General features: G+C 66.8%; 98 protein-coding genes and 3 pseudogenes. 49 read left to right on the top strand and 52 right to left on the bottom strand.

The genetic code is table 11. The features are described 5' to 3' along the window. Positions 1-70: 70 nt before the first annotated feature. Both AUL30_RS14880 and AUL30_RS14875 read right to left on the bottom strand, forming a co-directional pair. A complete protein-coding gene (locus AUL30_RS14880) occupies positions 71-760 on the bottom strand; it encodes a DUF1013 domain-containing protein (RefSeq protein WP_062228683.1) in 690 nt (229 codons plus the stop codon). A 133-nt stretch (positions 761-893) separates the two neighbouring features. Continuing rightward, a complete protein-coding gene (locus tag AUL30_RS14875) occupies positions 894-1,886 on the bottom strand; it encodes an NAD(P)H-quinone oxidoreductase (RefSeq protein WP_062228682.1) in 993 nt (330 codons plus the stop codon). A gap of 165 nt (positions 1,887-2,051) precedes the next feature. Here AUL30_RS14875 and rcdA point away from each other — a divergent pair, with 165 nt between their 5' ends. Beyond that, positions 2,052-2,579, top strand: coding sequence for a protease adaptor protein RcdA (rcdA, locus tag AUL30_RS14870; protein WP_062228681.1), 528 nt, complete (start codon positions 2,052-2,054; stop codon positions 2,577-2,579). Positions 2,580-2,683: 104 nt separating this feature from the next. On the opposite strand, the gene rpmE is transcribed toward rcdA, so the two are convergent. Beyond that, entirely contained in the window at positions 2,684-2,905 is a 222-nt protein-coding gene (gene rpmE, locus AUL30_RS14865; RefSeq protein ID WP_062228680.1) for a 50S ribosomal protein L31, read from the bottom strand. Between the two features lie 165 nt (positions 2,906-3,070). Here rpmE and AUL30_RS14860 point away from each other — a divergent pair, with 165 nt between their 5' ends. Both AUL30_RS14860 and AUL30_RS14855 read left to right on the top strand, forming a co-directional pair. Further along, positions 3,071-4,933: an ABC transporter transmembrane domain-containing protein gene (locus AUL30_RS14860; protein WP_062228698.1), complete on the top strand. Its 1,863-nt coding sequence runs from the start codon at positions 3,071-3,073 to the stop codon at positions 4,931-4,933. A gap of 32 nt (positions 4,934-4,965) precedes the next feature. Continuing rightward, positions 4,966-5,370, top strand: coding sequence for a hypothetical protein (locus AUL30_RS14855; protein WP_062228679.1), 405 nt, complete (start codon positions 4,966-4,968; stop codon positions 5,368-5,370). Between the two features lie 15 nt (positions 5,371-5,385). Here the strand turns inward: AUL30_RS14855 and AUL30_RS14850 are convergent, their stop codons facing one another. The 8 genes from AUL30_RS14850 to nikR form a co-directional block, all read right to left on the bottom strand. Beyond that, a complete protein-coding gene (locus AUL30_RS14850; protein WP_062228678.1) occupies positions 5,386-5,703 on the bottom strand; it encodes a hypothetical protein in 318 nt (105 codons plus the stop codon). A 64-nt stretch (positions 5,704-5,767) separates the two neighbouring features. Continuing rightward, positions 5,768-6,760, bottom strand: coding sequence for a UDP-glucose 4-epimerase GalE (galE, locus tag AUL30_RS14845; protein WP_062228677.1), 993 nt, complete (start codon positions 6,758-6,760; stop codon positions 5,768-5,770). A 69-nt stretch (positions 6,761-6,829) separates the two neighbouring features. Then, a complete protein-coding gene (locus AUL30_RS14840; protein WP_062228676.1) occupies positions 6,830-7,585 on the bottom strand; it encodes an ABC transporter permease in 756 nt (251 codons plus the stop codon). Next, positions 7,582-8,523 carry an ABC transporter ATP-binding protein gene (locus tag AUL30_RS14835; protein WP_062228675.1) on the bottom strand — a complete coding sequence of 314 codons (942 nt, stop codon included), beginning with the start codon at positions 8,521-8,523 and terminating at the stop codon, positions 7,582-7,584. The genes AUL30_RS14840 and AUL30_RS14835 overlap by 4 nt, the downstream gene beginning before the upstream one ends. Beyond that, positions 8,520-9,680 (bottom strand): ABC transporter permease, encoded by a 1,161-nt coding sequence (locus tag AUL30_RS14830; protein WP_062228674.1) that lies wholly within the window; start codon positions 9,678-9,680, stop codon positions 8,520-8,522. Before AUL30_RS14830 ends, AUL30_RS14835 begins: the two co-directional genes overlap by 4 nt. A gap of 21 nt (positions 9,681-9,701) precedes the next feature. Beyond that, positions 9,702-10,610: a glycine betaine ABC transporter substrate-binding protein OsmF gene (osmF, locus tag AUL30_RS14825; protein ID WP_062228673.1), complete on the bottom strand. Its 909-nt coding sequence runs from the start codon at positions 10,608-10,610 to the stop codon at positions 9,702-9,704. A gap of 112 nt (positions 10,611-10,722) precedes the next feature. Then, positions 10,723-11,220 (bottom strand): NUDIX hydrolase, encoded by a 498-nt coding sequence (locus AUL30_RS14820; protein ID WP_192843074.1) that lies wholly within the window; start codon positions 11,218-11,220, stop codon positions 10,723-10,725. Beyond that, positions 11,213-11,641, bottom strand: a complete 429-nt coding sequence (gene nikR, locus AUL30_RS14815) for a nickel-responsive transcriptional regulator NikR (protein ID WP_062228671.1) — start codon at positions 11,639-11,641, stop codon at positions 11,213-11,215. Before nikR ends, AUL30_RS14820 begins: the two co-directional genes overlap by 8 nt. Positions 11,642-11,792: 151 nt before the next feature. On the opposite strand from nikR, the gene AUL30_RS14810 reads away from it, so the two are divergent. The 9 genes from AUL30_RS14810 (at position 11,793) to tdh (ending at position 20,755) form a co-directional block, all read left to right on the top strand. Beyond that, positions 11,793-13,358: an ABC transporter substrate-binding protein gene (locus AUL30_RS14810; RefSeq protein ID WP_244490849.1), complete on the top strand. Its 1,566-nt coding sequence runs from the start codon at positions 11,793-11,795 to the stop codon at positions 13,356-13,358. After that, positions 13,355-14,344, top strand: coding sequence for an ABC transporter permease (locus AUL30_RS14805; protein WP_244490848.1), 990 nt, complete (start codon positions 13,355-13,357; stop codon positions 14,342-14,344). The genes AUL30_RS14810 and AUL30_RS14805 overlap by 4 nt, the downstream gene beginning before the upstream one ends. Continuing rightward, the gene (locus AUL30_RS14800; RefSeq protein ID WP_157070190.1) at positions 14,341-15,180 is read left to right on the top strand and encodes an ABC transporter permease; all 840 of its coding nucleotides are present in this window, start codon (positions 14,341-14,343) and stop codon (positions 15,178-15,180) included. Before AUL30_RS14805 ends, AUL30_RS14800 begins: the two co-directional genes overlap by 4 nt. Beyond that, entirely contained in the window at positions 15,177-15,974 is a 798-nt protein-coding gene (locus AUL30_RS14795; RefSeq protein WP_062228669.1) for an ATP-binding cassette domain-containing protein, read from the top strand. Before AUL30_RS14800 ends, AUL30_RS14795 begins: the two co-directional genes overlap by 4 nt. Continuing rightward, on the top strand, positions 15,967-16,548 hold the full coding sequence (locus AUL30_RS14790) for an ATP-binding cassette domain-containing protein (RefSeq protein ID WP_062228668.1): 582 nt from the start codon (positions 15,967-15,969) through the stop codon (positions 16,546-16,548). Before AUL30_RS14795 ends, AUL30_RS14790 begins: the two co-directional genes overlap by 8 nt. Before the next feature lie 78 nt (positions 16,549-16,626). Beyond that, a complete protein-coding gene (locus AUL30_RS14785) occupies positions 16,627-17,721 on the top strand; it encodes a siderophore-interacting protein (protein ID WP_062228667.1) in 1,095 nt (364 codons plus the stop codon). A 118-nt stretch (positions 17,722-17,839) separates the two neighbouring features. Continuing rightward, positions 17,840-18,409, top strand: a complete 570-nt coding sequence (locus AUL30_RS14780; protein WP_062228666.1) for a helix-turn-helix domain-containing protein — start codon at positions 17,840-17,842, stop codon at positions 18,407-18,409. Between the two features lie 73 nt (positions 18,410-18,482). Next, positions 18,483-19,685, top strand: a complete 1,203-nt coding sequence (locus AUL30_RS14775; protein ID WP_062228665.1) for a glycine C-acetyltransferase — start codon at positions 18,483-18,485, stop codon at positions 19,683-19,685. Positions 19,686-19,705: 20 nt separating this feature from the next. Continuing rightward, entirely contained in the window at positions 19,706-20,755 is a 1,050-nt protein-coding gene (gene tdh, locus AUL30_RS14770; RefSeq protein ID WP_062228695.1) for an L-threonine 3-dehydrogenase, read from the top strand. Here the strand turns inward: tdh and nadC are convergent. From nadC to AUL30_RS14750, 4 genes are read right to left on the bottom strand one after another with little or no spacing between them, the layout of a single operon-like run. Next, positions 20,743-21,591 (bottom strand): carboxylating nicotinate-nucleotide diphosphorylase, encoded by an 849-nt coding sequence (nadC, locus tag AUL30_RS14765; protein ID WP_062228664.1) that lies wholly within the window; start codon positions 21,589-21,591, stop codon positions 20,743-20,745. The genes tdh and nadC overlap by 13 nt on opposite strands. A 35-nt stretch (positions 21,592-21,626) precedes the next feature. Beyond that, positions 21,627-23,123, bottom strand: coding sequence for an L-aspartate oxidase (locus AUL30_RS14760; RefSeq protein ID WP_062228663.1), 1,497 nt, complete (start codon positions 23,121-23,123; stop codon positions 21,627-21,629). Continuing rightward, on the bottom strand, positions 23,120-24,103 hold the full coding sequence (nadA, locus tag AUL30_RS14755) for a quinolinate synthase NadA (RefSeq protein ID WP_062228662.1): 984 nt from the start codon (positions 24,101-24,103) through the stop codon (positions 23,120-23,122). Before nadA ends, AUL30_RS14760 begins: the two co-directional genes overlap by 4 nt. Before the next feature lie 58 nt (positions 24,104-24,161). Continuing rightward, complete coding sequence (locus tag AUL30_RS14750) at positions 24,162-25,082, bottom strand: NUDIX hydrolase (protein ID WP_157070189.1); 921 nt, start codon at positions 25,080-25,082, stop codon at positions 24,162-24,164. A 156-nt stretch (positions 25,083-25,238) separates the two neighbouring features. Between AUL30_RS14750 and AUL30_RS14745 the strand changes: the two genes are divergently transcribed. The 4 genes from AUL30_RS14745 (at position 25,239) to AUL30_RS14730 (ending at position 30,022) form a co-directional block, all read left to right on the top strand. Continuing rightward, positions 25,239-26,006, top strand: a complete 768-nt coding sequence (locus AUL30_RS14745) for an SDR family oxidoreductase (protein ID WP_083507961.1) — start codon at positions 25,239-25,241, stop codon at positions 26,004-26,006. Positions 26,007-26,081: 75 nt separating this feature from the next. After that, positions 26,082-27,179 (top strand): ABC transporter ATP-binding protein, encoded by a 1,098-nt coding sequence (locus AUL30_RS14740; RefSeq protein ID WP_244490846.1) that lies wholly within the window; start codon positions 26,082-26,084, stop codon positions 27,177-27,179. Between the two features lie 77 nt (positions 27,180-27,256). Then, positions 27,257-28,279: a Fe(3+) ABC transporter substrate-binding protein gene (locus AUL30_RS14735; protein WP_062228659.1), complete on the top strand. Its 1,023-nt coding sequence runs from the start codon at positions 27,257-27,259 to the stop codon at positions 28,277-28,279. 69 nt (positions 28,280-28,348) lie between these two features. After that, entirely contained in the window at positions 28,349-30,022 is a 1,674-nt protein-coding gene (locus AUL30_RS14730; protein WP_083507959.1) for an ABC transporter permease, read from the top strand. Positions 30,023-30,029: 7 nt separating this feature from the next. Here the strand turns inward: AUL30_RS14730 and AUL30_RS14725 are convergent, their stop codons facing one another. Both AUL30_RS14725 and AUL30_RS14720 read right to left on the bottom strand, forming a co-directional pair. Continuing rightward, entirely contained in the window at positions 30,030-31,277 is a 1,248-nt protein-coding gene (locus tag AUL30_RS14725; RefSeq protein WP_062228658.1) for an ATP-binding protein, read from the bottom strand. After that, entirely contained in the window at positions 31,274-32,002 is a 729-nt protein-coding gene (locus AUL30_RS14720; protein ID WP_062228657.1) for a response regulator transcription factor, read from the bottom strand. Before AUL30_RS14720 ends, AUL30_RS14725 begins: the two co-directional genes overlap by 4 nt. 189 nt (positions 32,003-32,191) lie before the next feature. Between AUL30_RS14720 and AUL30_RS14715 the strand changes: the two genes are divergently transcribed. Together AUL30_RS14715 and AUL30_RS14710 are read left to right on the top strand one after the other, a co-directional pair. Further along, complete coding sequence (locus AUL30_RS14715) at positions 32,192-32,788, top strand: Spy/CpxP family protein refolding chaperone (protein WP_062228656.1); 597 nt, start codon at positions 32,192-32,194, stop codon at positions 32,786-32,788. 82 nt (positions 32,789-32,870) lie between these two features. Further along, a complete protein-coding gene (locus tag AUL30_RS14710; RefSeq protein WP_062228655.1) occupies positions 32,871-33,608 on the top strand; it encodes an HAD family hydrolase in 738 nt (245 codons plus the stop codon). Here the strand turns inward: AUL30_RS14710 and AUL30_RS14705 are convergent. Next, complete coding sequence (locus AUL30_RS14705) at positions 33,578-33,982, bottom strand: DoxX family protein (RefSeq protein WP_062228654.1); 405 nt, start codon at positions 33,980-33,982, stop codon at positions 33,578-33,580. The two genes, AUL30_RS14710 and AUL30_RS14705, sit on opposite strands and share 31 nt — an antisense overlap. 120 nt (positions 33,983-34,102) lie before the next feature. On the opposite strand from AUL30_RS14705, the gene AUL30_RS14700 reads away from it, so the two are divergent. Then, the gene (locus AUL30_RS14700; RefSeq protein WP_062228653.1) at positions 34,103-35,029 is read left to right on the top strand and encodes a LysR family transcriptional regulator; all 927 of its coding nucleotides are present in this window, start codon (positions 34,103-34,105) and stop codon (positions 35,027-35,029) included. A gap of 100 nt (positions 35,030-35,129) precedes the next feature. Then, a complete protein-coding gene (locus AUL30_RS14695) occupies positions 35,130-35,939 on the top strand; it encodes a VOC family protein (protein WP_062228652.1) in 810 nt (269 codons plus the stop codon). Between the two features lie 4 nt (positions 35,940-35,943). Here AUL30_RS14695 and AUL30_RS14690 read toward each other — a convergent pair whose 3' ends face one another. The 7 genes from AUL30_RS14690 to AUL30_RS14660 form a co-directional block, all read right to left on the bottom strand. Beyond that, positions 35,944-36,975, bottom strand: a complete 1,032-nt coding sequence (locus AUL30_RS14690) for a sulfate/molybdate ABC transporter ATP-binding protein (RefSeq protein WP_062228651.1) — start codon at positions 36,973-36,975, stop codon at positions 35,944-35,946. Further along, positions 36,976-37,851, bottom strand: coding sequence for a sulfate ABC transporter permease subunit CysW (gene cysW / locus AUL30_RS14685; RefSeq protein ID WP_062228650.1), 876 nt, complete (start codon positions 37,849-37,851; stop codon positions 36,976-36,978). Beyond that, complete coding sequence (gene cysT, locus AUL30_RS14680; RefSeq protein ID WP_062228649.1) at positions 37,851-38,717, bottom strand: sulfate ABC transporter permease subunit CysT; 867 nt, start codon at positions 38,715-38,717, stop codon at positions 37,851-37,853. The genes cysW and cysT overlap by 1 nt, the downstream gene beginning before the upstream one ends. Before the next feature lie 34 nt (positions 38,718-38,751). Further along, on the bottom strand, positions 38,752-39,756 hold the full coding sequence (locus AUL30_RS14675; RefSeq protein WP_062228648.1) for a sulfate ABC transporter substrate-binding protein: 1,005 nt from the start codon (positions 39,754-39,756) through the stop codon (positions 38,752-38,754). 150 nt (positions 39,757-39,906) lie between these two features. Further along, a complete protein-coding gene (locus AUL30_RS14670; protein ID WP_062228647.1) occupies positions 39,907-40,917 on the bottom strand; it encodes a metal ABC transporter substrate-binding protein in 1,011 nt (336 codons plus the stop codon). A gap of 28 nt (positions 40,918-40,945) precedes the next feature. Further along, a complete protein-coding gene (locus AUL30_RS14665) occupies positions 40,946-41,812 on the bottom strand; it encodes a metal ABC transporter permease (RefSeq protein WP_062228646.1) in 867 nt (288 codons plus the stop codon). Further along, on the bottom strand, positions 41,812-42,552 hold the full coding sequence (locus AUL30_RS14660; RefSeq protein ID WP_062228645.1) for a metal ABC transporter ATP-binding protein: 741 nt from the start codon (positions 42,550-42,552) through the stop codon (positions 41,812-41,814). The genes AUL30_RS14665 and AUL30_RS14660 overlap by 1 nt, the downstream gene beginning before the upstream one ends. A 365-nt stretch (positions 42,553-42,917) precedes the next feature. Between AUL30_RS14660 and AUL30_RS14655 the strand changes: the two genes are divergently transcribed. Then, on the top strand, positions 42,918-43,292 hold the full coding sequence (locus tag AUL30_RS14655) for a hypothetical protein (RefSeq protein ID WP_157070187.1): 375 nt from the start codon (positions 42,918-42,920) through the stop codon (positions 43,290-43,292). A gap of 9 nt (positions 43,293-43,301) precedes the next feature. Here AUL30_RS14655 and hisD read toward each other — a convergent pair whose 3' ends face one another. Beyond that, positions 43,302-44,594, bottom strand: coding sequence for a histidinol dehydrogenase (gene hisD / locus AUL30_RS14650; RefSeq protein WP_062228692.1), 1,293 nt, complete (start codon positions 44,592-44,594; stop codon positions 43,302-43,304). A 169-nt stretch (positions 44,595-44,763) separates the two neighbouring features. Between hisD and AUL30_RS14645 the strand changes: the two genes are divergently transcribed. The 6 genes from AUL30_RS14645 (at position 44,764) to AUL30_RS14620 (ending at position 51,080) form a co-directional block, all read left to right on the top strand. Further along, positions 44,764-45,312: a cupin domain-containing protein gene (locus tag AUL30_RS14645; RefSeq protein ID WP_062228691.1), complete on the top strand. Its 549-nt coding sequence runs from the start codon at positions 44,764-44,766 to the stop codon at positions 45,310-45,312. 145 nt (positions 45,313-45,457) lie between these two features. Then, positions 45,458-46,504 (top strand): ABC transporter substrate-binding protein, encoded by a 1,047-nt coding sequence (locus AUL30_RS14640; RefSeq protein WP_062228690.1) that lies wholly within the window; start codon positions 45,458-45,460, stop codon positions 46,502-46,504. Between the two features lie 70 nt (positions 46,505-46,574). Beyond that, complete coding sequence (locus tag AUL30_RS14635) at positions 46,575-47,642, top strand: ABC transporter ATP-binding protein (RefSeq protein ID WP_062228643.1); 1,068 nt, start codon at positions 46,575-46,577, stop codon at positions 47,640-47,642. Next, positions 47,639-48,823 (top strand): ABC transporter permease, encoded by a 1,185-nt coding sequence (locus AUL30_RS14630; protein WP_062228642.1) that lies wholly within the window; start codon positions 47,639-47,641, stop codon positions 48,821-48,823. Before AUL30_RS14635 ends, AUL30_RS14630 begins: the two co-directional genes overlap by 4 nt. Then, positions 48,823-49,617 carry an ABC transporter permease gene (locus tag AUL30_RS14625; RefSeq protein ID WP_062228641.1) on the top strand — a complete coding sequence of 265 codons (795 nt, stop codon included), beginning with the start codon at positions 48,823-48,825 and terminating at the stop codon, positions 49,615-49,617. The genes AUL30_RS14630 and AUL30_RS14625 overlap by 1 nt, the downstream gene beginning before the upstream one ends. Positions 49,618-49,688: 71 nt before the next feature. Continuing rightward, on the top strand, positions 49,689-51,080 hold the full coding sequence (locus AUL30_RS14620; protein WP_062228640.1) for an aspartate aminotransferase family protein: 1,392 nt from the start codon (positions 49,689-49,691) through the stop codon (positions 51,078-51,080). Positions 51,081-51,126: 46 nt separating this feature from the next. Here AUL30_RS14620 and AUL30_RS14615 read toward each other — a convergent pair whose 3' ends face one another. From AUL30_RS14615 to AUL30_RS14560, 12 genes are all read right to left on the bottom strand, one after another. Then, a complete protein-coding gene (locus AUL30_RS14615; RefSeq protein WP_157070185.1) occupies positions 51,127-53,742 on the bottom strand; it encodes a hybrid sensor histidine kinase/response regulator in 2,616 nt (871 codons plus the stop codon). A 77-nt stretch (positions 53,743-53,819) separates the two neighbouring features. Continuing rightward, entirely contained in the window at positions 53,820-54,701 is an 882-nt protein-coding gene (folD, locus tag AUL30_RS14610) for a bifunctional methylenetetrahydrofolate dehydrogenase/methenyltetrahydrofolate cyclohydrolase FolD (RefSeq protein WP_062228638.1), read from the bottom strand. Between the two features lie 12 nt (positions 54,702-54,713). After that, on the bottom strand, positions 54,714-55,574 hold the full coding sequence (gene purU, locus AUL30_RS14605; RefSeq protein WP_062228637.1) for a formyltetrahydrofolate deformylase: 861 nt from the start codon (positions 55,572-55,574) through the stop codon (positions 54,714-54,716). Between the two features lie 123 nt (positions 55,575-55,697). Beyond that, entirely contained in the window at positions 55,698-56,882 is a 1,185-nt protein-coding gene (gene mmsB / locus AUL30_RS14600; protein ID WP_062228636.1) for a multiple monosaccharide ABC transporter permease, read from the bottom strand. After that, the gene (mmsA, locus tag AUL30_RS14595) at positions 56,879-58,411 is read right to left on the bottom strand and encodes a multiple monosaccharide ABC transporter ATP-binding protein (protein ID WP_062228635.1); all 1,533 of its coding nucleotides are present in this window, start codon (positions 58,409-58,411) and stop codon (positions 56,879-56,881) included. The genes mmsB and mmsA overlap by 4 nt, the downstream gene beginning before the upstream one ends. A 61-nt stretch (positions 58,412-58,472) precedes the next feature. Continuing rightward, positions 58,473-59,534, bottom strand: coding sequence for a multiple monosaccharide ABC transporter substrate-binding protein (gene chvE / locus AUL30_RS14590; protein WP_062228634.1), 1,062 nt, complete (start codon positions 59,532-59,534; stop codon positions 58,473-58,475). A gap of 88 nt (positions 59,535-59,622) precedes the next feature. Beyond that, complete coding sequence (locus tag AUL30_RS14585) at positions 59,623-60,267, bottom strand: 2-dehydro-3-deoxy-6-phosphogalactonate aldolase (RefSeq protein ID WP_062228633.1); 645 nt, start codon at positions 60,265-60,267, stop codon at positions 59,623-59,625. Next, entirely contained in the window at positions 60,264-61,190 is a 927-nt protein-coding gene (locus AUL30_RS14580; RefSeq protein ID WP_062228632.1) for a 2-dehydro-3-deoxygalactonokinase, read from the bottom strand. Before AUL30_RS14580 ends, AUL30_RS14585 begins: the two co-directional genes overlap by 4 nt. Before the next feature lie 5 nt (positions 61,191-61,195). Further along, a complete protein-coding gene (locus tag AUL30_RS14575) occupies positions 61,196-62,074 on the bottom strand; it encodes an SMP-30/gluconolactonase/LRE family protein (protein ID WP_062228631.1) in 879 nt (292 codons plus the stop codon). A 28-nt stretch (positions 62,075-62,102) separates the two neighbouring features. Further along, positions 62,103-63,911, bottom strand: a complete 1,809-nt coding sequence (locus tag AUL30_RS14570; RefSeq protein ID WP_062228630.1) for an IlvD/Edd family dehydratase — start codon at positions 63,909-63,911, stop codon at positions 62,103-62,105. A 64-nt stretch (positions 63,912-63,975) separates the two neighbouring features. Next, positions 63,976-65,025: an aldose epimerase family protein gene (locus AUL30_RS14565; protein WP_062228629.1), complete on the bottom strand. Its 1,050-nt coding sequence runs from the start codon at positions 65,023-65,025 to the stop codon at positions 63,976-63,978. Continuing rightward, on the bottom strand, positions 65,022-65,957 hold the full coding sequence (locus AUL30_RS14560) for a Gfo/Idh/MocA family protein (protein ID WP_062228628.1): 936 nt from the start codon (positions 65,955-65,957) through the stop codon (positions 65,022-65,024). The genes AUL30_RS14565 and AUL30_RS14560 overlap by 4 nt, the downstream gene beginning before the upstream one ends. A gap of 152 nt (positions 65,958-66,109) precedes the next feature. On the opposite strand from AUL30_RS14560, the gene AUL30_RS14555 reads away from it, so the two are divergent. The 4 genes from AUL30_RS14555 to AUL30_RS14540 all read left to right on the top strand — a co-directional run bounded on the left by AUL30_RS14555 (position 66,110) and on the right by AUL30_RS14540 (position 68,386). Next, positions 66,110-66,862 carry a FadR/GntR family transcriptional regulator gene (locus AUL30_RS14555; RefSeq protein ID WP_062228627.1) on the top strand — a complete coding sequence of 251 codons (753 nt, stop codon included), beginning with the start codon at positions 66,110-66,112 and terminating at the stop codon, positions 66,860-66,862. Further along, a complete protein-coding gene (locus tag AUL30_RS14550) occupies positions 66,846-67,658 on the top strand; it encodes a pseudouridine synthase (RefSeq protein WP_062228626.1) in 813 nt (270 codons plus the stop codon). The genes AUL30_RS14555 and AUL30_RS14550 overlap by 17 nt, the downstream gene beginning before the upstream one ends. A 51-nt stretch (positions 67,659-67,709) precedes the next feature. Next, positions 67,710-68,042, top strand: a complete 333-nt coding sequence (locus tag AUL30_RS14545; protein WP_062228625.1) for a PepSY domain-containing protein — start codon at positions 67,710-67,712, stop codon at positions 68,040-68,042. A gap of 164 nt (positions 68,043-68,206) precedes the next feature. After that, positions 68,207-68,386: a DUF1059 domain-containing protein gene (locus AUL30_RS14540; protein ID WP_062228624.1), complete on the top strand. Its 180-nt coding sequence runs from the start codon at positions 68,207-68,209 to the stop codon at positions 68,384-68,386. A gap of 52 nt (positions 68,387-68,438) precedes the next feature. On the opposite strand, the gene AUL30_RS14535 is transcribed toward AUL30_RS14540, so the two are convergent. From AUL30_RS14535 to AUL30_RS14525, 3 genes are read right to left on the bottom strand one after another with little or no spacing between them, the layout of a single operon-like run. Beyond that, positions 68,439-69,689 (bottom strand): CCA tRNA nucleotidyltransferase, encoded by a 1,251-nt coding sequence (locus tag AUL30_RS14535; protein WP_062228623.1) that lies wholly within the window; start codon positions 69,687-69,689, stop codon positions 68,439-68,441. Continuing rightward, positions 69,686-70,315 carry a CoA pyrophosphatase gene (locus tag AUL30_RS14530; RefSeq protein ID WP_062228622.1) on the bottom strand — a complete coding sequence of 210 codons (630 nt, stop codon included), beginning with the start codon at positions 70,313-70,315 and terminating at the stop codon, positions 69,686-69,688. The genes AUL30_RS14535 and AUL30_RS14530 overlap by 4 nt, the downstream gene beginning before the upstream one ends. Beyond that, on the bottom strand, positions 70,308-70,928 hold the full coding sequence (locus AUL30_RS14525; RefSeq protein WP_244490845.1) for a DUF1285 domain-containing protein: 621 nt from the start codon (positions 70,926-70,928) through the stop codon (positions 70,308-70,310). Before AUL30_RS14525 ends, AUL30_RS14530 begins: the two co-directional genes overlap by 8 nt. A 175-nt stretch (positions 70,929-71,103) precedes the next feature. Between AUL30_RS14525 and AUL30_RS14520 the strand changes: the two genes are divergently transcribed. The 11 genes and pseudogenes from AUL30_RS14520 (at position 71,104) to AUL30_RS14480 (ending at position 87,333) form a co-directional block, all read left to right on the top strand. Continuing rightward, positions 71,104-72,114, top strand: coding sequence for an AAA family ATPase (locus AUL30_RS14520; RefSeq protein WP_062228621.1), 1,011 nt, complete (start codon positions 71,104-71,106; stop codon positions 72,112-72,114). 88 nt (positions 72,115-72,202) lie between these two features. After that, entirely contained in the window at positions 72,203-73,114 is a 912-nt protein-coding gene (locus AUL30_RS14515; RefSeq protein ID WP_062228620.1) for a DUF58 domain-containing protein, read from the top strand. Then, the gene (locus AUL30_RS14510) at positions 73,114-75,969 is read left to right on the top strand and encodes a DUF4159 domain-containing protein (RefSeq protein ID WP_062228619.1); all 2,856 of its coding nucleotides are present in this window, start codon (positions 73,114-73,116) and stop codon (positions 75,967-75,969) included. Before AUL30_RS14515 ends, AUL30_RS14510 begins: the two co-directional genes overlap by 1 nt. Next, complete coding sequence (locus AUL30_RS14505; protein ID WP_062228618.1) at positions 75,966-78,053, top strand: hypothetical protein; 2,088 nt, start codon at positions 75,966-75,968, stop codon at positions 78,051-78,053. Before AUL30_RS14510 ends, AUL30_RS14505 begins: the two co-directional genes overlap by 4 nt. A 53-nt stretch (positions 78,054-78,106) precedes the next feature. Beyond that, positions 78,107-79,129, top strand: a complete 1,023-nt coding sequence (locus AUL30_RS14500; protein WP_062228617.1) for a patatin-like phospholipase family protein — start codon at positions 78,107-78,109, stop codon at positions 79,127-79,129. Between the two features lie 290 nt (positions 79,130-79,419). After that, entirely contained in the window at positions 79,420-82,311 is a 2,892-nt protein-coding gene (locus tag AUL30_RS14495; protein ID WP_062228616.1) for a S8 family serine peptidase, read from the top strand. Positions 82,312-82,464: 153 nt separating this feature from the next. Then, a pseudogene (locus AUL30_RS20300) lies at positions 82,465-82,827 on the top strand (calcium-binding protein); the annotation flags it as partial. Positions 82,828-82,868: 41 nt separating this feature from the next. Next, positions 82,869-82,952: pseudogene (locus tag AUL30_RS20295) on the top strand (hypothetical protein); the annotation flags it as partial. Then, positions 82,953-83,900: a calcium-binding protein gene (locus tag AUL30_RS14490; protein ID WP_202814515.1), complete on the top strand. Its 948-nt coding sequence runs from the start codon at positions 82,953-82,955 to the stop codon at positions 83,898-83,900. Positions 83,901-84,752: 852 nt separating this feature from the next. Then, a complete protein-coding gene (locus AUL30_RS14485) occupies positions 84,753-85,997 on the top strand; it encodes a calcium-binding protein (protein WP_192843072.1) in 1,245 nt (414 codons plus the stop codon). Between the two features lie 43 nt (positions 85,998-86,040). Further along, positions 86,041-87,333: a calcium-binding protein gene (locus tag AUL30_RS14480; protein ID WP_157070180.1), complete on the top strand. Its 1,293-nt coding sequence runs from the start codon at positions 86,041-86,043 to the stop codon at positions 87,331-87,333. Positions 87,334-87,432: 99 nt separating this feature from the next. Here the strand turns inward: AUL30_RS14480 and AUL30_RS14475 are convergent, their stop codons facing one another. Next, positions 87,433-87,942, bottom strand: coding sequence for a GNAT family N-acetyltransferase (locus AUL30_RS14475; RefSeq protein WP_062228688.1), 510 nt, complete (start codon positions 87,940-87,942; stop codon positions 87,433-87,435). Between the two features lie 242 nt (positions 87,943-88,184). Here AUL30_RS14475 and AUL30_RS14470 point away from each other — a divergent pair, with 242 nt between their 5' ends. Continuing rightward, the gene (locus AUL30_RS14470) at positions 88,185-89,186 is read left to right on the top strand and encodes a glutathione S-transferase family protein (RefSeq protein ID WP_062228687.1); all 1,002 of its coding nucleotides are present in this window, start codon (positions 88,185-88,187) and stop codon (positions 89,184-89,186) included. Here the strand turns inward: AUL30_RS14470 and AUL30_RS14465 are convergent. After that, entirely contained in the window at positions 89,169-89,615 is a 447-nt protein-coding gene (locus AUL30_RS14465; RefSeq protein WP_062228612.1) for an NUDIX domain-containing protein, read from the bottom strand. The genes AUL30_RS14470 and AUL30_RS14465 overlap by 18 nt on opposite strands. A gap of 62 nt (positions 89,616-89,677) precedes the next feature. On the opposite strand from AUL30_RS14465, the gene AUL30_RS14460 reads away from it, so the two are divergent. After that, a complete protein-coding gene (locus AUL30_RS14460) occupies positions 89,678-90,658 on the top strand; it encodes a metallophosphoesterase family protein (RefSeq protein WP_062228611.1) in 981 nt (326 codons plus the stop codon). A gap of 44 nt (positions 90,659-90,702) precedes the next feature. Here the strand turns inward: AUL30_RS14460 and gcvA are convergent, their stop codons facing one another. Then, entirely contained in the window at positions 90,703-91,626 is a 924-nt protein-coding gene (gene gcvA / locus AUL30_RS14455; protein ID WP_062228610.1) for a transcriptional regulator GcvA, read from the bottom strand. A 186-nt stretch (positions 91,627-91,812) separates the two neighbouring features. Between gcvA and AUL30_RS14450 the strand changes: the two genes are divergently transcribed. Together AUL30_RS14450 and AUL30_RS14445 are read left to right on the top strand one after the other, a co-directional pair. Then, positions 91,813-92,700: a DMT family transporter gene (locus AUL30_RS14450; protein WP_062228609.1), complete on the top strand. Its 888-nt coding sequence runs from the start codon at positions 91,813-91,815 to the stop codon at positions 92,698-92,700. A 107-nt stretch (positions 92,701-92,807) separates the two neighbouring features. Then, complete coding sequence (locus tag AUL30_RS14445) at positions 92,808-93,992, top strand: benzoate/H(+) symporter BenE family transporter (RefSeq protein ID WP_062228686.1); 1,185 nt, start codon at positions 92,808-92,810, stop codon at positions 93,990-93,992. Here the strand turns inward: AUL30_RS14445 and AUL30_RS14440 are convergent. From AUL30_RS14440 to AUL30_RS14420, 5 genes are all read right to left on the bottom strand, one after another. Then, positions 93,969-94,583 carry a hypothetical protein gene (locus tag AUL30_RS14440; RefSeq protein WP_062228608.1) on the bottom strand — a complete coding sequence of 205 codons (615 nt, stop codon included), beginning with the start codon at positions 94,581-94,583 and terminating at the stop codon, positions 93,969-93,971. The genes AUL30_RS14445 and AUL30_RS14440 overlap by 24 nt on opposite strands. Before the next feature lie 103 nt (positions 94,584-94,686). Then, positions 94,687-96,375, bottom strand: coding sequence for a 2-isopropylmalate synthase (gene leuA / locus AUL30_RS14435; protein WP_062228685.1), 1,689 nt, complete (start codon positions 96,373-96,375; stop codon positions 94,687-94,689). 351 nt (positions 96,376-96,726) lie between these two features. Beyond that, positions 96,727-97,623, bottom strand: a complete 897-nt coding sequence (locus AUL30_RS14430; protein ID WP_244490844.1) for a cation diffusion facilitator family transporter — start codon at positions 97,621-97,623, stop codon at positions 96,727-96,729. Between the two features lie 12 nt (positions 97,624-97,635). Continuing rightward, positions 97,636-99,825 carry an anthranilate synthase gene (locus AUL30_RS14425; protein ID WP_062228606.1) on the bottom strand — a complete coding sequence of 730 codons (2,190 nt, stop codon included), beginning with the start codon at positions 99,823-99,825 and terminating at the stop codon, positions 97,636-97,638. A gap of 238 nt (positions 99,826-100,063) precedes the next feature. Further along, complete coding sequence (locus AUL30_RS14420; protein WP_062228605.1) at positions 100,064-101,788, bottom strand: formate--tetrahydrofolate ligase; 1,725 nt, start codon at positions 101,786-101,788, stop codon at positions 100,064-100,066. A gap of 189 nt (positions 101,789-101,977) precedes the next feature. On the opposite strand from AUL30_RS14420, the gene choW reads away from it, so the two are divergent. Beyond that, the gene (choW, locus tag AUL30_RS14415; protein WP_062228684.1) at positions 101,978-102,820 is read left to right on the top strand and encodes a choline ABC transporter permease subunit; all 843 of its coding nucleotides are present in this window, start codon (positions 101,978-101,980) and stop codon (positions 102,818-102,820) included. Continuing rightward, positions 102,817-103,881 carry a choline ABC transporter ATP-binding protein gene (gene choV / locus AUL30_RS14410; protein ID WP_062228604.1) on the top strand — a complete coding sequence of 355 codons (1,065 nt, stop codon included), beginning with the start codon at positions 102,817-102,819 and terminating at the stop codon, positions 103,879-103,881. Before choW ends, choV begins: the two co-directional genes overlap by 4 nt. On the opposite strand, the gene AUL30_RS14405 is transcribed toward choV, so the two are convergent. The 3 genes from AUL30_RS14405 to AUL30_RS14395 are packed head-to-tail and all read right to left on the bottom strand — an operon-like array spanning position 103,855 to position 107,254. Continuing rightward, positions 103,855-104,715, bottom strand: a complete 861-nt coding sequence (locus AUL30_RS14405; protein ID WP_062228603.1) for a C40 family peptidase — start codon at positions 104,713-104,715, stop codon at positions 103,855-103,857. The two genes, choV and AUL30_RS14405, sit on opposite strands and share 27 nt — an antisense overlap. Beyond that, complete coding sequence (locus AUL30_RS14400) at positions 104,712-106,082, bottom strand: leucyl aminopeptidase family protein (protein WP_407638283.1); 1,371 nt, start codon at positions 106,080-106,082, stop codon at positions 104,712-104,714. Before AUL30_RS14400 ends, AUL30_RS14405 begins: the two co-directional genes overlap by 4 nt. 26 nt (positions 106,083-106,108) lie before the next feature. Beyond that, positions 106,109-107,254, bottom strand: a complete 1,146-nt coding sequence (locus tag AUL30_RS14395) for an AAA family ATPase (protein ID WP_062228601.1) — start codon at positions 107,252-107,254, stop codon at positions 106,109-106,111. A gap of 151 nt (positions 107,255-107,405) precedes the next feature. On the opposite strand from AUL30_RS14395, the pseudogene AUL30_RS14390 reads away from it, so the two are divergent. Next, positions 107,406-108,063 (top strand): annotated as a pseudogene (locus AUL30_RS14390) (phosphopentomutase); the annotation flags it as partial.

Genomic DNA, 108,063 nt, shown 5'->3' with positions numbered 1-108,063 from the left:
AAACCCCCGCCGGTATCGGCGGGGTCGCGTCAGTATCATGCCGGCGGAGCCGCGGCCGTTCAGACAGCCATCAATAGGCGTCGTCTTCGTCGTCCTTGGGCGCATTGCGCATGGAGCTGAGCTTGGCGAAGACGGCCGCCGCGTCGAGTTCCTCGCTCTTGTTCGAGCGGTCGTCGTAATTCTGGGTCTGCGCGGCGGCGAGCAGGCGCTCTTCCTCGGCCTGTTCCGGGCGCGGAAGCCCGCGCGACGCCTTCTCGACCTCGAGGTCCAGATCGATCTGCGAGCACAGGCCCAGCGTCACCGGGTCCATCGGCTGCAGGCTCGCGGAGTTCCAGTGGGTCCGCTCGCGGATCTGCTCGATCGTGTGCTTGGTCGTGCCGACCAGGCGCGAAATCTGTGCATCCTTGAGTTCGGGATGATTGCGGACCAGCCACAGAATGGCGTTCGGGCGGTCCTGACGCTTGGAGACCGGCGTGTAGCGCGGCCCCTTGCGCTTGGATTCCGGAACGCGGACCTTGGGCGGCGCGAGCTTCAGCCGGTAATTGGAATCCTCCTCGGCGCGCTTGATCTCCTCGCGCGAGAGTTGGCCCGTGATGACCGGATCCAGCCCCTTGATACCCTGGGCGGACTCGCCGTCGGCAATCGCCTTGATCTCGAGCGGATGCATTTTGCAGAACTCGGCGATCTGGTCGAAAGACAGAGCGGTGTTGTCGACAAGCCAGACCGCCGTCGCCTTGGGCATCAGAAGCTGCTGAGCCATGAATAAAGGTCTCCTGTTCGCCCGCTCCTTGGAACGGGCCGTGGACTTGAGCCACATGTCGGGAATTCGCGGCGAGTATAGGGACTGGCTCCGCGCTCCGCAAGGAAGCGCGCGCCAAAATCCGGCATGGCCCTCAGCCCGCCTGCCCGGCCGCCGTCACCAGCACCACCTTGCCGAAATGATCCTCGTCCATGGCCCGGTGCGCCTCTGCGGCCTGTTCCAGCGGGAAGACCACGTCGATGATCGGCCGCATCTGGCCAACCTCGACAAGCGGCAGGACATGCGCGCGGATCGCATCGGCGATGGCCGCCTTGACCGACGCGTCCCGCGCCCGCAGCGTCGAGCCCGTGACGGTGATCCTGCGCACCATCAGGCGGTTGATATCGAGCTGTGCCGTCTTGCCGCGCAGATGCGCGATCTGCACGATGCGCCCGTCCTCGGCCACGCAGCGCATGTTGCGCTCCAGATAATCGCCGCCGACCATGTCCAGGATCACATCTGCGCCGGCGCCACCTGTCGCGCCCATCACCGCCTCGACGAAATCCTCTTCCCGATAGTTGACGGCGCCGTCCGCACCCAGTTCCAGCAGCCGGCGGCACTTTTCGGCCGTTCCGGCGGTGGCCAGGACCCGCGCGCCACGCGCCCGGGCCAGCTGGATCGCCACGGTGCCGATGCCCGACGCACCGCCATGGACGAGGAGCGTTTCGCCGGCCATGAGCCGGCCGCGCTCGATCACATTGTGCCAGACGGTGAAGAAGGTCTCCGGAATGGCCGCCGCTTCCACCATCGACAGATTGGCGGGCACGGGCAGCACACTGCCGGCCGGCGCCAGGGCCTGCTCGGCATAGCCCCCGCCCGAAAGCAGCGCCATGACGCGGTCGCCGACGCGCACGTTGGTCACTGCCGAACCCACCGCATCCACGGTGCCCGCCACTTCCAGGCCCGGCCAATCCGGCGCACCTGCCGGCGGCGGGTAATGCCCGAGCCGCTGCAGGACGTCGGGCCGGTTCACGCCGGCGGCATGCACGGCGATGGACACGTCGCCCTCGCCCGGGATCAGGCGCGGCCTGTCCTCGACCACGAGCCCTTCCGGACCCCCGAACTGCCGGATCATGACGATCTTCATCGGACCAACCTTTCCTGCTTTTCCACAGAAGCTTAACGGGAATTAACCAACCGACCAGTCCCCGGTTGCCTTGCGGCCCGTCCGGACGCACTTTCCACCTTCGACCGGACGCAGCGATTCCGTCGCGCCCTGCAACCTGAACTCGAGTTTGCCGTTTTCCGATCCATGAACACAGGCTTCACCGACGAACGCACCGCCACAGGCCTGGTCCGGCTGGCGGAGCGGCATGCCCAGGGACATTCGTTCCAGGCCCTCTTCCGCGAGGGGATGGACCTCGTCGACGAAACGGCGACCTATCTGGACGGCGAAGGCCGCGATGCCGCCGAGGCGCTCGGCAAGTCGGCCGCGACGCTCTACGCCGCGGAGTCGATGCGCCTGACGACGCGGCTCATGCATCTGGCCTCCTGGCTGCTGCTCCAGCGCGCCGCCATTCAGGGCGAGATGACAGCCGAACAGGTGGCCGCCGAAAAGGCCAAGGTGCGCCTGGAAGGCGGGTCGGCATCCATGGATTCGCGCAGCTATGCCGAGCTTCCACCCCGCTTCGTCGACCTTGTCGAACGGACCGATCGGCTGGAGGGGCGGGTTCGTCGGCTGGATCGCGATCTTTCGCCGGCCGCGTCCCTGCAGGATCAGCCGGCCCGCAACGCCGTGGCCGAACAGATCGATCTTCTGCGGACGGCCTTCTCCTTCTGAGTGCCCCGCCACCCTTCCGGGGGTCTGCGCAGGCGCGCCGTAGTAGCCAATAAAAAACCCGGCGCGAGGCCGGGTTTTTCGTAACTGCTGCCCTGCGGCAAAGATCAGATGCCGAGGCCTTCGTAGCGCTTCTTGAAGCGCGACACGCGGCCACCGCGGTCCATGAGCTGCTGGTTGCCGCCGGTCCAGGCCGGGTGGCTGCTGGGGTCGATGTCGAGGTTCAGCTTGTCGCCTTCCTTGCCCCAGGTCGAACGGGTCTGATACTCGGTCCCGTTGGTCATCACGACGGTGATGGTGTGGTAGTCCGGATGAATGTTGGCTCTCATGTTTCCTGATCCTTCAGCGTCGGCCACGCGCCGCACCGGACCGGACCCGGGCGGCCGAGACTCGGCTTGCGGGGAACCCATGCGCGCAAAAGCTTCCAAATTCGAGGGTGAGCCTATACATCAGCGGCCCATATGGCACAAGGGCAGGCAGAGGGAGAGTTGACCGTGGCGCAAACAGATGCCGGAGACGTCGGTGCGCCGGGTTCCGCGGCCGCAACCGCAAAGCGCCGGCGCGATCTTGGCCCCTTGCGCAACCTCCTCCCCTATTTCGCGCGGCATCGCCGCCTGGTGGCGGGGGCGATCGTCTTTCTGCTGCTCGCCTCCGTGACGACCCTGTCCCTGCCCCTGGCGGTCCGCCGCGTCCTCGACCTCGGCTTCGAATCGCCCGACACGCGCTTCGTCGATACTTATTTCGCCATGTTGACGGTGCTGGCCGCGGTTCTGGCCGTTGCCAGCGCCGGGCGCTATTATTTCGTGGTCACGCTGGGCGAGCGCATCGTGGCGGAACTGCGCAAGGACGTGTTCTCCCGCGTCACCCGCCTGTCGCAGGATTTCTACGACCGGACCATGTCGGGAGAGATCGTATCGCGGCTGACTGCCGATACGACGCAGGTCAAATCCGCCGTCGGCTCCACCGCTTCCCTGGCACTGCGCAATGCGATCCTGGTGACAGGATCGCTGGTGATGATGGTCATCACGGCACCGGCGCTGTCGGCCATCGTCATCGCGGTCATCCCCATCATCGTCATTCCGCTCATCGCCATCGGCCGGTCGGTGCGCAAGCGCTCGCGCGCGGCACAGGACACGCTGGCAACCGCCAGCGCCTACGCGACGGAGGCGATCGGGGCCATGCGCACCGTGCAGGCCTTCACGGGAGAATCGCACGCCACCGGGCGCTACGGACAGGCGGTGGACGATGCCTTCGAGGCAGCACGCGCCTCCATCCGCGCCCGCGCCTTCCTGACGGCCTTTGCGATCTTCCTGGTCTTCACCTCCATCGTCGTGGTCCTGTGGATCGGCTCGCAGCAGGTGATCACCGGCGCCATGTCCGCCGGAACGCTCGGACAATTCCTGCTCTATGCGGTTTTTGCGGCCAGTTCGCTTGGGCAGTTGTCCGAAGTCTGGGGCGATCTTGCCCTGGCGGCCGGCGCCACCGAACGGCTGACCGAGCTGATGGCGGAGGAGCCCACGGTGCGCGACGTTGCGCAGCCGCTGGCCCTGCCCGAGCCGCCGCGCGGCGCGCTGACCTTCGAGAACGTGTCCTTCGCCTATCCCATGGCCGGCTTGCCCACCCTGTCGAATGTCAGCTTCACCGTCCGCCCGGGCGAGACGGTGGCGATCGTCGGCCCCTCCGGCGCCGGCAAGTCGACGCTGTTTGCGCTCATGGAGCGCTTCTACGACCCGACGGCCGGCCGCATCACCCTGGACGGCGTCGACATATCGCATGCGCAACTGTCCGCCCTGCGGCGGCGGCTGGCCCTCGTCCCGCAGGATGTGGCGGCCTTTGCCGCCAGTGTTGCGGACAACATCGCCTTCGGCAGCCCAAGCGCCACGCGGGACGAGGTCCTGGCCGCTGCGCAGGCCGCCCATGCCGACGGTTTCGTCCGCGCCTTGCCCGATGGCTACGACACGCTGGTCGGCGAGCGCGGGGTCACGCTGTCCGGCGGCCAGCGCCAGCGCCTCGCCATCGCGCGGGCCATTCTGCGCGATGCGCCCGTCCTGCTTCTGGACGAGGCGACCTCCGCCCTCGACTCGCAAAGCGAGACAGCCGTGCAGGCCGGGCTGGAACGGCTGATGAAGGACCGGACCACCCTCGTCATCGCCCATCGCCTGGCGACCGTCATGAAGGCGGACCGGATCCTCGTCCTGTCGGCCGGGCGGATCGTCGAGGAAGGCCATCATGGCGAGCTGATCGAACGGGGCGGCCTCTATGCGGAACTGGCCCGCATGCAGTTCCGCGAGCCGCTTCGCCCCGCGCCGGACGCGGGAATTGCCGCCGTGCCGTCTGAATGCCGTAGTCTTGGATAGGATCGCGCCGACGCGACTTCAAATGGAAGCCTATGACGGCACGCAGCTTCTTGCTCCATCTCGGCCTGATCACGACGCTCCTCACCCCGGCCAGCGCCGTGGCGGACGAGGATTCCGTGGCCGTCCGTCGCTGTGAAGCCGCCGTGCTCGGAGCGATCCAGAATCCGAACAGCTATCAGCGCATGGCGGTCGATGAGCAGCGCGACACCGCTTCCACCGCCTATACGATGACGATCGCCTTCGAGGCCGCGAATATTTACGGCACGCCGATCGCCGCCAAGGCCATGTGCTACTTCCGCCGCGTCACCCCCTCCCCGCGCGAGGAACAGGCCTGCCCCGGCTGCGAGGTCTTCGTCATGGACGGGCTGAACATCGCCGGCGGTTTCCGGCCGGAGGGCGGCACGCAGCCGCGCATCCTGTCGGACGGCGGTTCCTGACGGGTCTCGGCCGCATCAGGAGGCCTTCTTCTCCGCGTTGCGCTTGCGGGTGGCCGCGGCCTTGCGGGCAGAGGCGGATCGCTCCTCGGCCGTGCGCGAGGCGCTGGCCTTGCCCCCGCTCTTGCCACCCTTATGCGCCGCCGGATGGCCCGTTTGCGTGCCGCGGCCGGAGCCGCCGGGCTTCTTGCCACCGCCATCATCCTTGTTGACGGTGGCCCAGGCGCGCCGTTCGGCCTCCTTCTCGCTCAGGCCACGGTCTTCGTAGCCTTCGGCGATATGCTCGGCCTTGCGTTCCTGCTTGTCGGTGTATTTCGACTTGTCACCACGGGGCATGTCCAGCCTCCCTCGGTCCACATGCCGAGAGAACGGGGCAGGCTGGCCGGGCGTTCCCACCCGATCAGCCCTGGTGGTTGCGCCGGCTCAAATGCTTTTCCCATTCGAAGGCATGGGTGGCGATCAGCGGCAGGTCGTCATAACGGGGCGTCCAGCCGGTCATCTGCCGCAGATGGTCGGAATCGGCCACGATGCTGGGCGGATCGCCGGCGCGGCGCGGCCCTTCGGTCACGTTCAACGGCAGGCCGGTCGTCGACTGGACGACGTCCAGCACCTCGCGCACCGAGAAGCCGCGTCCATAGCCGACATTGGCCGTCAGATTGCCCTTGCCGGCGCGCAGATGGTCGAGCGCGGCGATATGCGCGTCGATAAGGTCGGACACGTGGATATAGTCGCGGATGGCGGTGCCGTCGGGGGTCGGATAGTCCGTTCCGAAGATCTGCATGCCAGGCCGCTTGTTCAGGACGGTCTCGACGGCGATCTTGACGAGATGGGTGGAGTTGAACGTCGACTCGCCCGAGCGCCCCTGCGGATCGGCTCCCGCGACGTTGAAATAGCGCAGCGCCGCGTAGCCGAGCCCATGAGCGCTCGACGCATCCTCCAGCATGATCTCGCTCATCAGCTTGGACCGGCCATAGGGCGACATGGGGTTAAGCCGCGCATCCTCACGTACCGGCTCCTGCCCCGCCATGCCGTAGACGGCTGCGGTCGAGGAAAAGATGAAATGCGGCACGCCGGCTCGCACGGCAACCTCGATCAGGTCCCGCGTGCGGGCGGTGTTGTTGGCATAATAGAGGAGCGGCTCGCGGACCGATTCCCCCACCAGGAGCGAGGCCGCGAAATGCGCGATGGCGTCGATCTTATGCTCGCCGATCAGCCGTTCCACCAGCGCCGTATCGCCGATATCGCCTTCCACGAGGTGCGCATGCGGCGAAACGCAGAAAGCGTGGCCCGTCGACAGATTGTCCAGGACGATGACCTCTTCGCCCCGGTCGATCAGGCCCAGCACCATATGACTGCCGATATAGCCGGCTCCGCCGGTAACGAGAACGCTCATGACCCCTCCATGTTGCGCTGCAAACAAACCGTGTCTTACGCCGATTTCGAGGCGGGAGGAAGCCGGCCCTCAACCCTTGCGGCCACCCTGCCCGGCGCGGCGGGCGGCAAAACGCTCGGCGGTTCCGAAGGCATCGGAAATGAGGACCGCAAGGACGGCGACGATAAGACCGCCCTGCACGATATAGGCCAGATTGTTGGACAAAAGCCCCGCAATGATGACCTCTCCCAGTGTCCTCGCGGCCACGGTGGAGCCGATCGTGGCGGTGGCGAGGCCGATGATGGCCGACAGGCGGATACCCGCCAGGATGACGGGCAGCGCCAGCGGCAGCTCGACACGCCACAACCTTTGGGCGTTGGTCATTCCCGTGCCACGGGCCGCCTCCATGACCGCCGGCGGCAGGGTCGTCAGCCCGGTCATGGTGTTTTCGAAGATCGGCAGGAGGCCATAGAGGAACAGGGCGATCAGTGTCGGCGCCTCGCCGAAGCCAACGGCCGGCACGGCCAGGGCCAGCACGGCGACGGGCGGAAAGGTCTGGCCGACATTGACCACACTGCGCGACAGGGGAAGAAAATCCCGGCCGCCCGGCCGCGTAACCAGGATGGCCAGAAGAACCGCGACCAGCGTCGCCGCCGCCGTCGCGATGGCCACGGTCTGAAGGTGTTGGAGCGTCAGCCCCAGAAGGTCGCCCTGCGCATAGATGGCCGGCGCGTCGTTCTGCGTCAGCGGCCGCAGCAGCGGCGCGAAGCGCTGCGGCATCGTCAGGAAGGCGACGAGCAGGCCGGCGAGCGCCAGACGCAGGACCAGGGCGGCGGACAGCCTCATGCGGGGCGTGCCGCCTCCGCGATCAGCCGCGCACGCCGCACGATGCCGAGCGCGGCCCCGCCCCGCTCCGCGATGACGGGCGCGGCCTCGCGGCCGGACCAGAGGAGTTCGGCCAGAGCATCGCGCCGGCTCGTCGCCGAAGCGATGGGCGTGCCGGCCGCCGAACCCTCTTCCACCATGTCCGCGACCTTGCCGAGCGACAGGAAGCGGAAGGGCCGCTCGGAGGCGCCGATCAACTCCTCGACAAAGGGCGTGGCCGGACGGGCGAGAATCTGCGCGGGCGTGTCGTATTGAAGGAGCCGCCCATCATCCATGACGGCGATCCGGTCGCCCATATGGATCGCCTCCTCCATATCGTGCGTGACGAAGATGATCGTCGTCCCGAAGCGCTTCTGGATATCCAGGAGATCGGCCTGTGCCTTGGCGCGGATGATCGGGTCGAGGGCCCCGAAAGGCTCGTCCATCAGGAGGATGTTCGGCTCGGCCGCCAGCGCCCGCGCCACGCCAACGCGCTGCTGCTGGCCGCCGGACAATTCGTGCGGATAGCGTGGCCCGTATTGCGCCGGATCGAGCTGGAAGAGGGACAGGAGTTCACGCACCCGCGCTTCGATCCGCTCGCGATCCCAGCCAAGAAGGCCTGGCACGGTGGCGATATTCTCGGCGACGGTGCGGTGCGGGAAGAGACCGTGATTCTGGATCACATAGCCGATGCGCCGGCGCAATTCGTGCGCCGGCAGGCTTCGATTGTCCTGCCCGTCGATCAGGATCCGGCCATGGGTCGGCTCCGTCATGCGGTTGATCATGCGCATCAGTGTCGTCTTGCCGGAGCCGGAGGTCCCGACGATGGCCGTCACGCTGCGTGGCTCCACGGTGAAGCTCACATCGTTCACGACGGCGTTGTCGCCATAGAGCTTGGTTAGGCCTGAAATCTCGATCATGCCCGTTCTCCGGTTGTTCGATGGCTGGATGCCTCCACCGCGGCATCCAGAATGACGGCGGCGCTGAAGGCCAGGATCACGGTCGGCAGGGCGCCCAGAAGGACCAGGTCCATGGCCGTCTGCCCGATCCCCTGAAAGACGAAGACGCCGAGCCCGCCGCCGCCGATCAGGGCGGCGATGGTCGCCAGGCCGATATTCTGGACGAGGACGATCCGGATGCCCGTCAGTATAACCGGAAAGGCCAAGGGCAGCTCGACCGACAGGAGGCGCTGGCGGTCCGTCATGCCCACCCCGCGCGCCGCATCGTCGGCCTCGGGCGGGATGCTGGCGAGCCCCACCACCGTATTGGCGACGACGGGCAGCAGTGAATAGAGGAACAGCGCCACGAAGGCCGGCGCCACCCCGATCCCGCGTATGCCGAGCGCCGCCGCCAGAGGCACGTTGGCTGCCAGCCAACCGAGCGGCGCGATGAGCAGGCCGAACAGTGCGATGGAGGGGATGGTCTGCACGATGTTGAGGCTCGACAGGATGGGCGTGCGCAGGCGCGCCACCCGGTGGCAGGCGATGCCGAGCGGCACGCCGATCACCACCGATGCGGCGAGCGAGCCGAGCGCCAGCACCAGATGCCGGCCGAGCTCCCGCCAGAAGCTGTCGGCCCGGCTGTCATATTCGCGCATGAGGGAAAGCCCGTCCCATCGGCCCGACCAGAGGATGAGCGCCAGGCAGCCGATCGCCGCCGCCAGAATGGCGATGCGCGCCACGGGAGGCGGCCGCAGCCGTGTCAGGGCGTCGGTCGCCATGAGGCCGAAAGCGAAGAGGAGCAGCCAGAAGCCCGAGGATGGCGATACGCGCGCATAGGCATTGCCCGGCGCGACGAGATGATCGGGCACCATGCCGATCGACAGCGCGATGGCCAGAAGCGCGGCCAAAGCTGCCAGAAGGCGCGGCACGGCCGGCGTGCGCAGGAGGCCGATCAGCGCGGCCGCGCACAGGACCGTGCCGGCGGCCAGGAAGGCCGGCAGCGCCAGGGCATCGGCCAGCGAAACGCCCTCTCCGGCGACGATCCGGTTGGCCCGGAACACGGCAAAGGGCAGCGCCAGCAGCGCCACCCCCACCAGCCCGGCGATCAGTACGCCCAGCCTGTCCAGTCGCGGCATCTCGCCTCCTGCGGCCGAGCCCTACTTCAGAAGGCCCTTGCCCGTCAGATACTCCTGCGCGACGGCCCGTGCGGGCTCTCCGCCGAGCTGCACCCTGCCATTCAGCTCCTGCAGCGTGGCGAGGTCCAGGGACTTAAAGACCGGCGCCAGGATCTCCTGGATCTGCGGATTGGCCTCCAGCACGGCCTGCCGGATGATGGGCGCAGGCTGGTAGACCGGCTGGACGGACTTATCGTCCTCCAGGACCTTCAGCCCAGCCGCGGAAATGCCGCCATCCGTGCCGTAGACCATGGCGGCGTTCACACCGTTCGTGCCCTGCGCGGCCGCGGCGATGGTCGCCGCCGTATCCCCGCCCGACAAGGTAAGGAGCTGATCCGGCGACAGGGTGAAGCCGTAGGCGCTCTGGAAGGCGGGCAAGGCTGCCGCGCTGTTCACGAACTCCGCCGACGCGGCCAGTTTGATGTCGCCCCCGCCTGCGACATAGGCGCCGAACTGCGACAGCGTCGACAGATCGTGCTCCTGTGCGAGCGGCCCGGTCACCGCGATGCCCCAGGTGTTGTTGGCCGGCGCCGGCGTAAGCCAGACGATCTTGTTGGCCTCCAGATCCAGCGTGCGGGCCGCCTCATAGGCCTTGGCGGCGTCGTTCCAGGTGTCGGTCTGCGACGCCTCGTTGAAGAAGAACGCCGCATTGCCCGTATATTCGGGGTAGATGTCGATCTCTCCGGCGATGATCGCCTGCCGCACGATGGGCGTGCCGCCGAGCTGGATGCGATCCGTCGTCTCGATACCGCCATTCTGCAGCGCCAGAAGGATCATATTGCCGAGCACGCCGCCTTCCGTATCGATCTTGGAGGATACGACCACGGGGGCGGCAAGGGCTGGACCTGCCAGGAACGCCGCCACGGCGGCGGCCATCACGAATTGACGCATGGTTGTAAGCCCTTCTTCCTGCGCTCGACGCTTTCGTGAAGACTTAGGTATCAAGATCGGGAAGGAAATGCGCGCGCGCACCGCCAAACGCAAAAAGGCAGTGGCCGACGCCTCATGCGTCCTCGTCTGCCGCCTGCAGGTGCTTGCGCACCAGGCGCTGCGTGGCGTCGTCCAGCTCCAGATTCTGCAACAGGGCCTGGAGGCTCGGCTCCACCACCATGACGGCGGCCTGCGCGGGCGTGACCCAGACCATGCGCCGCTGGTTCTGCTCCTTCCAGGTCGCGCGCATACCGGTGACGACCAGCAGGAACACGGTGACATCCGCGAAGATGAACGCCTTGCGCCCGCGCTTCCAGTATTGAAACGTATCGTAGGGCTTCTTGTAGATCTTGCCCACCACACCGGCTTCTTCCAGCGCCTCGATCGCCGCCGCGCGGGCGGGCGTCTTGCCACGCATCAGATTGCCCTTGGGCAGCACCCAGCGCTGCGTCTCCCGCGAGGTGATGAGCAGGACACGCAGATTGTCGTCTTCGTCGATGCGCAGCGGAAGCGCGGCCACCTGCTGGCGGACGTCCTTGTTCGGGCGTTTCCTGGCCTTCTTGTCAGCCATCGGCATCGGCTCCATCCGGCGGACGCTCCGGAATGATGACGAGTTCCCCGTGGCGCACGCTGCGCTCGGCGATCACATGTTCGGCGAAGTGGCGCACCGTTTCGATCTCCCCCTTCAGCACGGACACCTCCAAACAGGAATCATGGTCCAGGTGAACGTGCAGGCTGGCGAGCGACAATTCATGATGATCGTGATGGGCGTTTGTCAGTCGCCGCGAAAGATCGCGCGCGCTGTGGTCATAGGTATAGACGAGCGCTGCCATGCACTGTCCGCCGGCATGTTCCTCCACGGCCGCATCGCGCAGGCCCGCCCGCACCAGATCGCGGACGGCTTCCGACCGGTTCTGGTAATTGCGCTGGGCGATGATGCGGTCGAGCTCGCGCATCAACGCGTCGTCCAGTGTCACGGTAACCCGCTGCATCGCCTATCCCCGCCATCCGGACGAACCCATGCAGACCGGGGAAGTATGATGTTTTAGTCTGGACGTCATACTCTCGCAGCCATATCGTCGCATGTGATTCGGTTGAACCCCCATTCAATTTAGGCCCTTTCCGATGCGTGTTCGCAGAATTTTGAGTTGGTTTGCAATCTTCCTGCTGCTTGCCGCCGCGGGCGCGGCGCCGGCTCGGGCAGAAGAGGCGGCCGGGCGCGCTTTGGTGCTGGCGATTGGGGGTGAGCCGGAAACGGGCTACGATTCCCTGATGGGCTGGGGTTCCTACGGCCACCCCCTGTTTCAATCGACGCTCATGGTGCGCGATGCCGATCTGCAGAGCCAGCCGGACCTTGCGCAAAGCGCGACCCTGTCGTCCGATCGCCTCGAATGGACCGTGCGCATCCGGACGGATGCCCGCTTCTCGGACGGCTCGCCGCTGACGGCGCAGGATGTCGCCTTCACCTTCACGAAGGCGAAGGATGCGGCGGGTGCGCTGGACCTGTCGGCCCTCGACAGCGCCCAGGCGCTGGACGACCGCACGATCCTCTTCCGGCTGAAGCGGCCCGCCATTACCTTCACGGAGTTCTTCCATACGCTCGGCATCGTCCCGGCGGCGTCCTACGGGCCCGGCTATGCCCGCATGCCCATCGGCTCGGGGCCCTACCGCCTGGTTTCCTGGCAGGAGGGCGAGCAGCTCATCGTCGAGCGCAACCCGCTCTATTACGGCGCCGCCCCGCAATTCGACAGGATCACCTTCCTTTTCACCGGAGAGGACGGGGCGCTTGCGGCAGCGCGCGCCGGGGCGGCCGACATCGTGGCGGTTCCCGGGCTTCTGGCCGAACGCGTACCGGACGGCTATGTCCGCACGGCCGTCCAGACGGTCGACAACCGGGGCATTAGCCTGCCGACCATCCCGGCCGGCCGACAGGATGGCGCAGGGCGGCCGATCGGCAACGACGTGACTGCCGATCTTGCCTTGCGCCGCGCCATCGATCTGGCGGTGAACCGCGACGCGCTCGTCACTGTGGCACTGGGCGGCCAGGGCACGCCGGCCTTCGGCCCGGCCGACGGCCTGCCCTGGGGTGCTGATGCGCGAGCGCGCAAGGCCGACCCGCAGGCCGCAGCCGCGCTACTGGACGAAGCCGGCTGGCGCATGGGGGACGATGGCGTGCGCAGCCGCGCGGGCGTGCGCGCATCCCTCCCCCTGAATTACCCGGCCGGCGACCGGACACGCCAGGTCCTGGCAGAAGCCGTCTCGGCCATGTTGCAGCCGCTGGGCATCCAGCTCACGCCCAAGGGCGGTTCCTGGAGTGCCATACGCCAGGTCATGCACGCCGAACCCGTGGTCTTCGGCTTCGGCAGCCATTCCCCCTTCGAGGTCTACAGCCTTTACCATTCCTCCCTGGCCGGCAACGGCTACATGAACCCGACCTACTACGCCAATCCGAGCGTCGACGCGCATCTGGACGCGGCCCAGTCCGCCGCCAGCCTGGACGAGTCCTACCCCGCCTGGCGCGCCGCTGCCTTCGACGGCACGACCGGCTATGATGCCCGGGGCGATGTCGCCTATGCCTGGCTCGTCAATCTCAAGCATGTCTATTTCGTGCGGTCCTGCCTCGATCTGGGCCGAACGCAGATCGAGCCGCACGGCCATGGCTGGCCGATCACCGCAGGCCTGTCGCAGTGGCGCTGGACCTGCCCGTGATTACACGCGCAGCCGGGTGGGCGGCCCTGGGCTTCGGCCTCGGCCGGACCATCGCCCTCCTGGCCTTCGTCGCCGCATCCGCCTTTCTTCTCCTGCGCCTGTCCCCCATCGATCCGGTGGATGCCTATCTCGGACCGGCCATGGCGCGCGTCGGCGTGGAGCAGAAGGCCGCCATCGCGGCGGCCTGGGGGCTCGACCGGCCGTGGCCGGTGCAATTCCTGGCCTGGGCCGGCAATCTTGCATCGGGCAATCTGGGCTTCAGCATCACCTATAACGCACCGGTGGCGGAGGTCATCCGCGCCCGTATCGGGCCGAGCCTGGCGCTGACGGGCATGGCCTGGCTCCTGTCCGGGTGCCTCGGCTTCGGCCTCGGCATCCTGGCCGCGCTGCATCGGGACAGATGGCCGGACCGGCTCCTGACGGGCTGGTTCTTTCTTCTGGCATCCACGCCGACATTCTGGCTCGGCATGCTGGCGCTGACGGTCTTTTCGGTGGAGCTCGGATGGGCGCCGCTGTGCTGCGCAGGCCCCATCGGCGTTGCGCCCGATGCGGTCACGATGGGCGAGCGCATCCACCACCTCGTCCTGCCGCTCGCCGTCCTGACGGCCTTCGGCGTGGCGCAGATCGGCCTGCATACGCGCAGCAAGGCGCTGGATATCCTGGCTTGCGACTATGTGCTTCTGGCCCGTGCGCAAGGCGCCGGCACACTCGACATCGTGCGCCGGCACGTCATGCGCAATGCGGCCCTGCCGGGCCTGGCGCTTCTCTTCGCCTCCATCGGAGAGATCATCGGCGGCGCCATGCTCGCGGAACAGGTCTTCGCCTATCCGGGGATCGGCCGGGCGCTGGTGGAAGCCGGCCTTCGGCAGGACGTGCCGCTGCTTCTGGCGCTGACGCTGCTGACGGCGGCCATCGTCGCCTCCGGCGGCGCCATCGCCCGGTTTCTGGCCCGGCGGCTCGATCCGCGCCTGGAGGCCATGGCGTGACGGGGGCGCAGGACAGGTCGGCCACCTTCGCCGCGCCCGGCCTGCGGCGCGCCGTGGTGGCGGCTTTCCTCCTGGTGGTGCTGGCAGCGGCAGCGCTTGCCACGCCGCCCAGCGTGCCGGTGGATTTTGCGGCCCGCTTCCAGCCACCCATGTGGCAACACCCGTTCGGAACGGATTCCCTCGGCCGCGACATGCTCACCCGCAGCCTGGCGGGGCTCGGCCTCAGCCTGCGCATCGGGCTGATCGCCGCCGCCCTGTCCGCCGCTGTGGCGCTGGCCCTCGCCATGGCGGCCAGCCTGTCCGGGCTTGCCGGCCGCCTCGTCTCCTTCCTGACGGATGCGGTGCTCAGCCTGCCGCATCTCGTCCTTTTGATCCTCCTGTCCTTTGCCTTCGGCGGCGGCGCGGATGCCGTCGTCGCGGCCATCGCCCTGTCGCACTGGCCGCGCCTGACGCGGCTTCTGCGGCTCGAGATCGCGCAGGTCCTGGCATCGGACTATGTTGCCACGGCACGCGCTTTCGGCCGCTCGCGGCTGCAGGTGGCGGCGACGCACCTCACCCCGCATCTTCTGCCACAGCTCGGCGTCGGCACGCTCCTCCTGATGCCGCACGCCGTCCTGCACGAGGCGGGGATGACCTTTCTCGGCTTCGGCCTGGAGCCGACCCGCCCCGCCATCGGCATTCTCCTGGCCGAGGCGATGCAATCGATCAGCGCCGGCCATTGGTGGCTCGGGCTTTTTCCGGGCCTCGTCCTGGTCCTCGCCGTTGCCCTGATCGCGCGGATCGGCGCCGCCTTCGGGCGTCTAGCCGGCAACCGCCATGCCGGGCATGCCGCATGATGGAGGTGCAGGGCCTTTGCGTCGATCTTGTCCTGCCGGCAGGTGGCTTCCGCATGCGGCGCATGCCGACGCTGCAGCATGTCCGCTTTACCGTGTCACCCGGCCAAATCCTCGCGGTTCTCGGCGAGTCGGGCGCCGGCAAAAGCGTGTTGCTTCTGGCGTTGATGGGCCTTCTGCCCCCCGGCGCCCGGCGCCACGGAACGATCCGCCTGGACGGGCAGCCCGCGACCGATGCGCAGTTGCGGGCGGCCTGCGGGCGCATGATCGGCTTTGCGCCGCAATCCCTGTCGCATCTCGATCCGACGGCCAGCATCGGGCGGCAGATCACTTGGGCCGCACGGCGTGCCGGCCTGCCGCGCGGCGCGGTGCGGGACGCGGTCGCCCGCAGCTTCGACCGCTTCGCCTTGCCGGCCGGGACGGCCGACCTGTTCCCCCACCAGCTGTCTGGTGGCATGGCGCGGCGCGTCCTTCTGTCCCTCGCCACGGTGGGCAGGCCGCGTCTCCTCCTCGTCGATGAGCCGACGGCCGGTCTCGACAGCGCCAATGCCGCGCGCGTGGCCGATGATCTGGCGCGCATCACCAGGGATGGGGTCGCCGTCATCGTCGTCACCCACGATCTGCCGCTCGCTTTGCGCTGCGCCGGCCCCATCGCCCTCATGCGCCATGGCCGCATGCTCGGCCTGACGGATGGTCATGGCGTGCGCACAGGCGGCGCCGACCCTGCCAGCGCCTATGCCCATGCGCTCTTTCGGGCCCTGCCGGAACAGGGGATGCAGGAGGCGCCGCATGCTTGAGGCGCAGGGCATTGCGGCCACGCGCGGCGGTCGCAGGCTCCTCGACCGTGTCGATCTGTCGGTCGGTCGCGGAGAGATCGTCGGCCTCGCCGGCCCGTCGGGCGTCGGCAAGACCACACTCGGCCTGATCCTGGCCGGCCGGCTCGCGCCGCAGGCCGGCACCGTTCGCCCGGCCCCGGAACGCAAGCGCGGCCCGCATCCGGTGCAATATGTGGCGCAGGATCCGGCGCAATCCATGAACCCGCGCTGGCGGGTCGGGCGTATCCTGACGGAAGCCTTCGCGCCGGATGCGGCGCTTCTGGCCGCCCTCGGCATCGACCAAAGCTGGCACGACCGCCTGCCGCACATGCTGTCCGGCGGGCAGCAGGCGCGGATCGCCCTGGCGCGGGCACTGGCCCCGGGCGTCCATTACCTCGTCCTCGACGAGATCACCGCCGCGCTGGACCCCCTGTCGCAGGCGGCGCTCTGGCGCGTCGTCACAGGGCTGGCGCGCACGCGCAGGCTCGGCATCCTGGCGATCAGCCATGACGAGCCTCTGCTGGCCTGCATCGCCGATCGCGTCCACCGCCTGTGACCGGCATGCGCAGCGTCTGATAACTTGACTATTACAATCAAATTTAATAGCGCTGACCGACCAGAAAGGAAGGCACCCATGGTCCTGCGCGCGCAATCCATCGTCGACGTCGCCGAGCCGAACCGGCTCCTCGCCGCCTTGTGCAGCCACTATGCCGAGCATGGCGCCGTCAGCCAGACGGACGATGCGGCGCGGATCGTGGTCAGCTTCGGTGAGGCGCATTTCCGGCTGCGCGACGGGCGCTTGCACATCGAGGCGGAATCGGTCGACGAAACGGGCCTTGCCTATATGAAGATGGGCGTCACCAGCCATCTGCGCGAGTTCGCACCCGAGCCCCCGCTTGCCGTGCGGTGGCAGGGCGATGGCGCGGTCGGTGTCGCCCCGCCCTTCTTCCGGGCCATGCAGGTCCGGGAGAGCCGGCGGCTGACGCCGCATATGCAGCGCATCACGCTCTGCGGCCAGGATCTGGCCCGCTTCGCCACGGGCGGGCTGCATGTCCGTCTGGCCTTCCCGCCCCAGGGCCGCGCACCGGTCTGGCCGGTCATGGCAGAGGACGGGATACCGGTCTGGCCGCAGGGGGACGATCAGTTCATCCTGCGGGTCTACACGATCCGGTCGATCGACCTTGCCGCCCAGACGGTCGAGATCGACATGGTGGTCCATCCGGGCGTCGAGGCGGCGCCGGGGTCCGATTTCGCACTGGCCGCACGGCCCGGCGATGTCGTCGGCATGGTCGGCCCCGGTGGCGGCTTCCTGCCGGAATGCGACGATCTTCTGCTTCTGGGCGACGAGACCGCCTTGCCGGCCATTGCCCGTATTCTGGAGGCCGCGCCCCCGCAGACCCGCGCGACGGCCTATATCGAGGTCGATGGCCCGGCCGAGGAACAGATCCTGTCGACCCGCGCGCAGGCGCAGATCACCTACCTCCACCGCAACGGCGCTGAAGCCGGAACCACGACGCTCCTGGCCGATGCGCTGATGGCGCAAACGCGCGATGGCATTTCCCCGCAGCGCTATGTCTGGGCGGCGGGCGAGTTTTCGGCGTTCCGGGCCATGCGTCGCCATATGCGCCAGACGCTCGCCCACCCGAAGGACAGGCACATGGTGGCGACCTATTGGCGGCGCGGATTGGCGGGCGACGCCGCGCGCAAGGGCACGCGCGAGCCGGATTGACGCTTTCCCGCCCGGCCCGGCACGTCCTATAAGATGCCGGTACGGACGAGGAGCCCTGAATGACGCCGCCGCACCCCGGAACTGAAGGACGCGCCCGATCCCTGCGGAGCCGGCCCTGATGTCGGAGACGACACCGCGCATCGGGCCCATCCTCCAGCGCGAGCGCAAGGCGCGCGGCCTGTCGCTGGAACAGCTTGCCACCCTGTCCGGCGTATCGCGCTCCATGCTGTCGCAGATCGAACGCGGCGCCGCCAACCCGACCTTCGCCGTCCTCTGGAGCCTGACCCGCGCCCTACAGATCGACTTTTCCGAGCTGATCGGCGGTGCGCGCACCCCCACCATGGACGTGCCGGCCATCGATGTCGTCAGCCGCCACAACACGCCGGAAATCCGCAGCCCGGACGGAACCTGCCGCCTGCGCATCCTGTCGCCGCCCCGGTTGGCGGGACTGACCGAATGGTACGAGGTGGAGATCGCCCCCGGCGGCCGGCTCGACAGTGCCGCCCATGCCGCCGGCGCCTTCGAGCATCTGACGGCCCTGACATCCGGCCTGGAAGTGACGAGCGGCGGCGCGTCCCGCATGCTGGAGGCGGGCGAAACCGCCCGCTACAAGGCGGACATTCCCCATGCGATCCGCAATGCCGGCGGTGAAACCGCACGCGCCCTCATGGTGTTGCTCTATCGTTAGGGGCGCACCGCCCCATTGCGATTTGTCCATTATACTGTAATTTCCAGCATAATGGATTTGGCAAGGAGGCGTCATGACCGCCCGGTTTTTCGAGCATCTGCAGGAGACGCTGGCCCAGATCGAGGATGATGGGCTCTACAAGCGCGAACGGCTGATCGCCGGGCCACAGGGCGGGCGCATCGAGATCGCCGAGGGCGAGCGCCGACGGCAGGTGGTCAACCTCTGCGCCAACAACTATCTCGGCCTGGCCGACCACCCCGACATCGTGGCTGCCGCCCGCGCCGGGCTGGACGAATTCGGCTTCGGCATGGCCTCGGTGCGCTTCATCTGCGGCGCGCAGACGCTGCACCGTGCCCTGGAGCAGGAGATCGCCCGCTATCTCGGCACGGATGACGCGATCCTCTTCGCCGCCTGTTTCGACGCCAATGGCGGCGTCTTCGAGCCGCTTCTGGGTGGTGAAGACGCCATCATTTCCGACACCCTCAACCATGCCTCGATCATCGATGGCGTGCGCCTCAGCAAGGCGGCGCGCTACCGCTTCGCCAATGGCGATATGGACGAATTGGAAACCCGGCTGAAAGAGGCGGATGCCGCCGGGGCGCGGTTCAAGCTGATCGTCACCGACGGCGTCTTCTCCATGGACGGGTACCTTGCCGACCTGCCCTCCATCTGCGCTCTGGCCGAACGCTACGGCGCCCTCGTCATGGTGGATGATTGCCACGCCACGGGGCATCTGGGCCAGGAGGGCCGCGGCACGCCCACCCTGTCGGGCGTGGGCGACCGCGTACAGATCATCACCGGAACGCTCGGCAAGAGCCTGGGCGGGGCGATGGGCGGCTTCGTCGCCGCGCCGCAGCCGGTGATCGATCTTCTGCGCCAGCGTGCGCGGCCCTATCTCTTTTCCAACAGCCTGGCGCCGGCCGTCGCCGCCGGCTCGCTCAAGGCCATTGCCATCGCCCGCGCGGCCGATGACAGGCGCTCACGCCTGGCCGCCCATACGAAGCGCTTCCGCGCCGGGATGGAAGCGGCAGGCTTCGAACTCCTGCCCGGAAGCACGCCGATCATTCCCGTCATGCTGCACGATGCGCGCAAGGCGCAGGACATGGCCGCCGCGCTCGATGCGCGCGGTGTCTTCGTGGCCGGCTTCTTCTTCCCCGTCGTGCCGAAGGGCAAGGCGCGCATCCGCACCCAGATGTCCGCCGCGCTGACCGAGGCGGATGTCGATTTTGCCATAGACGCATTCGCCGATGCCGGCCATGCGCTGCGCCTCGTCTGAAGGACACCGCCATGTCGACCATGAAGGCCCTCGTGAAATCCCGTGGCGAGCCGGGGCTCTGGCTCGAGGAACAGCCGATCCCGCAGATCGGCCCGGACGAAGTGCTGATCGAAGTCGCCAAGACGGGAATCTGCGGGACGGACATTCACATCTATGCCTGGGACGACTGGGCCAGACGGACCGTGCCCGTGCCGCTGGTCACCGGCCATGAATATGCCGGCCGCATCGTGGAGGTCGGTTCGGCAGTGCGCAACCTGTCGGTCGGGCAGCGCGTCTCGGGCGAAGGCCATGTCATCGGCATGAAGAGCCGCGCCGCGCGCGGCGGCAAGTTCCATCTGGACCCGGAAACCAAGGGCGTCGGCGTCAACATTCCGGGGGCCTTCGCGCAGTATCTCAAGCTGCCGGCCTTCAACGTTGTCCCCCTGCCGGACGATATCGACGACGAGCTCGGCGCGATCCTCGATCCCCTGGGCAATGCCGTGCACACGGCCCTGTCCTTCGACCTCGTGGGGGAGGACGTCTTGATCACCGGTGCCGGGCCGATCGGCATCATGAGCGCGGCCGTCGCGCGCCATGTCGGCGCGCGCCACGTGGTCATCACCGATGTGAACCCGTCGCGGCTGGAACTCGCCGGCCGTATCGCCGACGTGGTGCCCGTCAATGTGGCGGTGGAGGATCTGGCAGAGGTGAAGGCGCGGCTCGGCCTCAAGGAAGGGTTCGACGTCGGCTTCGAAATGAGCGGCGCGCCCGCAGCCTTCGACCAGATGGTGGATCAGCTCCTGATGGGCGGCAAGATCGCCATGCTCGGCATCCCGCCCCGGCCCGCCCCCGTCGACTGGACGCGCGTCGTCTTCAAGATGCTGACCATCAAAGGCGTTTACGGGCGCGAAATGTTCGAGACATGGCACAAGATGCTCGCCATGCTGCAAAGCGGCCTCGACATACGCGGCGTGATCACCCACCGCATGGATGCCGGCGATTATCGCACGGCCTTCGAGACCATGATGCGCGGTGAAAGCGGTAAGATCGTCCTCGACTGGTCCAGGATGGGGCCGGCTCAGGCAGCGTAGTCGAAACCGATATCCAGGATCGGCGCGGAATGGGTGATCCAGCCGCAGGAGATCAGGTCCACCCCGGCCGCGGCGATGGCCGGGGCCGTATCCGCGGTGATCCGGCCCGATGCCTCGGTGATGGCGCGGCCGCCGACGATCGCCACCCCTTCCGCCAGCATGGCCGGCGCCATATTGTCGAGGAGCACGGCATCGACGCCGAGCGCCATGGCGGCGCGCAGCTGATCCAGCGTATCCACCTCGACCTCGATCTTGACCATGTGGCCGGCATGCTGCCGGGCGCGCTCGACGGCCGGCTGGATGCCGCCGGCAATGGCCACATGGTTGTCCTTGATCAGGATGGCATCGTCCAGTCCGAAGCGGTGATTGCCGCCGCCGCCGGCCCGCACGGCATATTTTTCCACCGCACGCAGGCCCGGCGTCGTCTTGCGCGTGCAGACGATCTGCGCGCGATGGCCTGCCACCGCCGCCACCAGCCCGGCCGTCGCCGTGGCGATGCCGGACAGGCGGCACAGAAGGTTCAGCGCCGTGCGCTCGGCGGTCAGAAGGCCGCGTGTCGGCCCCTCCAGCGTGGCGATGGCCGTGCCGGGCACAACGCGGCCTCCATCCGGCCGGTGAACCTCCATGAGGGTGCCGGCATCCATCAGCCGGAAGGCAATGCGCGCAAGGTCCAGGCCCGCCACGATGCCCTCCTGGCGTGCGACGAGTTGCAGCCGCGTGCGGTGCCCTGCGGGCACGATGGCATCGGTGGTGATGTCGCCGGCGCGGCCGAGATCCTCCAGGAGCGTGGCGCGCACGATGGGTTCGAGCATCAGGTCGGGCAGGGCAACGAGCATGGATCGTGTTCCGTCGGTCTTGAAGGGAGGCAGCGTCAGGCGCTCAGCGCCAGAGGATCGGCTTCGGCCGATCCCATGGCCTGCGCATAGGTGGACAGGGTGGAGGCGGCCGGCAGGGTGGCAGGGTAATCCGTCCGGCAGTGGGCGCCACGGCTTTCCCGCCGCGCCAGCGCGCCGGCGGCGATCATCAGCGCGGCGGCGGCGGCGTCCGATCGCGGGGCAAGCCGGCGCAGGTGCAGGACCGCGCCTGCCAGCGCGCCGCCTTCGCGCTCCAGCATGAGCGCCCGCCCCAGAATGGCGCGCACCTGCGGCAGGGCCGGATCGGGCGGCGGCAGTTCCGTGTGGGCGGGCGCCGGGGGCGCCTCGCGCGCGGCCCGCTCCAGGCTGGCCGCCACGCGGGGCCCGCAAACCGCTCCTTCCAGGAGCGAGTTGCTGGCCAGCCTGTTGGCGCCGTGCAGGCCCGTCGCGGCGACTTCGCCGACGGCCCAGAGGCCCGGCAGGCTGCTGCGCCCTTCCGCATCCACGGCGATCCCGCCCATATGGTAATGGGCTGCCGGACGCACCGGGATCGGCTCTTGTGCCGGGTCGATCCCCTGCGCGCGGCACAGGGCGTCGATGCCGGGAAAGCGGGTCGCGAAGTGGCGGCCGAGCGCCGGGCGCGCATCCAGGAACACGCGCGCCCCGGCCGCGATACGCCGCTGGATGGCGCGGGCCACGACATCCCGGGGGGCCAGTTCGCGCCCCGCAATGCCGGACATGAAGCGCATCCCGGCATCGTCGATCAGCACCGCGCCCTCGCCGCGCACCGCCTCGCTGACGAGCGGCAGGGGATCGAGCGTGCAGTCGAGCGCCGTCGGATGGAACTGGACGAACTCGGCATCGCGGATCAGCGCGCCGGCGCGGGCGGCCAGCGCCAGCCCACGGCCGGTATTGCCGAGCGGATTGGTCGTCGCCGGGAACAGGCCGCCGACGCCGCCCGTCGCCAGAACGAGGCGCCCGGTCGCAAGGGTGAGCGGGCCGGAAGGCCGCCGGAGCAGCACGCCGGCGATCCGCCCCTCCCGCACATGAAGGCGTACGAGCTCCGCATGCTCGATGATCGTCACATGCGCCGCGCGCCGCAGGGCCTGTGTCAGCGCGCGCATGATATCGGCGCCCGTCCCATCACCGGCGACATGCAGGATACGGTTCTGCCCGTGCGCCGCCTCCAGCCCCAGTGCATGGGCGCCGTCCGGCCCCCGGTCGAACCGGACGCCGAGGCTTTCGAGCCGCGCCACCGCGGCCGGGGCCTGTGACAGGATCGCGCCGGCGGCGGCTGCGTCGCACAGGCCGTCGCCCGCCGCGAGCGTATCGTTCAGGTGCTGGGCCGCGTCGTCGCCCGGGCCGATGGCGGCGGCCACGCCGCCCTGCGCCAGCCGGCTCGACGACAGCGAACCGAGCGCCCCCGCGCAGACGAGGACACAATCCTCCTGCAGGGCGAGCGCCGTCATCGCCCCGGCGATCCCGGCCCCCACGATGACGGAGCGGCCGGTCATACGGCCAGCATCCGCTCGACGGCCAGCCGCGCGCGCTCCGCCACGGCGGGGTCGACGGTCACCTCGTGGCGGCCCGTTTCCAGCGCTTGCCGGATGTTTGCAAGCGTGATGCGCTTCATGTGCGGGCACAGGTTGCACGGCCGGATGAAGTCGACCTCCGGATGGTGGACGGCCACGTTGTCGCTCATCGAACATTCCGTCAGTAGCACGACGCGCGGCGGCTTGCGCTGTTCCACATAGTCGGACAGCATCGCCGTCGACCCTGCGAAATCGGCCGCCTCGACCACCTCCGGCGGGCATTCCGGATGCGCAAGCACCACGATGCCGGGGTGGCTTTCCCGCAATTGCGCAATGTCCTGCGGCGTGAATTGCTCATGCACCTCGCAATGCCCGGCCCAGGTGATGATCTCGACCGAGGTCTCCCGGGCGATGTTCTGCGCCAGATACTCGTCCGGCAGCATGATGACGCGCGGCACGCCGAGCGATTCCACCACGGCGCGAGCATTGCCGGAGGTGCAGCATATGTCGGACTCGGCCTTCACGTCCGCCGAGGTGTTGACATAGGTGATCACCGGCACGCCGGGGTAGCGCTGGCGCAGAAGGCGGATATCGGCGGCGGTGATGCTGTCGGCGAGCGAGCAGCCTGCCCCCATGTCGGGGATCAGCACCGTCTTGGACGGGTTCAGGAGCTTGGCCGTTTCCGCCATGAAGTGGACGCCGGCCAGGACGATGACGTCGGCATCGACATCCATGGCACGCCGCGCCAACGCCAGGCTGTCGCCCACCACGTCGGCCACGCAGTGGAAAATTTCCGGCGACTGGTAGTTATGCGCCAGGATGATGGCGTTCCGCTCCCGCTTCAGGCGCAGGATGGCGTCGACATCGCCCGCCATGGTCGGCCACTCCACCCGGGGAATGACACGTGCGACACGCTCGTAGAGGGGCGCGGTTCGTTCGAGGAGGGCTGTATCGAGGGCCATTTGTAATGCTCACGGTGAGTATATGTCACGCATATGCTTACCATGAGCATAAGCCCTGTCAAGAGCGGATGAGCGGGAGCTTCGTGCCCGTGGCGGCGCGTTCGGCCACGACCTCGCGGCGGAAGCGGAACAGCTTGGCAGGCCGGCCGCCCGTATCGCCCGTGACGTCGCCGGTTTCCTCGACGAGCTGCTGCTGCTCGATCAGCCGCCGGAAATTCTGCTTGTGCACGAGCCGGCCCGACAGGGCTTCCACGCTGCGCTGCAATTGCAGGAGCGTGAAGGTTTCGGGCATGAGTTCGAAGACGACCGGGCGGTATTTGATCTTGGCGCGCAGGCGCGCGATCCCCGTGGCGAGGATCCGCCGGTGGTCGCCCTCCATCGGCAGGCCCGTTGCCAGCGCCGCCGCCTGTCCGGCGCCCCGGTCGCGGCGCGCTTCGGCGACCAGCCCAGCCTCATAGAGAAGCTCGTAGCGTTGCAGCACGAGTTCCTCGTTCCACCCCTCCCCTTGCGCGCCGAAGGACGTGGCGACGCGCTGGAGGAACCCGGGCGCAGTGTCCGCCTGCGACAGGGCCTGACGCAAAGCGGCGACGAGGGGCGGCTCCCCCGTGCGGTGATCTTCCCACGGAAAATGACGGTACCAGTCGACCCAGCCGGCGCCGCCATCCATCTGCGCCGAACCGCGGCGCGTCAGCCCCAGATAGCTGATCGAAATGACGCGCCCTCCGTCGCCGTCGCGGCCGCGATCGGCAAAGGTGTAGAGTTGTTCGAGGTAGCCGAGCGGATGGTGGGTCTGTTCCTCGACCCACCGCCGCAGCCCCTCCTGCAACGAGCGGTGTTCGAGCTCGAAGGGGCCGGACGGCAGGGTTCTGCCCTGGCCGGTCGTCAGGACGAGCGGCACACCGTCCGAGACGGCGGCCAGCACCGCGATAAGATCCGCGGAAACCGTATTCGAACCGGTGCTGACGATTGTCGAGGGCATTCCCGCTCCCATCATGATGCTCTCTGCAGATAGCGCAGACACGCATGGGATTGAATACGCCGCCGCGTCCGCGTTACCTGCAGCATCGCGTCGGAAGCGCCGCCACGGGCAAGGTGGCAGCGCTGCCGGAAGTGTTCCAGGGGAGGAAATACCATTATGTCGCTATCGCTGTTCGATCTATCCGGCCGCCGCGCCCTCATCACGGGCTCCAGCCAGGGGATCGGCCTTGCGCTGGCGGAGGGGCTGGGCCGTGCCGGCGCCTCGATCGTCCTGAACGGTCGGGATGCGCAACGCCTGGAGGCGGCGGCGGACGGGCTACGCCAGGCCGGGCTCGACGCGCAAACGGCGGTCTTCGACGTGACGGACGCGGCGGATGTCCGCGCGGGCGTGGACCGCGTCGAGAATGAGATCGGGCCCATCGACATCCTGATCAACAATGCCGGCATCCAACGCCGCGCGCCGCTCGAAAATTTCGAGGTGGATACCTGGCGGGAGATCGTTTCGGCCAATCTGGACAGCGTCTTCTTCGTCGGTCAGGCTGTCGCCCGGCATATGATCCCGCGCAAGCGTGGCAAGATCATCAACATTGCCAGCCTGCAGAGCGAGGCCGCCCGCTACTCCATCGCGCCCTACACCGCCACCAAGGGCGCCGTGAAGAACCTGACGAAGGGCATGTGCACCGATTGGGCACGCCACGGATTGCAGATCAACGCCATCGGTCCGGGCTATTTCGCAACGCCCTTGAACAAGGCCCTGGTGGAGGATCCGGTCTTCGATGCATGGCTGCGCAGCCGCACGCCGGCCGGCCGCTGGGGCAATGTCCAGGAGTTGCAGGGCGCAGCCATCTTCCTGGCGTCGAGCGCCTCCGACTTCGTCAACGGGCAGACGCTCTATGTCGATGGCGGCGTCCTCGCCACGCTCTAGGACTTCCCGGTTGAACCGGCAGGGCTGCATTGTGTAGTAATGGCCTCCACTTATCGAAAGGATTGCAGAGTGGGGGTGACACAGACGCTTCCGGATGAAGGCGAGGCCCTGTCGGTCGTCGCCTCCGGCCTGTCCCGCCGCATCGGCGATCACGCCATCCTGACCGATATCGACCTGTCCGTCGCCGCCGGTGAGATCGTCTGCCTGGTCGGGCATTCGGGCTGCGGCAAGTCCTCGCTCCTGCGGCTCCTTGCCGGGGTCGATGCGCCCAGCGGCGGCACCATTCGCCTGGGTGAGCGGATCGTGGCCGGGCCAGGCCGTTTCGTGGAACCGGAACAGCGCGGCGTCGGCCTGATGTTCCAGGATTACGCGCTCTTTCCGCACATGACCGTGGCGCAGAATGTCGGCTTCGGCCTGCGCAAGCACGGACGGGGCGAAGTCGCCGCGCGGGTCGCCTCCACGCTCCAGCGGCTCGGCATCGCGCATTTCGCCGACCGCTATCCGCACATGCTGTCGGGCGGTGAGCAGCAGCGCGTGGCCCTGGCCCGCGCCATCGCCCCCAAGCCCGGCGTTCTGCTGATGGACGAGCCCTTCTCCAACCTCGACAGCCGATTGCGCGAAACGGTCCGGGTGGAAACGCTGGATCTCCTGCGTCAACTCGGGACGACGGTCGTCCTGGTGACACACGATCCGCAGGAAGCCCTGATGCTGTCGGATCGCGTTGCGCTGATGCGGGCGGGACGCATCGTCCAGGCCGGCACGGGGCGTGAGCTCTACCACCAGCCCGCGACCCCCTTCGTCGCCCGCTTTTTCAGCGATTTCAACGAAGTCACCGGGCGGTGCAGGAATGGCATGGTCGAAACGCCGCTCGGCCGCGTCCCCGCCCCCGCCGGCACGCGCGACGGGGAAAACCTCCTGGTGCTCGTGCGGCCCGGTGGCCTCCACCCGAGCGAGTCCGCCGACAGTATTGAGGCGGAGATCGTCCATCGCCAGTTCTGCGGTGAAATGGAACAGATCGGCCTGCGCATCGATACGCTTCCGCAAATCATAACCATTCGAAGAAACGCCGGCGATCTTGCTTCCCATCCGGCACGGCTGCGCCTGGCGCTCGATCATAAGGAAGCCTTTGTGTTTCCGACATCATTAATGAATTCTTCGCGAGTGGCCGATTGAAACTTGACTAGGCGGGTCATGTATCGTTTTGTCCCCCCGCCGGCGAAGGACCGCCGATTGAAGCAAGGGGACAGACGATGATGAAGACGTTTGCGCTGAAGGGGTTGACGAGCGCCATCGCATTCTCAGCCATCGCCGGCGGGGCATCCGCGGCCGAGATCAATCTCTACACGACGCGCGAACCCGGGCTGATCGCTCCGCTCATCACCGCCTTCGAAGCGGAGTCCGGCAACAAGGTCAACACGATCTTCCTGAAGGACGGCCTGGCGGAGCGCGTCTCGAGCGAGGGCGAAAGCTCCCCCGCCGACATCCTCATGACGGTCGATTTCGGCAATCTGATCGATCTGGTCGAAAAGGGCCTGACCCAGCCGGTCGAGTCGCAGGCGCTCGAAAGCGCCATCCCGGAAAACCTCCGCGATGCCGACGGCAACTGGTTCGGCCTGTCGGCCCGGGCGCGCGTGCTCTATGCCGCCAAGGACCTCGACATCGACAGCTTCACCTATGAGGACCTGGCCGATCCGCAGTACAAGGGCAAGGTCTGCATCCGCTCCGGCCAGCACCCCTACAACACGGCCCTCTTCGCCGACTATGTCGCCCATCATGGCGTCGAGGCGACGGAGACCTGGCTGGAAGGCGTCAAGGCCAACCTTGCCCGCAAGGCCGGCGGCGGTGATCGTGACGTCGCCCGCGATATCATGGGCGGGATCTGCGACATCGGAATTGCCAATTCCTATTATGTCGGCCTGATGCGCAGCGGCGCCGGCGGCCCCGAGCAGGAGGAGTGGGGCAAGGCCATCAAGGTCGTGCTGCCGACCTTCGAGGGCGGCGGAACGCAGGTGAACATTTCCGGCGCGGCCGTGGCGCGCCATGCGCCCAATCGCGACGCCGCCGTCAGCTTCCTGGAGTTCCTGGTGTCGGAAGAAGCGCAGGAAATCTACGCCAAGGCCAACTTCGAATATCCGGTGCGCCAGGGCGTCGCCGCGGACCCGATCATCGCCTCCTTCGGCACGCTGCAGATGGACACGACGCCGCTGACGGAAATCGCCAGCCACCGCGCGCAAGCCACTGCCCTTGCGGAAAAGGTCGGCTTCGACGATTGAGGTCTGCCAAGCTTGACAGAACACGATTGCGGCGGCCCTGTGCCGCCGCAATCCTGACGGATACAGCCGATGACGATTGAGACTGCGGCCGAAGCGTCGAGCCCCGGCATATTCCGGCGATCGGGCCACCTCTTCTGGCTCGCCGCGGCAACCCTGGTGGCCGCTCTGGCGCTGATGCCCATCATCGCCCTGGCTGTGCTGGCGGCCGGTGGATCGGCCGGCGTCTGGCCGCATCTCGTCGCCAATGTCCTGCCGCGCGCCACCTGGAACACGCTCCTGCTCCTCGGCGGGGTGGGCACGCTCACCGGGCTGGTGGGATGTGGCGCGGCGTGGCTCGTCACCGCCTATGATTTCCCGCTGCGCCGCCATGTGGAATGGGCGCTTCTGCTTCCGCTGGCAGTGCCCACCTACATCGTCGCCTATGCCTATCTGGACCTTCTGCATCCGGTCGGCGCCATTCAGGGCACCATCCGCGCGATCCTGGGCTATGACAGCCCGCGTGACTTCCGCCTGCCGGATATCCGCTCCATGGCCGGGTGCATCCTCGTCATGTCGAGCGTCCTCTACCCGTATGTCTACATCACCGTCCGGGCCATGTTCATGACCCAGGCCGCCGCGCTGATCGACGTGTCGCGCACGCTGGGCTGCAGCTACACCGCCGCCTTCCGCCGCGTCGCCCTGCCCCAGGCCCGCCCGGCCGTTGCCGTCGGCATCAGCCTGGCGCTCATGGAAACGCTGAACGATATCGGCGCGTCGGAATTTCTCGGCATCCGTACGCTGACCGTGTCGATCTATTCCCAATGGGTCAATCGCACCGACCTTGCCGGTGCGGCGCAGATCGCGCTCACGCTGCTCGTCGTCGTCCTGTTCCTCATCGCCGTGGAGCGCTGGGCCCGGCGCCACCAAGCCTATGCGGCATCCGCGCAGCGCCCCCGGCGCCTGGAGCCAAAGCCCCTGCCCGGCCCTGCCGGACTTATGGCCTTGGCGGCGACGCTCCTTCCCATCACCATCGGCTTTCTCTTTCCGGCATCCTACCTGGTGCAGTCGGCCTGGCGCCGGATCGAATTTGCCGGCGTATCCCCGACCATCCTGCGGGAGGCGGCCAATACGGTGGTCATCGCCGGGGCCGGAACGCTGCTGGCGCTGGCCTTCGGGCTGATCGTCGCCTTCGCGCAGCGCCTGGCGCCCGGGCGCAGCACCCGGCTCATCGCGCGCACCGCGCTGGTCGGCTATGCCGTTCCCGGCACCGTCCTCGCCATCGGCGTGCTCTTTCCCGTCACGCTCTTCGATCGCTGGCTGGACGCCATGTGGCGAACGCAGTTCGACACCGGGCTCGGCCTTCTCGTGCTCGGCTCGGGCGGTGCGCTGGTGCTCGCCTATACGCTGCGGTTCCTGGCCATCTCGGCCGGCGGAATCGAGGCTGGCCTGTCACGCATCCCCCCGTCCCTCGACGGGGCGGCCCGCACGCTGGGCGCGACGCCGGCCCGTCTCTTGCGCCGCATCCACATTCCCATGTCCCGAACGGCGATCGCGGCCGCGGCCATCCTCATCTTCGTGGACTGCATGAAGGAACTGCCCGCGACGCTGCTTTTGCGGCCACTCAACTTCGAGACGCTGGCAACCCACCTCTACGGAGAAGCCGCCCGCGGCACCTATGAGGATGCCTCGGTGGCGGCCCTGCTCATCGTTCTGGTGGGCATGATCCCGGTTGCCGTCCTGTCACGCGTCGGCCGCAGCGACTGAGCGGGCTTCAGGCTGCAGGCAGCGTGACGCGCTGCTCCAGCCCACCCTCCGGCCGGTTGGCCAAGGCCAGCGTGCCGCCCTCCTGTTCGATGATCTCCCGCGCGATGGCAAGGCCCAGCCCGGCGCCGGGATTGGATTTGCGCCGGCCCGGATCGACCCGGAAGAAGGGCTCGAAGACCCTGGCCATCAGATCCTCCGGAATGCCCGGCCCACCATCGAGGATGCGGATCAACACCGTGTCGCCCATGCGCTCCACGTGAACCTCCGCCCCGCCGCCATGCAGGGCGGCGTTGTCCAGAAGGTTGCGCAGGGCGCGCTTGATCGCTAGGGGGCGCGTCGTCACGGTGGCGGGCTCGCGGCCCGGCACCACGGTGGCCGTGCGGCCGATCTCGCCCAGCTCGGCGGCGATGTCGCGCGTCAGCGCCCGAAGGTCGACGGGCTCACGCCCCTGCGCGCCGGCCACTTCCTCGCGCACCAGCCGGATGGCGCTGTCGGCGATGCGGTCCAGTTCTTCCAGGTCACGCAGCCAGGTTTCCCGCTCTTCCTCCGGCAGGAACTCGGCGCGCAGCCGCATGCGCGTCATCGGCGTCCTGAGGTCGTGCCCGGCGGCGGCCACCAGCCGCATGCGGCTTTCCACGGCGCTGCGCAGCCGGCCGGACAGGCGATTCAGCGCAATGGCCGTGGCGCGGACCTCCACCGGGCCGCGCTCGGCCACATGCGGCAGGAGCCCGTCCTGCCCGACGGCGCTGACGGCCTCGTCCAGCATGCGCAGCGGCCGCGTCATCATGGTGGCGGCAATCAGCGCGATGGCGAGCGCCCCCAGCGTGACCACGCCTAGATAAAAGATCAGCGGCGCCCGCGCGGAAGGCGGCGGACTGGGATAGGCGAGGAAGGCCCATGCGCCGGGCCGATACTCGAAGGCCATGCGGCGGCGGCCGGACCCGTCCTCCACGATCAGCACCGGCATGTCGATGCCCTGGCCGCCGAGGGATCGCTGGATTCCCCGTGCCTCGCGGGCCAGTTCCCCGTCCTCGGTGCCCGGCCGCGGCCCGGTCGCGATGCCGTAGCGCTGTGCGGCCGCCGGATCGTCGCGCAGCACCTGCGACACGATCCGCACCTCTTCGGCAAAGCTGTTGGCGAAGCTGCGGCGGTCCGGGCGCTCCAGCACCCACCAGCTCACCAGCGCCGCCAGGACGACGACGCCGACGATGGCCACGGTCAGAAGCAGCGCCAGGCGTGAGCGGATCGAGGTCATCCATCCTCCTGCGTGCGTTCGACGGTGACCGAGAACTGGTAGCCGCCATTGCGGACCGTCTTGAACAGCCGGAACACGCCGCCATCGCCGAACTTGCGGCGCAGGCGGCTCATCGTCACGTCGATCGTCCGGTCGAAGGGATCGGTGATGCTGCGGCCGTGCAGGAGTTCCAGCAGCGTATCGCGTGACAGGACGCGGCCCGGCCGCTCCAGAAATATCTGCAGAAGGTCGAACTCCGCGCCGGTCAGTTCCAGGTCACGGCCGGCTTCGTCCGTGACCCGGCGGCCGATCCTGTCGGCGGCAAAGCCGGCGAAGCGGTAGGTGACAGCACGCAGCTCGTCCGGCCGCTCGGTGCCGCGCCGCAGGACAGCCCGGATGCGCGCGGCAAGCTCCCGCGGGTTGAACGGCTTGCCGAGATAATCGTCCGCGCCCAGTTCCAGCCCCACGATGCGGTCGACATCCTCCTTCAGCGCGGTCAGGAGGATGATGGCAAGCTCCGGCTTTTCGTCCCGGAGCTGGCGGCAGAGGTCGAGGCCGGACCCGTCCGGCAGCATAACATCCAGGACGACGAGGTCCAGCCCGCCGGCGGCGACCTTCTGTTCGGCCTCGCGGCGGCTGCCGGCCAGTTCGGTGGCAAAGCCCTGGCTTTCGAGGTACCGGCTCAGGAGGCTGCGGATCTCCGCATCGTCATCCACCACCAGAACCCGTACGCGCGCGTCCGTCATGACAACCTCGTTGCATCTCACGCTTTCCATCTAGGCGCTCGGGCACGGTTTGGCCCCCGGAAAATTGTTGCGAAACCTTGCCGGCAGCGTCGGCGAGACGCTTTGCAACATATCGAAACCTGACGGGCGCCCTGCCGCCCGAAAGCGCCCCTAGCTCTAGGGTCGGACCAACCAAAGGAGCGAACGAACATGACTTTTCCGTCCAAGATCATCGCTGCCGGCCTTGCCGCCGCCATCGCTTTGCCGGCGGCCGCCTTTGCGCAGGATAGCCGCCCCGAGCCACAGAGCCCACGTGCCGCCCCTGCCGCCCAGGCCGGCACCCAGCCGGACGCAGCATCCGCCCGCCCCGGCGGGCGCTGGGCCGGGCAACACAGGTCGGATCGGCCTTCCGCACTCTGGAACGTCGCTTCGCGGTTGGCCGCCGCCGAACTCGCCCTCGGCATCACGCCGGAACAGCGCGATGCCTGGTCGGCCTTTTCCACCGCCGCCATCGCCTTTTCGCAGGCCGGGCGCCCGGCGCGACCCGGACCGGCGGCACCGGCCGATCCCGCGGCCGGGGATAGCGCCGATGCGGCGCAGTCGAGTACCGGCCCCTTTGCCCGGGCGGACCGGATGCTGGATCGCAGCATCGCGCGCGGGGCGGCGGCGGCCGATCTGAAGGACGCCATGTCCACGCTCGCCGCACAACTGACGCCGGAGCAGACGGCCACGGCAGAGCGGCTGCTGCGCGAGCTGCCACGCCCCGGCCATGGTGCGGGCGGCACGCACCATCACCGCCGCGGTTGATCCCGCAAAAGACCCTGGTGCAGCGCGGCTTGACCATACCCGGCCGCGCTGCCATGCCATGCCGTGAGACGGGGGAGCGGCGATGACACGACTGACCGGCATACTCTTCGACAAGGACGGAACGCTGCTGGACTTCGACGCCACCTGGGCGCCGGCCACGCGTGACGTGCTGGAAACCCTGGCCGAGGGGGACGGCGCCCTGTTCCGGCGATTGGCGCTGGCCTGCGGCCTCGATGTCGGGGCCATGACCTTCCTGCCCGGCGCGCCCATCATCGCGGGCGATACCGATGCCTATGCGCCCGTCTGGGCCGAGCTTCTCGGCTGCCCCTACGACGCCGCGTTCGAAGCGCGCGTCAACGCCCTCTATCGACAGGCGAGCCTTGCGAGCCTCAGCGGCTATGACGATGTGGCCGGGGGGATCGACGCGCTGATCGCCGCCGGATACCGGATTGGCCTTGCCACCAATGATTCCGAGGCCACGGCGCGCGCGCATCTGGACGCGCTAGGTGTCCTGGACCGGTTCGATTTCGTCGCCGGTTATGATTCCGGCCATGGCGCCAAGCCTCTGCCGGGCATGGTGCTGGCCTTCGCCGAGCATCTCGGCATCCCGCCGCAGGCCGTGGCGCTGATCGGCGATTCCACCCACGATATGGACGCGGCCCGCGCCGCGGGCGCCGAGGCCGTAGGCATTGGCCGCACGCCCGCCGCGCGCGAGGCGCTCAGCGGGCATGCGGATATGATCGTCCCGGATCTGGCGGAGCTGATCCGCCATCTCGCGGGCCGTGAGCGTCAGCCGTTGCGCGACGGGCGCAGCGCATAGGCACCGTCGCCGGCCAGCGCCAGCGCCACCAGCGCGACGATCCACAGGGCCAGATATTCCCAGCCGCCACCGGCATTGGTGAAGAAGAAGCCGGCCGGCCCATGCACCGTCACGATGGCGCCGAGCAGCACGGGTACGAGCACCAGCGCGGCGACCCGCGTCATGATGCCGAGGATCAGCGCCACGCCGCCGATAAGCTCGACCGCGATGGTCAGGTAGGCCAGGACGCCCGGAAGGCCGAGGCTCTCGAAGAACTGGGCGGTGCCCGCCGGCGTGAAGACGAAGATCTTCAGCCCGACATGCGCCAGGAACAGAAGGCCCAGCGTGACCCGCAGCAAAAAGAGCCCATAAGGCGCGGTACGTGTGTCGATCATTGGTTTCAAACTCCGATAAAGCGGGCGCACCATCGCCCTGCCGTCCCCCGTGATGTCGCCTCTTTCGCTTTGTTTGAGAATGGGCAAAGATGGCATAGGCTTTCACACCAAGAGGAATAAGTGCCCGATCAGCTCCGCTCCATGGAAGTCTTTGCCAAGGTTGTCACCACCGGGAGCTTTTCGGCGGCCGGGCGGGCGATGAACCTGTCGCAGACCATGGTAACCAAGCACATCGCGGCGCTGGAGGCGCGGCTTGGCGTGCAGCTCCTGCGGCGGACCACCCAGCGCGTCACGCCGACGGAAGCCGGCCAGCGCTATGCGCAGGCCTGCGAGCGCATCCTGGAAGAGGTGCGGGAGGCCGACAGCATCGCCAGCGCCGACCGGGTGGAGCCGCAGGGCACGCTGCGCCTGAGCGCACCGCTGGCCTTCGGGCTGCGGGAACTGGCCGCCATCCTGCCCGCCTACATGGCGCGCTACCCGGACGTCACGCTCGACGTGGATTACAACGACCGCTTCGTCGACATTTTGAGCGAGGGTTTCGATCTTGCCATTCGCATCGGCCGCCTGGCCGATTCCAGCCTGACCGCCCGGCGGCTCGCGCCCTGCCGCATGATGCTGTGCGCTGCCCCGTCCTATATCGAGCGGCACGGAGCACCGCAGACCCTCAGCGCGCTCGCCGCGCACAACTGCCTCGGCTACACCCTGTCGGCGACGACCGGTGCAGGCCAATGGAGTTTCGGCCGCGATGGCGAATCCGTCGTGAAAATATCCGGCAGTCTGCGCGCCACGAGCGGGGATGCCTTGGTTGCGGCAGCCGTGGCCGGCATCGGCCTCGTCTACCAGCCGACCTTCCTGGTTGGAGATGCCGTGCGCAGCGGCGCGCTCCGTGCCCTGCAGCTCGACCGGCCGTGCATGCACCTCAACGGCGTCCATGCCGTTTGGCCGGCGACACGGCATCCATCGGCCAAGATGCGCACGATGATCGACCACCTTACCAGCCTGTGGGGCGCTCGTCCCCCGTGGGACCGGGACCTGCCGGATCTATAACTCCCGGTGTGAACCACTATGCCAGATGCATTCTTGCTCACACGCGTCCCGAGGGCCATATCGAAGCCGAACACAGGATCGGACAGAAAGAGAACAAAACATGGAAATCGTCGACCATCCGCGTGACGCACCCTTGAGCATCGGCCGCGTGGCGCTTGCCGTGCGCGATCTGCCGGCCATGTCGCGCTTCTACCAGGAGATTATCGGCCTCGAGCCGACCGGCGACGGGACGGAGGGCGTTACGCTCGGCGTCGACGGCGTGCCGCTGATCGAACTCGTCTCCCGGCCCGACGCCAAGGCGGACGACCCGGCAGAGGCAGGCCTGTTCCACACGGCGTTCCTGATGCCGGACCGTGAGTCCCTTGCCGAATGGGCTGCCGAGATGGCGGTGCGCCGTGGCGTGGCGATCGAGGGCGCCTCGGACCACCTCGTCAGCGAGGCTTTCTACCTGTCCGATCCGGAAGGCAACGGCGTCGAGGTCTATGCCGACCGGCCGCCGGCCGCCTGGCACTGGACGAACGGACAGGTGGAAATGGCGACGCGCGCCTTGAACCTGAACAGCCTGTTCGAAGAGGTCGACCTGTCGGAGCCGCTGTGGGACGGCGCGCCCGAGGGCACCGCCATCGGCCATATCCATCTGCGTGTCGGAGACCTGGCGCAGAGCGACCGTTTCTACCGGGAGGTTGTCGGCTTCGATCTCACCACGACCTATCCCGGCGCGCATTTCCTGTCGACCGGGCACTATCACCACCATGTCGGCACCAATGTCTGGCAGAGCGCCGGGTCGGGCCCTCGCCAGGACAGGACGGGCCTCCTCTGGTTCGAATTGTTGGATCGGCGCCCGGATGCCACGCCCCGCGAGCTGGTGGACCCCTGGGGAACGCGCGTCCGCTTCGTTCGTCCGAGCTGACGGATCAGGCAGGCTCGTCGGCGAAGACATGCCCGTGGCGCACCGCGACGACGCCGCGCGCGCCACGGGTGACTTCGGTGTCCGGCCGCACGTCAAACTCCAGCGTGTCGCCCGTATCGGCCACGGCGATCAGCCGTCGGCTGTCCGGCCGGTCGAGGACTTGCCGTATGGTGACGGGCAGGCCTTCGCCGCTCGTCGCATAGGCAACGTCGCGCGGACGCACGAACAGCGCCGCCTTGCCGTCCCGAAGGTTCGGCGCCGGGAGTGACAGGCCACTGAGCCGGGCAACGCCGTTCGACACGTCCACCGGAAGGCGGTTCGTATCGCCCAGAAACTGCATGACGAAGGCATTGGCCGGACGGCGCGTCACCTCTTCCGGCGTGCCGCGCTGGACGATCCGCCCGCCATTCAGGATCACCACCTCGTCGGCCAGATCCAGCGCCTCTTCCTGATCGTGGGTGACGAAGAGCGTGGTGATGCCGAGTTCGTCGTGAATGTCGCGCAGCCACCGGCGCAGATCGCGACGCACTGCTGCGTCGAGTGCGCCGAAAGGCTCGTCCAGGAGCAGGACGCGCGGGTCCACGGCCAGCGCGCGGGCAAGCGCCACGCGTTGGCGCTGACCGCCGGAAATCTGGTTGGGGAAGCGGTCCTGCAGGCCGGAAAGCTGCACCAGCCCGAGAAGCTCATCGACACGCGCGGCGATGGTCTGCCGGTCGGCCCGCTTGCCGCGCCGGCTTTCGATGCCGAAGGCGATATTCTCCTGCACCGTCATATGCGGAAAGAGAGCATAATGCTGGAACACGAAGCCCACGCCACGATCGCGGATCGGGATATGGGTGGCATCCTGCGTGCCGAAATGGATCTGCCCGGAATCGGGAAACTCCAGCCCCGCAACCATGCGCAGAATGGTCGTCTTGCCGGAGCCCGACGGGCCGAGCAGCGCCACCAGGCGGCCGCTTTCGATGTCCAGCGTGACCCCGTGCACGGCACGGAAGGTGCGGAAACTTTTGGTCACGGTGTCGAGGCGGATCTTCATTTACGCGGTTCCCCCTTGGGTGGCGGCGGCCTGCGGGCGGGTGCGGCGCCCTGCCCCGCGCGCCTCCAGAAACACCTTGATGACGAGTGTCACGAGCGCCAGGACTGTCAGGATGGAAGCGGCCGCGAAGGCGCCCACCGTGTTGTAGTCGTGATAGAGCAGTTCGATATGCAGGGGCAGCGTGTTGGTCTGGCCCCGGATATTGCCGGACACGACCGATACGGCGCCGAATTCGCCCATCACCCGCGCATTGCACAGGACCACGCCATACAGGAGCGCCCAGCGGATGTTCGGCAGGGTCACGCGCAGGAAGGTGCGCAGCCCGCCGGCGCCGAGCGAGGTCGCCGCCTCTTCCAGATCACGCCCCTGGGCTTGCATGAGCGGGATCAGCTCGCGCGCCACGAAGGGCGCCGTCACGAACATCGAGGCCAGAACGATGCCGGGCAGCGCGAAGAGGATCTTCACATTCGCATCCATGAGCACATCGCCGAACAAGCCCTGCAGCCCGTAGACGAAGAGATAGGCGATGCCGGCCACGATGGGCGAGATGGAGAAGGGAATCTCGATCAGGACGATCAGCGCCCGCCGCCCCGGAAAGTCGAACTTCGTCACCGCCCAGGCGGCAGCGATGCCGAACGCCGTATTGATCGGCACGGCGATCAGCGCCGTGACCACCGTCAGGAAAATCGCATGCAGCGTATCGGCCTGCCCGATCGTGGCGGCGAAGTAGGGCAAGCCCTGCGCGAAGGCCTGCGCGAAGATGACGCCGAGCGGCAGGACGACAAGCACAAGCGCCATCAGGAGCACGCCGGCGATCAGGAGCCGCCGGAACAGCGGCGCATCGCCGATCCGCGGCAGGCGGTGATCTGCCTTCATCAGCCACGCTCCGTATAGCGCAGGGCCCGGGCCTGCAGAATGTTGGTGATCGCCAGCATGACGAAGGCCGCAAACAGCATGACGGAGGCGATCGCCGCCGTGGCGGGGTAGTCGTATTCCTCCAGCCGGATGAAGGCCAGGAGCGCCGTGATCTCGGTATGGAAGGGCTGGTTGCCGGCAATGAAGATGATCGCGCCGAACTCGCCCAGCGAGCGGGCAAAGGACAAAGACGTGCCTGCCAGCAGCGCCGGCGCGAGAAGCGGCAGGATGACCTTGGCGAAGATCCGCCCCTCGCCCGCGCCGAGCGACAGGGCGGCCTCTTCCAGCGCGGGATCCAGATCCTCGAGCACCGGCTGCACGGTCCTCACCACGAAGGGAAGGCTGGTGAAGGTCATGGCGATCATGATGCCGAGCGGCGTGTAGACGACCGGGATGCCGAGATCGGACAAAGGACCGCCGAGCCAGCCATTGCTGGCGAAGAGCGTCGTGAGCGCAATGCCCGCCACCGCCGTCGGCAGCGCGAAGGGCAGATCGACGATCGCGTCCAGGATGCGGCGGCCGGGAAAGCGGTAGCGTGTGATGACCCAGGCGAGCGCCAGCCCGAACACCAGGTTGACGGCCGTCGCGCCCAGCGCCGTCAATACGGTTACGCGGTAGCTCGCCAGCGCACGCGGCGCCGAGACGATCTGCCAGTAGGCTTCCGGGCCAAGACTCGCGGCCTTGAAGATCAGCGCGCCCAGCGGCAGGCAGACGATGATCGAAATATACAGAAGGGTGAAGCCGAGGCTCAATCCGAACCCCGGCAGGACACGGCGTGACACGGGACCGGCGACCTCCTTGAAATGCGCAACGGTCGCGGCCGGCATGTGCCGGCCGCGACCGTTCAGCGGGCAAGCCTCTTTAGCGGCTGCCGTAGATGCGGTCGAGGGTTCCGCCCGATGCAAAATGTTCGGCCTGCACCTTGTCCCAGCCCCCGAAGACGGCATCCACCGTCAAGAGCCGGACATCGGGGAAGGCAGATGCGAACTCGGCGGCGACGGCCTCGTCATGCACGCGGTTGCCGTTTTCGGCCAGGATGCGCTGGCCCTGTGGCGTGTACAGGAAGTCGAGATAGGCCTTGGCGAGGTCCGCGCTGCCCCGGCGCTCGACGACGCGGTCGACGACCGCCACCGGGAACTCGGCCAGAAGGCTGACGGAGGGCACGACTGTATCGAAGCGCTCCGTCCCGAATTCCCGCTCGATGCCACGGGTTTCCGCTTCGAAGGTGATCAGCACGTCGCCCAGCTCGCGCTCGACGAAGGTCGTCGTCGCGGCACGGCCGCCCGTGTCGAAGACGGGAACGTTGTCGAACAGCTTGGACACGAAGGCCTCGACCTTTTCCTGGTCGCCGTCGAAGGCCTCCAGAGCGTAGGCCGTCGCCGCCAGATAGGTGTAGCGCGCATTGCCGGAGGTCTTCGGATTGGGGAAGATCACCTGCACGTCGTCGCGCACCAGGTCGTTCCAGTCGCGGATATTCTTGGGGTTGCCCTCACGTACCAGGAAGGCCGGGAGCGAATAATAGGGCGAGGCACCGTTGGGGAATTCCTGCGCCCACTCGGCCGATACGAAGCCGGCTTTGGCCAGAATGTCCACATCCGTCACCTGGTTGAAGGTGACGACATCCGCTTCCAGCCCTTCCAGGATGGAGCGCGCCTGGCGCGAGGAGCCGCCATGCGACTGGTCGATGGTCACGTCCTTGCCGGTCGCTTCCTTATAAGCCGCCGCGAAGGCCGGATTGACTGATTCGAAGAGTTCGCGGGACACATCGTAGGATGCATTCAGAAGGCTGGTTGCCTCCTGCGCCCGGGCCCCGCCCAGCATGGACAGGACCAGAGCGGCGGACAGGAGCATGGTCTTGGATGTCATCGCAGGGGGGCCTTTCGCGTATAGGGAGTGTCTTACCTCCTTATCGCAATTCGCCGCCCCGGCCCGCCAGGCAGAGGGTTGCGTCCGGCAGCGCCTGACGGAACCAATCTTGCGCCATGGCGTGCGCAGGCGGATGAATCGTCCTTCCGCTCAGGCGCCGGTCAGGGCGGCCACGATCTGGCGCATATTGTTGTGGAACATCTCCACATAGGTCGGCGCCGGGCCATCCGGCCCGGACAGCGCGTCCGAGAAGAGCGTTCCGCCGACAACAGCTCCGCTTTCCCGCGTGATCTGGTCGATCAGCCGCCGATCGGAAATGTTCTCCACGAAGACCGCGGCGATCTTTTCGTCGCGGATCTGCTTGATGATCCTGGCGACATCCGCGGCAGAGGCTTCCGACTCGGTGGAAACCCCTTCCGGCGCGATGAAATCGATCCCGTAGGCGTTCGCGAAATAGCCGAAGGCATCGTGCGAGGTCACGACCTTGCGGTGCTCCGGCGGAATCTTGGCGAGCGCCGCCCGCAGTTCGGCGTCGAGCGCGGTGAGCGCGCCGATATAGGCCTCGCTGCGCTGACGGTAGGCCTCGGCATGCGCGGGATCGGCCGCCTCCAGCCCGGCGGCGATGTTCCTGGCATAGACGATGCCATTGGACAGATCCTGCCAGGCATGCGGATCGTTCGGGCCGTGATCGTGGCCATGCGCGGCATGATCGTGATCATGAGCATGCGCCTCTTCGTCATGGCCATGCGCATGGTCTTCATGCGCCTCTTCGTCATGGGCCTGCGCATGATCCTCATGCGCCTCCCCCTCCTCCTCGGAGCCGGCGATGGGCGTGATGCCGTCCGATGCCACGACGCGCGGCCCCTTGAAGCCGGAGGCTTCCACCAGCCGCGGCATCCAGCCTTCCAGGCCCAGCCCGTTCTCGACCACCAGATCGGCATCGGCCAGCGCCCGCGTGTCGCGCGGCGACGGCTGGAAGACGTGGGCATCGCCGTCCGGTCCCACGAGCGTCTGCACGACGACGTCGTCGCCGCCGATCTGCCGGACCATGTCGCCCAGGATGGAGAAGCTCGCGACGACCCGAATGGGCTCGGCATGGGCCGCAGTCGGCAGCCACGATGCGGCCGTAAGGAGGATTGCGGTGATACAGGTTTTGCTCATGACCCGTTCCCTGGCGCTCTTGGCGCAGTCAATGGTGGATATGACGGAGTTGGACCGTGCGGGTCAGGATGCTGTCGAAGCGTCCGAACAGGACCGACACGGCGTAGATGGCGGCGGCCGACAGGATGATCGACGGCGAGGCCGGCATGGCGTGATGATAGGAAAGGAGAAGCCCGGCGAGCGACGAGGTGATCCCGATCACCATGGCGACCAGCATCTGACCCGCAACGGTTTCGGCCCAGAAGCGGCTTGCCGCGGCGGGCAGCATCATGATGCCGACCACCATGAGCGTTCCAAGCGCCTGGAACCCCCCCACGAGGTTCAGGACGACGAGACAGATGAAGATCATGTGGGTCAGCCCGCCGCCGCCGCCGACCGAGCGCAGGAAGCCCGGATCGAGGCATTCGGCGACCATCGGGCGGTAGAGGACCGACAGGATCAGGAGTGTTGCCGTGGCGATGCCGGCGATCAGGAGGATCGCCGCGTCGTCGAGCCCGAGCACGGTGCCGAACAGGACGTTGAGAAGGTCGATGTTGGACCCGTGCACCGAAACCAGAAGAACCCCGAGCCCGAGCGAGGCGAGGTAGAAGGCGGCAAAGCTCGCATCCTCACGCAAGGCTGTGAAGCGCGAGACGAGGCCGGCCAGGAGCGCCACGGCAAGGCCGGAAACGAGGCCGCCGATCGTCATCGCCGCCAGCGAGAAGCCAGCCACCATGAAGCCGACCGCCGCGCCCGGAAGGATGGCGTGGCTCATCGCATCGCCGACAAGGCTCATGCGGCGCAGGACGAGCAGCACACCCAAGGGGCAGGCGCCGAGGGACAGCGCAAGGCAGCCCGTCAGGGCACGCATCATGAAGCCGTATTCGACGAACGGCCCGATCAGGACATCCCACATCAAGCGGCAGCCCGCGAATAGGGATCCTCGACCCAGTGTTCGCTCAAGGCACGGGCCTCATGCAGCTTATCGCGCGTCACGACGGTATCTGTCTTGCCCCACGCCACCACCTCGCGGGCAATGAGCAGGCTGCGCGGGAAGTGCTGCTGCACCAGTTCCAGATCATGCAGGACGGCGATGATGGTCCGCCCCTCGCCGTGCCAGCGCGCCACCACGTCCAGAAGGTCCATCGTGGTGCGCATGTCGATTGCGGTAAAGGGCTCGTCCAGCAAGAGGACGCGCGCATCCTGGACCAGCATGCGCGCGAAGAGCGCGCGCTGGAGCTGCCCGCCCGACAGGGTCGAAATGGCGCGGCGCTCGAAGCCGCCGAGCCCGACCGCCTCGATCGCGGCCTGGACTTGCTCTAGGCTCCCGCCGGCGATCCGGCGCAACAGGCCCATCCGGCGGTAGGTGCCGAGCGCGACCAGATCCTGGACGTCGATGGGGAAACTGCGGTCGAGATCCCCGATCTGGGGAAGATAGGCGATGTCGCGCCGGTCGATTCCATGCAGGCGCACCGAGCCGGAGGATGGCCGCACGAGCCCCATGATACCCTTGAGAAGGGTCGACTTGCCGGCCCCGTTCGGTCCGACGACCGCCGTCAACGATCCCGCCTCGAAGCTGCCCGAGGCGTGGTGCACGGCGGGCTGGCGCCGATAGGCGAGCGTCAGATCGGTGAGGGTGATGATCGGGCTTGTCATGCGAACCAGCCGAGCGCAAGCGCCACGCAGAACCACATCAGCATCAAGGGCGGCAGCACCAGCGCAAGCCGCCCAAGAGCCGACATGCGCAGTACGGACGGGGCCTGGCGGTGTCTTGCGGGGCGGCTCGGGGGCATGGAACGGACTGTCCGGAAGGGCTGATCGCCAATTGGTTATAACATTACACCCAATCTTTCAAGCGTGTTTGCCGCACTGCGAAGCTCTTAACCATCTGGGCGAAAAGACGGCGAAAGGCGGGCGCTGTCACATATTGCGATGCAACGAACCGCTATATGAATCGTTTAAATGGCCTGACAGGGTTCGTTCATATGGGCAGAATGATGGAAAAGCCGCACAGAAAGACGTTGCTGCTGGGGATCCTCGCTGCTGCGGGGATCGTCTTTACGCAATTGCCGGTCGAGGAGGTCCAGGCCTGGGCTGTCCCGCAGAGCCCGAGCTTCGTACCGGACACGGTCACGCTCGAGGCTGCATCCCTCCCCCGGGACGTGCTGCCCGGGGTGAGCCTCGTCTCTGTCTTCCAGGAAGGTGACAGGGTCGTCTACGCTTATGACGCGACCGCGCCGCTGGATACGCGGCGCGAGAAGCAGGTCGCGCTGGAACAGCGCTGCGCCGTCTGGAAGCGCGCGCTCCTGCGCGGCGACGTCGCCGAGCTGGAGCACCGCTATCATGGCGAGGGTCAGGCGCGAACCTTCTTCATCCGCCGCGCCGATTGCCGCTGAGGCAGCCCGTCAGTTCCGGCCGGTCCACCCCGCCTCCAGGCGGATGGCGGCCGCGCGCCGATGGCCTTCCAGTCCTTCGCGCGCGCTCTGCCGCACCGCATGCGGGGCCACGGCCGACACGCCGGCATCCTCGAGCCACTGATGCGTGGCGACCTTGAGGTAGGAGCCGACCCACAGTCCACCCGTATAACGCCCCGCCCCCATGGTCGGCAGCGTGTGGTTGGTGCCGCAGCACTTGTCACTATAGACGACGCTCGCCTTCGGACCGATGAAGAGCGAGCCGTAGGAAGACAGCTTCGCTGCCAGTTCCTGCGGCGCGGCAGTGTGGATCTGCAGATGCTCGGCCGCGATCTGGTCCGAATAGGCGATCATCGCAGCCTCATTGGGCACGAGGGCGATTTCCCCGTAGCTGTCCCATGCCGCCGCCGCGACGGATGCCGTCGACAGGGTGGCGAGCTGCTCGGCCACCTGCGCTTCCACCGCATGCGCCAGCCGCTCCGAGGTGGTGATGAGCCCGACGCGTGTGCGCACATCGTGCTCGGCCTGAGCCAGGAGGTCCGTCGCGATCGTTGCGGCATCGCCCGTATCGTCGGCCAGAATGTAGATCTCGCTCGGCCCGGCAAGCTGGTCGATGCCCACCGGGCCGAAGACCTGCCGCTTGGCCTCGTTCACATAGGCATTGCCCGGGCCCACGATCTTGTCGACCCCGGGAACGCTGGCCGTGCCATAGGCCATGGCGGCGATGGCCTGCGCGCCGCCGATGCGGAAGATGCGCGTCGCCCCCGACAGATGGCAGCCGGCCACCATGGCCTGATGCGCCGTCGGCGGAAGGCAGGCGACGATTTCGGCGCAGCCTGCCACCGTTGCCGGAACGATGGTCATGACCGGCGCAGACAGGAGCGGATAGCGCCCGCCGGGCACATAGGCGCCGACCCGGCGGATCGGAATGATCCGATGGCCGAGATGCAGGCCCGGCAGGGTTTCGATCTCGAGCGGCAGCATGGTGTCGCGCTGCGCCTGCGCGAAGCGGCGCACCTGCTCGATGGCGAATTCCATGTCCTCGCGCGCTTCCGGGTCGAGCGCATCGACGGCGGCCTGCTTTTCCGCCGCGCTCACCTCGAAACGTTCCGGCGCCGCGCCGTCGAAGCGCATGCTGTAGCGCCGGACGGCGTCGTCCCCCTCCCGCGCGACATCCGAAAGGATGGTCCGGACCGTGGACTCGATCTCCGTTCCCTCCACCGTGGCCGGCGCCTTCGGCGCGCGGATGTGGACAAGGCCTGCACTCTGGGGATTTGCGGACATGAAACCGTTGCTCGCGCTGGGAATGACGGATCGGAAGCTGTCACCGGAGGCCGGCCGTGCCAATCCGACTCCCATGCCCTGTTGAATATACGCACCAGTGAGCTCACAATGCTGCCGAAAACTTGTGCGCCGCGAAATCTGCCGGTCGCACATGCACAAGGAGCGTGTCATGCCGGCCATCGGCCAAGGTTTGCGGGAGTTGCGGCGGCGGCGGCAGTTGTCGACACGCCAGCTGGCCATCCGGTCGGGCATATCCCACTCGACCATATCGCTGATCGAGCGCGACAGGCTGAGCCCCTCGGTCGACACGCTCGGCGCCATTCTGGAAGCGATGGGGGGCACGATGAGCGGCTTCTTCTCGCAGCTCGCCGCAACCACGCCGCACTCTCCCTTCTACCGCGCGGCCGACCTGCCGGAGGCCGGGCGGCCGACCAGCATCAGCTACCGGATCGTCGGCATCAACCATCCGAACCGCGCCATACTGATGCTGCATGAATCCTATGCGCCGGGGGCCGATACGGGCGATGCGATCAGCCATGCCGCGCAGGAAGCCGGGGTGATCACCGCCGGTTCCGTCGAGGTGACGGTGGGCGATGTGCGAGAGGTCCTGAACGTGGGCGATGGCTATTATTTCGACAGCAGCCGTCCCCATCGCTTCCGCAATGTCGGGTCGGAACCGGCGCAGATCGTCAGCGCCATCACCCCGCCGACTTATTGAGCGCGGCGTTGCTGCACCACAGGCCAGTTTGCAGGCTTCTGCTGGTCGGAATATTCACCAGTGGTTTTTAGCGGATGCAGAGCCGGGGTGGAGTATGGTTGTCTTTCGCCAGCCTGCCACGGAACCTCAAGGGGGAATGACCATCATGAAGAGCCGATTTTCGACACTTGCCGGCGCTGTCGCCCTGGGCCTCGCCCTGGCTGCCGGCCCGGCCGCCGCGCGTGACCTGACGGTCGTGTCCTGGGGTGGCAACTACCAGGACGCGCAGCGCGAAATCTACTTCAAGCCCTTCGCCGAAAAGACAGGCAAGCCCCTGCTCGAGGAATCGTGGGATGGCGGCTACGGTGTGATCGCGGCCAAGATGGAAACGCGCCCGGCCAACTGGGATGTCGTCCAGGTCGAGGCGGAAGAGCTCGCGCTTGGCTGTGCGGACGGCCTGTATGAGACGGTCGACTGGTCGAAGCTCGGCGGCGAGGACGCCTTCATTCCATCCGCCGTCAGCGAATGCGGTGTGGGCGCCATCGTCTGGACGACGGGTCTCTCCTATGATGGCGACAAGATGCAGACGGCGCCGGCCAGCTGGGCCGATTTCTGGGATACGCAGAAATTCCCGGGCAAGCGCGGCCTGCGCCGCGGGCCGAAATACGCGCTCGAATTCGCCCTCATGGCCGATGGCGTCGCGCCCAAGGAAGTCTACGACGTTCTGCGCACGCCCGAAGGCGTCGATCGTGCCTTCGCCAAGCTCGACGAGCTGAAGTCCGACATCGTGTGGTGGGAAGCCGGCGCCCAGCCGATCCAGCTCCTGGCCTCGGGAGAGGTCGTCATGACCTCTGCCTATAACGGTCGCCTGACGGGTATCAACCGGACGGAGAAGCGCAATCTGAAGATTGTCTGGCCCGGCAGCATCTATGCCGTCGACAGCTGGGTCGTCCTGAAGGATTCGCCCAACAAAGACGCCGCCTTCGACTTCATCGCCTTTGCGAGCGCGCCGGAGAACCAGTCCAAGCTGCCGGAATATATCGCCTACGGTCTGCCGAACATCGAGGCGGGCAAGCTCATCGACGCCGCCCAGGCGGCCGAACTGCCGACCGCGCCCGAAAACCTCGAATCCTCGATCAGCCTGGATACCGACTTCTGGATCGACAACATCGAGGAACTCAACACGCGCTTCAACGCCTGGTTGGCGCAATAACCATACGAGAAAGCATGGCGGGCGCTTCCGCGCCCGCCGCCGCCCCTGCCTAGAAGGACCAGCCTGCCGCATGTCCGATCGCGCCTTCATTCACCTCCACGACGTCGCCAAGTCTTATGGCCCCATGAAGGTCGTGGAAGGCCTGAACCTCGAAGTCGCCAAGGGCGAGTTTCTCAGTCTCCTCGGCCCTTCGGGCTCCGGCAAGACGACGATCCTGATGATGCTGGCCGGCTTCGAACAGGCGACGAGCGGCACGATCTGGCTGGATGGCGTCCGCCTGAACGATCTGCCGCCGCACAAGCGCGGCATGGGGGTCGTGTTCCAGAACTACGCCCTGTTTCCGCATATGAGCGTGGCCGACAATGTCGCCTTTCCGTTGGAGATGCGTGGCGTCGGCAAGGCCGAGCGCGAGGACCGCGTGCGCGCGGCGCTGGACCGTGTGCGGCTCGGCCACCTGGCGGATCGCAAGCCGCAGCAACTGTCCGGCGGCCAGCAGCAACGCGTGGCGCTGACGCGCGCGCTCGTCTTCGAGCCCAAGGTCATCCTGATGGACGAGCCGCTCGGCGCGCTCGACAAGCAGCTGCGCGAGGAAATGCAGCTCGAGATCCGCGCCCTGCACAAGCGGCTGGGCCTCACCATCGTCTTCGTGACGCATGACCAGTCCGAAGCGCTGACCATGTCGGACCGGATCGCCATCTTCGACAAGGGGCGGATCGCGCAGATCGGCGCGCCCGCCGATGTCTACGACCGGCCGGAAAACCGCTTCGTGGCGCAATTCATCGGCGAGACGAATTTCGTGGAAGCCCGGCTGACCGGGCATGACGGCCAATCGGCGCTTCTGGAGCTGCCGGGCGGCCCGGTCGTCCGCGCGAGCGCCCCGGCCGGGCTCGCCAGCGGGCCGGCCCTTCTATCGATCCGGCCCGAGCGCCTGGCGCTCGACCGCATTCCGGCCCATGCCAACCGCATATCGGCGACGGTGGAGGATGCGGTCTACCAGGGCGATCACATCCGCCTGCATCTGAATGCCGGCCCCCTGATGCTCGTGGCGCGCCTGGAGCGTTCGGCCCGCAGCTTTTCACCGGGCGAGCGCGTCGAAGTCTCCTTCGACGCCGCCGACTGCGCGGTCTTTGCCGCATGAACGATATCCCCGCCTCCGCTCGGCTGCGCGCCGGCCTTCTGATCCTGCCCCTGGCGCTGTTCCTCGGCATCTTCTTCATCTGGCCGCTCTGGACCATGGTATCGGTGGCCGTGCGGGACGATGCCATGGCCGGAGCCCTGCCCCGGACCGCGGCCATCATCGGGGAATGGGACGGTGAGGCCCCGCCGCCGGCCGAGATCCAGGGCGCGTTCATGGCCGATCTGAACGGCGCCGACAATGCGACGCTCGGCCCGGCCGTGCGCCGCCTGAACAGTGCCGTCTCCGGTTTCCGGACCTTGATGAGCAAGACCCAGCGTGCCGCGCGTGACTATACGCCGGACACCCCGGTGGACATGGTTGGGATCGATGCGCGCTGGGGCGATGCCGCCTACTGGACGGCCATCCAGAATGCCGCCAGCCCCTATACGGACCGCAATCTCCTGGCCGCGCTCGACCTCACCCGGGACGATGCCGGCGAAATTTCCAGCCTGCCGGCGGGAAGCTCGGCCAACCGGCTGATCATCTGGCGGACCTTCTCCATCGCGGCCATCATCACCCTGGCCTGCATCGCCATCGGTCTGCCCTATGCCATGGTGGCGGCATCGGTGACCGGCTGGAAGCGCAACCTCCTGCTCCTGGCCGTGCTCCTGCCGCTCTGGACATCGCTCCTGGTGCGAACGGCGGCCTGGTTCATCCTCCTGCAGGACCAGGGCCTGATCAACCAGGCCCTGACGGGCCTCGGCCTGATCGACGGCCCCTTGCCGCTGATCTTCAACCGGGCGGGCGTCATCGTCGCGATGACGCATGTCCTCCTGCCTTTCATGGTGCTGCCGATCTTTTCGGTGATCACCGCCATCCCGGCCAACCTGATGCCGGCTGCCGCCTCGATGGGCGCTTCGCCGTTCCGGGCATTCCTGCGCGTTCTCCTGCCGCTGAGCCTGCCGGGGGTTCTGTCGGGATCGCTCCTCGTCTTCATGGTCGCCATCGGCTACTATATCACGCCCGCGCTCGTCGGCGGACCGAACGACCAGATGATCTCCTCGATCATCGCCTTCTACGCGCTGCAGACCGCCAATTGGGGCATGGCGGGCGCGCTCGGCATCATCCTCCTGGTGGTGACCACGCTGCTCTACCTCGTCTACAATCGCCTGTCGCGCAACGGCGCGCCGCTGGGAGCCTGATGTCCATGCGCGCCGCCAAGCTCATCTTCGCGCTCCTGGCCGTCGGCTTCCTGCTTCTGCCGCTGGTCGCCATCCTGCCGCTCGCCTTCACCGACTCGATCTTCCTGACCTATCCGATCCCCTCCCTGTCATTGCGGTGGTTCGACGAGCTCGCCACTGCGCCGGTCTGGCAACGGTCCATCGTCAACTCCCTGATCGTCGGCGGAGGGGCGACCCTCCTGTCGGTGGTGCTCGGCACGCTCGCGGCGCTCGGCCTGTCGGGCCGCGCTCTGCCCTTTGCCGGGCTGTTCCGCACGGTCTTCCTGTTGCCCATGGTGGTGCCCGCCGTGGTGCTGGGCGTCGGACTGCAGATATCGCTGGCGCGGATCGGCCTGTCCTCGACCTATCTGGGGGTGATCGTCTCCCATTCGGTCCTGTGCATTCCCTTCGTCATCGTCAGCGTGTCCACCGCGCTCGCCGGGATCGACCGCACGGCGCTGCGGGCAGCCGCCAGCCTCGGGGCAGGCCCGATCACCGTCTTTCGCCGCGTGACGATGCCGCTGGCCATGCCCGGCATCGTCACCGGCGCCGTCTTCGCCTTCGCCACCTCGCTGGACGAGGTCGTCCTGACGCTCTTCGTCGCCGGGCCGAACCAGCGCACGCTCGCCCGGCAGATGTTCTCCTCGATCCGCGAGAATATCAGCCCGGCCGTGGCGGCGGCGGCTTTCATCCTGATCCTCGGGACGTTGCTCCTGGCGGGGCTCGCCGCACTGCTGCGCTGGCGCCAGCAGCGGATCCTGACCGCCCGGAGCTGACCGGGCGCAGACATGCTATCGTCGGCTGGGAACGGTCCCGGCCGACCTGTACTTTGAAAGGAAATGCGATCATGTCCACGGCACTGCCCAATTCCGTCTACGCACGGGACGTGGAATATCTGCTGCACCCCGTAACCAACGCGCGCAAGCACGAGGAGATGGGCCCGATCGTCATCGACCGTGGCGAGGGCATCTTCGTCTACGACGATCAGGGCAACCAGTATATCGAGGCGATGGCGGGCCTGTGGAGCGTGGCCGTCGGCTTCGGCGAAAAGCGCATTGCCGATGCCGCCTACAAGCAGCTCCAGAAGCTGCCCTACTACCACACCTTCAGCCACAAGACGAACGAGCCCTCGGTCGACCTGGCCGAACGGCTGGTGCGCATGACGCCCGAACGCGTCAATCGCGTCTTCTTCACCAATTCCGGCTCCGAGGCGAACGACACCGTCGTCAAGCTGATCTGGTACTACAACAATGCCCGCGGCCGCCCGCAGAAGAAGACCTTCCTGTCACGGCAGAACGCCTATCACGGCATCACGATGGTGTCGGGCTCACTCACCGGCCTGCCTGTCAACCACCGCGATTTCGATCTGCCGATCATTCCCGTCCGTCATCTGACCTGCCCCCATTACTGGCGCTTCGGCCAGCCGGGTGAAAGCGAAGCCGCCTTCACCGACCGGCTGATTTGCGAGCTCGAGGACACCATCGCGCGCGAAGGCGCCGACACGATCGCCGCCTTCATCGGCGAGCCGCTGATGGGTGCGGGCGGCGTGCTGCCGCCGCCGGAAGGCTATTGGGCGCGGGTGCAGGAGGTCTGCCGCCGGAACGATATCCTGATCGTGGCCGACGAGGTCATCAACGGCTTCGGCCGCCTCGGCACGACCTTCGCCTGCGAATATTACGGCATCGATCCGGACGTGCTCGTCACCTCCAAGCAGATCGCATCCTCCTATGCGCCGCTGGCCGCCATCATCATGTCCGACGAGATCTACCAGGGCATCGCGGACAACACGGCCAGGATCGGCACGCTCGGGCATGGTTTCACCACGACGGGTCACCCGGTCTCCTGCGCCATCGCCAACGAGAACCTCGCCATCATCGAGGAGCGCGGCCTCGTCGCCAACGCCAAGGCGTCCGGCGCGGTGCTGCAGTCGGAGCTCGCGCGCTTCGCGGATCATCCGCTGGTGGGCGACGTGCGCGGCGCCGGGCTGATCGCGGCGGTGGAGCTGGTCGCCGACAAGGCCACCAAGGCCCGGTTCGACCCGGTCGGGCGGGCCGGCGGCATCCTCTTCGGCAAGGGGCATGAGCACGGCGTCATCATCCGGGCCATTGGCGACCAGATCGCCTTCTGCCCGCCGCTGATCATCACCCAGGATGAAGTGCGTGAAATGGTGGCCCGCTTCGGCCGCGCGCTGGACGATACCTACGCCGCGCTCAAGGCGGACGGCGTCGTCGCAGGCTGAAGCTGACAAAGCGGCCGGGCCTCGACGGCCCGGCCGGCCCCGCTTGTCAGGCGTTCGAGCGCTCGGACGTATCCATGGCTTGCGGCGCGGATGCCGCCACGACCCTGGCGATGGACCGCTCCAGCCCCTTCAGATCGTAAGGCTTGGTCAGGATCGTGGTGCGGGCCGGGTCGAAATCCTCGATCCCGTTCACGCTGCGATCCCCCGTGGCGAAGACGATGCCGAGGCCCGGCCGCAATTCCAGCGCCCGCTTGGCAAGCTCCGGCCCGGAAATGCCGGGAAGGTTGACATCTGTCACCAGCACGGCCACCGGCATGGTCTGCAGCGCGGTCATCGCCTCTTCCGCGCTGCCGGCCTCGACCACGAGATGGCCCAGATCCTTCAGGATCTCGGCCGTGTTCAGCCGGATCATCATGTCGTCCTCGACCAGCATGACGGATACGCCGACAATGCCGGCGCCCCCGTCGGTGCCGGGCGCCACGGGCTCGGCCGGGGCGGATGCCGCCTGGACCTGCGCCCGGTTCGCCAGGACATGGCGCACCTTCCGGGCCAAGGCCTCCCGCGTGTAGGGCTTGGACAATAGGTTGACGCCCGCATCCAGCCGGCCGCCATGCACGATCGAATTTTCCGTGTAGCCGGAGGTGAAGAGCACCGCCACGCCGGGCAGCCGCTCGCGCGCCTTGCGCGCCAGTTCGGGGCTCTTCAGCGCGCCGGGCATCACAACGTCGGTGAAGATCAGGTCGATCGCGATGCCGCTTTCCACGACGTTCAGCGCCGACTGCGCGTCCACCGCCTTCAGGACCCGGTAGCCGAGGTCGTTCAGCATCTCCACGACGGTGGAGCGGACCTCGTCGTCATCCTCGACGACAAGCACCGTCTCGGTGCCGCCCGTCACCGGGCCGGCATCCACATCGACCTCGACATCCTCCGCCTCCAGCGCGCGCGGCAGGTAGAGGCGGATGGTCGTGCCGTGCCCCGGCTCCGAGTAGATCTTGACGTGGCCGCCCGACTGCTTGACGAAACCGTAGACCATGGACAGGCCGAGGCCGGAGCCCTTGCCCTCCCCCTTGGTGGAGAAGAACGGCTCGAAGACGCGCTCCACGATCTCCGGCGCCATGCCGCAGCCCGTATCCGACACGGCCAGCATGACATACTGGCCGGCCTTCACCTCGTCATGGCTGCGGGCATAATCATCGTCGAGGCTCGCATTGCCGAGTTCGATGGTCAGCTTGCCCTGGCCCTCCATCGCGTCGCGCGCGTTGATGGCAAGGTTCAGGAGCGCATTCTCGATCTGGTTGGGGTCGATGAAGGTGTTCCACAACCCGCCGCCCACGACGGTCTCGATTTCGATCCCCTCGCCGATGGCGCGGCGCAGCATGTCGTCCATCCCGCGCACGAAGCGCGTTACGTTGACGACCTTCGGCTCCAGGGCCTGCCGCCGACCGAAGGCCAGGAGCTGTGCGGCAAGCTTCGAGCCGCGCGCCACGCCGGCCATGGCGTTGTGGACGCGGCGTTCGGCACGCTCATTGCCCATGATATCCTTGGACAGGAGTTGCAGATTGCCGGACACGACCTGCAGGAGATTGTTGAAATCATGCGCGACGCCGCCGGTGAGCTTGCCGATGCTCTCCATCTTCTGCGCCTGGGCAAGCGCGACCTCGGCCTGGCGCCGTTCTGCGATGGCTTCCACGATGCGCGTTTCCAGCGTCTCGTTGAGCTGGCGTAGCTGATCTTCGGCGCGCTTGCGGTGCTTGATCTGCCGTTCGAGCTGCTCGGCATGTTCCTGCAAGGCCCGCGCCTGCTCGCGCTGGTCGGTGACGTCGGTGTGCACGCCGACCCATTCGCGGATGGAACCGTCATCGTCGAGCGAGGGAACGGCGCGGATGGCGAACCACCGCCACGCACCGTCGGCGCGCCGCACGCGATGCTCGAAGACAAAGGTGGAGCGGCTTTCCACGGCCTCGTTCCAAGCCGCGACGGTGGCGGCACGGTCATCGGGATGGACGGCGTCCGCCCAGCCGAATTCGGCGCATTCCGCCTCGCTCTGGCCGGTCAGCCCCTGCCAGCCGGGTTGCGGGCCCTTCATCCGCCCGTCGGCGCTGTTGGTCCAGACCACCCCGTCGACCGCCGCGACCGCGGCCTCGAAGCGGCGGTTGCTGAAGGCGAGCGCCTGGCGGGCCCGCACCCGGTCGGTGTTCTCGATCACCGTGCAAAGGACGCCGCCGACCGTGTCTTCGTTGACATAGATGGGCGTGTAGAAGAGGTCGAAATAAACCTCCTCCATCGTGCCATGACGGTTCAGCACCATGCGCTGGTCATGGAAGGCCTGGACCTGGCCCTTCAGGCCGGTGGCGAGGATGCGGGCGTTGAACTCCCAGATCTCCGGCCAGACCGCGTCGACCAGACCGCCGAATGCCGTCGGATGGTGCCGGCCGGCAATGGCGATGTATCCGTCATTGTAGATCATGCGGTGGCGGGGCCCCCACATGAGGACCTTCGGCACGGGCGAGTCGATCATCGTATCGACGGTCACGCGCAGATGCGGGCACCAGCCATCGAGCGCGCCCAGCTCCGTCGCAGACCAATCGAAACCGTGCAGGAGGGCACCCGTCTCGCCGCCACGCGGAGGTCTGGACCCAAGCGTCGTCACTTGATCGTTCATGGGCATCTCGCTGTCAGGAACAGCTGCTATATGTCCATTACCAGTTCAAATGCCAAATCAAATTTCGTACCCGGCGATTATTTCGCCGCGGCCTGTCGCCGCGTCGCGGCGGTCACCGTATTGCGCAGAAGGAAGGCGATCGTCATGGGCCCGACACCCCCGGGCACCGGCGTCAGCGCGGCCGCGACCGCCAGGGCTTCGTCGAAGCAGACATCGCCGACGAGCCGGCCCTTCGCCTCACCCTCGCGCGGGTCCAGCCGGTTTATGCCGACATCGATCACGGTTGCCCCCGGCTTGATCCAGTCGCCCCGCACGAGGTTCGGGCGGCCGACGGCGGCCACCAGAATATCGGCGGTGCGGCACAGGGCGGGAAGCTCCCGCGTGCGCGAATGCGCCATGGTGACGGTGGCATTGGCGCCGAGGAGAAGCTGGGCCACGGGCTTGCCGACGAGGTTCGATCGGCCGAGCACGACCGCGTTCAGCCCGGTGACATCGCCCAAGGTCCGGCTGATCAGGTGCATGGCGCCGAGCGGCGTGCAGGGCACGAGCCCCGGCAGCCCGGCCATCAGGCGGCCGGCATTTTCCGGGTGCAGCCCGTCCACGTCCTTCTCAGGATCGATGGCCGCGATGACCGGGCCGGCATCGAGCGGCGCCGGCAGGGGCAGCTGCACGAGAATGCCATCCACCGCCGGGTCTGCGTTCAACTGCGCCACCAGCGCCAGAAGATCGGCCTCAGCCGTATCGGCGGGGAGCCGGTGCTCGAAGCTTTCCATCCCGGCTTCCCGGGTCAGGCGGACCTTGGAGCCGACATAGACCTCGCTGGCGGGATCGGATCCGACCAGCACGACCGCCAGCCCCACCTTGCGTCCGTGCGCGGCTTCGAATGCCGCCGCATCGGTTGCCACCAGGGCGCGGACCCGAGCGGCTTCCGCCTTGCCGTCGATGATAGTTGCGGCCATGTGCCCTCTCCTTCAGTCGCGAAAGACGACCGTCTTCGATCCGTTCGCAATGACCCGGTTGTCGAGGTGCCAGGCGATTGCGCGGGACAGGACCCGGCGCTCGATGTCGCGCCCCTTGCGCACCAGGTCCTCGGGCGTGTCGTGGTGCGATATGCGCTCGACGTCCTGCTCGATGATCGGCCCCTCGTCGAGGTCGGCCGTCACGTAATGGGCCGTCGCGCCGATGAGCTTCACGCCGCGGCGATGGGCCTGGTGGTAGGGCCTGGCGCCCTTGAAGCCCGGCAGGAAGGAATGGTGGATGTTGATGCACTTGCCGGCCAGCTTGGCCGCCAGCCCATCGGACAGGATCTGCATGTAGCGCGCCAGAACGACGAGCTCGGCCCCGGTGGACTGCACCACGCGCCACACATCGGCTTCCTGTTCCAGCTTGGTCTGGCGGGATACGGGCAGATAGTGGAAGGGCACATCCGCGAAATCGAGATGGGCGTAGGTCTCTCGCGGGTAGTTGGCGACGATGCCGACGATGTCCATCGACAACTCACCGATCCGCCAGCGATAGAGAAGATCGGCCAGGCAGTGATCGAAGCGCGATACGAGGATGAGAACCTTGGCCCGCTCGCCGACGGCGGAAAGCTTCCACACCATGCCAAAGCCGTCCGCAATCGGCGCAAAGCCTTGCGTCAGCGTGTCGCCATCGGGCACGGGGCCCACGAAGTTGAAGCGCACGCGCATGAAGAAGCGGCCCGTCTCGGCATCGTCGAACTGATGCGCCTCGCGAATGTCGGCACCCACCTCGTAGAGATGGCGCGACACGGCCGCCACGATGCCCGGCTTGTTCGGGCAGGACAGGGTCAGGACATATTCTTCGGACATGGCTGCGACTCCACGGGCGGCATGTTGCACCGCCTATAAGACATATGCAGCCATAGGTGAACTCCGTTTGCGAAAGCGGGCCTGCCCTGCCCGACGATGGGCTGGCCCGCTCGCGCCTGCCGCTCAGCGGCGCTGGTTGTAGACGTCGATGCAGACGGCGCCCAAGAGCACCAGACCCTTGATGACCTGCTGATAATCGATGCCGATGCCCAGGATCGACATGCCGTTGTTCATCACGCCCATGATGAAGGCGCCGATCACCGCTCCAACGACCTTGCCGACACCGCCATAGGCCGAGGCCCCGCCGATGAAGCAGGCGGCAATGACGTCGAGCTCGAAGCCGAGGCCTGCCTTCGGCGTTGCGGTGTTGAGCCGCGCGGCGAAGATCAGCCCCGCCAGCGCGGCCAAAACGCCCATATTGACGAAGGTGTAGAAGGTCAGGCGCTCGGTCATGACACCGGACAGCTTGGCCGCTTTCTCATTGCCGCCCACGGCATAGATCTGCCGCCCGATCGTGGTGCGGTTGGCCACGAAGGCATAGAGCGCGATGAGCGCCACCATGATGATCAGAACGTTGGGCAGGCCGCGCAGCGAGGCCAGGAGATAGGTGAAGTAGGTGATGACCGTGAAGAGCACGATGTTCTTCAAAACGAAGAAGCCGTAGGGCTCCGTCTCGGTGTTGTGCAATTGCTGGCGCGCCCGGTTGCGGAAGTTCAGATAGACGAGCGCCAGCGCAAGCGCTGTGCCCAAAATGAGCGAGGTGAGCTTCAGGCCGGGCGTGTCGAAGGCATCGGGAATGAAGCCGGAGGACAGGCGCTGGAAGCTCGTCGGGAACGGGCCGACCGACGCGCCGCCCAGCACCGCCAGGCTCAGCCCCTTGAAGACGAGCATGCCGGCCAGCGTGACGATGAAGGACGGAATGCGCAGGTAAGCCACGAACCAGCCCTGCGCCGCGCCGATGACCCCACCGATGACGAGGCAGATGGCCGCCGCCGCGATGGCCGGCATTCCGAGCTTGACCATCAGCACCGCGGCCACCGCGCCGACGAAGCCGGCGACGGAGCCGACCGACAGGTCGATATGGCCCGACACGATCACCAGGAGCATGCCCAGCGCCATGATGACGATGTAGCTGTTCTGCAGGATCAGGTTGGTCAGATTGAGCGGTCGCATCAGCGTGCCGTCCGTCATGACCTGGAAGAAGATCATGATCGCCAGCAGCGACAGGAGCATGCCGTAGTCACGCAGATTGTTCTTGAGGAAGCCGGTGTAATCGCGCTTCTGCGCGACGGCCGTATTGTCGCTCATTGAAGGATCTCCTTGCGCATGATGGCGCGCATGATCTTCTCCTGGCTGGCCTCCTCCCGCTGGAAGGCGCCGACGAACTGCCCCTCGTTCATCACCATGATGCGGTCGCAGATGCCGAGGAGTTCGGGCATTTCGGAAGAGATCATCACGACCCCCTTACCGCTGTCGGCAAGGTCGTTGATGATGGAATAGATTTCGTATTTCGCACCCACGTCGATGCCGCGCGTCGGCTCGTCCAGGATGAGCACCTCGGGCTCGGCGAAGAGCCATTTGGACAGGACGACCTTCTGCTGGTTCCCGCCCGACAGCTTGCCGGTATCCTGGTAGACGCTGGAAGACCGGATGCGCATGCGCTGCCGGTAGCCCTCGGCGGTCTTGAGCTCCGCGATATCGTCCAGCACGCCGCGGTTCGAGACACCGTTCAGATGCGCCAGGGTGATGTTCTTGCGGATATCCTCGTCGAGGAGCAGGCCGAGCTGCTTGCGATCCTCGGTCACATAGGCAAGCCCCGCCGCAATGGCGCGCGGAACGGTGGTCAGGTCCACGGGCTTGCCGTGCATCTGCACCTCGCCGCGGATGTTGCGGCCCCATGACCGTCCGAAGACGCTCATGGCAAATTCCGTGCGGCCCGCGCCCATCAGCCCGGCAATGCCGACGATCTCCCCTGCCCGGACCGAGAAGTTCAGCTTGTGCACGGCATCCCGGCCGGGGCGTAGCGGGTCCTCGACACTCCAGTCGCGCACCTCGAAGATGGTCTCCCCGATCTTCGGCACGCGCTTGGGAAAACGGCTTTCGAGATCGCGATCGACCATACGGCGGATGATCTCGTCCTCCGGCACGGGGCCCTCGTGGCAATCAATCGTGCCCACCGTGCGGCCATCGCGCAGAACGGTGATGCGGTCCGCGACGCGGGAAATCTCGTTCAGCTTGTGCGAGATGAGGATCGAGGAGATTCCCTGCCGCCGGAACTCCATGAGAAGGTTCAGGAGCGCGTCGGAATCGGCCTCGTTCAGGCTCGCGGTCGGCTCGTCCAGGATGAGCAGGCGCACCTTCTTGGACAAAGCCTTGGCGATCTCGACCAGCTGCTGCTTGCCGACGCCGATATCGGCGATGCGGGTGTCCGGATTGTCCTTCAGCCCCACCTTGTCCAGAAGCGCCCGCGACTGCTCGAACACCGCCGAGCGATCGATCACGCCGAAGCGCGTCGGCGCGTTGCCGAGAAAGATGTTCTCGGCGATCGACATGAGCGGGATCAGGGCCAGTTCCTGATGGATGATGATGATGCCGAGCGCCTCGGAATCGTTGACGGTGCGAAACTGCCGCTCCTCTCCTTCGAAGAGGATCTGCCCGTCATAGGAGCCGTGGGGGTAGACCCCCGACAGGACCTTCATCAAGGTCGATTTTCCGGCCCCGTTCTCTCCCACCACGGCGTGGATCTCCGCCGGCATGACCGACAGGTTCACATCGCTCAGCGCTTTCACGCCGGTGAAGGATTTGGATATGCCGCGCATTTCCAGAATGGCGTTCATGCTGAGCCTTTCCTGCCCCGCACGCTGAAGGGCGGGGCGCCTTTCGGCGCCCCTTTCGATCCTACTTGATCTGGTCTTCGGTGTAGTAGCCGCTGTCGACCAGGACCTGCTTCCAGTTGTCCTTGGTCACGATGACCGGCTTCAGGAGGTAGGACGGCACGGTCTTCACGCCGTTCTCGTAGGTCGTGGTGTCGTTGACCTCGGGCTGCCCGCCGCTGACCACGGCGTCGACCATGTTGGCCGTCACCTTGGCGAGTTCGCGCGTATCCTTGAAGATGGTCGAGGTCTGCTCGCCCGCCAGGATCGACTTGATCGAGGGAACCTCGGCGTCCTGGCCGGTGACGACGGGCATCTTCATGTCGCCGGAGCCGTAGCCCACGCCCTTGAGCGAGGACAGGATGCCGATCGACAGGCCGTCATAGGGCGACAGGACCGCATCGAGCTTCTTGTCCGTGTAGTAGGCGGACAGGATGTTGTCCATGCGCGCCTGCGCCACCGCGCCGTCCCAGCGCAGGGTCGAGACCTTGTCCATGCCGGTCTGGCCCGACTGGACGACGATCTTGCCGCTGTCGATATAGGGCTGCAGCACGCTCATGGCGCCATTGTAGAAGAAGTAGGCGTTGTTATCATCCGGCGAGCCGCCGAAGAGCTCGACGTTGAAGGGGCCTTCCGCGGTCTTCAGGCCGAGGCTGTCGACGATGGACGTCGCCTGCAGAACACCCACCTGGAAGTTGTCGAAGGTGGCGTAATAGTCGACGTTCGGCGTATCGCGGATGAGGCGGTCATAGGCAATCACCTTGACACCCGTATCGGCTGCCTGCTGCAGCACGTCCGACAGCGTCGTGCCGTCGATGGACGCGATGACCAGGACCTTGGCGCCCTTCACGACCATGTTCTCCACCTGGGAGAGCTGGTTCGGGATATCGTCCTCGGCATATTGCAGGTCGGTCTCGTAACCGCGGTCCTGCAGGGTCTTGGACATGTTGTTGCCGTCGTCGATCCAGCGTGCCGAGGACTTCGTCGGCATGGCGATGCCCACGAGCCCCTTGTCCTGCGCCACTGCGGGCATCGCCATGGACGCACCGATCGCCAGGGCCGCGGCCCATTTCACCAGTCTGTTCATTTCCGGTACCTCCCATACGGCCGCACCATGCGAACCGCAAAACCTCCAGCGCGCACCCCTGCGGCTGGAAACTCCCCCGGCCGGGCGTCTAGTCCCTGCCGTAAACCGCATCATAGGCGTCGATCGTCGCCCGGGCGCGCTGCGCCACCACCTCCGGCGACATGCCCGGCTTGTAAAGGCTGGAGCCGAGGCCGAAGGTCCGAAGGCCGATCGTCGCAAAGCCGGCAAAGTCCGCCTCGGACACTCCGCCCACCGCACCCAGCACCGTGCCCCTGGGCAGCACCGCCGAAATGGCGGCGATGCCGGATGGGCCGAGCACGCTGGCCGGAAAGAACTTCAGGGCGCTCGCCCCGGCGCGCAACGCCGCAAAGGCCTCGCTGGGCGTGAAGATGCCGGGCATGGTCACCATGCCGAGCCGGGCCGCATGGCCGATGACGGCGGCATCGACATTCGGGCTCACGGTCAACCGCCCGCCCACATGGGCAAGCCGGTCCACATCCTCGACGCTCAGCACCGTGCCCGCGCCGATCAGGCAATCGGGCGGCGCCACGCGCAAGGCCGCCTCGATGGAGCGGAACGGCGCGGGCGAGTTCAGCGGGATTTCGATCGCCTCGAAACCGGCTTCGACCAGCGCGCCGATCACTGGCTCGATCTCGTCGATGGTGATTCCGCGCAGGATGGCCACCAGATCGCGCCGCAGCGTGGGCCAGGGTGTCGCTTGGATCTCGCTCATGCGCCCGCATCCTCCAGGGTAACGCCCCGCGCGGCCCGGATCAGGCCGTTGCGGACACAGATATCGGCATCCACCTGCGCAACCCGCGCCACGCCGACGGCATCGAGCGCGCGCCCATAGGCCTCTGCGCCCGGGCCCGCCCCGACCAGGCAGCAGCCGTCGAGCGCGCCGTGCAGCTTGGCCGCGCCGGCGAGTTCTGCGCCGATCAGGAGGCCGGACAGCCGCGCCAGCGTCCGTGCCGGCGGCGTGTCGTCCAGGAGCCAGGATGCGCGAAGCCCGAAGAGCCGGTTGGCGATGCCTTCCGGCGCCTCGAAGCCATCGCGAACCGCCTGCGCAAAGGCGGGCGTATCCGTGTCCGGGCCCTCGGCGCTGGAGGGCAAGGCCTGGGCGAGCACCGAGTTGGGCGCACCGCGCAGATGGGCGAAGATCTCGCCCGTCATGAAGGTGGAAAAGCGTGTCAGGCGCCCGCCCTCCAGCCGGACCCACTTCGTATGCGTTCCGGGCATCAGGACAAGGCCGTCTTCCCGGCCGAGGCCGAGAAGCTTGGTTTCCTCCCCCCGCATGACGTCGGGCGCGAAGCCGCGTTGCGCCACGCCCGGCAGGATCCGCGTTTCCCGGCGCACCCCGGCCACCCGCGCGGCATGCCGCCCGAGATCGATGAGCGCCACCGGCGCGTCGATATAGGGCACCTCCATCCAGCCGGTGCGCGAGCCGACCATGCCGCAGAGCATGGCGGGCACGTCGGGGCCGATGCCGGCCGCCTGCGCATGGCGCTCCAGCACCGCCTCGAACCCTTCGGACACCGCCGACATCAAACCGTCGGCGGCGCGCCGCTCGCACAGCACCTCCCCTTCCGGTCCGAGCGCCCACATGCGGAAGCTGGTCGTGCCCCAGTCAACGGCCAGTGCGACGGCTTCGCTCATCGCCCCTACTCCGCGAAGGGGCGTGCCAGCGGCCAGGCCTGGCCGCGGGCACCGGGGTCGATCAGGAAGGTCTGGCCGTGGGCCGGCTCGGCGGCCTTGGCCGCATCGCCCATGCCCTGCCAGGCACTGGTGACGATCATGCGGTCGAGGTTCCGCCCGACAAAGGCCGGGCAGGACGTGTTGCTGGCCGGAAGCGGCAGGCTGCGGACCGGTTCGCCCTCCGGCGTATAGGCCTGGACCTGCGCCGCACCCCATTGCGCCACCCAGATCAGCCCCTGCGCATCCACCACCGCGCCGTCGAGGCCGCCCTTGCCCACATGCTTGTGCAGGACGGAGGGCTCGCCCACCGGCAGTCCGGTCTGCGGATTGACGGCAACCTTCATCAGGGCGTTCACATCCGTATCGGTGAAGTAGGCCGTGGCCGCATCCGGGGAAAAGCAGATCGCATTGGGAATGGTGACATTGGCGAAGAGCCGGACCGCCCCCCCGCGCGAAACGCAGTAGATGGAGCCGGCCTCCTTCTCGGCCTTGCGGCCCATCGTGCCGATCCACAAGGCGCCGGAGGGGTGGACCCGCCCGTCATTGGACCGGTTGCCCGGCTTGTCGGCCTCAAGCGACAGAAGATGCTCCAGCCGCCCGTCGGCGACATGGCGCACGAAGATCCCCTCGTCGGAGGCGAGAAGCTGGCGCTGCGCATCGATCTCGGCCAGGACCGATCCCATGACGGGCAGCGTGTGGAGCTGTGTCTCACCCGTATCGAGATCGTGCACGTAGAGCCGGCGCTCGACGATATCGAACCAGGCGGCGCGACCGGCGAGCGGCAGCCAGGCTGCCCCTTCGCCCAGGTGGCAATGATCGTCCGACAGGATCGTCACGGCGCCCATTCTCGTCTCCTTCCGCCCGGATCGAGGCTTAGTGATTGTCGCGCGGGAGGCCCTGGGTCTGGGCGATGCGCTGATAGCGCACCGCCGGCTCCAGCACCGCACCGGTTTCCATCTGCCCGACGATGCCGCGCTGGATTTCCTGCCAGGGCGTCTGGTGCGCGGGGAAATGGTACCCGCCTTCCGCTGCGAGCGCCTTGTGCCGGGCTTCCAGCTCCGCATCGTCGATCAGGATATTGGCCGATCCCTTCTCGAGGTCGATCCGGACCCGATCCCCCGTCCGAAGGATGGCAAGGCCGCCGCCGGCCGCCGCCTCGGGCGAAGCGTTCAGGATGGAGGGCGATCCCGATGTGCCGGACTGGCGCCCGTCGCCGATACAGGCGAGCGAGGTGACACCCTTGCGGATCAGATAGTCCGGCGCGCGCATGTTGACCACTTCCGCCGCACCAGGGTAGCCGATCGGCCCCGCCCCGCGCATGAAGAGCACCGTATGCTCGTCGATGCCGAGCGCGGGATCGTCGATCCGGTGGTGGTAATCCTCCGGCCCGTCGAACACCACCGCACGCCCTTCGAAGGCATTGGGATCCGTCGGGTCAGACAGGTAGCGCTCGCGGAACTCGGGCGAGATGACGCTGGTCTTCATGATGGCGGAGGTGAAGAGATTGCCCTTCAGCACGATGAAGCCGGCCTGCGCCTTCAGCGGCTGGTCGAAGGTCCGGATCACCTTGGCGTCCTCGATGATGGCGCCGCGGCAGTTTTCGCCGATCGTCTTGCCGTTCACCGTCATGGCGTCTTCGTGGATCAGCCCCTGCTCCATGAGCTGGTTGACCACGGCCGGCACACCGCCGGCATGGTAATAATCCTCGGCCAGGTACTCGCCGGCCGGCTGCAGGTTCACCAGAAGCGGAATGTCGTGGCCATAGGTCTGCCAGTCGTCGATGGTGAGTTCCACGCCCATATGCCGCGCAAGCGCGTTCAGGTGGATCGGCGCGTTGGTCGAGCCGCCGATGGCCGAGTTCACGCGGATCGCATTGATGAAGGATTCGCGCGTCATGATGTCGGAGGGCTTCATATCCTCGCGCACCATGTCCACGATGCGCAGGCCCGTGCGGTAGGACACTTCCTGCCGGTCGCGATAGGGTGCCGGTATGGCGGCCGAACCGGGAAGCTGCATGCCGAGCGCCTCGGCCAGCGAGTTCATGGTCGAGGCCGTGCCCATCGTGTTGCAATAGCCCGTCGAGGGGGCCGAGGAGGCGACCAGCTTGACGAAGCCCTGATAGTCGATCTCGCCCTTGGCCATCAGCTCGCGGGCCTTCCAGACGATCGTGCCCGAGCCCGTCCGCTCGCCGCGGAACCAGCCGTTCAGCATCGGACCGACCGACAGCGCGATGGCCGGAATGTTGACCGTCGCGGCGGCCATCAAGCAGGCCGGGGTGGTCTTGTCGCAGCCGATGGTCAGGACCACGCCATCCAGCGGATAGCCGTAAAGCACCTCGACAAGCCCGAGATAGGCGAGGTTACGGTCGAGCCCGGCCGTCGGGCGCTTGCCCGTTTCCTGGATCGGATGCACGGGAAATTCGATGGCGATGCCGCCGGCTTCCCGGATGCCCTCGCGCACGCGCTGGGCGAGCTCCAGATGGTGCCGGTTGCAGGGTGACAGGTCCGAGCCCGTCTGTGCGATCCCGATGATCGGCTTGCCGGACTGCAGCTCCTCCTGGCTCAGGCCGAAATTCATGTAGCGCTCGAGGTAGAGCGCCGTCATGTCGGCGTTCAGCGGATTGTCGAACCAGGCGCGCGAGCGCAGTTTGTTCGGCGTGGTGGTCGTCAGGTCCTGGCTCATTGCGGTCGGCTTTCCTGCCCTAGCGTGTCGATTGTGGGCTCTTCGCCCGATCCTGTGTCAAGTTTCAAGCGAATGCGTAACGGATGGTATGGCGGTATGTCGCCCCTGCGGGAACGACCACGTCGGGGAAGTCGGGACGGTTTGGACTGTCCGGCCAATCCTGCGGCTCCAGGCAAAGGGCGCCGTAGCGCCCATAGGTCCGGCCGCCCTTGCCCCGCGCATTGCCGTCCAGGAACTGGCCGCTATAGAATTGCAGGCCCGAGCGGTCGCTGAACACCGACAGCCGACGGCCCGAACCGGGCTCGAAGAGCTCCGCCATGAGCCGTTCCGCGCCCCGGTCCGCATAGCAGTAATTGTGGTCGAAGCCGCCGGTCACGGCAATCTGCGGATCGGTGAGGTCGAGCTGCGCGCCGATGCGGGCACCGTCGCGAAAGTCGAACGGGCTGCCGGCGACGGACCGGGGCGCCCCTTCCGGGATGGAGGTGGCGTCGATCGGCAGGAATTGCTCGGCGTCGATGCGCAGCACATGGCCGCCGATACCGTCCGGATGGCCGGCGCCGGCAAGGTTGAAATAGCTGTGGCCCGTCATGTTGATCGGGCCGGCCTCGCTGGCCTGCGCCTGCAGGTCGAGCGTCAGCGTGCCGGGCGCCGTCAGCGTGTAGCGCGCCCGCGCCCGCACTGCGCCGGGAAAGCTGTCCGCGCCATCCTCCAACGCCAGGACCATCTCGACGAAGGGCTCGCTGCCGCCTTCCATGGCTGCGACCTGCCAGACATGCGTGTCGAAGCCCGAAGGCCCGCCATGCAGGCAGTTGGGCCCGTCATTCACCGGCAGGCGCACCACGCGCCCGTCGAGCGTATAGCGCCCGCCGGCGATGCGGTTCGCAAAGCGCCCGATCACCGCACCGAAGAAGCGGCGCGCGTCCAGATAGGCTTCGACATCATCGCCCCCCAGGACGACATCCTCCATCTGCCCGTTCCGATCCGGCACATGAAGTGCCTGGAGCGCGGCGCCGAGGGTGATGATCCGCGCCTCCAGCCCATGGGCGCAAAGGGTCACGCAGTCGACCGGGCGACCGTCGGGCATGCGGCCGAAGGGGGCCGTGGACGCACTCATGCCGCATCCTCGAAAGGCTCGACATCCACGCGGCGCCCCAGAAGGAAGGCATCGGCGACATGGGTGAGCGGCGCCAGGTCGACATCGCTTTCCCCCGCCGCGATCAGCGCGGCGAAGCGGCGGTAGATCCCGGCATATTCCACATCCTCGTCCTCGACGAGGGGGCGGCCATCGAGCGTCAGCACCTTGCCGCCCTGGCTGAGCAGAAGCGTCCCGGCATCGGTCTCCACCTCGATATCCCAGCTCTGCGGGCCGGTCTGCCGCCAGTCGAACGCCATCTCGACAGGCGTTCCCATAACGTCGCGGAAGGTCAGGTCCGCCGCGATCGGCGCGGCCCGGTTGGCCGGGAAGGCGAGTTGCGCCTGCGTCAGGAAGATCGGCCGCGGCAGGATGCGGGTGACGATCGACAAGGCGTTGATACCCGGATCGAACACGCCGAGCCCACCCGGCTCCCAGATCCAGGCCTGACCGGGGTGCCAGTGCCGCACATCCTCTTTCCAGGTGACGCGGACGGAGCGAATCGCATTCTGCGCCAGGAAGGCGCGGGCGGGTTCGACGGCGGCCGCAAAGCGCGAATGCCATGTGGCAAAGAGCGATACGCGCTTTTCCGCAGCCAGAGCCAGCATGGGGCGGATTTCCGACAGGCTTGCGCCGGGCGGCTTCTCCAGAAGGACGTGACGGCCGGCATTCAGGGCCGCCAGCGCCTGGGCATAGCGCCCCTGCGGCGGCGTGCACAGTGACACGGCATCGACCGTCGCGCCTGCCAGCAGCGCATCGACATCCGCATAATGCGGCAGGCCGGGAAGGCTGGCATTGCGGCTGGCAATCGCGCTCAATTCGAAAGCGGGATTGCCCTCGATGGCCGGAATATGCTGATCTCGCGCGATCTTGCCGAGGCCGACAATCGCTAGGCGAATGGGATGCGGAAGCATCTTTGACCGTTTCCAATCTTATTATGTGTGACTAATACTCCGAGACCCGACTGCGTCAAGGCCAGAAATGAGATTGGTTTTGGCGCAGGCTCCGTATAAAATCATACAAATAGTGTTTTTCGGACGGGTCTTCATTGGAGGTTGGGCGGGTCATGAGCCTGTTGCAGACGAGGATGGGCGGGGGTGCCCTGCGCACGAGCCACGCGCAGGTCGTCAGCATTCTGGGGCGCGAAATCGTCACGGGTGCGAGGGCCGAAGGATCGCTCCTGCCCGGTGACGCGGAATTGACGGCGCGGTTCGGCGTGTCGCGCACCGTCTTGCGAGAGGCGATGAAGACGCTGACGGCCAAACGCCTCGTCCAGCCCAAGGCCAAGGTCGGCACCCGCGTTCTGAGCCGTTCGGAATGGAATTTCTTCGATGCGGACGTTCTGGGCTGGCGCTTCGAATCCGGCGTCGACGACGCGCTGATTGCGGACCTGGCGGAAATGCGCCTGGCGCTGGAGCCGGCCGCCGCGGCCATGGCGGCCCGCCGTGCCACGCAGGACGAGATCATCGAACTCTACGAGATCGCCGGCCAGCTCGACGATCCGGCCCACACGCGCGAAAGCATCGCCGGAGTGGATCTGGAGTTCCATCTGGCCGTTGCCCGCGTGTCCAAGAACCCGTTCATGCGCTCCGTCAGCGCCTTGATCGAGGCGGCGCTGGCCGTGTCCTTCCAACTGTCCTCCCCTGCCGACAGCCCCGAAAAGATCGCCGAATGCGCCGCCAACCACCTGCGCATCGTGCGGGCCATCGCGGCGCGCGACGAGGCCGCCGCGCGCCATGCCATGGAAAATGTCATCCATGTCGGGGTGGAGCGCACACGCGGCGCGCTGACGGCAGCCGATCATGCCGCGGCGTCCTGACAAGGCGGCGGGCCCTGCGGCCGGCCGCCCGGTTCGCAAGGCGACGGGGACCAGTCTCAACCGGATCTTCTCGAAGCTCGGCATCGCCTCGCGCTCGGAAGCGGACAGGCTGATCCGGGCGGGCCGCGTCACGGTGAATGGACGCTGCATCACGGACCCCGAATTGCGGGTCGACATGGAAGCCGTCACGGTTGCGCTGGACGGCGAGCGTCTGAGCGCCGAGGCGCCGGTCTATCTCATGGTCAACAAGCCGCGCGGCCTGGTGACGACCCTCAGCGATCCGGAGGGGCGCGAGACGATCTACCGCTGTCTGGAGGGGATGGACCTGCCGCATGTTTCGCCGGTGGGGCGGCTGGACAAGGCCAGCGAAGGCCTGATCCTCATGACCAACGACACGCTCTTCGCGCAGGCGCTGCTCGATCCGCAGACCGGCCCGCAAAAGCTCTATCACGTGCAGGTGGACCGGGTGCCGGACGCGCAGGAACTCGCCCGCATGGTCCGGGGGGTTGAGGATCGGGGCGATCTCCTGTCTGCCGCATCGGCCATAATGCTGCGGTCGGGCGGCCGCACCGCCTGGCTCGAGATCGCCCTGGACGAGGGCCGGAACCGGCAGATCCGCCGGCTGCTCGGCGCGCTCGACATCGACGTTCTGCGGCTCGTGCGCGTGGCCATCGGTCCGCTCGCGCTCGGCACGCTCGGCAAGGGGGAGGCGCGGCACCTGACATCGGGCGAGCGAGCGGCTCTCGGCATCGGCGGCAATTCGTCCCACCCTATCCGGGAACCTGAATTCCGATAAACGGTTAACGGCCGATGAGAATGGGCAAGAGCCCGATCGGAGGAAACCGTAATGCTGAAATCCATGATTGCCGCCGGCGTCATCGCCGGTAGTGTCCTTGCAGCAGGCATTCCCGCGCATGCGCAGGGCATCATGATCGGACCCGATGGCGTGCGCGTCGTTGCGCCCGAGGACCAGGTCGAACGCCCGGCCCGCCGTGGCGAAGCCCGCGGCGAAATCAGTGAGCGTGACGCCGTCCGCATTGCCCGTGCCGAAGGCCTGCGCGAGGTCGAGGATGTGCGCCGGACCCGCAACTCCTACCGCGTGGAAGGCTATGACCGCCGGGGCGACGACATCCGGGTCGATGTCGACCGCCGCGACGGTGCCGTCATCGACGTGCGCTGACGCCCGACCTGCACGCAGCGCAACCGGCCGGCCGCCAGGGGAGATACCCGGCGCGCCGGTCTTTTTTAGTGCATGACAACATGAATTTTCGGTTAAGCACTCCCACTTTGGATTGACTTTCACTAAGTATTTCAATCATTAATAGTCGTCCAAGGGAGGCTCGCATGTTCGAACTCAACTGTTCCGACGTCATACCGGGTTGCAGCCGTGTCATCCGGGCGGAGAGTCAGGCGGAGGTCATCCGCCGGGCCGTTGTCCAGGCCAAGAAGCTGGGTGTCGAGACCATCACGCCCATGATGATGGATGCCTTCCGCACCAATGTTCACGAGATGCCGCTGCACTGACGGCCTCTGCGGCAGGCGCCATCGACGGATATGCTTGATGCGACGGGCCCTCTTAAGGGCCCGTTTTCGTGTCCGCATCCGCCAGTGCGGCGAGCAGGGCCTCCCGGTCGGCACGCATGCCGCCATCCAGCCACAGCCGCCGAAGACGCGTAAGTGCCTCCCCCACCGGCTTGCCTGCCGGCACTCCCGCCGCCTGCACATCCTCCCCGCTCACTGGGAAGGCGAGCGGCTCGAATTCGTCCATGAGTGCCGCAAGCCTTTCGAGGGACGCGGCGCCCGCCGCATCGCCCCTCGCGCTGGCGCCGGCCAGATCGAGCCGCAGCCTGTCCCGGATGGCCTGGCGGTCTGTCTCCTGTAGAAGGCTTCGGAACGCGTCCTGGGTGAACTCGGCCCGCAGGGGCGCCATGCGGGCAAAGGCCTGCAACCGCTTGCGCCAGGCGTTGGAGAAGCGCAGGCGCCGCGCCATCTCCGTCAGGCGGGCCTCGTCCGGCGGCACGATCGCCATCAGCCGCAAGACGGGGTCGGCGTCCCAGCCATGCTCGGCTTCCGCCGCCACCAGGCCATGAATGGCATCGATGCCCCAGCGCTCGCTTTCGGGCAGGATGGCCGTCAGCACCCCGGTCTGGCGCATCCACAGCAGCGCCCGGGAGGGATCGGGGGCGGTGAGCAACTTGCCGAGCTCTGCCGCGACGCGTTCGGCCGACAGTTTGGCAAGCCTGTCCTTCAGCCGCGTCACCGCGCGTAGGGCCTCGGCGTCGGGCCGGCCCTTTCCGTACCAGGCATAGAAGCGGAAGAAGCGTAAGGCCCGCAGGTAATCCTCGCGGATGCGGTCCTCTGCCTGTCCGATGAAGCGCAGCCGCCCTTCCGACAGATCGGCAAGCCCGCCGACGAGGTCCAGGACAGCGCCGCCCGCATCCACATAAAGGGCGTTGATGGTGAAGTCCCGGCGTTCGGCATCCTGCCGCCAGTCGCGCCCGAAGACGACCCGCGCCCGCCGGCCGTCCGGCTCGGTATCGTGCCGCAGCGTCGTCACCTCGAAGGGGCGGCCGTTCGCCACCAGCGTCACCGTTCCGTGGTCGATGCCGGTCGGCACCGTCTTGAAGCCGGCGGCCTGGCCGCGTTGGGCCGTGTCCTGCGGCAGGCAGGTGGTGGCGATGTCGATATCGGTGATCGGCAGGCCGAGCATATGGTTGCGCACCGCGCCGCCCACGACACGGGCTTCCTCCCCAGCGCCGGACACAGCGCGCAGGACCGCCTGGACGGTGTCGTCGCGCAGCCAGGCCGCGTCGATATGTGCGCTCATGCATAATACCTTTCGTAGAGGGAACGCAGAATGCCCGCGGTCACGCCCCATATGTACCGTTCACCGAACGGCATGGTGTAGAAATGCCGTTCCGCACCCTGCCATACGCGGCTTTCCAGCCGGTGATTGGCGGCATCCATCAAGAAGCCGAGCGGCACCTCGAAGGCATCGTCCACTTCGTCCGGGTTCAGACGCAGGGCAATGGGCGGGGTGACGACCGACAGAACGGGCACGATGCGGTAGCCCGTGCTGGAGCGGTAGGCTTCGAGCCGCCCCAGTATCTCCACCTGCGCCGCCGGCAGGCCCACCTCCTCTGCCGCCTCCCGCAGCGCCGCCGCTTCGGGCGAGGCATCGGTGGGGTCGATCCGACCGCCCGGAAAGGCGATCTGGCCGGAATGGTGGCGCAGCCTCGTGCTGCGCGTCGTCAAGAGCACGCTGGCGCCTGCCGGCCTGTCGACCACAGGCACGAGAACAGCGGCGTCGCGGCCGGCAGGAAGGGTCTGCGCGCCGGGCGCCCAGCCGGGGTTGAGGACGTGATCGCCGCCATCGTGCTCATCGCTCACGTCGGTGGCGCGCAGGATCCGCGCGCGCAGATCCCCCGCCGTCAGCATGCGCGCCTCAAGCATCGGCGCCCTGGATTTGCGGGCTGGAACCATCATCCGCCACATAGAAGCGTGTGCCTGCCGACAAGACATAGGCACGGTCCCCATCCACCTGCAGGCGGTCTGCCAGCACCACGGCCAGAGACCGTGTCAACTTGGCCTCCAGCCGTCCCCGCACACGCAGATAGGGCACGAAGCCCCGGGCATCGCTGCACAGCCGCAGGGGATGCTCCGCATCCGCCATGACCACGTCGCCCATATTGGTGCGGAACGTCAGGACCGGCGCGTCCGGATCGCCCGCGTCCATCTCCACCGCCAGGAAGGGCGCATCCTCCACGGTGATGCGCAGCTTCTCGGCCGGGGTGACGAGGAAAGTATCGCCATCCGCATCGCGGCGCAGGACCGTGGCGAAGAGCCGGGTCAGCGCCTCGCGCAGAATCGGCTGCCCCCCATGGTACCAGGTGCCATCCGCCGCGATCACGATATCGATATCTCCGCATGCGGCCGGATGCCACGTTTCCACCGGCGGCGCGCTCCGCCCGGCGCATTCTGCGCGCGATACAAGCGCGGCAAGCCCCTCCAGGCCACCGCCTGCGCCGGGCCCCGGTGTCGATCTGTCCTCAGTCCTGGCCGTCACGATCGCCGCACTCCTTGCCGGCCCAACCTTAAGCCCCGATATCGAGCTCCTGCCCGTCTTATTTTGGCCCGCCTTGAGCGTCACCAGATAGTTCCGCCGCGATGGACTTGCCAGATGGGTGCCGGCCCGTTTTCATGGGCAGTCACACACCGACACGTGCAACGGAGACAGCGTCATGACCATCCTGGAGCCGCACGATCCCGTTGCCGATGCCAGCGATATCGAAGCACGTGCGCAGGCGGCCTTGGCCGATATCGCCGCCATCCGCGCATCCGTCGCCCGGGCCATCTTCGGCCAGGAGACGGTCGTCGAACATACGCTGACCGCCATTCTGGCGGGTGGCCACGCGCTGCTCGTCGGCGTTCCGGGCCTTGCCAAGACGCGGCTCGTGGAAACGCTCGGCGTCGCGCTCGGGCTGGATGGCAAGCGGATCCAGTTCACCCCGGACCTCATGCCGTCGGATATCGTGGGGTCGGAAGTGCTCGACCAGGGGGATGGCGGGCGGCGCAGCTTCCGCTTCATCCGCGGCCCGGTCTTCGCCCAGCTCCTGATGGCCGACGAAATCAACCGCGCGAGCCCGCGCACCCAGTCTGCCCTGCTCCAGGCCATGCAGGAATACCACGTGACCGTAGCCGGCGAGCGCCACGACCTGCCCGCCCCCTTCCATGTCCTCGCCACGCAGAACCCGCTCGAACAGGAAGGGACCTATCCCCTGCCCGAAGCGCAGCTCGACCGGTTCCTGATGCAGGTGGATGTGGACTATCCCGATCTGGCGGCCGAGCGGCGCATCCTGATGGCGACGACGGGCGTGACCGACGACAAGGCCGAGCCCGTCATCGATGCGGAGCGCCTGCGCGATATTCAACGGCTGGTGCGGCAGATGCCCGTGCCGGAAAGCGTCGTCGACGCCATCCTGTCGCTCGTGCGCTCGGCACGCCCCGGCCACGGCAGCGCCGAAGCGGATGCGCATATCGCCTGGGGGCCGGGTCCGCGCGCCAGCCAGGCGCTCATGCTGTGCGTCCGCGCCCGTGCCCTGTACGAGGGCCGTCTCGCCCCGAGCCTCGACGACGTGCACGCCTTGGCCGAACCCATCCTGCAGCACCGTATGGCGCTGAACTTCGCAGCGCGGGCCGAAGGCACCGGCGTCAGGGAGGTCATCGCCCGTTTGAAGCGCGCCCTCGGCTGAGCGGCCGAAAGCGCTGGATTCGATCGTATGCCGCGTTTCGTCCGCACCTTGCGGCGGCGGGACGCACAAGCCCCGCAACGGAGCGCGCATGGCCGCCATCGGCAGCACCCATCCCCTGACGCAGAGCCAGCCGGCGCTGTTGCGCGCGCGCCAGCGCGCGGCCCTGATGCCCGATCTTCTGATCGAGGCGCGGCGCATCGTGGCCACGGTCGCGACGGGTTGGCATGGGCGGCGCAGGCGCGGCGCGGGCGAGAATTTCTGGCAGTTCCGCCCCTTCGTGGACGGTGAAGCCACCTCCCGCATCGACTGGCGGCGTTCGGCCCGCGACGATTCCCTCTACCTGCGCGACCGCGAATGGGAAGCCGCCCAGACCGTGTTCCTTTGGGCGGACCCGTCGGCATCGATGATGTTCCGCTCGCGCATGGCCGAAGTCTCCAAGGAATCGCGCGCGCTGGTCCTGGCGCTCGCCCTGGCGGAGCTTCTGGCGCGCGCGGGCGAGCGGATCGCCTATCCGGGCGTGCTGGCGCCGCTGACGGCCCGCAATGCCGCCGAGCGCATGGCGGCGGCACTGATGACCCATCGTCCCGCCGGCCCCGCGCCGGACGCTGGCATGCGCCGCTTCAGCGAGTTCGTCTGGATCAGCGATTTCCTGGACCCGCTGGACGAGATACTGGCCCGCGCGGACATGCTGGCGCGGCGCGGCGTGCGCGGCCATCTGATCGAGGTCTATGATCCGGTCGAGGAAGAATTTCCCTATGCCGGCCGGACCGAGTTCCGTGATCCGGAAAGCGGCGCCAGGCTGACGGCCGGCCGGGCCGAAGCGCTGAAGGCGGACTATGCGCGCCTGTACCAGGCGCGCCGCGCGGCGCTGCGCGATCATTGCCGCCGCCTTGGCTGGAGCTTCGTGTCCAACCGGACGGACAGGCTCGCCTCCGAAGCGCTCGTGGCCATACACGGGCAACTGAGCGGCGTGGTCCAGCCGCCCCGGCATTCCGCCTGATGGGGGGCCTCGCACTCTCCTTCGGCGCGCCGCTCGTCCTGTTCGGGCTCGTGTCGCTGCCCATCATCTGGTGGCTCCTGCGCCTGACGCCGCCGCGGCCGGATACGGAGGCCTTCCCGCCCTATCGGATCCTGCAACAGGTGTTGAAGCCGCAGGAAACGCCGGCACGCAGCCCCTGGTGGCTCACCCTGCTGCGCCTTCTCCTGGCCGGGCTGGTCATCCTGGCTTTGGCGGCCCCCGTCCTCAATCCCCGCCAGGACGTCCTGTCCGGGACGGGGCCGGTCGCGCTGATGATCGACAATGGCTGGGCCAGCGCCCGCGACTTCGAGACCATCCGCGATACGGCCATCGCGCTGATCGAGGAAGCGCAGGGCGCCGGGCGGCCGGTTTCCCTGGTCCTGACGGCCGAGGGCGCGGCCGACGACGCCACCCCCATCGACGCCGCGACCGCGCTGGAAAAGCTGCGCGCCGCAAGCCCCCGCCCCGTTCCCGCCGACCGCGAAGCGGCGGCCCGCCGCCTGGCCTCAGCCCTGTCGGGCCAGGCTGGCATCACCCTCGCCATTCTGTCCGACGGGCTGGAGAGCCCCGACCGCGCCGCGGCCGCAGAGATCTTGTCGGCGCTGGCGCCGGGTCAGCTCCTGGACTACGCCGCCGACATTGCGCCGCTGCGCGGCCTGGTCGCCGCGGACAACACCAGCGAAGCCCTGACGGTGACGGCGATCCGCCCGGGCGGTCTTGCCCCGGCGGTCGACAGCCTGCGCGCTCTGGACCGCCAGTCGCGTGAGGTGGGGCGCGCGGAGCTTACCTTCGGCGCCGGCGCGGATCGGGCAGAGGCCCGTTTCGACATTCCGGTCGAGCTGCGCAACGATGTGGCCCGGATCGACATTGCCGGCCAGGGCGATGCGGCGGGCGTGCGCCTTCTGGACGAGAGCGCCCAGCGCCGAAGGGTCGGGCTGATTTCGGGCGAGCCGCTCGATCTGGCGCAACCGCTCCTGTCGCCGCTCTATTACATCACCCGCGCGCTGCAGCCCTTTGCCGAGCTGATCCCCGCCGAGAGCGCCGATCTGGCAACCGCCGTGCCGGCCATGGTGCGGGCGCGACCCTCCATCATCGTCCTGGCCGATATCGGCGCCCTGCCACGCCCCGCGCAGGAGGCACTGACCGGTTTCGTGGAGGGCGGCGGCACGCTCCTGCGCTTCGCCGGCCCGCGCCTTGCCGCAGCCGCGGCGGACGAGGAGCTCCTGCCCGTCCGCCTGCGCGGCGGCGAACGCCAGCTCGGCGGCGCCCTGTCCTGGTCAGAGCCCCAGCGCCTCGCCGCCATGCCGCCGGACGGGCCGTTTGCCGGCATCACCCTGCCCGACGACGTCACGGTCACGCGGCAGATCCTGGCCGATCCGACCGTCGATCTGACGGACCATACCTGGGCGAGCCTCGCCGACGGTACGCCCATCGTCACGGCAGCCAACCGTGGCGCCGGGCGGATCGTGCTCTTCCACACGACGGCAGAGGCGACCTGGTCCAACCTGCCGATTTCCGGCGCCTTCGTCGATATGCTCCGCCGGATCGTGATGACATCCCGGTCCGGTGCAGGCGCTTCCACGGGCCTGGCCGGTGCGGCCGAGCTTGCCTATCCGCCCTATCTCATGCTGGATGCCGACGGCGTTTTGACCACACCCGACACGGAAATGCGCCTGCTCCTGCGCGTGGACGGAGCCGATCCCGCCATCACGCGCGCACATCCGCCGGGTCTCTACGGGTCGGAGGCCGGCTTCGTGGCATTGAACCTTCTACCCGCCGACGCCGTCCTTTCGCCCATCGGCGGCTTCTCCGCCGCCGGGCCCGTCGAAAGCCGGGCCTATGCCGGCACGGACAGCCGCGACCTGACGCCCTGGCTCTTCGCGGCGGCGCTGGTGCTCTTCGCCCTCGACGCCCTGGCGCTGATCTGGCTGCAGGGCGGCCTGCGGCGACTTTTCGATCCGGCGCGCCTGCGGCGCGCAGCGCCGCTTCCCGTCCTTATCCTGGCGGCGGTCATCCTGGCCTTGCCCTCGGCGGGCCTGGCCCAGCCGGCGAGCGACCCGGCGCTGGCGGGGCTCGAAAACTATGATGCCGCCTCCGCCATTGCCGCCACCCGGACGACCCATCTTGCCTATGTGCGCACGGGCGATGCCGCGCAGGACGAAATCTCGCGTCAGGGCCTGTCGGGCCTGTCCCACTTCATCGCGGCCAAGACTGCGCTGGAACCCGGCGAGCCCGTTGCGGTGGACATCGGGGCGGATGAACTCTCCTTCTATCCCATCCTCTACTGGCCCGTCTCGGCCGCGGCGCCCATGCCGGACCCGGCCGCCATCAGCCGCGTCGATGCTTATATGAAGCAGGGCGGGACGGTGCTCTTCGATGTGGACGACCCGTCCGCGCAAGCCTTCGGCAGCGGCACCGTCTCCGACGGCCAGCGCCGCCTGCGCGATATTCTAGGCGATCTCGACATTCCGCCGCTGGAACCCGTGCCGGCCGGGCATGTCCTGACCAAGTCCTTTTACATCATGGACTCATTCCCCGGGCGCTACGGCAATTCCGACCTCTGGGTCGAGGCCACGGCACGCTCGGCCGATGCCGATGCGCGGCCGGCCAGCGCAGGCGACGGGGTTTCCTCCATCATGATCACCTCGAACGACTTCGCCAGCGCATGGGCGGTGGATGACAGCGGCCTCTTCGTCTACCCGACGGATTCGGCCGATCCGGCCCAGCGCGAATATGCCTACAGGGCGGGGGTCAACATCGTCATGTATGTGCTGACCGGCAACTACAAGGCCGATCAGGTCCATGTTCCGGCCCTCCTGGAAAGGCTTGGCCAATGAGCTGGTCGTTGCAGTTCGCTCCCTTCTTCTCCTGGACGGTGATCGCAATTCTGGCGGCGCCGGCGGCCATCATCGCCGCCCTGCTCCTGATCGGGCGCACGCGCGGCGCAGTGCTGCGCGTCGTGGCCCTGGCGGCGCTCCTTTTGGCGCTTGCCAATCCGGTCGTCCTGCGCGAACAGCGTGATCCCTTGCAAAGCGTCGTCTCGCTCGTGGTCGATCGCAGCCAGAGCCAGTCGATCGAAAACCGCAACGCTCAGACCGACGCCACGGTGGCCGGCTTACGCGCGAGCCTTTCCAATTACCCGCAATTCGATGTGCGCGTGGTGGAAGCGGACCGTCCGGCCGAGGGGAATTCCGACGCGACGACGGCGCTCTTCTCGGCGCTCGGCTCAAGCCTTGCGGATGTCCCGCCGGGGCGCGTCGCCGGGGCGATCATGGTGACGGATGGACAGGTCCACGACATACCCGACAACGCAGCCGCGCTCGGCTTCGATGCCCCGCTTCATGGGCTCATCACCGGCCGGCCGGACGAGTTCGACCGCCGCATCGAGGTGGTCTCGGCGCCACGCTTCGGCCTGGTCGAGCAACCGCAGCAGCTCAGTTTCCGCGTCATCGAGGAAGGGCAGACGGGCGACGGCGCCCCCGTCGATGTGCGGGTCTATCTGAACGGCGATCTGATCGGCCGCCAGAACGCCATGCCCGGCCGTGACGCGGTGGTCAGCTTCCAGCTCCCACGGGCCGGAAGCAACATATTGGAGCTTGTGGCGGCCGATGCGGAGGGCGAGATCACCCGCGTCAACAACCGGGCCATCGCCATGGTGGACGGCATCCGCGAAAACCTGCGCGTGCTGCTCGTCTCGGGCGAGCCGCATGCCGGTGAGCGGACATGGCGCAACCTTCTCAAGTCCGATGCGGCGGTGGACCTGGTGCACTTCACCATCCTGCGCCCGCCGGAAAAGCAGGACGGAACGCCGATCGACGAATTGTCGCTGATCGCCTTCCCGACGCGCGAGCTCTTCGTGGAAAAGATCGACGATTTCGACCTCATCATCTTCGATCGCTACCAGCGGCGCGGCGTTCTGCCGACACTCTACTACGATTACATCGCGCAATATGTCCGCAATGGCGGCGCCATGCTGATCGCCTCGGGGCCGGAATATGCGGGGCTCGATTCCATCGCCAACTCGCCGCTGGCCAGCGTTCTGCCTGCCTTGCCGGCCGGTTCGATCGACGATCGCGCCTTCCGCCCCGTCCTGTCGGAGCTCGGCCGCAAGCACCCGGTGACACGGGATCTGCCGGGGTCGGAGGTCTCACCGCCGGACTGGAGCCCCTGGTTCCGGACGGTCGACGTGTCCGACCCGTCGGGCGAGACGATCATGAACGGGCCGGGCGGCAAGCCGCTCCTCGTCCTCGACCGCGTGGGAGAGGGCCGCGTGGCCCTGCTCCTGTCGGACCAGGGCTGGCTCTGGTCCCGCGGCTTCGAAGGCGGCGGGCCGCATGTGCCGCTGTTCCGGCGGCTTGCCCACTGGCTGATGAAGGAACCGGAGCTGGAAGAGGAATCGCTGGAAGCAGTCGCCAGCGGCGCCAGCCTGACGATCACCCGCAACACGATAGGCGATGCGCCCGGCCCGGCCACGGTCATTACCCCGAATGGGCAAGCCGTGACCGTGCCGCTCGCAGAAGTATCGGACGGCGTCTGGCGGGCCGATATGCCGGTCAGCGAGCTCGGCCTTTACCAGGTGGCCAACGGCGATCTGCGCACGCTGGTCAATGTCGGCCCGGCCAATCCGCGCGAGTTCCGGGAGGCCATCTCCACCCCACAGAAGCTGCAGGGCCTTGCCGATGCGACACGCGGCAGCGTGCGGCGCGTCGCCGATGGTGGAGCGAGCGCGAGCGTGAGCGTACCGCGGATCGTCCCCATCTCCGGCCGTGCCGATGGGAACGGCCGCGACTGGATCGGCCTGCGCACGACCGACGAGACGGCCCTGCGCGGCGTGGACCGCACGCCGCTCTTCGCCGGCTTCCTCGGCTTCGCCGTGCTGCTTCTCGCCCTATCCTCGACATGGTACCGTGAGGGGCGCTGAGGGCGCGATCGTCCAGACTGCCCTCTGCACCACGGCGACACGGCGGAACGCGCATGAACCGGATCTCCCTTGCGCTGCAGGGCGGCGGGGCCCACGGCGCATTTACCTGGGGCGTCCTCGACGTCCTTCTGGAGGAAGGCGGGTTCGACATTTCGGCCGTCAGCGGCACGAGCGCAGGTGCGCTCAATGCCGCCTGCCTCGTCACCGGCCTTGCGCAAGGCGGGCCGGACGGTGCGCGTACCCGGCTGCACGATCTCTGGCGGCTGGTCTCGGAACAGTCGCCGCTCGGGGCGGTGGAGCATTCCCTGCCCTTCCTGCCGATGCCACGCCACATGGTGCACTCCATGCTCGAGCGGCTGCGGGCAATGGGGCAGATGATCTCTCCCTATGACACGGCCATGCCGGCAGAGAACCCTTTGCGCGCCGTGTTGGAGCGGCTGATCGATTTCGATCTTCTGCAAAGCCGGGCCGTCGTGCCGACATTCGTGTCCGCCACGCGGGTCGACGACGGGTCGGCCCGGGTCTTCACCGGTGCGGAACTGACGCTCGATGCGCTGCTCGCCTCGGCATGCCTGCCCAATCTGTTCCGCGCCGTCACCATCGATGGCGTGGATTACTGGGATGGCGGCTACATGGGCAATCCGACCCTGACACCCCTTTTCGCGCAGGATCTGGCCGACGACATCCTCATCGTGCAGGTGACCCCCTTCCATCGAGCGCAAACGCCACGCAGCGTGGACGACATCGTCTCCCGCGTGACGGAGATCACCTTCAATTCCAGCCTGATGCGCGACCTGCGAACATTGGCGGAAATCCAGAAGCTTCTGAACGGCGGCGGCGGCCACGCCAATCCGCAGCTTTCACGGATCGCACGGCTGCGCGTGCATATGATCGCAGCCAGCCCGCAAGACGCCGCACCATCCGGCGTCGCCAAGCTCGATACGCGGTGGTCGGAACTCACCGCCCTCGCCGAAAGCGGCCGGCAGGCCGCCCGCGACTGGCTGCAGCGCCACCGCGGCGACCTTGCCCACCGGTCCACGGCACCCAACATGCTTGAGCCGTTCACCAGCACCTGACCGCATCGGCACCAGCGAAGAATACCTGTTGTCCATCATGCGCTCCCGGCTCCCAGCGCACGAGGCCGGCGGGCTGCCGGATAACCATAGATTGTATATCCATGGGTCAGTCAGAGATATCGATCCGTTCCGCAACGAGGAAGAATGGATACGCTCTCCTTTACAATGCGCGGTTTATTTACAGACGTTTGGGGAGGCATAATATCAGGCGATTGAGGCGCAACGATTTTTGATTAACGTAGGTTTTGTACATGCAACCGGTCAGTTTATTGTATGGCCTACAATGGCATTTGCAGCAGCTTGGTGATCTGCAAACCGTCTGGGACGATTATCGCGGACAGGGCATCCACGTCGGCATCTACGATACGGGGGTGGATACCACTCATTCCTCCCTCGCCCCCAACTACGACCCGAGCCGTGAGGTGACGATCAAAGGCGTTACCTATTCCGGCCGATTCACGCCGGGTCAGGGAATGGCCTATCACGGTACGGCCGTGGCCGGCCTCATCGCGGGCAAGGGTGGACTTCTCGATCCGGTCGGGGTCGCCTTCCAGGCGAGCATCACGAGCGTCAACTTCCTGGATGATGAAAGCGCGCTTTCCGAACGCTACTACAAGGAAGCCTTCCGGCAGATGACGAACTTCGATGTCGTCAACAAGAGCTGGGGCTCACCGGAAGGCAGCCGCTATTTCAAAAATGCGGAGATGGCGGCAATCTACGCCAATGCTTCTGCGGAGGGCCGGGATGGGCTTGGCACCACCATCGTCCAGGCGGGCGGCAATGAGAATATGGATGCGGGGGCGGATGCATACAGCAATTTCCGCCATACGATTACGGTCGGATCGACGCTCCGCAGCGGCTATCGCAGTGATTTCTCGAACTACGGCAGCAGCCTTCTGGTCGTTGCTCCCGGTTCCGGAAAAGAGGGTACGGTCTGGACGACCGATATCAGCGGTGAGGAAGGGCGTGGACAGTACAGCGTCATCCGGGACTTCCACGGAACTTCGGCATCGACGCCGATGGTCACCGGCGTCGTCACCTTGATGCTGAACGCCAATCCCGGGCTTGGATGGCGTGATGTGCAGGAAATACTGTCCCTGACGAGCCGGCATACCGGAAGCGCCATCGGCGCGTCAGCGCCCATCGGCGCGGAAGTCGGGGCATGGCAGATCAACGACGCCTCCGACTGGAACGGCGGCGGGCGGCATTTCAGCGTGGACTACGGATACGGCCTCGTGGATGCGTATGGCGCAACGCGGATGGCGGAGGCCTGGAAGTACACCTCATCGCAAGCCTGGACATCGACCAACGAGACGTCGATCGAGGTGGATCTTCTTACCGGTGGTGGCACGCTTGGGCGTTATTCGGTTTCGATCGATCAGGCCATGCTCATCGAACATGTGGAAATCGACGTTTCCTTCACGCACCCCCTGCCCGCGACCGTTCGCATCTCCCTGGTCAGCCCGGATGGACAGATATTCCAGGTGCAGGACTTCACCTCGCTCAGCGGCACGAGCCGATCCAGCATCGAGGCGAAGCTTCGAATGGAATCGTTGCGCGGTGTTTCCACCTTGGGCACGTGGGAGGTTGTCTTCGACGATCCGGCGAACGAGGGCTGGGGTGGTATGGTTTCCCACCTGAACCTCAAGGCGTATGGCCATGCCGACGGCGCCAACGATGTGTATCACTACACCGACGAATTCGCGACGATGGCCGCCATCGACAAGGCGCGCACAGTCCTTCGCGACACCGATGGCGGGGTTGACTGGATCGATGCGTCGGCGGTTCATGGCGCATCGCTCATCGACCTGGCGGCCGGGACCGGAACGATCGCCGGCACGGCCGTTGCGGTCGCGGGCATCGAGAACGCGGTCGGCGGTGACGGTGCCGATACGCTCCTGGGAAGCGCGGGCGCCAACTACCTTGTCGGCATGCGCGGAAACGACATCCTGGACGGGCGTGGCGGCGCAGATACGTTGAGCGGCGGACGCGGCGACGACCTGTATCGTGTCTACGGCATGAACGAGGTCATCCAGGAGGTGGATGGCGAGGGCAGCGATACGCTGCTCGTCGATGGCAGCTATACGCTTGCCGACGGCGTCAGCATCGAAACAATGCGGCAGGTCGGGACAGGCGGCTCGGCAAGGCTGGCCGGCAACGCCCAGGCCCAGACGCTGCACGGTCGTGCCGGGGCCGACACGCTGGATGGGCGCGGCGGCAACGATCTGGCCTACGGCTATGCCGGCGACGATATCTACTACGTGGATTGCGCAGGCGATCGCGTCTTCGAAACCGCCGACAATGGCTACGATACGGTTCTGACCGCAGGCAGCTATAGGCTTCAGGCCGACCAGGAAATCGAGCGGCTGGCGCTTGCGGACGCGACCACCAAAGTCGGCGCGGCACTGACCGGCAATGCCTACCGCCAAAGCATCGATGGCGGCGCCGGAAACGACACGCTCGACGGCGGCGGCAGCGGCGGGGACAGGCTGACGGGTATGGGTGGCGACGACCTCTACCGGGTCTATGCCTCATCGGACGTCATCGTCGAAGCGGCGAACGGTGGATACGATACGCTGGTCCTGACCGGCAGCGAGTACAGGCTTGCGCCGGATGTTTCCGTGGAGCGTCTGGAGTTCGCGAAAGGCTCGCTGGGCGGCCGGATCTTCGGCAACGCCATAGCGCAGACGATCATTGGCAATGAAAGCGGCAACATCCTGGATGGCGGCGGGGGGTCCGATGCGATCTATGCCAGCCTGAGCGCCCCGAAGCAGGCAACGAACTTCCTCACATCCTTCCTGCAGATCGACAAGGATACGATCCTCTTTTCGACGCCATTGGGTGCCGACAATGTGGACCGCATCTACAACTTCGACCCCGGTGTCGCTGCCTCGACCATGAAGGTCCTGTGGTGGACGGTGACGACGCCCGGCACCGTTATCGACCAGATCGGCCTGTCCAAATCGGTCTTCGACAAGATCGCACTGGGGACGTTGACGGAGAGCGCCTTCTGCAATCTCCAGAGCGAAAAGCTCGGAGCAGCAGACCGCATCCTCTACGACGGCAGGTCAGGTTCGCTTTACTATGACGCCGACGGATCGGGGACGCAGGCTGCCGTGAAGTTTGCGGAGGTGGATGCGGGCCTTGCGATGAAGGCTTCAAATTTCTTCGTCTATGCGTAGTAATCGACAGTTCTGAACGGCTGGACTGATACCGGCCGTGCATAGACCTGTTAAGGCACAAGAGCGCCCCCAGACAATTTATGCATAAAATATATAAATTTTACTAAATATCAAAATAATAATAATAAAATCATTGATTATTTTGTGGAGTAGATGATGTTTATGGCTAAAGATATTCGCAATGTTTTCCATAAGATCGGCCTACAGACACACTACATTCTGAAATACGATGGCGATTCGCTCGATGGCGTCAATGCGAAACGTATGCACTTCGATGCATCTGAACACCACCTCTTTGATTCAGAGGAAGATTGGTACATCAACGGTTTTACGAAAGTCAAAGGCGGCTCGTATGCCGATACACTAATCGGCGATAGCACGAATGACTCCTTCTGGGGGAGTTCGGGGAACGATAGTATTGAAGGAAGAGGTGGGGACGACAATCTCTACGGCGACAACGGATCTGATTTTCTTCACGGAGGGGGTGGCAATGACACCTTGGAGGGCGGCTCAGACAATGACACGCTGATACGCTCAAGGGCGAAGGCGGCAACGATCTGCTTTACGGCCTCGGCGGCAACGACTCGCTCGATGGCGGCGATGGCTCGGACATGCTCGACGGCGGTGTTGGGCAGGACACCATGGCCGGCGGGCTTGGTGACGATACCTACTATGTGGATTCCTCTGGCGATCAGGTCGTTGAGCGGCAAGGCGAGGGCTACGACATGATCATCGCCAAGGGCGACTACGCCCTGGCCGAAGGCGTATCGATCGAGCTCCTGCGCGCCGACGACATGTATGGCAAGGTTTCGGTGCAGTTGCGGGGCAACGCCTTCGCCCAGACCATCTCGACCGGTAACGGCAACGATACGCTGGACGGCAGAGGCGGCGGCGATACTCTTTCGGGCGGCGCGGGCGATGATCGCTACACCGTCTACAGCACGGCCGACAGCATCGTCGAATATGATCGCGAAGGCTTCGACGTCGTCGCCGTCCAAGGCGCCGATTACGCGCTGGCGGCCGGTACCGAGGTCGAGCGGATCGAGATCGCCTCTTCCGGCAAGAGCAGGGTCGTGGGCAATGAACTGTCCCAGACCATCGTCGGCAACGGGTTCGACAACACGATCGATGGCGGCGGCGGCAACGACATTCTCTATGGCAGCGCCAAGGGCGCCACGCTGTGGAGCAATATCGTCAAGGTCTTCTCTCCCGGCGACAGCGATACGTTCCTGTTCTCCACCGCGCTCGGCGCCAACAATGTGGACCGCATCCACAATTTCGAAGCCGGCATCGGCGGCTTCAGCACGAAGGTCCTGTGGTGGACGATCGACTTTCCCGGCACGGTCATCGACCGCATCGGACTGTCCAAGTCGATCTTCGACACGATCGGCGTTGGGACGCTTTCGGACAAGGCCTTCTGCGACATGGGCAAGGAGAAGGTCAGCGCCGCGGACCGCATTCTCTATGACCGCAACAGCGGCTCTATCTACTACGACGTGGACGGGTCCGGCGCCCAGGCCGCCATCAAGTTCGCCGAGGTCGATGCAGGCCTTGCGATGAAGGCCTCCAACTTCTTCGTCTATGCCTGAGAATTGCGGGGAGCGCCGACCGAAATGGCCGGCGCTCCCCCCCCCCTGACCTGTCACGCACAGACGCACGGCTCGGACATAAGCGCTGCGCCGAGCCATCGGCGCGGCGTTCGTCGCCAAGGTGCCGACAAAGCCATAGAACGTCATCTGCCGGGTGAGGTCGTCATCTTACCCTGACCCCGACGATAGGCCATCCGATCTCACAACAACACTTGGCGAAAGTGGCCAAGCCACATACCGGCTTGGGAAATCCTTCTCGCAGCCCAAACCACGATGGCGCCAAAACATTGGCCAACCACGTAGCACCATGCCTCAGGGCTGAGCATCATTCTGATATTTTTACGAGCATTTCAACTTCCAGTTTATAGAAACGTTAGCGCACATTACAGTACATTCAAGAATTAAATTTCTACATTTTATTTCTACAAGAATGGTTTCAGCATGAAAACGATTGGGAGCGCGCAATCTGCGCCCTTTGTCGCATCGAGTTTTGGCTTATCCGCATCTGTTTTGGGGTTAGAGGCCTGCAAGACCGGACGCATATTGCAATACCGGTAAGCCGAACCCCTACCGCATTCTCATACTCCGACTGCCCGTCCAGCGCGGGCACCCGAGTGGTCGCGCGCACTCATAAGCTGCACGCAGTCGCTTGGTGATTGTGCGCGCACAAAAATGTCTCGTTTTAATCTTCCATATCAGAGCAACGTCATGTTCAGTTTCAGATCGTTCTTCACGAGTATATTCAACCCATTTCGTCCAGCTCCCGCTCCCGCTCCCGTGGCCCGCATGGTCCTGGATGATACCGATGTTTCAGGCGCGTCGTGGATGGACGCCACGTCCGCGACAGGACCCTTGTTCATCAACATGTCCAGGGACACCGTCACCTTCGACGGCCGCAGTTACCAGACAGCCAGCAAGCCGAATTTTCAAAGCGGGTCCGGCGACGACTTCATCTGGGGCAATTCGAGCGCCAACAAGATCAATGGCGGCTTAGGAAACGACGCTCTCTTCGGGCGTGACGGCGCGGATACGCTCGACGGCGGCATTGGCCACGACCAACTCTTCGGCGAGGTCGGAGATGACATCCTTCTGGGCGGCCAGGGGAACGACCTCTTGGACGGCGGCATCGGAACCGATACATTGCGGGGCGGCGCCGGTGACGACACGTATATCGTCGACCTGACATCCGATAGTGTGTTTGAAGCCGATGCTGAAGGCTACGACACCGTCAGGGTAGCAGTCGACTATACGCTTCTGAGCGGCCAATCCATCGAGCGCCTCGAGGCTGCCGATCCATCGAGCACGGCCCGCCACAAACTGGTCGGGAACAGCCTGCAACAGACCATCGTAGGCGGCGCGGGTCAGGATACGCTGGACGGTGCCGGGGGTGGCGACACGTTGATGGGCGGGCTCGGAGACGACCGCTATACCGTCTACAGCTCAGCAGACAAGATCATCGAAGCCGTCAACGAGGGATACGACACCGTCCTCGTCAAAGCCCAGGAATACCGGCTGACACAGGGCGCTGCGGTGGAGCGGCTGGAGCTGGCGGATGACAATGCCCGCATCGTCTCCGGCAACGAGCATTCGCAGACCATCGTCGGCAACGCCTTCAACAACATTATCGATGGCGGTGCTGGAAACGACACGCTGATCGGCGGCAATCCGACCGGGAAGGCCGGTATCCTGGCATTCGCCATGCCGATGCTCTTCAGCGATTACGACACGTTCCGCTTCTCAACACCCCTTGGCCCGGACAATGTCGACAAAATCGTAGACTTCAACAATCAGGTCGATCCCGTTACCGGCGTCCTCAAGGTTCTCGCTTTGGACTTCACAACGCCCTTCCGTGGGCGCGATACGATCGAATTGTCGAAGGCGATCTTCACGCAGCTTCCCATCGGAAACCTTTCCGCATCGGCGTTCTGCCAACTGGATACGCAAGCGCTCAATGCTGACCATCGCATTCTGTACTCGGCCAGCACAGGATCGATCTTTTACGATTCAGACGGCTCCGGCAGCGCCCTGGCGATTAAGTTCGCTGAGCTGAACGCGCATCAATCTCTCAATTTCACAAGCTTCGTGGTCTCTGCATAATTTTTCCGCGATTTATTTATCGTTCTATACCAGGATTTATATTATGAGAATTTTCTCAAAACTGCTCTCCAATTGGAGCCTTTCATCCCTCTTCTACACACGACCGTCGAACAACAAGACCGCGGAGGACCCTTACAGCGGCAGTGACTGGCTTGATCTCCGAAGCGCAAATGAGAACATCGTTGTAAATTTCCCGAGCTTTACTCGCTTTACTGGCAATTTTGACCACAACTGGAACGTTAATTCGGACGTCCGCAGTGTCATAACCGGAAGAGGGAATGATACGCTGGTCGGCGATAACCGAGCCAACAAATTCGTTACACAGGCCGGCGACGACTATCTCGACGGAGGTCAAGGAAGCGATACGCTGGAAGGAGGAGCGGGAAACGACACATACTATGTCGATTCATCCAATGACGTGGTGATAGAACGCGCCAACGAGGGCAACCGTGACAGCGTCCATACGACGAGCGACTTCACCCTCGGCGACAATCAGTCGATCGAGTATCTGTTTGCCGATCAGACCCGCCAGCATGGCGGACTGAGCCTCAAGGGCAATGCGCTGCAGCAGACCATCACGGGCTGGACCGGCAATGATACGCTCGATGGCGGCGGCGGCGGGGACAATCTTGGTGGCCTCGGTGGCGACGATACGTACATCGTCCGCTCATCGGAGGATACCGTCGTCGAGTTCCCAAACGCCGGGCGGGACAGGGTCATCGTCAACGTCGCCAACTATCAACTTACGACGCATTCTGAGATTGAACGGATCGAAGCCGGCTCCGATGCGCGGACGATCGTCGGCAACCAGTTCGCCCAGACCATCGTGGGCAACGACGCAAACAATATTATCGACGGCGGGCTTGGGAACGATACTTTGGATGGTGGCGACAAGTCCGGCTTGTTGAGCATTCTTTGGAAGGATGTGGATACATTCCGCTTCTCCACGGCACTTGGAGCCGATAATATTGATACGATCACCAACTTTCACCTTGCGAAGGATGGCGTGCCGTTCCTTTCGTCGACACCGTTGGGGGGTCTGTTCAGTCTGGTAACCAACTTCATCGGATCGCTGATCGGTCAGTCGGCCGAATCCGACAAGATCGCGCTGTCGCAATCGGTATTCACCGGCATCGGCGTCGGGCAATTGAAGGAGAACGCGTTCTGCACGCTCGATACGGACGCGGTAACCGCTTCCGATCGAATTCTGTACCAGAAGAGCACGGGAGCGCTGTATTACGACGCGGACGGCTCCGGCTCCATCGCCGCCATTCAGTTCGCGAATGTGGAAGCCGGGCTCGCCATGAAAGCATCCTGCTTCTTCGTCTACGCCTGACGCAGGGGACGACGCGCCCGAGCTTTGCGTATAGCGCCGTGTCCGTCCGGGCACGGCCGCTTCGCGGGTCAGATCCAAGGCGCGGAGGCTTCCCCTACCCTATCGAGCGGCAACCCTGCCCGTAAGCCCGGCCTGTGCACCCGGCACGAGCGGCAGCGCCAGAATGCGTGCCGGATCGACCGGCCCCGGCATATCGATGCTTCCCGGCGGGACCGGCGCATAGCCGAGCGGAACGTAATAGGCTCGATCTCCCACCAGGAAAATGACCTCCTCGCCGGCAGCGGCCGCGGCCTCCGCGGCCATTTTCATCAAGGCGCGGCCGATGCCGAGGCTCTTGAATTGCGGGCGCACGGCCAGCGGCCCAAGCATGAGGGCCGGCCGGTCGCCGATCCGAACGGGCGTCTGGCGCACGGACCCGATCACCTCCCCGTTCAGGCAGGCCACGAAGGAGAGGTCGGGTGCATGGGGCGCCATTTCCCGAACGCGGGCAGCGGCGCGCGCGTGCCGGCCGGGCCCGAACGCCTCGGCTGCAATGGATTCGATAGCGGCGGCATGCGCGGGAAGTTCCAGGCCGAACTGCAGTTCGGCGACGAAGGGACGAGACAACATGATGGGACCGGATGGTGACGCGGCGAAGTCTTCCCGCCCGTCGGCCGGCAACACGGCTTTCAGGCGGAGGCTTTGGCTGCGGCTGGCGCCGCTGGCAGGCTTCGTCGTCGCAGAAGGCGCAAGTGTGTGCCCGATCGTCTCTTTTCCATCTGATCTTCGCCTCTATCATGCGCTCTTGAAAGCGTCCATTGCATTTTGGGCGATGGACGTGGGCCGCCGGCCGAGGACAGGAGTGCATGCGCATGGGGTTGCTGGTCGATGGAAAGTGGGAAGACGTGTGGTACGACACCACGTCGACCGGCGGCAGCTTCCAGCGCGAACAGAGCCGCTTCCGGGACTGGATCACGGCCGATGGCGGCCCGGGCCCGGATGGCCAGAAGGGTTACCCTGCTGAAGCCGGGCGCTACCATCTCTATGTCTCGCTCGCCTGCCCCTGGGCCCATCGCACGCTGATCCTGCGCAGGCTGAAGGGCCTGGAGGAGATCATCTCCCTGTCGGTCGTGGACTGGCTCATGGCCGAAAAAGGCTGGACCTTCTCCGACCGTCCCGGCGCCATTCCCGACAGCGTCAACGGCGCGCATCATCTGTTCGAGGTCTACCTGAAGGCCAAGCCGGACATGACGGGGCGGGTCACCGTGCCGGTCCTGTGGGACAAGCAGACGAACAGCATCGTCAGCAATGAATCGGCCGAGATCATCCGCATGTTCAATGCGAGCTTCGACGCCTTTGGACGGGCCGATGTCGATTTCTATCCGCAGGCCCTGCGGGCCGAGATCGATGCCATGAACGCATTCGTCTACGAGGCCATCAACAACGGCGTCTATCGCTGCGGTTTTGCCACCACGCAGGAGGCGTATGAAAAGCCCTTCATGAGGCTCTTTGCGGCTCTCGACGACATCGAAGCGCGGCTCGGCACGCAGCGTTACCTGATCGGCGACCGGTTGACGGAGGCGGACTGGCGGCTCTTCACCACGCTCATTCGCTTCGACGCCGTCTATGTCGGCCATTTCAAATGCAATCTGCGCCGCATCGCAGACTATCCGAACCTGTGCGACTACATGCGGGAACTCTATCAGTGGCCGGGCATCGCTGAGACGGTGAACTTCCAGCACATCAAGGGCCACTACTATCAGAGCCACAAGACGATCAACCCGACCGGCATCGTGCCGCTCGGCCCCGAGCTGGACCTCGACCGACCGCACGGCCGCGCCCGGCTGCCGGCATGGTCACCAGAGGGGGCTTGAGGGCGCCTCCGCGCGCAGCTCAGCCAGCCGGCGCAGCGTTGCCGGGGTGACGCCCTCCGGCAGGCTGTCGGGTGGGAAGAAGCCGCTTTCGGCAATCTCCCGATCCGGCGCATGGGGCGCCGACTGCACGGCGTGGTCGCAGGCATAGAGGACGACGTGATCGCGCCGCGAAGCCGCGCGGTTGAAATGAACGGAGACGAGGCGCAGCGGCGCCAGCGCCGTCAGGTTGCCTTCCTCGGCCATTTCCCGCAGCGCGGCGGCTTCGATGCTTTCGCCCGGATCGACGCCGCCGCCGGGAAGATGCCAGCCCGCAACATAGGTGTGCCGCACCAGGAAGATGCGGCCTGCCACATCGAAGGCCGCGACACGCACCCCGAGCGTCATTGGACGCAGGGCCAGGAAGGCGAGATGTCGCAGTCTCGATAGCATGCTCAAACTCTTGTCACCCGATAAGGCTTTCCAAACTCCCTCGCCCGGTTACATTCCCGACGATGTTTCGAATAGCGCATCTTTCCGACATCCATCTTGGCCCGCTGCCCGAGCTCTCCTACCGTGAGCTCGCCTCCAAGCGGATCACCGGTTACATCAACTGGCAGCGCAATCGAAAGCGCGCCATGTTCGGCGATACGTTGCTGCAGCTCGTGGCGGACATGCGGCAGAACAGGCCCGACCATGTCACCGTTACGGGCGACCTCGTCAACCTGGCGACCAAGACCGAGGTGGACGGAGCGCGTCTCTGGCTCCAGGATCTGGGCAAGCCGGACTGGATCTCCGTCGTACCGGGCAATCACGACGCCTATGTCCCCGGCGCCCTCAACCGCGCCTGCCGTGAATGGAACCCCTATATGGTCGGGGATGAGGGGCTGGAATTCGACGACCGGCGCTTTCCCTACATGCGGGTGCGTGGCCCCGTCGCCATTATCGGAACGTCGAGCGCCGAGGCCACCGTGCCCTTCTTCGCCACCGGCAGCTTCAAGCGCCGCCAGGCGCTGCGCACGGCGCAGCTCCTGCGGCAGGCGCATGGCCTCGGCCTGTTCCGGATCGTCCTCATCCATCATCCGCCGATTTCCGGCGCCGCGGCCTGGTCCAAGCGCCTGGTCGGCAAGCAGTTCTTCTCACGCGTCATCAGCGATGCGGGCGCTGAACTCGTGCTGCACGGCCACACCCATCTGGATACGCTGTACTGGCTGAACGGTCACGGCGGAACGCGGGTGCCGGTCTGCGGCGTCCCGTCGGCCAGCCAGAGCGCCGGGCACGAGAAACCGGCCGCGCGCTACAATCTCTTCGACATCGATGGCGGCCCCGGCGAATGGAGCCTCGTCCAGCGCGAGCGGGGCCTGACACCCGACGGCAGCCGGATCGACTGGATCCGGGAGCGCAAGCTCCTTGCGAACGGCACCGCCGTGGCCACCGGTCCTACGGTCGACTTGCCTCCGGCCCGCCGCAGCGAAGACCGGCCGCAGGAGCCGTAAGGCGCGCCCGCGGAGTGCCCTTCTCACCGTGAGGGCATCAGACCTCAAGACCCCGGCTCCGCCAGGACGTCGCGAACCTCGTCGCGGAGCCACTCCCGCAAGGTCATGATCATCGGTTCCTCTTCCTCGCCCGGGCGATGGACGAGGTCGTAGCCGCGCCCGGCCGGCAGGCGGATGCCGGCAAACGGCTCTACGAGGCGCCCCGCCGCAATATCCTCGCAGACCAGGGCACTGCGTCCGAGGGCAACGCCCTCCCCGCGAATCGCCGCCTCTATGGCAAGGCTTCCATGGCTGAAGGTGGGCCCCCGCATTCGCGGCGCCGACACCCCCGCGGCCTTGAACCAGAGCGCCCATTTGGGAAGCGTGCTGTCGTCGTGGAGGAGCCGCTCCTCGTTGAGCAGCGTGCAGCCCAGAAGGTCTGCCGGAACCGTAATTTGCTTCTCGTCGCGGTAATGCGGGCTGCAGACCGGGCACATGGTTTCGTCGAGGATGCGCTCCGAGACGGTCTGAGGGTAGCTGCCGACGCCGTAGCGGATCGTGGCATCGACCCGTCCGTCCGACAGGTCGATGTTGACGTCGCTGACCTCCAGGTGGATGTCGACCGAGGGGAGCCGCGCAGCGAGCCGATGGAGCCGCGGAGCGAACCATTTGGCGGCAAAGGAAACGCTCGTGCTGATTGTCAGGCGGTCGTTCCCGCCTTGTACCCGCAGGCGGTCGGCATCCCTTGCGATATCCGCAAGCGCCCGGCTTACCGTCTGGTGGAATGCGGCTCCGGCCTGCGTCAGGACGATCTGCCGGGTGAGGCGGCGGAACACAGGGAAGCCCAGCTCCTCCTCCAAAGCCCGGATCTGGCGGCTGATCGCGCCGGCCGTCACGTGAAGCTCGGCACCGGCTTGCGTCATGCTCAGGAGCCGTCCTGTCGCCTCGAAGGCGCGGAGTGTCTGAAGGGGTGGGAGGCGGTTTGACATGGCGCACCGACGCTTGCATTCCGCTCAAGCATAGCGGGCCGACATATCGTTTGTCATGACGCTTCGCCGGGTGCGAAGAGCCATCGGATGTCTCAAACGGGCGGCCCTCTTTCCATGACCATAGACGCATCTGGAAACACCGCGGGCACACAGGTTTCGTTGCGCTCGTCATGGAGCGTCCCGGCCATGCTGGTTCTTGCCCTCCTGTGGGGCCTGTCCATTCCGATCACGAAGCTTGGCCTTGCCTCGATGCCGCCGCTGACATTGACGGCGTTGCGCTTCGCGATCGCGGTTCCGGTCTTCATGCTGTTCGGGCTCGGCCGCCTCCGGCTTCCCTGGAAGGCCGTGCCCAAGGTCGCCGCGCTCGGCATAGTGGGGATCGGCGTCGGCCAGGTCGCGCAGACCTTCGGGATCGCGGGAACCGCGGCCTCGGTCAGCACCATCATCTCGGCAACGATCCCGCTCTTCGTCGTGGTGTTTGCGAGCCTGCGCCTTCGCCAATCGGTCGGGCGCCTGCAAAGGGTCGGCCTTCTTGCCGCCTTCGGCGGGATCGCGCTCGTCGCTTTCGGCCAGGGGGACGGCGCCTCCGGCCTTGCGGGGACGACGTTTTCCGGCGTGGCCCTCGTCTTCCTGTCGGCGGTGACGATCGCCTTCTACTACGTCTGGAGCGTCGAGCTGACGCAAGCCTTCGGGACCGTCACGGTCTCGATCTGGAGCACGGTTGCCGGCTTCGCGGTCCTCTTGCCGTTCAGCGCGTGGGAAATGTCACGGACCGCTTTCACCCTGGAACCGGCGGCCGTTGCGGCTGCGGCCTATCTCGGCGTCCTGGTGACGGTCGCGGGCCTGTTCCTGTGGCTTTGGCTTCTGCGGACGGTCCCGGCCCGCGTCGCCGCGAGCGTTCAATTCCTGCAGCCCGTCTTCGGGATCGCCGCCTCGGCGGCGATGTTCGGCGACAGGATGGGGCCGCTCTTCATCTGCGGCGTGGTCCTGATCCTCGTCGGCGTCGGGCTGGCGATCAGCCGGCAACGCGCCGCACGGCAGGTGGCGGCGGCCGAGCCCTCCCCCGTGCGGTAAATGCGCAACTTCCACCAACCGTACCGGCGGGGACGGTCGTGGCTTGTGGCGCCTGCCCCACCTGGTCTATGCCGGTCGTCGCCACATTCCTGCGCAGGGTCGATGCCGTGCAACACCAACGCTTCACCGCAGCCCTGCCCGCCCTCGCCGCCGGCCTTCTGACGGCGGCGATTGCCTTTACCTCCAGCTTCTCAGTGATCGTGCAGGGTTTGCACGGTGTCGGCGCGACGGTGGATCAGGCGGCCTCGGGCCTCTTTGCCCTGTCGGTCACGATGGGCCTGTGCAGCATCCTCTATTCCTGGGCGAGCAGGATGCCCATCTCCATCGCCTGGTCGACGCCCGGCGCCGCCTTCCTGGCCATTGCGGGCACGCCTTCGGCGGGCTATCCGGCCGCCATCGGCGCCTTCGTCGCAACCGGGCTTCTGATCCTCGTGGCAGGGCTGATCAAACCGTTCGGCCGCCTCATCACAAAGGTGCCGCGCTCGCTCGCCAATGCCATGCTGGCGGGCATCCTGTTCGATCTGTGTATGGCCCCCGTGCGGGCGGCCGCCGCCGTTCCGCTGGATGCCGGGCTCATCATCGCAACCTTTCTCCTGGTCGGCGCCGTCAAGCGCCTGGCGGCCGTGCCGGCCGCCGCGCTCGTCACCATGGCGCTCATCCTGTTCCGGGCGGGTGACACGGTGCCGGGCCTTGCCAGCCTGACGGGCCCGATCGCCGTCATGCCGCAATTCGACCTGTCGGCCATCATCGGCATTGCCCTGCCGCTCTTCGTCATCACCATGGCGTCCCAGAACGTGCCGGGCCTCGCCATCCTGAAACTCAACGGATACGAGCCGGCGCCGGGGCCGATCTTCGTCGGCACCGGCCTTGCGACGGCGCTGGCGGCGCCCTTCGGCGCGCTCGCGTTCAACCTTGCCGCCATCACGGCCGCGCTTTGCGCGGGGCCGGAAGCCGGCCCGGACAAGCGTTTGCGCTACCTGGCCGGAATCTCCAGCGGCGCGGCCTACATCCTGTTCGGGCTGGCCGCCGGCTGGATCGTCACCTTCGCGGCGCAAGCGCCGCTTCTGATCGGCACGATTGCCGGTCTGGCGCTGTTGGGCGCGCTCGCCAGCTCACTGCATGGCGCGATGGAGGTTGTGAAGGAGCGCGAGGCAGCCGCCGTCTGCTTCCTGGTCTCGGCGTCCGGGCTGGCCTTCCTGGGCGTCAGCGCTGCCTTCTGGGGCCTCGTATCGGGCGCTGGCGTGCTCGGCCTGCGGCGGCTGGCAGGGTCAGATCAGCGGCGCGCCGCTTAGGAGCGACAGGCCGATCAACGCGCCCGCACCCAGGACGGCGCCGATGATGATCCAGGCAAGCGCCAGCATCAGGGCCGTCTGCCGCCCCGCGCCCGCCGGTCGCGAATCCTCGACCATGTCCGGGCCGGCAATGACCAAACGGCCGGCATCCCCGCGCGCGGCAACCCGGTCCGACAGCGCGAGCGCGCGGTCCCGCTCCACGATGCGCTCGGCCACATACTCCGTCACGGCATCGACGATGCGCTGCGGATCGGTGGATTCGGACAGGGTGACGCGCCCGAGCCGGGTTTCCCGCAGGAAGCGATAGGTGACGCGGTCGCGCGCCATGGAAACATGCGCCGTGCCATCCACCCAGTAGCGGGGCTGCGGACCTTCCGAAAGGGTGAAGTCGAACAGGTCGTCCGTCGCCGGAACGGCATCGGAGACTTCCTTCATATCGTCGGCCAGGGTGGCCAGCCGGGCGCGCTCCGCCTCGCGTATGTCGACCACGATGTCGGACCGCTGCGCCGCCGCGATCTTGGCCGCACGCACCGCATCCGTCAGCCGGCGGGACCCCTTGGCCACCGCAAGATCTGTCTTTGGCTCGCCCATGTCGCTTCTCCGACCATTCCGCATGTCGGGTGCAGTAGACACCGGGGCTCGTTAAGAAAATGCGACGACGGCACGCAAAAGCGCAACCGCCGCCGCCCGGCCCCTACTCGGCCGTGGTCTCCTCCGGCCTCATCAGGATGCGGTTCGCGGCCGCCACGATCGCCTTCAGCGATGCGGAGACGATGTTGTGGTCGATGCCCGCGCCGAAGACCTTGCCGCCCGGAAACTCGATTTCCATGTAGGAAATCGCCGTCGCGTTGGAGCCGTGCTGCAGCGAGTGCTCTGCATAGTTGGCCACTGCCATGTCGATGCCGATATGGCGCGACAGGGCATCGACGAAGCCGTCGATCGGGCCCGTCCCGCGGCCTTCGATCCGAACCTCTTCACCGCGGTCCAGAATGACGGCCTCGACAAGCCGGTCGGACCGGCCGCCGCCTTCCGCGCGCGTCAGATGTTCTTCGAAGCGCAGCGGCGCACCGGGCTGCTCGACATAGGTTTCCAGGAATTGCTCGTAGATGCGGCGCGCCGGCATCTCCTTGCCTTCCTGGTCGGTGATGCGCTGGATCTCGTCCCGGAACTCGATCTGCAGGTTGCGCGGCAGGTTCAACCCGTAATCGGCCTGCAGCACATAGGCGATGCCGCCCTTGCCGCTCTGCGAGTTGATGCGGATGATCGCCTCGTAGCTGCGCCCGACATCCTTCGGATCGATCGGCAGGTACGGGACCTCCCAGACCGGCGTATTGGCGGCCCGGGCGGCCTTCATGCCCTTGTTGATCGCGTCCTGGTGCGAGCCGGAAAAGGCCGTGTAGACGAGCTCGCCGACATAGGGGTGGCGCTCGGGGATGCGCAGCTGGTTGCAGTGCTCGTAGACATCCTTGATGCGGTTGATGTCCGAGACGTCCAGCTCCGGATCGACGCCTTGCGTGAAGAGGTTCAAGGCCAGCGTCACCAGATCAACATTGCCGGTGCGCTCACCGTTTCCGAACAGCGTTCCCTCCACGCGGTCGGCGCCGGCCATCAGCCCCAGCTCGGTCGCGGCGATGGCCGTGCCCCGGTCGTTATGCGGGTGCAGCGACAGGATGATCGCGTCCCGCCGATCGAGGTTCCGGCTCATCCATTCGATCTGGTCGGCATGGATGTTGGGGGTGGACATCTCCACCGTGGCCGGCAGGTTCAGGATCAGCTTGTTATCCACCGTCGGCTGGATGATCTCCGACACCGCGTTGCAGATCTCGAGCGCGAATTCCAGCTCCGTGCCGGTGAAGCTTTCGGGCGAATACTGGAAGCGGAACCCGCCCCCCGCCTTGGCGGCCATGTCGGCGATCATCTTGGCCGCGTCGGTCGCGATCTCCTTGATGCCCGCGCGGTCCTTCTGGAACACGACCCTGCGCTGCAGCTCGCTCGTCGAATTGTAGAAATGCACGATCGGGCGATGCGCCCCTTCGAGCGATTCGAAGGTCCGGGCGATCAGCTCGGGCCGGCACTGGACCAGCACCTGGAGCGAGACGTCCTCCGCCACGCCGCCCTCTTCCACCGCCCAGCGGGTGAAGTCGAAATCGGTCTGCGAGGCCGACGGGAAACCGATCTCGATCTCCTTGAAGTTCATATCCTTCAGGAGCGCGAACATGCGCGCCTTGCGCTCATGGCCCATCGGGTCGACCAGGGCCTGGTTACCGTCGCGCAGGTCGACGGAGCACCAGATCGGCGCCTTCTCGATCCGGCGGGACGGCCATTGGCGGTCCTGCAAATCGACATGCGGGTACGGGACGTATTTTTCGGCGGCCTTGGCCATGACGGGACGGCCGGAAGGTTTGGCCGGTATGCTGGACTGCGACATCGTCTTTGCCTCTTCAAGGACCGCACCCGCCGGCGCACTCATCGTGCCGGCCGCGGCCTTCGGGTCTGTCTAACTTGGGTTTGCGAGGGGACGACTGCGTCAGCAAGGCGCCGGCTTCGACCGCCGGGCGCCCCCTCTCAACGGGCCCGACGACCGCCGCTAAGGAGCAGAAGGAGGCTGGGGCAGGCGCGCGCGAAGCCGTCGGCAGAGCCGATAGGGCATTCCATGTCGTGCGAGCCGAGATTCGTCATGCCGGCAAATTGCGTCGGCGCGTTGCCGAATGCAAGCCCCTTCCCGTCGAAACCTTCACAGGATCGGAACGCCGACCTGCTTGGCCTCGTCCTCCGGCTCCACATGGATCAGCACGTTGGCGCCCCGGAACCGCTCCTGCAGCCGCGCCTCGATCCTGTCGCAGATCACATGCGCCGTACCGACCGTCATGCCGCTCGGCACGACCATGTGGAACTCGATGAAGAAGGCCGGCCCGGCATGGCGCGTGCGCAGGTCATGCACTTCGAGCGCGCCGTCCGCATGGGCGGAGATGATGCCGCGCACCTCCTCCAGCTCGCCCGGATCCATGGCCTGGTCCATCAGCCCCGACAGGGAACTGGTCACCACTTTCAGCCCCTCGCGCAGGATGTTGAGCGCCACGAGCGCGGCCATCAGCGGGTCGAGCACGTGCCAGCCGGTCAGGATCGCAAGGCCCAGCCCCGCCAGCACCCCGACGGAGGTGAAGACATCGGCCATGATGTGCCGGCCGTCGGCGGCAAGCGCCGGGGAGCGCCGCGCCCGGCCCTGCCGGATCAGGTAGGTGCCCCAGATCGCGTTGACGACGGTCGCCACGGCGTTGATCGCCATGCCCTGGGCCGGCGTGTCCAGCGCCCGCGGCATCTGCCATGCGGCCCAAGCCTCCCGCAGGATCAGGAGCGCCGCCACCGTGATCAGCACGCCTTCCAGGACGGCCGAGAAATACTCTGCCTTGTGGTGGCCGAAGGGATGATCGGTGTCGGCCGGGCGCGCCGAAACGTTGATCGCCCACAGGGCGGCCAGGCTGGCCACCACGTTGACGACGGACTCCAGCGCGTCCGAGTAGAGCGCGACCGAGCCGGTGACCGCATAGGCCAGATATTTCAGGCCCAGCACCAGGAGCGCGACGAAGATCGTCGTCACCGCAATGCGGTTCGCGGTTTTCAGCTCGACCACGATCCTGCCCTCTCAAGCGGCCTTGACGCGCGCGCGGCGTGCCAGTTTGGCGACGACGTTCTCGATCATCCGCATGCCGGCATCGCCACCCAGCGTCATGATGCTTTCCGGATGGAACTGCACCGCTGCGACGGGCTCCGTTCGATGTTCGAAGGCCATGACGACGCCGTCTTCCGTTTCGGCCGTCACGTCGAACTCCCGCGGCAGGCGGATCGGATCGGCGAAGATGGAGTGATAGCGCCCCACCGTCACCTCCGCCGGCAAGCCGTCGAAGATCAGCCCCGGCTTGCTCACGCGGATGCGGGAGGGCTTGCCATGCACAGGCACATGCAGTGTGCGCAGGCTGCCGCCATAGGCTTCCGCCAGCGCCTGGAGCCCTAAGCACACGCCGAAGATGGGCAGGCCGCGCTGGCGCGCCGCGCCGATCGTGGCCCGGCAATCGAAATCCTCCGGGCTTCCCGGCCCGGGCGACAGGACCACGAGGTCCGGCGCGACCCGGTCGAATATCTCTACCGGCACCGGCGTGCGCACGGTCGTCACCTCGGCGCCCGTCTGCCGGATGTAGTTGGCGAGCGTATGGACGAAGCTGTCCTCGTGATCGACGAGCAGCACCCGGACGCCCTCGCCCACCCGGGAATGGACCGCCTCGGCCGGGCCGACGGCCTCGGCCCCGGCATCGCGGATGGCCGACAGGAAGGCGGAGGCCTTCAGCTCCGTTTCGGCCTCTTCCTCCTCCGGGTTGGAATCGTAGAGGAGCGTCGCGCCGGCGCGCACCTGCGCCACCCCGTCCTTGAGCCGGATGGTGCGCAGAGTCAGGCCGGTGTTCATATCGCCGTTGAAATGCATCATGCCGACGGCGCCGCCATACCAGGCACGCGGGCTCTTTTCATGCGTTTCGATGAAGCGCATCGCCCAGAGCTTGGGTGCGCCCGTCACCGTGACGGCCCAGGCATGCGACAGGAAGGCGTCCATCGCGTCCATGCCTTCGCGCAGCCGGCCCTCGATATGGTCCACCGTGTGGATCAGCCTGGAATACATCTCGATCTGGCGGCGGCCGATCACCCGCACCGATCCGGGTTCGCAGACCCGGCTCTTGTCGTTGCGGTCGACATCCGAGCACATGGTCAGTTCGGACTCGTCCTTGCGCGAATTTAGGAGCTTGAGGATCTGCTCGGAATCGGAGATCGCATCCGCGCCGCGGCGGATCGTGCCGGAGATCGGGCAGGTTTCCACCCGGCGTCCGCTGACGCGCACGAACATTTCCGGGCTCGCGCCGATCAGGAACTCATTGTCCCCGAGGTTGATGAAGAAGGAATAGGGCGACGGGTTGATCGACTTCAGCTTGCGGCTGATGGCCGAGGGGGCGCTGTCGCTCCGCTCGTAGAAGGTCTGGCCGGGGACGACCTCGAACAGATCGCCGCGCACGAACTTGTCCTTGGCGCGGCGCACCAGCGCGGCATACTCGCCCGGCGCATGGTCGCCCCGTTCGGGCGTGCCCTGCGCGGCCCTGTAGGGGGCCTCCGGCCCGCCACCGGGAAGCCCGGCCGTACCGACGCCATCCATCTCGAACTCGAAGCGGTCCACATAGGCCGTCGCGCCGTAGTGATCGGCCGTGTGGACCGCATCCGGCAGGAACAGGACGAGGTCGCGCTGGTCGTCCGGGCGCTGCAGATGCAGCGTGACGGGATCGAACTGGAAGGCCAGGTCGTAGCCGAAGGCGCCATAGAGCCCGAGATCGCCGTTCTCGTGCGATTTGAAAAGCTGGACGATGGCCCGCAGGACCGAGAAGACGGTCGGCATGCGCGACCGCTCCTCTTCGGTGAAGACGCGGTCCGGCGTCTTGACCGAAAGGTCGATCGCATCCTCTGTCCGCGCGAAGGCGGAAAGGTCGGGATGGCCGTCCAGCGCGTCGCCGATGAATCCGACGAGTACCCTGCCGCGCGGGTTCAGCGCCTCGATCCGCATGACCCGCCCCGAAGCGGTGATGACGACCGGCGGATCGACGATCGCCGTATCCCACCGCGTATAGCGGCCCGGATATTCGTAGTTGGACGAAAAGACCGCGCCGCGCCGCGTGTCGAGCTGATCGATGACCGGCTCGATGGCCCCCTCATAGGCAATCGCCTGGCGGTGCCGCGTGATGGTTATGCCGCCTTCGGTGACGTAACGCTCCGTCCCATCGGACTGACTGTCGAGACTCATCCTTGCCATCCTCACAAAGCCTCGGGGGGCGGCACGCAAAGAAAAAGGCCGCCGGTTTCCCGAAGCGGCCCATCGTTTCGAACATGCGCATGGTCGAAGGCCGCGGTTAGCGCGCCTGCCACCAAAGAGTGATGTTCGCCGTCATGTTCATGGGCAAAGCGTTAGCGGCTCGCCGTCCCACGCGCAAATGAAAAAGCGCGCCGCCCCCAACATGCCAATGCTTCGCAAATCCGTTCCGTCACGAAAGCCCCTCGATGAAGCCCGCCTGCGTCAGGTGGATATGCTCGGCCGCCGGGTGGCGCGGCAGGCCCGGCATGGTCAGGATATCGCCGCAGATGGCCACCACGAAGCCGGCGCCCGCGCTGAGGCGCACCTCGCGGATATGGACGATATGCCCTTCCGGCGCGCCGAAGCGCCGGGGGTCGGTGGAGAAGGAGTATGGCGTCTTGGCAAGGCAGACCGGGAGACTGCCGAAACCATCCGCCTCGAAGCGCTCCAGCTCCCGCAGGACCTGCGGCTCGGCCGTGACCGCACTGCCGCGATAGATCCTGCGCACCACGGTTTCGATTTTCTCCAACAACCCCAGTTCGTCGGCATAGAGGGGCGAGAAGTCCGCCGTTCCGCTATCGGCCAGCGCCGCCACTTTTTCAGCCAGTTCCAGAATGCCGGCCGAGCCTTCGGCCCAGTGGCGGCAGATCACCGCCTCCACGCCCATCCGCGCGACATAGGCCTTGAGCGCCTCCAGCTCGGTGGGCGTATCGCCGGCAAAATGGTTGATCGCCACGATCACCGGCACGCCAAAGCCGCGCACATTCTCGATATGGCGGCCGAGATTGGCCGCGCCCTGGCGCAGCGCCTCGACATTTTCCGTGGCCAGATCCGCCTTGGCGACGCCGCCGTTCATCTTCAGGGCGCGCACCGTGGCCACGATCACGCAGGCATCGGGCCGCAGCCCGGCCTTGCGGCATTTGATGTCGAAGAACTTCTCGGCGCCGAGGTCGGCTCCAAAGCCCGCTTCCGTCACCACATAATCCGCCAGCTTCAGCGCCGCCCGCGTGGCGACGACCGAATTGCAGCCATGGGCGATGTTGGCGAAGGGCCCGCCATGCACGAAGGCAGGGTTGTTTTCCAGCGTCTGGACGAGATTGGGCAGGATGGCGTCGCGCAGAAGGGCCGCCATGGCGCCCGTCGCCCCGATCTCTCCGGCCGTGACGGCGGTGCGGTCCGTGCGGTAGCCGACGACGATCCGCGCCAGGCGGCGTTCGAGGTCCGCAATGCCGTCCGCCAGGCACAGTATGGCCATGATCTCGGACGCCACGGTAATGTCGAAGCCCGTTTCCCGCGGGATGCCATTGGCCGGGCCGCCGAGCGAGACCACGATATCGCGCAGCGCCCTGTCGTTCATGTCGACCGCGCGCCGCCAGACGATGCGCCGGGAATCCAAGCCCAGCGCGTTGCCCCAGTGGATATGGTTATCCACCATGGCCGCCAGAAGGTTGTGCGCGGCGGTGATGGCGTGGAAATCGCCGGTGAAATGGAGGTTGATATCCTCCATCGGCACGACCTGCGCCCGGCCGCCGCCGGCCGCCCCGCCCTTCTGGCCGAAGCATGGGCCGAGCGAGGGTTCGCGCAGGCAGATGGCAGCCTTGCGCCCGATGGCGTTGAGCCCGTCGCCGAGCCCCACCGTGGTCGTGGTCTTGCCCTCGCCCGCCGGTGTCGGGTTGATGGCGGTGACGAGGATCAGGCGCCCGTCGGGCCGCCCCTCCAGGGAATCCAGGAACGCACGCTCCACCTTGGCCTTGTCGCGCCCATAGGGGATCAGCGCCTCGTCCGGTATGGCCAGCCGTGCCGCAACCTCGGCGATCGGACGTTTGCGCGACCCGCGCGAGATTTCGATGTCGGAGGGGAATGCGCTCACGGTCAGCTCCCGGTCTGTTGCGGCGCCAATGGCGCGGCGCACCATAGGCCGGGCCATCCGTGCGACCAAGACCCGGGCGTGCCAATGCCGGCTCAAGCCGCGTTTTTAACGAAACGTGTCGCCTTTGCGCCTTGCGCCCGGCACGGCCACCTCGTTTCCTAGGTGGACAAATGGTAGCCCGGACGTAGTTTTGTCGCAGCCGTATCAACAGGAATGCGAGGGGTGGGCGAAGGCGTGGAATGGATCACCGGGCATAAGATCCCCATCGGGCATTACGGCGAAGCGGCCTTCGACTGGCTGATCGGCAACTTCCTGCCCTTCTTCGACGCGCTCAGCGCCGGGCTGTCGGCCATTATCGGCTGGATCACCTATGCGCTCGAGACGCCACCCGCGCTTGGCGTGATCCTGGCCTTCGCGGCCTTCGCCTTCCTGATGCGGCGCAACCTCGCCGCGCCGCTCATGACGGCGGCGGGGCTCTTGCTGATCGTCAACCTCGGCTACTGGCGGGAGACGACGCAGACCCTCGCGCTCGTCATCGCCTCCACCTTCGTCTGCATGGTCATCGGCGTGCCGCTCGGCATCCTCGCCGCGCGGCGGCAGTGGATCTACAATGCCATGCGCCCCGTACTCGATCTGATGCAGACGATCCCGACCTTCGTCTACCTGATCCCGGCGTTGATTCTCTTCGGTCTCGGCACCGTGCCGGGCCTCGTCGCCACGGTCATCTTCGCGCTGCCGGCGCCGATCCGGCTGACGCGCCTCGGCATCGTGTCGACGCCCGGCGCCCTCCTCGAAGCGGGCGACGCCTTCGGCGCGACCGGGTTCCAGCGCCTCGTCAACATCGAGATCCCCAACGCCCTGCCGCAGATCATGGCCGGGCTGACGCAGACCATCATGCTGTCCCTGTCCATGGTGGTGATCGCCGCGCTGGTCGGCGCTCCCGGGCTCGGCGTGCCGGTCCTGCGGGCGCTCAACACGGTGGACATCGCCCGGGGCCTGGAAGCGGGCCTGGCCATCGTCATCCTGGCCATCATCCTCGACAGGTTCTTCCGCATCGACGAGGGGGGCACGCGATGAAGCCCATCGTTTCGTTCCAGAACGTCTCCATCGTCTTCGGAGATGCCGACAAGAAGGCGCTCGAACTGGTGGATGCCGGGAAGACGCGCGCCGAAATCCGCGAGGCGACGGGCGCCACGCTCGGCGTCGCCAACGCCAGCCTGGACGTGCGCGAGGGCGAGATCGCCGTGCTCATGGGCCTGTCCGGCTCCGGCAAGTCGACGCTGATCCGCGCCGTCAACGGCCTTGCCCCCATATCGCGCGGGCGGGTGGTGGTGGATACGGGGCGCGGCGCGGTGGACATTGCGGAAGGAGGGTCACGCCGCCTGCGCGAATTGCGCCGGCACGAAGTGGCGATGGTCTTCCAGCAATTCGCGCTGCTGCCCTGGCGCAGCGTCGTCGACAATGTCGCGCTCGGTTTGCAATTTGCCGGCATGTCGCGCACCGAGCGCCGCCGCCAGGCCCTGGAAAAGCTGGAAATCGTCGGGTTGCAGGACTGGGCGCACAGCCGGGTGGGCGAGCTGTCGGGCGGCATGCAGCAGCGCGTGGGCCTTGCCCGCGCCTTCGCCACGGATGCGCCCGTCCTCCTGATGGACGAACCCTTTTCCGCCCTGGACCCGCTCATCCGCGCCAAGCTCCAGGACGAGCTCCTGGAAAGCCAGCGGCGCTTCAAGAAGACCATCATCTTCGTCAGCCACGATCTCGACGAAGCCTTCAAGCTCGGCAACCGCATCGCCATCATGGAAGGCGGGCACATCGTGCAGGTCGGCACGGCGAGCGAAATCGTCCGCAAGCCGTCCGGCCCCTATGTGGCCGAGTTCGTAGCCCATGTGAATCCGATGAACGTCCTGACCGCGCAGGATGCCATGGCCTCGATGGAGGGTGTCTCCATGGACACGCCCATCGCCTCCGCCGTGCAGCCCGACACGCCGCTCCGGCGTGTCATGGAAATGCTGCGCAGCCGCGGCGGCGAGGTCCTGATCTCCGACCGTGGGCGCGTTGTGGGCCGCGTCGGCCCGCGTGACGTGGTGACCGCGCTCCTGCGCGGCCGTGCGTCAGGCGATGGTGAGCCGGCGGCGTGACGTGACCCGAACACCCTTCGCCCCTGCCCGTTCCACGGCGGCGGCGAGGGGCTCGGATGCCACCATCATATGATGCGCATTGGCATGGATGAGCCGCGCGTCATCCTGCATGATCCCCACATGGCCCGGCCAGAAGACGAGGTCGCCGCGCTGCAAAGGCGCGCCCTCGTCCAGCGCCACGCCGGCCGACGCTTCCTGCATGTCGGCATCCCGCAAAAGCGCATGGCCTGCCATGCCGGCCGCCAGTTGCACGAGCCCCGAGCAATCGATGCCGAGCGCACTCTTGCCGCCCCAGAGGTAGGGCACGTTCAGAAGCGCCTCGGCAACGGTCACGAAGTCGGCCGCCTGTGCATCCACGCTGGCCGTATGCTGCATGACGACCGCGCCGAAGGGCTCGATCAGCACGTAAGCGGCATTCCTGTCCTGCGCCGTTCCGGCGGCGCGAAAGGCCGCGCCCATGGGCAGGAAGCCGATCGGCGGCTGCTTGATATCCGGCGCGGGAAAGACCAGCGTGCGAGGGACAGTGACGATGCGATCCGGCGCGGGCGCGTCCGGGCCGATCTCCTCGCGCGCCATCCAGCCGACATAGCCATCCTGGACGAGCTGGACCCAGGCCCAGCCCTCGCCCGGATCCTCGAAGATCAGGACCGCCTCGCCGCAAAGGCCTTCCGTCTCCAGCGGCGCGTCGCTGGCCGGGCGCCGGCGCAGGGCGGCCAGCGGCGCACGGATGCGCGCGGGCGTCCCCGCCACGAAGCGGTCCGCGCCGACGCGGCTTTGCAGGCGCAGATCGGCAAGGTCGGGCCGGGCGGCGTTCAGCCGAAGGTCCAGGCTCATCGCCCGTAACGCTCCTCGATCACGGCGGCGAGCGCGCGAATGGCCTGCGCCTCGCCGCCGATGCCGCCATAGGGGACGGCTTTGGGCCGCCATCCGAAGACGTCGAAATGCGCCCAGGCGTGGGTCATGCGCACGAAGCCCTGCAGGAACAGCGCCGCTGTGATGGCGCCCGCAAAGCCATCCGTGGTGACGTTGTTGATATCGGCCACGCGGGACGACAGGTTGGCCGCATAGGGCCGCCACAGCGGCATGCGCCAGACCGGATCGGCCAGCCGCGCCGCGGCCCGTTCCACATCCGCCGCCAGGGCGTCGTCTGGGGTGAAGAAGGGCGGCAGCTCCGGCCCCAGCGCCACGCGGGCCGCACCCGTCAGGGTGGCAATGTCGATCAAAAGTTCCGGCGCGTCCTCGTCGGCAAGCGTCAAAGCATCGGCCAGGACGAGGCGTCCTTCGGCATCGGTATTGCCGATTTCCACCGTCTTGCCGTTGCGGCTCGGCAGGATATCGCCCGGCCGGAAGGCATCGCCGGAAATGGCGTTCTCGACGGCGGGCACCAGGACGCGCAAGCGGATATCGACCCGCCCCGCCATCAGGATCCGCGCCAGGCCGAGCACATTGGCCGCCCCGCCCATATCCTTCTTCATCAGGAGCATGCCCGATGCCGGCTTGATGTCGAGGCCGCCCGTATCGAATGCGACCCCCTTGCCGACCAGCGTCACACGCGGGGCGTCGTGCCGCCCGAAGCGCATGTCGATCAGGCGCGGCGCCCGGCTGCTGGCGCGGCCGACCGCGTGGATCATCGGGAAGTTCGCCGGAAGGAGCGCATCGCCGGTGGTCACCTCGACCTCTGCGCCGAATTCGGCCGCCAGGTCGCGCGTTACGCGCTCCAGCGCATCGGGGCCCATGTCGTTGGCCGGTGTGTTGATGAGGTCGCGGACCAGCGCGACACCCTCGTAGAGCCGCGTCTCGTGCCCGCCCGATCCCGGGACGGTCAGCGTCGGCGGCGGGTTGCCATCTCCGGCATTGCGGTAGCGCTCGAACCGGTAGCCGCCGAGCCGGAAGCCGAGCGCGGCCAGATCGGCGTCCAGCTCCGCATCGAGCCGCCATGCACCCGATGGCAGCGCCCCCGCAAGCGCACCCGTTGAAAGGCTCGTGGCCGGACAGGCCTCGTCCCGCGGGCCGAGGCCGAGGACGGCCGCGCCGACGCCGCCATCCTCCCCCGGCACCAGAAGCACCTGCCCGAGCCCCGCCTTGAACCGCGCCGCATCCGCCCAGCCTGCGGCCTTGGCCGGTAGCTGCGAGAGTTCCTCGCTGTGCACGGCATGGACGGGGCGTGCTGCGGTGGTGTGCGACATCAGCTTTTCCTCGATGGTTGGGCGTTACAAACGCCGGTCCGTCATCGCACGGAAAGGGTGCGACCGGTCACCGAATGGGTCACCCGCTCCAGGACGCGCGTCAAGGGGTGTGCGTCATTCACCTCGGCCAGCAACTGGCCGCGCCGGGTGGCAGTGGCAAAGAGGCGGGGTGAAAAGGGGATCGCCGCCAGAAGGTCGATCCGCCCGGGTTCGACGAAATCGCCGATCGGCAGGTCCGCGCCCGCGGACAGCCCCATCTGGTTCAGGATGAGTTGCGGCCGGGGCGGCACGCGCTCCAGGCTCTCAAGGGCATCCAGAAGGTTTGCCAGGTTGTTCAGGCTCTGCAGATCGGGCGTCGCCGTGATCACGATGGCGTCGGCCTCGGCAAGCCGGTCGCGCACGAGCGGGTTCCAGCCATGCGGCAGATCGAGGAAGACGAGCTCGGCGGCCCGGCGGGCCGTTGCGAGCGCTGCGGCCGTCCGGCGGTCCGAAGCATCGCCCTGCCAGTCCTGCGGCAGGGTGATGAGGTTGAAATTCTCGCCGCGCGAAACAAGCTGCCCCTGCTGCCGGGAAAGGTCGAGGTTCAGCGCCCCCGAACCGAAGGCCGGGTCGAGATCGGCCAGCACGACCCGGTCGCGGTAGAGGCGGGCCGACAGGAAAGCCAGGTTCTGCGCCAGGACGGAGGAGCCGGCGCCGCCCCGCGCGCCCATGAAGGCGACCATGCGGGGGCGGTGGACGCCCCGTTCCGCCGGAACGATTCGGGACAGGGCCAGGACGATGTCGGCCGGCGACACGGGAAGCGGCAGGAAGGCCGATATGCCCCGGCGCATCAGCTCGCGCGTCAGGTCGGCATCGGCCGGCGCGCCCACCACGACAACCTTCGTTTCCGGGTCGCAGTGATCGGCAAGCGTGTCGAGCGCCTCCAGAAGGCCGTGCGGGCCGGCATCGGACTGGAGAATCAGGAGATGCGGCGTCGGACGGTCGGCATAGTGGCGGCAGGCCGCGGCGATGCCGCCCGGGCGCACCCGCACCGTCAGCTGCCCGGCCGTGGGGGTCTGCGCGGCGCGCTGGATGGCGGCCGCAATGCGTTCATCGTCACAGAAGGCGTGCAGGAGCAGGGCCGGCAGGCGTGGTACTGCCGCGCCGCGATATGCGCCGTGTTCCTGGCTGTTCCCGGCTGAGGGCATGGACGGCTTCGGTTTCCCCGTATGACGCAAAGACCTGACGGGCGGTCACCCCACCGCCATGCGCCATGGTGCCGCCAAACCCATAAAGGGCGGATTAACGAAGCTGTCCGCCCGGCCTATATGATGCCGATCGGCAGGAAAGGTCGGATCGATGGCACGCGCCATACTCATGGTCATGGATTCCTTCGGTGTCGGCGCAGCGCCCGACGCGGCCGATTTCGGCGATGCCGGGGCCGACACGTTCGGCCATATCGTGGCGGCGGCCGCACAAGGCCGGGCCGACCGCGCCGGGCTGCGGCAGGGACCGCTCGAACTGCCGAACCTCGACGCGCTCGGCCTCTACGCTGCAACGGGGCGCCGCAGCCGCTTTTCGCCGCGCGCCCGTTTCGGCACGGCGTCGGAGCGCTCCATCGGCAAGGACACCCCGTCCGGCCACTGGGAGATCGCCGGCCTGCCGGTCCCCTTCGCCTGGGGCTATTTCCCCAAGGCGGATCCGGCCATCGGCGATGCGCTGGTCGATGCGCTCGTGTCCGAATGCGCCCTGCCCGGCGTGCTGGGCCGCGGCCACGCATCGGGGACAGAGATCATCGCGGCGCTGGGCGGTGAAAGCGTCGCATCCGGCAAGCCGATTCTCTATACCTCCGTCGACAGCGTGCTGCAGATCGCCGCGCATGAGGTCCATTTCGGGCTCGACCGCCTCCTGCAGCTCTGTGTCGTCGCGCGGCGGCATGTCGACAGCCTCAACATCGGCCGGGTCATCGCCCGGCCCTTCGTGGATGATGGGAATGGCGGTTACCGCCGCAGCGCCA

The organism is Aureimonas frigidaquae (assembly GCF_001463905.1).
GTDB lineage: Bacteria > Pseudomonadota > Alphaproteobacteria > Rhizobiales > Rhizobiaceae > Aureimonas > Aureimonas frigidaquae.
This window is presented reverse-complemented; position numbering and strand designations above follow the sequence as displayed.

Excerpts from the sequence above, each read along its gene's own strand:
- AUL30_RS14880 (WP_062228683.1), bottom strand. The coding sequence starts at position 760 with ATGGCTCAGCAGCTTCTGATGCCCAAGGCGACGGCGGTCTGGCTTGTC.
- AUL30_RS14875 (WP_062228682.1), bottom strand. The coding sequence starts at position 1,886 with ATGAAGATCGTCATGATCCGGCAGTTCGGGGGTCCGGAAGGGCTCGTG.
- rcdA (WP_062228681.1), top strand. The coding sequence starts at position 2,052 with ATGAACACAGGCTTCACCGACGAACGCACCGCCACAGGCCTGGTCCGG.
- rpmE (WP_062228680.1), bottom strand. The coding sequence starts at position 2,905 with ATGAGAGCCAACATTCATCCGGACTACCACACCATCACCGTCGTGATG.
- AUL30_RS14855 (WP_062228679.1), top strand. The coding sequence starts at position 4,966 with ATGACGGCACGCAGCTTCTTGCTCCATCTCGGCCTGATCACGACGCTC.
- AUL30_RS14850 (WP_062228678.1), bottom strand. The coding sequence starts at position 5,703 with ATGCCCCGTGGTGACAAGTCGAAATACACCGACAAGCAGGAACGCAAG.
- galE (WP_062228677.1), bottom strand. The coding sequence starts at position 6,760 with ATGAGCGTTCTCGTTACCGGCGGAGCCGGCTATATCGGCAGTCATATG.
- AUL30_RS14840 (WP_062228676.1), bottom strand. The coding sequence starts at position 7,585 with ATGAGGCTGTCCGCCGCCCTGGTCCTGCGTCTGGCGCTCGCCGGCCTG.
- AUL30_RS14835 (WP_062228675.1), bottom strand. The coding sequence starts at position 8,523 with ATGATCGAGATTTCAGGCCTAACCAAGCTCTATGGCGACAACGCCGTC.
- AUL30_RS14830 (WP_062228674.1), bottom strand. The coding sequence starts at position 9,680 with ATGCCGCGACTGGACAGGCTGGGCGTACTGATCGCCGGGCTGGTGGGG.
- osmF (WP_062228673.1), bottom strand. The coding sequence starts at position 10,610 with ATGCGTCAATTCGTGATGGCCGCCGCCGTGGCGGCGTTCCTGGCAGGT.
- AUL30_RS14820 (WP_192843074.1), bottom strand. The coding sequence starts at position 11,220 with ATGGCTGACAAGAAGGCCAGGAAACGCCCGAACAAGGACGTCCGCCAG.
- nikR (WP_062228671.1), bottom strand. The coding sequence starts at position 11,641 with ATGCAGCGGGTTACCGTGACACTGGACGACGCGTTGATGCGCGAGCTC.
- AUL30_RS14795 (WP_062228669.1), top strand. The coding sequence starts at position 15,177 with ATGATGGAGGTGCAGGGCCTTTGCGTCGATCTTGTCCTGCCGGCAGGT.
- AUL30_RS14790 (WP_062228668.1), top strand. The coding sequence starts at position 15,967 with ATGCTTGAGGCGCAGGGCATTGCGGCCACGCGCGGCGGTCGCAGGCTC.
- AUL30_RS14785 (WP_062228667.1), top strand. The coding sequence starts at position 16,627 with ATGGTCCTGCGCGCGCAATCCATCGTCGACGTCGCCGAGCCGAACCGG.
- AUL30_RS14780 (WP_062228666.1), top strand. The coding sequence starts at position 17,840 with ATGTCGGAGACGACACCGCGCATCGGGCCCATCCTCCAGCGCGAGCGC.
- AUL30_RS14775 (WP_062228665.1), top strand. The coding sequence starts at position 18,483 with ATGACCGCCCGGTTTTTCGAGCATCTGCAGGAGACGCTGGCCCAGATC.
- tdh (WP_062228695.1), top strand. The coding sequence starts at position 19,706 with ATGAAGGCCCTCGTGAAATCCCGTGGCGAGCCGGGGCTCTGGCTCGAG.
- nadC (WP_062228664.1), bottom strand. The coding sequence starts at position 21,591 with ATGCTCGTTGCCCTGCCCGACCTGATGCTCGAACCCATCGTGCGCGCC.
- AUL30_RS14760 (WP_062228663.1), bottom strand. The coding sequence starts at position 23,123 with ATGACCGGCCGCTCCGTCATCGTGGGGGCCGGGATCGCCGGGGCGATG.
- nadA (WP_062228662.1), bottom strand. The coding sequence starts at position 24,103 with ATGGCCCTCGATACAGCCCTCCTCGAACGAACCGCGCCCCTCTACGAG.
- AUL30_RS14750 (WP_157070189.1), bottom strand. The coding sequence starts at position 25,082 with ATGCCCTCGACAATCGTCAGCACCGGTTCGAATACGGTTTCCGCGGAT.
- AUL30_RS14745 (WP_083507961.1), top strand. The coding sequence starts at position 25,239 with ATGTCGCTATCGCTGTTCGATCTATCCGGCCGCCGCGCCCTCATCACG.
- AUL30_RS14735 (WP_062228659.1), top strand. The coding sequence starts at position 27,257 with ATGATGAAGACGTTTGCGCTGAAGGGGTTGACGAGCGCCATCGCATTC.
- AUL30_RS14730 (WP_083507959.1), top strand. The coding sequence starts at position 28,349 with ATGACGATTGAGACTGCGGCCGAAGCGTCGAGCCCCGGCATATTCCGG.
- AUL30_RS14725 (WP_062228658.1), bottom strand. The coding sequence starts at position 31,277 with ATGACCTCGATCCGCTCACGCCTGGCGCTGCTTCTGACCGTGGCCATC.
- AUL30_RS14720 (WP_062228657.1), bottom strand. The coding sequence starts at position 32,002 with ATGACGGACGCGCGCGTACGGGTTCTGGTGGTGGATGACGATGCGGAG.
- AUL30_RS14715 (WP_062228656.1), top strand. The coding sequence starts at position 32,192 with ATGACTTTTCCGTCCAAGATCATCGCTGCCGGCCTTGCCGCCGCCATC.
- AUL30_RS14710 (WP_062228655.1), top strand. The coding sequence starts at position 32,871 with ATGACACGACTGACCGGCATACTCTTCGACAAGGACGGAACGCTGCTG.
- AUL30_RS14705 (WP_062228654.1), bottom strand. The coding sequence starts at position 33,982 with ATGATCGACACACGTACCGCGCCTTATGGGCTCTTTTTGCTGCGGGTC.
- AUL30_RS14695 (WP_062228652.1), top strand. The coding sequence starts at position 35,130 with ATGGAAATCGTCGACCATCCGCGTGACGCACCCTTGAGCATCGGCCGC.
- AUL30_RS14690 (WP_062228651.1), bottom strand. The coding sequence starts at position 36,975 with ATGAAGATCCGCCTCGACACCGTGACCAAAAGTTTCCGCACCTTCCGT.
- cysW (WP_062228650.1), bottom strand. The coding sequence starts at position 37,851 with ATGAAGGCAGATCACCGCCTGCCGCGGATCGGCGATGCGCCGCTGTTC.
- cysT (WP_062228649.1), bottom strand. The coding sequence starts at position 38,717 with ATGCCGGCCGCGACCGTTGCGCATTTCAAGGAGGTCGCCGGTCCCGTG.
- AUL30_RS14675 (WP_062228648.1), bottom strand. The coding sequence starts at position 39,756 with ATGACATCCAAGACCATGCTCCTGTCCGCCGCTCTGGTCCTGTCCATG.
- AUL30_RS14670 (WP_062228647.1), bottom strand. The coding sequence starts at position 40,917 with ATGAGCAAAACCTGTATCACCGCAATCCTCCTTACGGCCGCATCGTGG.
- AUL30_RS14665 (WP_062228646.1), bottom strand. The coding sequence starts at position 41,812 with ATGTGGGATGTCCTGATCGGGCCGTTCGTCGAATACGGCTTCATGATG.
- AUL30_RS14660 (WP_062228645.1), bottom strand. The coding sequence starts at position 42,552 with ATGACAAGCCCGATCATCACCCTCACCGATCTGACGCTCGCCTATCGG.
- hisD (WP_062228692.1), bottom strand. The coding sequence starts at position 44,594 with ATGTCCGCAAATCCCCAGAGTGCAGGCCTTGTCCACATCCGCGCGCCG.
- AUL30_RS14645 (WP_062228691.1), top strand. The coding sequence starts at position 44,764 with ATGCCGGCCATCGGCCAAGGTTTGCGGGAGTTGCGGCGGCGGCGGCAG.
- AUL30_RS14640 (WP_062228690.1), top strand. The coding sequence starts at position 45,458 with ATGAAGAGCCGATTTTCGACACTTGCCGGCGCTGTCGCCCTGGGCCTC.
- AUL30_RS14635 (WP_062228643.1), top strand. The coding sequence starts at position 46,575 with ATGTCCGATCGCGCCTTCATTCACCTCCACGACGTCGCCAAGTCTTAT.
- AUL30_RS14630 (WP_062228642.1), top strand. The coding sequence starts at position 47,639 with ATGAACGATATCCCCGCCTCCGCTCGGCTGCGCGCCGGCCTTCTGATC.
- AUL30_RS14625 (WP_062228641.1), top strand. The coding sequence starts at position 48,823 with ATGTCCATGCGCGCCGCCAAGCTCATCTTCGCGCTCCTGGCCGTCGGC.
- AUL30_RS14620 (WP_062228640.1), top strand. The coding sequence starts at position 49,689 with ATGTCCACGGCACTGCCCAATTCCGTCTACGCACGGGACGTGGAATAT.
- AUL30_RS14615 (WP_157070185.1), bottom strand. The coding sequence starts at position 53,742 with ATGAACGATCAAGTGACGACGCTTGGGTCCAGACCTCCGCGTGGCGGC.
- folD (WP_062228638.1), bottom strand. The coding sequence starts at position 54,701 with ATGGCCGCAACTATCATCGACGGCAAGGCGGAAGCCGCTCGGGTCCGC.
- purU (WP_062228637.1), bottom strand. The coding sequence starts at position 55,574 with ATGTCCGAAGAATATGTCCTGACCCTGTCCTGCCCGAACAAGCCGGGC.
- mmsB (WP_062228636.1), bottom strand. The coding sequence starts at position 56,882 with ATGAGCGACAATACGGCCGTCGCGCAGAAGCGCGATTACACCGGCTTC.
- mmsA (WP_062228635.1), bottom strand. The coding sequence starts at position 58,411 with ATGAACGCCATTCTGGAAATGCGCGGCATATCCAAATCCTTCACCGGC.
- chvE (WP_062228634.1), bottom strand. The coding sequence starts at position 59,534 with ATGAACAGACTGGTGAAATGGGCCGCGGCCCTGGCGATCGGTGCGTCC.
- AUL30_RS14585 (WP_062228633.1), bottom strand. The coding sequence starts at position 60,267 with ATGAGCGAGATCCAAGCGACACCCTGGCCCACGCTGCGGCGCGATCTG.
- AUL30_RS14580 (WP_062228632.1), bottom strand. The coding sequence starts at position 61,190 with ATGAGCGAAGCCGTCGCACTGGCCGTTGACTGGGGCACGACCAGCTTC.
- AUL30_RS14575 (WP_062228631.1), bottom strand. The coding sequence starts at position 62,074 with ATGGGCGCCGTGACGATCCTGTCGGACGATCATTGCCACCTGGGCGAA.
- AUL30_RS14570 (WP_062228630.1), bottom strand. The coding sequence starts at position 63,911 with ATGAGCCAGGACCTGACGACCACCACGCCGAACAAACTGCGCTCGCGC.
- AUL30_RS14565 (WP_062228629.1), bottom strand. The coding sequence starts at position 65,025 with ATGAGTGCGTCCACGGCCCCCTTCGGCCGCATGCCCGACGGTCGCCCG.
- AUL30_RS14560 (WP_062228628.1), bottom strand. The coding sequence starts at position 65,957 with ATGCTTCCGCATCCCATTCGCCTAGCGATTGTCGGCCTCGGCAAGATC.
- AUL30_RS14555 (WP_062228627.1), top strand. The coding sequence starts at position 66,110 with ATGAGCCTGTTGCAGACGAGGATGGGCGGGGGTGCCCTGCGCACGAGC.
- AUL30_RS14550 (WP_062228626.1), top strand. The coding sequence starts at position 66,846 with ATGCCGCGGCGTCCTGACAAGGCGGCGGGCCCTGCGGCCGGCCGCCCG.
- AUL30_RS14545 (WP_062228625.1), top strand. The coding sequence starts at position 67,710 with ATGCTGAAATCCATGATTGCCGCCGGCGTCATCGCCGGTAGTGTCCTT.
- AUL30_RS14540 (WP_062228624.1), top strand. The coding sequence starts at position 68,207 with ATGTTCGAACTCAACTGTTCCGACGTCATACCGGGTTGCAGCCGTGTC.
- AUL30_RS14535 (WP_062228623.1), bottom strand. The coding sequence starts at position 69,689 with ATGAGCGCACATATCGACGCGGCCTGGCTGCGCGACGACACCGTCCAG.
- AUL30_RS14530 (WP_062228622.1), bottom strand. The coding sequence starts at position 70,315 with ATGCTTGAGGCGCGCATGCTGACGGCGGGGGATCTGCGCGCGCGGATC.
- AUL30_RS14520 (WP_062228621.1), top strand. The coding sequence starts at position 71,104 with ATGACCATCCTGGAGCCGCACGATCCCGTTGCCGATGCCAGCGATATC.
- AUL30_RS14515 (WP_062228620.1), top strand. The coding sequence starts at position 72,203 with ATGGCCGCCATCGGCAGCACCCATCCCCTGACGCAGAGCCAGCCGGCG.
- AUL30_RS14510 (WP_062228619.1), top strand. The coding sequence starts at position 73,114 with ATGGGGGGCCTCGCACTCTCCTTCGGCGCGCCGCTCGTCCTGTTCGGG.
- AUL30_RS14505 (WP_062228618.1), top strand. The coding sequence starts at position 75,966 with ATGAGCTGGTCGTTGCAGTTCGCTCCCTTCTTCTCCTGGACGGTGATC.
- AUL30_RS14500 (WP_062228617.1), top strand. The coding sequence starts at position 78,107 with ATGAACCGGATCTCCCTTGCGCTGCAGGGCGGCGGGGCCCACGGCGCA.
- AUL30_RS14490 (WP_202814515.1), top strand. The coding sequence starts at position 82,953 with ATGGCCGGCGGGCTTGGTGACGATACCTACTATGTGGATTCCTCTGGC.
- AUL30_RS14480 (WP_157070180.1), top strand. The coding sequence starts at position 86,041 with ATGAGAATTTTCTCAAAACTGCTCTCCAATTGGAGCCTTTCATCCCTC.
- AUL30_RS14475 (WP_062228688.1), bottom strand. The coding sequence starts at position 87,942 with ATGTTGTCTCGTCCCTTCGTCGCCGAACTGCAGTTCGGCCTGGAACTT.
- AUL30_RS14470 (WP_062228687.1), top strand. The coding sequence starts at position 88,185 with ATGGGGTTGCTGGTCGATGGAAAGTGGGAAGACGTGTGGTACGACACC.
- AUL30_RS14465 (WP_062228612.1), bottom strand. The coding sequence starts at position 89,615 with ATGCTATCGAGACTGCGACATCTCGCCTTCCTGGCCCTGCGTCCAATG.
- AUL30_RS14460 (WP_062228611.1), top strand. The coding sequence starts at position 89,678 with ATGTTTCGAATAGCGCATCTTTCCGACATCCATCTTGGCCCGCTGCCC.
- gcvA (WP_062228610.1), bottom strand. The coding sequence starts at position 91,626 with ATGTCAAACCGCCTCCCACCCCTTCAGACACTCCGCGCCTTCGAGGCG.
- AUL30_RS14450 (WP_062228609.1), top strand. The coding sequence starts at position 91,813 with ATGCTGGTTCTTGCCCTCCTGTGGGGCCTGTCCATTCCGATCACGAAG.
- AUL30_RS14440 (WP_062228608.1), bottom strand. The coding sequence starts at position 94,583 with ATGGGCGAGCCAAAGACAGATCTTGCGGTGGCCAAGGGGTCCCGCCGG.
- leuA (WP_062228685.1), bottom strand. The coding sequence starts at position 96,375 with ATGGCCAAGGCCGCCGAAAAATACGTCCCGTACCCGCATGTCGATTTG.
- AUL30_RS14425 (WP_062228606.1), bottom strand. The coding sequence starts at position 99,825 with ATGAGTCTCGACAGTCAGTCCGATGGGACGGAGCGTTACGTCACCGAA.
- AUL30_RS14420 (WP_062228605.1), bottom strand. The coding sequence starts at position 101,788 with ATGGTGCGCCGCGCCATTGGCGCCGCAACAGACCGGGAGCTGACCGTG.
- choV (WP_062228604.1), top strand. The coding sequence starts at position 102,817 with ATGAAGCCCATCGTTTCGTTCCAGAACGTCTCCATCGTCTTCGGAGAT.
- AUL30_RS14405 (WP_062228603.1), bottom strand. The coding sequence starts at position 104,715 with ATGAGCCTGGACCTTCGGCTGAACGCCGCCCGGCCCGACCTTGCCGAT.
- AUL30_RS14395 (WP_062228601.1), bottom strand. The coding sequence starts at position 107,254 with ATGCCCTCAGCCGGGAACAGCCAGGAACACGGCGCATATCGCGGCGCG.